Annotated in this window: 107 protein-coding genes and 1 tRNA gene (2 of these 108 cut by a window edge); 48 read left to right on the plus strand and 60 right to left on the minus strand. The window is 65.6% G+C overall.

Going from position 1 to position 113,306, the window contains the following annotated elements; genetic code table 11:
* The 8 genes from RHOSA_RS0113000 to RHOSA_RS24325 all read left to right on the plus strand — a co-directional run.
* Positions 1–151, plus strand: partial view of a helix-turn-helix domain-containing protein gene (locus RHOSA_RS0113000; RefSeq protein WP_027289013.1) — the final stretch only. It extends 779 nt beyond the left edge of the window; the window shows 151 of its 930 coding nt (coding positions 780–930); its start codon lies off the left edge, out of view; the stop codon is at positions 149–151.
* Positions 148–987: an alpha/beta hydrolase gene (locus tag RHOSA_RS22380; protein WP_051432124.1), complete on the plus strand. Its 840-nt coding sequence runs from the start codon at positions 148–150 to the stop codon at positions 985–987. Before RHOSA_RS0113000 ends, RHOSA_RS22380 begins: the two co-directional genes overlap by 4 nt.
* Positions 981–1,292 (plus strand): DUF2218 domain-containing protein, encoded by a 312-nt coding sequence (locus RHOSA_RS22385; RefSeq protein ID WP_037256306.1) that lies wholly within the window; start codon positions 981–983, stop codon positions 1,290–1,292. Before RHOSA_RS22380 ends, RHOSA_RS22385 begins: the two co-directional genes overlap by 7 nt.
* 619 nt (positions 1,293–1,911) lie before the next feature.
* Positions 1,912–2,361 (plus strand): hypothetical protein, encoded by a 450-nt coding sequence (locus RHOSA_RS22390; protein WP_037258361.1) that lies wholly within the window; start codon positions 1,912–1,914, stop codon positions 2,359–2,361.
* Between the two features lie 58 nt (positions 2,362–2,419).
* Positions 2,420–3,157, plus strand: a complete 738-nt coding sequence (locus tag RHOSA_RS0113020; RefSeq protein ID WP_051432125.1) for a MotA/TolQ/ExbB proton channel family protein — start codon at positions 2,420–2,422, stop codon at positions 3,155–3,157.
* Positions 3,117–3,548 (plus strand): ExbD/TolR family protein, encoded by a 432-nt coding sequence (locus tag RHOSA_RS22395; RefSeq protein WP_051432126.1) that lies wholly within the window; start codon positions 3,117–3,119, stop codon positions 3,546–3,548. Before RHOSA_RS0113020 ends, RHOSA_RS22395 begins: the two co-directional genes overlap by 41 nt.
* Positions 3,545–3,943 carry an ExbD/TolR family protein gene (locus tag RHOSA_RS0113030; RefSeq protein ID WP_027289015.1) on the plus strand — a complete coding sequence of 133 codons (399 nt, stop codon included), beginning with the start codon at positions 3,545–3,547 and terminating at the stop codon, positions 3,941–3,943. The genes RHOSA_RS22395 and RHOSA_RS0113030 overlap by 4 nt, the downstream gene beginning before the upstream one ends.
* A gap of 3 nt (positions 3,944–3,946) precedes the next feature.
* Positions 3,947–5,017, plus strand: a complete 1,071-nt coding sequence (locus RHOSA_RS24325) for an energy transducer TonB (RefSeq protein WP_027289016.1) — start codon at positions 3,947–3,949, stop codon at positions 5,015–5,017.
* A 136-nt stretch (positions 5,018–5,153) separates the two neighbouring features.
* Here RHOSA_RS24325 and RHOSA_RS22405 read toward each other — a convergent pair whose 3' ends face one another.
* The 3 genes from RHOSA_RS22405 to RHOSA_RS22410 are packed head-to-tail and all read right to left on the minus strand — an operon-like array spanning position 5,154 to position 11,032.
* Positions 5,154–6,656, minus strand: a complete 1,503-nt coding sequence (locus tag RHOSA_RS22405; protein ID WP_200372020.1) for an efflux transporter outer membrane subunit — start codon at positions 6,654–6,656, stop codon at positions 5,154–5,156.
* On the minus strand, positions 6,649–9,789 hold the full coding sequence (locus tag RHOSA_RS0113045; protein WP_027289017.1) for an efflux RND transporter permease subunit: 3,141 nt from the start codon (positions 9,787–9,789) through the stop codon (positions 6,649–6,651). The genes RHOSA_RS22405 and RHOSA_RS0113045 overlap by 8 nt, the downstream gene beginning before the upstream one ends.
* A gap of 4 nt (positions 9,790–9,793) precedes the next feature.
* Entirely contained in the window at positions 9,794–11,032 is a 1,239-nt protein-coding gene (locus tag RHOSA_RS22410) for an efflux RND transporter periplasmic adaptor subunit (RefSeq protein ID WP_156092730.1), read from the minus strand.
* Positions 11,033–11,115: 83 nt separating this feature from the next.
* Between RHOSA_RS22410 and RHOSA_RS22415 the strand changes: the two genes are divergently transcribed.
* Entirely contained in the window at positions 11,116–11,745 is a 630-nt protein-coding gene (locus tag RHOSA_RS22415) for a TetR family transcriptional regulator (RefSeq protein WP_037256312.1), read from the plus strand.
* Between the two features lie 317 nt (positions 11,746–12,062).
* On the plus strand, positions 12,063–12,683 hold the full coding sequence (locus RHOSA_RS0113060; protein WP_037256315.1) for an SCO family protein: 621 nt from the start codon (positions 12,063–12,065) through the stop codon (positions 12,681–12,683).
* 27 nt (positions 12,684–12,710) lie between these two features.
* Here the strand turns inward: RHOSA_RS0113060 and RHOSA_RS22420 are convergent, their stop codons facing one another.
* The 3 genes from RHOSA_RS22420 to RHOSA_RS22425 form a co-directional block, all read right to left on the minus strand.
* Positions 12,711–13,640 (minus strand): cytochrome c oxidase assembly protein, encoded by a 930-nt coding sequence (locus tag RHOSA_RS22420; RefSeq protein ID WP_081728717.1) that lies wholly within the window; start codon positions 13,638–13,640, stop codon positions 12,711–12,713.
* Between the two features lie 142 nt (positions 13,641–13,782).
* Positions 13,783–13,857, minus strand: a tRNA-Glu gene (locus RHOSA_RS0113070).
* A gap of 72 nt (positions 13,858–13,929) precedes the next feature.
* Complete coding sequence (locus tag RHOSA_RS22425; protein ID WP_051432127.1) at positions 13,930–14,790, minus strand: DUF1194 domain-containing protein; 861 nt, start codon at positions 14,788–14,790, stop codon at positions 13,930–13,932.
* Positions 14,791–15,302: 512 nt separating this feature from the next.
* Between RHOSA_RS22425 and hemB the strand changes: the two genes are divergently transcribed.
* Entirely contained in the window at positions 15,303–16,283 is a 981-nt protein-coding gene (gene hemB / locus RHOSA_RS22430) for a porphobilinogen synthase (RefSeq protein ID WP_037258380.1), read from the plus strand.
* 28 nt (positions 16,284–16,311) lie between these two features.
* On the opposite strand, the gene RHOSA_RS0113085 is transcribed toward hemB, so the two are convergent.
* From RHOSA_RS0113085 to RHOSA_RS0113115, 7 genes are all read right to left on the minus strand, one after another.
* Complete coding sequence (locus tag RHOSA_RS0113085) at positions 16,312–17,304, minus strand: YheT family hydrolase (RefSeq protein WP_027289019.1); 993 nt, start codon at positions 17,302–17,304, stop codon at positions 16,312–16,314.
* 112 nt (positions 17,305–17,416) lie between these two features.
* The gene (locus RHOSA_RS0113090; RefSeq protein ID WP_051432128.1) at positions 17,417–17,971 is read right to left on the minus strand and encodes a gamma carbonic anhydrase family protein; all 555 of its coding nucleotides are present in this window, start codon (positions 17,969–17,971) and stop codon (positions 17,417–17,419) included.
* Positions 17,972–18,012: 41 nt separating this feature from the next.
* The gene (gene argC / locus RHOSA_RS0113095; RefSeq protein ID WP_027289021.1) at positions 18,013–19,059 is read right to left on the minus strand and encodes an N-acetyl-gamma-glutamyl-phosphate reductase; all 1,047 of its coding nucleotides are present in this window, start codon (positions 19,057–19,059) and stop codon (positions 18,013–18,015) included.
* 86 nt (positions 19,060–19,145) lie between these two features.
* Entirely contained in the window at positions 19,146–20,180 is a 1,035-nt protein-coding gene (locus RHOSA_RS0113100; RefSeq protein WP_027289022.1) for an endonuclease/exonuclease/phosphatase family protein, read from the minus strand.
* Positions 20,181–20,387: 207 nt separating this feature from the next.
* Complete coding sequence (gene rpsI / locus RHOSA_RS22435) at positions 20,388–20,885, minus strand: 30S ribosomal protein S9 (protein WP_037256318.1); 498 nt, start codon at positions 20,883–20,885, stop codon at positions 20,388–20,390.
* A 5-nt stretch (positions 20,886–20,890) separates the two neighbouring features.
* On the minus strand, positions 20,891–21,355 hold the full coding sequence (gene rplM / locus RHOSA_RS0113110; protein WP_027289024.1) for a 50S ribosomal protein L13: 465 nt from the start codon (positions 21,353–21,355) through the stop codon (positions 20,891–20,893).
* A 220-nt stretch (positions 21,356–21,575) separates the two neighbouring features.
* Complete coding sequence (locus RHOSA_RS0113115) at positions 21,576–22,007, minus strand: PaaI family thioesterase (RefSeq protein ID WP_027289025.1); 432 nt, start codon at positions 22,005–22,007, stop codon at positions 21,576–21,578.
* Between the two features lie 106 nt (positions 22,008–22,113).
* Here RHOSA_RS0113115 and RHOSA_RS0113120 point away from each other — a divergent pair, with 106 nt between their 5' ends.
* A complete protein-coding gene (locus tag RHOSA_RS0113120; RefSeq protein WP_215905005.1) occupies positions 22,114–22,926 on the plus strand; it encodes an enoyl-CoA hydratase in 813 nt (270 codons plus the stop codon).
* A 126-nt stretch (positions 22,927–23,052) separates the two neighbouring features.
* Here RHOSA_RS0113120 and RHOSA_RS0113125 read toward each other — a convergent pair whose 3' ends face one another.
* Positions 23,053–23,433, minus strand: coding sequence for a RidA family protein (locus RHOSA_RS0113125; RefSeq protein ID WP_027289027.1), 381 nt, complete (start codon positions 23,431–23,433; stop codon positions 23,053–23,055).
* A gap of 77 nt (positions 23,434–23,510) precedes the next feature.
* On the opposite strand from RHOSA_RS0113125, the gene trmFO reads away from it, so the two are divergent.
* A complete protein-coding gene (gene trmFO, locus RHOSA_RS0113130; RefSeq protein ID WP_051432129.1) occupies positions 23,511–24,929 on the plus strand; it encodes a methylenetetrahydrofolate--tRNA-(uracil(54)-C(5))-methyltransferase (FADH(2)-oxidizing) TrmFO in 1,419 nt (472 codons plus the stop codon).
* A gap of 20 nt (positions 24,930–24,949) precedes the next feature.
* Here the strand turns inward: trmFO and RHOSA_RS0113135 are convergent, their stop codons facing one another.
* On the minus strand, positions 24,950–25,795 hold the full coding sequence (locus RHOSA_RS0113135; RefSeq protein WP_027289029.1) for a phytoene/squalene synthase family protein: 846 nt from the start codon (positions 25,793–25,795) through the stop codon (positions 24,950–24,952).
* Positions 25,796–25,995: 200 nt separating this feature from the next.
* Here RHOSA_RS0113135 and RHOSA_RS0113140 point away from each other — a divergent pair, with 200 nt between their 5' ends.
* A complete protein-coding gene (locus RHOSA_RS0113140; protein WP_027289030.1) occupies positions 25,996–26,592 on the plus strand; it encodes a superoxide dismutase in 597 nt (198 codons plus the stop codon).
* Positions 26,593–26,845: 253 nt separating this feature from the next.
* Here the strand turns inward: RHOSA_RS0113140 and RHOSA_RS0113145 are convergent, their stop codons facing one another.
* The 4 genes from RHOSA_RS0113145 to yajC all read right to left on the minus strand — a co-directional run bounded on the left by RHOSA_RS0113145 (position 26,846) and on the right by yajC (position 30,529).
* The gene (locus RHOSA_RS0113145; RefSeq protein WP_027289031.1) at positions 26,846–27,220 is read right to left on the minus strand and encodes an Mth938-like domain-containing protein; all 375 of its coding nucleotides are present in this window, start codon (positions 27,218–27,220) and stop codon (positions 26,846–26,848) included.
* 72 nt (positions 27,221–27,292) lie between these two features.
* Positions 27,293–28,258 carry a protein translocase subunit SecF gene (gene secF, locus RHOSA_RS25775; protein WP_027289032.1) on the minus strand — a complete coding sequence of 322 codons (966 nt, stop codon included), beginning with the start codon at positions 28,256–28,258 and terminating at the stop codon, positions 27,293–27,295.
* A 25-nt stretch (positions 28,259–28,283) separates the two neighbouring features.
* Entirely contained in the window at positions 28,284–29,849 is a 1,566-nt protein-coding gene (gene secD / locus RHOSA_RS25780; RefSeq protein ID WP_027289033.1) for a protein translocase subunit SecD, read from the minus strand.
* Positions 29,850–30,055: 206 nt separating this feature from the next.
* Positions 30,056–30,529, minus strand: coding sequence for a preprotein translocase subunit YajC (yajC, locus tag RHOSA_RS22440; protein ID WP_081728718.1), 474 nt, complete (start codon positions 30,527–30,529; stop codon positions 30,056–30,058).
* Positions 30,530–30,685: 156 nt separating this feature from the next.
* Between yajC and RHOSA_RS0113165 the strand changes: the two genes are divergently transcribed.
* Positions 30,686–31,552 carry an ATP-binding protein gene (locus tag RHOSA_RS0113165; RefSeq protein ID WP_027289034.1) on the plus strand — a complete coding sequence of 289 codons (867 nt, stop codon included), beginning with the start codon at positions 30,686–30,688 and terminating at the stop codon, positions 31,550–31,552.
* Between the two features lie 124 nt (positions 31,553–31,676).
* Here the strand turns inward: RHOSA_RS0113165 and RHOSA_RS22445 are convergent, their stop codons facing one another.
* The 14 genes from RHOSA_RS22445 to RHOSA_RS0113240 all read right to left on the minus strand — a co-directional run bounded on the left by RHOSA_RS22445 (position 31,677) and on the right by RHOSA_RS0113240 (position 46,075).
* The gene (locus tag RHOSA_RS22445) at positions 31,677–32,771 is read right to left on the minus strand and encodes a LysM peptidoglycan-binding domain-containing M23 family metallopeptidase (protein WP_037258387.1); all 1,095 of its coding nucleotides are present in this window, start codon (positions 32,769–32,771) and stop codon (positions 31,677–31,679) included.
* Positions 32,772–33,130: 359 nt separating this feature from the next.
* The gene (locus tag RHOSA_RS0113175) at positions 33,131–33,805 is read right to left on the minus strand and encodes a protein-L-isoaspartate(D-aspartate) O-methyltransferase (protein ID WP_027289035.1); all 675 of its coding nucleotides are present in this window, start codon (positions 33,803–33,805) and stop codon (positions 33,131–33,133) included.
* A 25-nt stretch (positions 33,806–33,830) separates the two neighbouring features.
* Positions 33,831–34,616, minus strand: coding sequence for a 5'/3'-nucleotidase SurE (gene surE / locus RHOSA_RS0113180; protein ID WP_027289036.1), 786 nt, complete (start codon positions 34,614–34,616; stop codon positions 33,831–33,833).
* The gene (serS, locus tag RHOSA_RS0113185) at positions 34,613–35,902 is read right to left on the minus strand and encodes a serine--tRNA ligase (protein WP_027289037.1); all 1,290 of its coding nucleotides are present in this window, start codon (positions 35,900–35,902) and stop codon (positions 34,613–34,615) included. Before serS ends, surE begins: the two co-directional genes overlap by 4 nt.
* A 169-nt stretch (positions 35,903–36,071) precedes the next feature.
* Complete coding sequence (gene tatC, locus RHOSA_RS22450) at positions 36,072–36,884, minus strand: twin-arginine translocase subunit TatC (RefSeq protein WP_037256324.1); 813 nt, start codon at positions 36,882–36,884, stop codon at positions 36,072–36,074.
* Positions 36,885–37,037: 153 nt separating this feature from the next.
* Complete coding sequence (tatB, locus tag RHOSA_RS24330; protein ID WP_051432131.1) at positions 37,038–37,607, minus strand: Sec-independent protein translocase protein TatB; 570 nt, start codon at positions 37,605–37,607, stop codon at positions 37,038–37,040.
* Positions 37,608–37,728: 121 nt separating this feature from the next.
* On the minus strand, positions 37,729–38,001 hold the full coding sequence (locus tag RHOSA_RS0113200; protein WP_027289038.1) for a twin-arginine translocase TatA/TatE family subunit: 273 nt from the start codon (positions 37,999–38,001) through the stop codon (positions 37,729–37,731).
* A 131-nt stretch (positions 38,002–38,132) separates the two neighbouring features.
* On the minus strand, positions 38,133–39,236 hold the full coding sequence (locus RHOSA_RS0113205) for an ABC transporter ATP-binding protein (protein WP_027289039.1): 1,104 nt from the start codon (positions 39,234–39,236) through the stop codon (positions 38,133–38,135).
* Positions 39,237–39,371: 135 nt separating this feature from the next.
* Positions 39,372–40,091, minus strand: coding sequence for an SMC-Scp complex subunit ScpB (gene scpB / locus RHOSA_RS22460; RefSeq protein WP_051432132.1), 720 nt, complete (start codon positions 40,089–40,091; stop codon positions 39,372–39,374).
* Positions 40,088–40,921 carry a segregation and condensation protein A gene (locus tag RHOSA_RS22465; RefSeq protein WP_037256326.1) on the minus strand — a complete coding sequence of 278 codons (834 nt, stop codon included), beginning with the start codon at positions 40,919–40,921 and terminating at the stop codon, positions 40,088–40,090. Before RHOSA_RS22465 ends, scpB begins: the two co-directional genes overlap by 4 nt.
* 60 nt (positions 40,922–40,981) lie before the next feature.
* On the minus strand, positions 40,982–41,998 hold the full coding sequence (nagZ, locus tag RHOSA_RS0113225; RefSeq protein ID WP_027289040.1) for a beta-N-acetylhexosaminidase: 1,017 nt from the start codon (positions 41,996–41,998) through the stop codon (positions 40,982–40,984).
* A 4-nt stretch (positions 41,999–42,002) separates the two neighbouring features.
* Positions 42,003–43,088 (minus strand): SPOR domain-containing protein, encoded by a 1,086-nt coding sequence (locus RHOSA_RS0113230; protein WP_027289041.1) that lies wholly within the window; start codon positions 43,086–43,088, stop codon positions 42,003–42,005.
* Positions 43,089–44,843 carry an arginine--tRNA ligase gene (gene argS, locus RHOSA_RS0113235; protein WP_027289042.1) on the minus strand — a complete coding sequence of 585 codons (1,755 nt, stop codon included), beginning with the start codon at positions 44,841–44,843 and terminating at the stop codon, positions 43,089–43,091.
* Positions 44,844–44,896: 53 nt separating this feature from the next.
* Complete coding sequence (locus tag RHOSA_RS0113240) at positions 44,897–46,075, minus strand: deoxyguanosinetriphosphate triphosphohydrolase (RefSeq protein ID WP_027289043.1); 1,179 nt, start codon at positions 46,073–46,075, stop codon at positions 44,897–44,899.
* 154 nt (positions 46,076–46,229) lie between these two features.
* Here RHOSA_RS0113240 and erpA point away from each other — a divergent pair, with 154 nt between their 5' ends.
* The gene (gene erpA, locus RHOSA_RS0113245; protein WP_322786843.1) at positions 46,230–46,652 is read left to right on the plus strand and encodes an iron-sulfur cluster insertion protein ErpA; all 423 of its coding nucleotides are present in this window, start codon (positions 46,230–46,232) and stop codon (positions 46,650–46,652) included.
* Between the two features lie 202 nt (positions 46,653–46,854).
* Here the strand turns inward: erpA and RHOSA_RS25195 are convergent, their stop codons facing one another.
* Both RHOSA_RS25195 and RHOSA_RS24800 read right to left on the minus strand, forming a co-directional pair.
* Positions 46,855–49,179 carry a methyl-accepting chemotaxis protein gene (locus RHOSA_RS25195; protein ID WP_051432133.1) on the minus strand — a complete coding sequence of 775 codons (2,325 nt, stop codon included), beginning with the start codon at positions 49,177–49,179 and terminating at the stop codon, positions 46,855–46,857.
* 305 nt (positions 49,180–49,484) lie between these two features.
* The gene (locus RHOSA_RS24800; protein ID WP_200372018.1) at positions 49,485–49,643 is read right to left on the minus strand and encodes an NAD(P)H-dependent oxidoreductase; all 159 of its coding nucleotides are present in this window, start codon (positions 49,641–49,643) and stop codon (positions 49,485–49,487) included.
* A 31-nt stretch (positions 49,644–49,674) separates the two neighbouring features.
* Here RHOSA_RS24800 and RHOSA_RS24805 point away from each other — a divergent pair, with 31 nt between their 5' ends.
* Complete coding sequence (locus RHOSA_RS24805) at positions 49,675–50,016, plus strand: LysR substrate-binding domain-containing protein (protein WP_081728721.1); 342 nt, start codon at positions 49,675–49,677, stop codon at positions 50,014–50,016.
* Between the two features lie 309 nt (positions 50,017–50,325).
* Here RHOSA_RS24805 and RHOSA_RS22475 read toward each other — a convergent pair whose 3' ends face one another.
* The 9 genes from RHOSA_RS22475 to RHOSA_RS0113305 all read right to left on the minus strand — a co-directional run bounded on the left by RHOSA_RS22475 (position 50,326) and on the right by RHOSA_RS0113305 (position 59,670).
* Positions 50,326–53,556, minus strand: a complete 3,231-nt coding sequence (locus RHOSA_RS22475; RefSeq protein WP_156092732.1) for a hypothetical protein — start codon at positions 53,554–53,556, stop codon at positions 50,326–50,328.
* Positions 53,557–53,747: 191 nt separating this feature from the next.
* Positions 53,748–54,530 (minus strand): OmpA/MotB family protein, encoded by a 783-nt coding sequence (locus RHOSA_RS22480; RefSeq protein ID WP_051432134.1) that lies wholly within the window; start codon positions 54,528–54,530, stop codon positions 53,748–53,750.
* Positions 54,527–55,237 carry a hypothetical protein gene (locus RHOSA_RS0113275; RefSeq protein ID WP_027289046.1) on the minus strand — a complete coding sequence of 237 codons (711 nt, stop codon included), beginning with the start codon at positions 55,235–55,237 and terminating at the stop codon, positions 54,527–54,529. The genes RHOSA_RS22480 and RHOSA_RS0113275 overlap by 4 nt, the downstream gene beginning before the upstream one ends.
* 97 nt (positions 55,238–55,334) lie before the next feature.
* Positions 55,335–56,033 carry a protein phosphatase CheZ gene (locus tag RHOSA_RS0113280; RefSeq protein WP_051432135.1) on the minus strand — a complete coding sequence of 233 codons (699 nt, stop codon included), beginning with the start codon at positions 56,031–56,033 and terminating at the stop codon, positions 55,335–55,337.
* Between the two features lie 44 nt (positions 56,034–56,077).
* Entirely contained in the window at positions 56,078–56,467 is a 390-nt protein-coding gene (locus tag RHOSA_RS0113285) for a response regulator (RefSeq protein WP_027289048.1), read from the minus strand.
* Positions 56,468–56,602: 135 nt separating this feature from the next.
* On the minus strand, positions 56,603–57,334 hold the full coding sequence (locus tag RHOSA_RS22485; protein ID WP_051432136.1) for a MotE family protein: 732 nt from the start codon (positions 57,332–57,334) through the stop codon (positions 56,603–56,605).
* A gap of 53 nt (positions 57,335–57,387) precedes the next feature.
* Positions 57,388–57,957: a DUF6468 domain-containing protein gene (locus RHOSA_RS24340; protein WP_244880675.1), complete on the minus strand. Its 570-nt coding sequence runs from the start codon at positions 57,955–57,957 to the stop codon at positions 57,388–57,390.
* A 26-nt stretch (positions 57,958–57,983) separates the two neighbouring features.
* Positions 57,984–59,003, minus strand: coding sequence for a flagellar motor switch protein FliM (gene fliM, locus RHOSA_RS0113300; protein WP_276570063.1), 1,020 nt, complete (start codon positions 59,001–59,003; stop codon positions 57,984–57,986).
* 145 nt (positions 59,004–59,148) lie between these two features.
* Positions 59,149–59,670, minus strand: a complete 522-nt coding sequence (locus RHOSA_RS0113305; RefSeq protein ID WP_037258408.1) for a flagellar basal body-associated FliL family protein — start codon at positions 59,668–59,670, stop codon at positions 59,149–59,151.
* A 366-nt stretch (positions 59,671–60,036) separates the two neighbouring features.
* Here RHOSA_RS0113305 and flgF point away from each other — a divergent pair, with 366 nt between their 5' ends.
* The 4 genes from flgF (at position 60,037) to flgH (ending at position 63,433) form a co-directional block, all read left to right on the plus strand.
* Positions 60,037–60,768 carry a flagellar basal-body rod protein FlgF gene (gene flgF / locus RHOSA_RS0113310; RefSeq protein ID WP_027289051.1) on the plus strand — a complete coding sequence of 244 codons (732 nt, stop codon included), beginning with the start codon at positions 60,037–60,039 and terminating at the stop codon, positions 60,766–60,768.
* A 75-nt stretch (positions 60,769–60,843) separates the two neighbouring features.
* Positions 60,844–61,629: a flagellar basal-body rod protein FlgG gene (flgG, locus tag RHOSA_RS0113315; protein ID WP_027289052.1), complete on the plus strand. Its 786-nt coding sequence runs from the start codon at positions 60,844–60,846 to the stop codon at positions 61,627–61,629.
* A 38-nt stretch (positions 61,630–61,667) separates the two neighbouring features.
* Positions 61,668–62,660, plus strand: coding sequence for a flagellar basal body P-ring formation chaperone FlgA (gene flgA / locus RHOSA_RS22495; RefSeq protein ID WP_051432139.1), 993 nt, complete (start codon positions 61,668–61,670; stop codon positions 62,658–62,660).
* 5 nt (positions 62,661–62,665) lie between these two features.
* Positions 62,666–63,433 (plus strand): flagellar basal body L-ring protein FlgH, encoded by a 768-nt coding sequence (gene flgH, locus RHOSA_RS0113325; RefSeq protein WP_037256336.1) that lies wholly within the window; start codon positions 62,666–62,668, stop codon positions 63,431–63,433.
* A gap of 293 nt (positions 63,434–63,726) precedes the next feature.
* Here flgH and dksA read toward each other — a convergent pair whose 3' ends face one another.
* Positions 63,727–64,143 (minus strand): RNA polymerase-binding protein DksA, encoded by a 417-nt coding sequence (gene dksA / locus RHOSA_RS0113330; protein WP_027289054.1) that lies wholly within the window; start codon positions 64,141–64,143, stop codon positions 63,727–63,729.
* A 294-nt stretch (positions 64,144–64,437) separates the two neighbouring features.
* Positions 64,438–64,857, minus strand: coding sequence for a flagellar assembly protein FliX (locus tag RHOSA_RS0113335; RefSeq protein WP_027289055.1), 420 nt, complete (start codon positions 64,855–64,857; stop codon positions 64,438–64,440).
* 371 nt (positions 64,858–65,228) lie between these two features.
* On the opposite strand from RHOSA_RS0113335, the gene RHOSA_RS0113340 reads away from it, so the two are divergent.
* The 6 genes from RHOSA_RS0113340 (at position 65,229) to fliW (ending at position 70,612) form a co-directional block, all read left to right on the plus strand.
* The gene (locus RHOSA_RS0113340) at positions 65,229–66,359 is read left to right on the plus strand and encodes a flagellar basal body P-ring protein FlgI (protein ID WP_027289056.1); all 1,131 of its coding nucleotides are present in this window, start codon (positions 65,229–65,231) and stop codon (positions 66,357–66,359) included.
* Positions 66,359–66,703 (plus strand): rod-binding protein, encoded by a 345-nt coding sequence (locus RHOSA_RS0113345; RefSeq protein WP_037256339.1) that lies wholly within the window; start codon positions 66,359–66,361, stop codon positions 66,701–66,703. The genes RHOSA_RS0113340 and RHOSA_RS0113345 overlap by 1 nt, the downstream gene beginning before the upstream one ends.
* Positions 66,704–66,705: 2 nt before the next feature.
* Positions 66,706–67,227: a flagellar protein FlgN gene (locus tag RHOSA_RS0113350; protein WP_027289058.1), complete on the plus strand. Its 522-nt coding sequence runs from the start codon at positions 66,706–66,708 to the stop codon at positions 67,225–67,227.
* A 70-nt stretch (positions 67,228–67,297) separates the two neighbouring features.
* Positions 67,298–69,139: a flagellar hook-associated protein FlgK gene (gene flgK, locus RHOSA_RS0113355; RefSeq protein WP_027289059.1), complete on the plus strand. Its 1,842-nt coding sequence runs from the start codon at positions 67,298–67,300 to the stop codon at positions 69,137–69,139.
* A gap of 11 nt (positions 69,140–69,150) precedes the next feature.
* Positions 69,151–70,077, plus strand: a complete 927-nt coding sequence (locus RHOSA_RS0113360; protein ID WP_027289060.1) for a flagellin — start codon at positions 69,151–69,153, stop codon at positions 70,075–70,077.
* A 34-nt stretch (positions 70,078–70,111) separates the two neighbouring features.
* A complete protein-coding gene (gene fliW, locus RHOSA_RS0113365; RefSeq protein WP_027289061.1) occupies positions 70,112–70,612 on the plus strand; it encodes a flagellar assembly protein FliW in 501 nt (166 codons plus the stop codon).
* Positions 70,613–70,765: 153 nt separating this feature from the next.
* Here the strand turns inward: fliW and RHOSA_RS24345 are convergent, their stop codons facing one another.
* Together RHOSA_RS24345 and RHOSA_RS24350 are read right to left on the minus strand one after the other, a co-directional pair.
* Positions 70,766–72,412: a class I SAM-dependent methyltransferase gene (locus RHOSA_RS24345; protein WP_027289062.1), complete on the minus strand. Its 1,647-nt coding sequence runs from the start codon at positions 72,410–72,412 to the stop codon at positions 70,766–70,768.
* Positions 72,413–72,416: 4 nt separating this feature from the next.
* Positions 72,417–74,615, minus strand: a complete 2,199-nt coding sequence (locus RHOSA_RS24350) for a tetratricopeptide repeat-containing sulfotransferase family protein (RefSeq protein ID WP_027289063.1) — start codon at positions 74,613–74,615, stop codon at positions 72,417–72,419.
* Between the two features lie 400 nt (positions 74,616–75,015).
* Here RHOSA_RS24350 and RHOSA_RS0113380 point away from each other — a divergent pair, with 400 nt between their 5' ends.
* The 18 genes from RHOSA_RS0113380 to RHOSA_RS0113465 all read left to right on the plus strand — a co-directional run bounded on the left by RHOSA_RS0113380 (position 75,016) and on the right by RHOSA_RS0113465 (position 97,546).
* Positions 75,016–76,314 (plus strand): flagellin N-terminal helical domain-containing protein, encoded by a 1,299-nt coding sequence (locus tag RHOSA_RS0113380; protein ID WP_027289064.1) that lies wholly within the window; start codon positions 75,016–75,018, stop codon positions 76,312–76,314.
* Positions 76,315–76,544: 230 nt separating this feature from the next.
* A complete protein-coding gene (locus RHOSA_RS0113385) occupies positions 76,545–76,901 on the plus strand; it encodes a flagellar protein FlaG (protein ID WP_027289065.1) in 357 nt (118 codons plus the stop codon).
* A 45-nt stretch (positions 76,902–76,946) separates the two neighbouring features.
* Positions 76,947–79,460, plus strand: coding sequence for a flagellar filament capping protein FliD (gene fliD / locus RHOSA_RS0113390; protein WP_027289066.1), 2,514 nt, complete (start codon positions 76,947–76,949; stop codon positions 79,458–79,460).
* A gap of 117 nt (positions 79,461–79,577) precedes the next feature.
* Positions 79,578–80,081, plus strand: a complete 504-nt coding sequence (gene fliS, locus RHOSA_RS24355) for a flagellar export chaperone FliS (protein WP_051432140.1) — start codon at positions 79,578–79,580, stop codon at positions 80,079–80,081.
* A 369-nt stretch (positions 80,082–80,450) separates the two neighbouring features.
* On the plus strand, positions 80,451–82,052 hold the full coding sequence (locus RHOSA_RS0113400) for a flagellar hook-length control protein FliK (RefSeq protein ID WP_027289067.1): 1,602 nt from the start codon (positions 80,451–80,453) through the stop codon (positions 82,050–82,052).
* A 37-nt stretch (positions 82,053–82,089) separates the two neighbouring features.
* Positions 82,090–82,794: a flagellar hook assembly protein FlgD gene (locus tag RHOSA_RS22515; protein ID WP_051432141.1), complete on the plus strand. Its 705-nt coding sequence runs from the start codon at positions 82,090–82,092 to the stop codon at positions 82,792–82,794.
* Between the two features lie 123 nt (positions 82,795–82,917).
* Positions 82,918–84,192, plus strand: coding sequence for a flagellar hook protein FlgE (gene flgE, locus RHOSA_RS0113410; RefSeq protein ID WP_027289068.1), 1,275 nt, complete (start codon positions 82,918–82,920; stop codon positions 84,190–84,192).
* A gap of 250 nt (positions 84,193–84,442) precedes the next feature.
* Positions 84,443–84,760, plus strand: a complete 318-nt coding sequence (sciP, locus tag RHOSA_RS0113415; RefSeq protein WP_027289069.1) for a CtrA inhibitor SciP — start codon at positions 84,443–84,445, stop codon at positions 84,758–84,760.
* Between the two features lie 413 nt (positions 84,761–85,173).
* Positions 85,174–86,865 carry a flagellar basal-body MS-ring/collar protein FliF gene (gene fliF, locus RHOSA_RS0113420; RefSeq protein WP_027289070.1) on the plus strand — a complete coding sequence of 564 codons (1,692 nt, stop codon included), beginning with the start codon at positions 85,174–85,176 and terminating at the stop codon, positions 86,863–86,865.
* Positions 86,866–86,924: 59 nt separating this feature from the next.
* Positions 86,925–87,947 carry a flagellar motor switch protein FliG gene (gene fliG / locus RHOSA_RS0113425; RefSeq protein ID WP_027289071.1) on the plus strand — a complete coding sequence of 341 codons (1,023 nt, stop codon included), beginning with the start codon at positions 86,925–86,927 and terminating at the stop codon, positions 87,945–87,947.
* A 50-nt stretch (positions 87,948–87,997) separates the two neighbouring features.
* Positions 87,998–88,810 (plus strand): FliH/SctL family protein, encoded by an 813-nt coding sequence (locus RHOSA_RS24360; protein ID WP_051432142.1) that lies wholly within the window; start codon positions 87,998–88,000, stop codon positions 88,808–88,810.
* A gap of 81 nt (positions 88,811–88,891) precedes the next feature.
* The gene (gene fliN, locus RHOSA_RS0113435) at positions 88,892–89,203 is read left to right on the plus strand and encodes a flagellar motor switch protein FliN (protein ID WP_437123687.1); all 312 of its coding nucleotides are present in this window, start codon (positions 88,892–88,894) and stop codon (positions 89,201–89,203) included.
* Positions 89,204–89,334: 131 nt separating this feature from the next.
* Positions 89,335–90,183, plus strand: a complete 849-nt coding sequence (locus RHOSA_RS0113440) for a motility protein A (protein WP_215905006.1) — start codon at positions 89,335–89,337, stop codon at positions 90,181–90,183.
* A gap of 51 nt (positions 90,184–90,234) precedes the next feature.
* Positions 90,235–91,725, plus strand: coding sequence for a sigma-54-dependent transcriptional regulator (locus tag RHOSA_RS0113445; RefSeq protein ID WP_027289074.1), 1,491 nt, complete (start codon positions 90,235–90,237; stop codon positions 91,723–91,725).
* A gap of 131 nt (positions 91,726–91,856) precedes the next feature.
* Positions 91,857–93,941, plus strand: coding sequence for a flagellar biosynthesis protein FlhA (gene flhA / locus RHOSA_RS0113450; protein ID WP_242468803.1), 2,085 nt, complete (start codon positions 91,857–91,859; stop codon positions 93,939–93,941).
* Positions 93,942–94,012: 71 nt separating this feature from the next.
* Entirely contained in the window at positions 94,013–95,071 is a 1,059-nt protein-coding gene (locus tag RHOSA_RS22525) for a flagellar biosynthesis protein FlhF (RefSeq protein WP_051432143.1), read from the plus strand.
* Between the two features lie 206 nt (positions 95,072–95,277).
* On the plus strand, positions 95,278–96,024 hold the full coding sequence (locus tag RHOSA_RS0113460) for a MinD/ParA family protein (protein WP_215905007.1): 747 nt from the start codon (positions 95,278–95,280) through the stop codon (positions 96,022–96,024).
* A gap of 16 nt (positions 96,025–96,040) precedes the next feature.
* A complete protein-coding gene (locus tag RHOSA_RS0113465) occupies positions 96,041–97,546 on the plus strand; it encodes a hypothetical protein (protein ID WP_027289077.1) in 1,506 nt (501 codons plus the stop codon).
* A gap of 26 nt (positions 97,547–97,572) precedes the next feature.
* Here the strand turns inward: RHOSA_RS0113465 and RHOSA_RS0113470 are convergent, their stop codons facing one another.
* Both RHOSA_RS0113470 and fliI read right to left on the minus strand, forming a co-directional pair.
* Positions 97,573–98,013, minus strand: coding sequence for a flagellar FliJ family protein (locus RHOSA_RS0113470; protein WP_027289078.1), 441 nt, complete (start codon positions 98,011–98,013; stop codon positions 97,573–97,575).
* Complete coding sequence (fliI, locus tag RHOSA_RS22530) at positions 98,010–99,500, minus strand: flagellar protein export ATPase FliI (RefSeq protein WP_081728723.1); 1,491 nt, start codon at positions 99,498–99,500, stop codon at positions 98,010–98,012. Before fliI ends, RHOSA_RS0113470 begins: the two co-directional genes overlap by 4 nt.
* A gap of 179 nt (positions 99,501–99,679) precedes the next feature.
* On the opposite strand from fliI, the gene ctrA reads away from it, so the two are divergent.
* On the plus strand, positions 99,680–100,381 hold the full coding sequence (gene ctrA / locus RHOSA_RS0113480; RefSeq protein WP_027289079.1) for a response regulator transcription factor CtrA: 702 nt from the start codon (positions 99,680–99,682) through the stop codon (positions 100,379–100,381).
* Between the two features lie 194 nt (positions 100,382–100,575).
* On the opposite strand, the gene RHOSA_RS0113485 is transcribed toward ctrA, so the two are convergent.
* From RHOSA_RS0113485 to RHOSA_RS0113505, 5 genes are all read right to left on the minus strand, one after another.
* On the minus strand, positions 100,576–101,451 hold the full coding sequence (locus RHOSA_RS0113485; RefSeq protein WP_027289080.1) for a CheR family methyltransferase: 876 nt from the start codon (positions 101,449–101,451) through the stop codon (positions 100,576–100,578).
* Positions 101,448–102,662: a protein-glutamate methylesterase/protein-glutamine glutaminase gene (locus RHOSA_RS0113490; RefSeq protein ID WP_027289081.1), complete on the minus strand. Its 1,215-nt coding sequence runs from the start codon at positions 102,660–102,662 to the stop codon at positions 101,448–101,450. Before RHOSA_RS0113490 ends, RHOSA_RS0113485 begins: the two co-directional genes overlap by 4 nt.
* A 1-nt stretch (position 102,663) precedes the next feature.
* Positions 102,664–103,029, minus strand: coding sequence for a response regulator (locus RHOSA_RS0113495; protein WP_027289082.1), 366 nt, complete (start codon positions 103,027–103,029; stop codon positions 102,664–102,666).
* 132 nt (positions 103,030–103,161) lie between these two features.
* Positions 103,162–103,710: a chemotaxis protein CheW gene (locus RHOSA_RS22535; protein ID WP_081728724.1), complete on the minus strand. Its 549-nt coding sequence runs from the start codon at positions 103,708–103,710 to the stop codon at positions 103,162–103,164.
* Positions 103,711–103,722: 12 nt separating this feature from the next.
* On the minus strand, positions 103,723–106,560 hold the full coding sequence (locus tag RHOSA_RS0113505) for a chemotaxis protein CheW (RefSeq protein WP_027289083.1): 2,838 nt from the start codon (positions 106,558–106,560) through the stop codon (positions 103,723–103,725).
* A 340-nt stretch (positions 106,561–106,900) separates the two neighbouring features.
* Between RHOSA_RS0113505 and RHOSA_RS0113510 the strand changes: the two genes are divergently transcribed.
* The gene (locus RHOSA_RS0113510) at positions 106,901–108,715 is read left to right on the plus strand and encodes an ABC transporter permease (RefSeq protein ID WP_081728725.1); all 1,815 of its coding nucleotides are present in this window, start codon (positions 106,901–106,903) and stop codon (positions 108,713–108,715) included.
* A gap of 28 nt (positions 108,716–108,743) precedes the next feature.
* Here the strand turns inward: RHOSA_RS0113510 and bmt are convergent, their stop codons facing one another.
* Together bmt and RHOSA_RS24365 are read right to left on the minus strand one after the other, a co-directional pair.
* Positions 108,744–109,817, minus strand: a complete 1,074-nt coding sequence (gene bmt, locus RHOSA_RS0113515; protein ID WP_027289085.1) for a betaine--homocysteine S-methyltransferase — start codon at positions 109,815–109,817, stop codon at positions 108,744–108,746.
* A gap of 152 nt (positions 109,818–109,969) precedes the next feature.
* Entirely contained in the window at positions 109,970–110,458 is a 489-nt protein-coding gene (locus tag RHOSA_RS24365) for a hypothetical protein (RefSeq protein WP_156092736.1), read from the minus strand.
* 190 nt (positions 110,459–110,648) lie between these two features.
* Here RHOSA_RS24365 and RHOSA_RS0113525 point away from each other — a divergent pair, with 190 nt between their 5' ends.
* Positions 110,649–111,944: an NCS2 family permease gene (locus RHOSA_RS0113525; RefSeq protein ID WP_027289087.1), complete on the plus strand. Its 1,296-nt coding sequence runs from the start codon at positions 110,649–110,651 to the stop codon at positions 111,942–111,944.
* A 287-nt stretch (positions 111,945–112,231) separates the two neighbouring features.
* Here RHOSA_RS0113525 and RHOSA_RS0113530 read toward each other — a convergent pair whose 3' ends face one another.
* The 3 genes in view from RHOSA_RS0113530 to mce are tightly spaced (at most 41 nt apart) and all read right to left on the minus strand, a layout consistent with a single transcriptional unit that may run on beyond the window.
* Entirely contained in the window at positions 112,232–112,783 is a 552-nt protein-coding gene (locus RHOSA_RS0113530) for a DNA-3-methyladenine glycosylase I (RefSeq protein WP_027289088.1), read from the minus strand.
* Between the two features lie 22 nt (positions 112,784–112,805).
* The gene (locus RHOSA_RS0113535; protein WP_027289089.1) at positions 112,806–113,054 is read right to left on the minus strand and encodes a DUF1467 family protein; all 249 of its coding nucleotides are present in this window, start codon (positions 113,052–113,054) and stop codon (positions 112,806–112,808) included.
* Positions 113,055–113,095: 41 nt separating this feature from the next.
* A protein-coding gene (gene mce, locus RHOSA_RS0113540) for a methylmalonyl-CoA epimerase (RefSeq protein ID WP_027289090.1) crosses the window boundary here: on the minus strand, positions 113,096–113,306 show its 3' portion. 194 nt of this gene lie beyond the right edge of the window; only the last 211 of its 405 coding nucleotides appear in the window; the start codon falls outside the window, past its right edge — the gene reads right to left on this strand; it ends in the stop codon at positions 113,096–113,098.

The following is a 113,306-nucleotide window of genomic DNA, read 5'->3' on the forward strand; positions in this document are numbered from 1 at the left end:
TGCGCACGACTCGCTGACGCGCGAGGGTGTTTCCATCAAGGAAGCCGCGCACCTTGCCGGCTATTCGGGCGCCGCCAACTTCTCGACGGCCTTCCGTCGGCATTTCGGACGAACGCCCAGCCAGGTGGTGCGACAGGCGCGTCCTCAATGACCACAGCCGCCGCTTGGCCAACATCAGACAGCCCAGCAAGCCACCAGATTTCCCAGCACACGGTCGAAACCTCGGGTGGCCGTCGCTACCGCCTTTACCGTGCTGTGCCCAGTTGTCCCAACCCGGCCGGACACCCAAGCCTCTACCTGCTCGATGGCAATGCCGCGTTCGCAGGGCTCACACCGTTCTTGTTGGCGCGGGTGCCGGACCTGCTGGTGGTTGGGCTCGGCTACGACACCGACGGGCTATTCGATTATGCGCGACGGCGGTGCGACTACACGCCCCCGCGTGACGGTCGCGGGCCCGCGCTCGACCCGCAGCGCCCGGAGTATATGGCCGGCGGCGCCGCGACCTTCCAGCAGGACCTCCTCGGTGAGCTCCGAACGGCAGCCGAACGCGACGTGCCCATCGACCCCTCGGGACGCAGCCTGTGGGGCCATTCCTTCGGCGGCCTGTTCGTTCTCTATACCCTGTTCACCCGACCGGAAGCCTTCCAGAGCTATCTGCCGGTCAGTCCGTCGCTTTGGTGGGGCGATGACGTCATGGTCACGCTGGAACGCGCGGCGGCCACGCGGTCCCGCGCCCCGGCATCCGTCCACGTCATGCTCGGCGATCGCGAATCGCGCAGTGATCGGCCGAAACCGGCCAACCCGGGCCCCGCACCCGCAACGCTGGCGCTTGCGTCTCGCCTCCAGCGGCGCTCCGACCTCGATGTCACCACCCGTATCCTGACCGGGTGCGGTCATCGCGACGCGCTCGATCATTCCCTTCCCCTTGCCCTGCAGCACGCCGGGGGATCTCACACCTCTTCAGGAGAACAAGCCTCGTCATGCTGACATCCAGCACGCATATCCAAAGCGACAAGGCCAGCCGCTATCTCGCCCAGCTGTGCAAACACTTCGCTCATAAAGTCCCGGCGCAATGGGACCAGACCTGGGGCGAGATCGAGTTCGCGAGCGGCCAGTGCCGCCTTGAATCGGACGACACGACCCTGACCATCGTCTGTCAGGCCGCCGATGACGAGTCGCTCAAACAGGTCCAGGGCATCGTCGAAAACCATCTGGTCCGGTTTGCCTGGCGGGAGGATCTCGCCATCACCTGGCATGCCGGGGCTCCCGAAAAGGTCCAACCGACGCGCTGAGGCTCATGGGGTAGATCGACAGTGCAGCGGAACCTGTCAGAGACCACGCGCACATAGATATCCACACTGATCACCGACACAGAAACCTCGTTCCCCCCCGCGCGCACGCCTTTTTTCGCAATTGCACCTAATATGCATCTGCATTAACGTGCCGGGCGCGCAACGCCGAATGCGCGGTTGCGGTGTCGTCGACCGTGCTCGCGGTCCCGCGATCCCTTCTGAGATCGCCGCGGTGGATGCGGTAGAAACGGATTGCCAGCGCCCACGCGCTTTGCGCGCAGCTGGCACGCATCACCTCGACGTTCCAGGGAACCGCGACACCGCAGGCAGGATGACGTGAAGCCCGTGAGCCTGCCTGCATCTTCGCGACGGAACCGGCAACAGCAGCATCGGCGTTGTCACCCGCTCACCACGACCGATCAAGAGGAGTTCGCGAACCAGCCGCTAACCGATTTGCCCGGCCGACCGGCAGGACAGACCGCCGTCCGACCCTGGTCACACGCCGGTCTTGGACCAAACGCGCGCCACGGTTCCCTTCGAGGCCGAGGCGGGCTGTGTGCCGTGCATCCGGTACGTCGCGGTTGGCAATCCCGAGCCATTCATCGGAGCAAAGAAACGCATGCTCAAGCCCGTCGCTTGTCTGCTCACGCTGGCCTTGGCGATGCTGCCGGTGGAGCCGGCGCTAGCCGAGAGTGGGTCCGCCGAGGGCGCGCCGGAGGCGGCGCCGATCCGTGTCGAACTCAACAAGCTGGAGCCGCGCGAAGGCGCCTGCCGGGCGTACTTCGTCTTCACCAACGCCACGGACCAGCGCCTGCAGGACTACAAGCTCGATCTCGTGCTGTTCGATCCCGACGGCGTGATCGCCCAGCGGATGGCGATCGACGCTGGGCCGCTACCGGCCGGCAAGACCCGGGTCAAACCGTTCGACCTGAGCGGCTTGGCCTGCGGCGAGATCGAGCGCGTGTTGCTGAACGATGTGCTGGCCTGCCGGACCCCGGACGGCCCCCTGCCCCGTTGCGGCCCACGCAGCACACCAGCCTCGCGCGCCGCAGCCAGCTTCATCAAATAGCCCGTCTCAAGTTGCCGGCCTCGCATAGCCGGCCTGCCCGGCAAGGAGCCGATTCGCCGTGAACCTTTCCGCTTTCCTCACCGCCGTGCAGGATACGTTCGCCCGCGGCGGCGAACTGCTGCAGCTCGGCGGCCCGGTCGTCGCCGTCCTGGCCGCCATGTCGGTCGCCGCGCTTGCAGTTGTGCTGGCCAAGCTCTGGCAGTTCCGGCGCCTGCGCCTGAGCGACCGGCGCACGGTCGAGCACAGCCTTGCCGCCTATCGCCGCGGCGACGTCCCGAGCGCGCTCGCCACGCTCGACGATCACCCGAACCCGGTCGCTCAAACCGTAGCCGCGGCGATCCGCTTCCGCCGCGACCGGCCGGATGCCGGCGAGCTGCAGCGTGAGGAAGCGCTGCGCCAGGCCGGCGTTCGGTTGGAAGCGCTGCGCTCGCACCTGCGCGTCCTGGACGTGATCGCGACGCTAAGCCCGCTGCTCGGCCTGTTCGGCACGGTCCTTGGCATGATCGATGCCTTCCAGGAGATGGCCGCCGCCGGCAATCAGGTCGATCCGTCGGTGCTGTCCGGCGGTATCTGGGAAGCGCTGATGACCACGGCCGTCGGCCTGGGCGTCGCGATCCCCGCCACCGCCGCAGCCAGCTGGCTGGACCGGCGCGTGGAACGGGCGACCCATGCCATGGAGGACGCCGTCACGCAGGTGTTCACCGCGGAGCTTGCGCACGCGCCCGATACTCACGACACCGAAAGCCACCCACGCCATGCCCGTGCGTACCCGGCCGCTCAGTCTGCGGCGTCCTAGCGGACGCGCGCGAGCGGCGATCAGCCTGACGCCCTTGATCGATGTCGTCTTCATCCTGCTGGTATTCTTCATGCTGGCCTCCAGTTTCCTCGACTGGCGGGCGATCGATCTGCAGACGCCGGCCGGCGGCGGCGCCTCGACCGAGATGACGGGCGCGTTGCTGCTGCGCATCCACGCCGACGGACAGCTCGACCTGAACGGACAGCGGATCGCCCCGGCGGACCTCCCCGCGCGCCTGCGCGAGTTGGCCGAATCCCGACCGGAAGCGCGGCTGCTGATCCAACCGGGGCCGGAGGTCACAACCCAGCGGGCGGTCGACGTCCTGGACCAGGCGCGCGGCAGCGGAATCACGCAGGCGCAGTTCGTGCACACGGCGGGGAACGCGCAATGAAGCTGCAGCGCCCGACACACCGGCCCGCCCCGGAAAGCACCATCGCCCTGATCAACGTGGTCTTCTTGCTGCTGATCTTTTTCATGTTGGCCGGCCAGTTGCGCCAAAGCCCGCCGTTTGAGGTCGCACCGCCACGTTCCGACAGCGAGGACGCGGCGGACAACAGCCCTGCAACGCTCGCGGTTGGCACCGACGGGCAGCTGGCCCTCGGCGGCGCGCGCGTCACGTTGGAGACGCTGACCAAGGCGCTCGGCGAACGCGATGGCGGTATTCCCGAACGCCTGCGCCTCAAGGCCGACTCACAGGTACCGGCAACCCGCGTGATCGCGTTGATGAGCGAGTTGCGCGCCGCCGGGGTCAAGCGGATCAGTCTGCTGACCGTGCGGGATAACTAAGCCATGCATCTTCGCCGACGGCACTGGCTGGCTTGCACGGCGCTGGCGGTAAGCGGACATCTGCTTGCGCTTGCGGCCGTGTGGCAGCCCCCCACCAGTGGCGCCCAAGGCGCGGGCAAGGGCGGAATCCAAGTCGGTCTTGGCCCGTCCGGCGGCCCCGCGGGTGCCCAGACGGCCGCAGCCCCGGCCGAGGCTGAACCGGTTGAAGCCGAGCCGACCCAGGCCAAGCCCGCGGAGGTCGAACCGTCCGAGACGGAAACGGCCGAACCGGTGGAGCCGGCGGAGCCCCCCGCCCCCGCCGAGACCGCTCAACCATCGGCAGCACCAGAAACCGCCGCACCGACGACGGCCCCAGCGGTCGACGGCGCAGACCCAGCGCTGCTCGCAGAGTCCGACCCCGTCGATGCAGCCGAACCGGCACCGACCGAACCGGCCGAAGCTCCGGCAGCCGAAACCCCGGACGCTCCGGCCCCGCCGCCCAGCAAGCCGGTTGCCCAGAAGCCAGAACCCCAAAAGCCAGCGCCAGAGACCGAACAACGCGCCGACGCGCCCACGCCGCCACCCTCGAAACCGGCTCAGGTGGAACGCGCCGAAAAACCCGACACTCAGGTGCCGCAACAGACCGCCGAATCACGCCGCGACGACACCACGAGCGAATCTCAAACGGGGACCACCGACGCCGAGCAGACCGAAGGAGATGTCGCCGGCACCCGCGGACAAGCCGGCGAAGGTACCTCCCAGGGCGCCGGAACCGGCCCATCGTCGGCGGGCGGCGGGGCGCCCGGCGATCACCCCGATTACCTGGCCCGTTTGAAGGCATGGCTGGAACGGCATAAGCGCTACCCCCGGCGCGCGCGCATGCGCCGGATGAATGGCACCGTCACCCTACAGTTCGAAATGACCCGCAACGGTCAGGTCGTGTCCTTCAAGATCGTCAAAAGCTCCGGCCACGAGATGCTCGACGAGGCCACCCGCGAGATGATCCGCCGCGCCGAGCCGCTGCCGCCCTTCCCCGACGATCTCGACCGCGACCGCATGCAACTGACCGTCCCCGTACGCTTCGCGATCAGATAGGCATCGAGTCCCTATCCCGTATAGGGCGCGGACTCAAAAAAGCGCGATCGCTGAAAGTAAACCTCACCTTCAGCGATCGCGCTTGATCTCATTAAAGCGATAGCAGGACCGGGCAACCGGGCGCGAAGGTGCGCCCTCACAAGCCCTCGATGAAACTCGTCGGCTCGTTTGAACCGGCTGTGTCGCGCGAGGTGGCGCCGATGTCCCGGTCGTTCGACCAGCCACCGCCCAACGCCTTGTACAGCGTCGCAACCGCCGTCAGTTCGTCGCGACGCGCCTCGACCATGGCCAGCTGCGCGTCAAAGAGGCCACGCTGCGCATCCAACACGTCGATATAGCTGGTGAATCCCCCCTCGTACCGCCGGTCTGCGACCTCAAGGGTTTCCTGCAAAGCTGACACCTGACGCTGGCGCGCGGTAAGCCGCTCTCGCGAGGCCTGCAACGCGGTCAGAGAGATGTCGACCTCCTGGAACGCCGTGCGCAAAGTCTGCCGGTAACTGACACCAGCGAGATCGCGGGCTGCTTCCGCACTGTCGACGTTGGATTGAATCCGCCCGAAGTAGACCAGCGGCTGCAAGACCGATCCCCCGATGCTCCAGGTCCGTGCGCTCCCCTGGAAAAGATCGCTGGTCTCAAGGGCCTCGACCCCCAGCAATCCGGCAAGGTTCACGTTGGGGTACCACTGCGACTTCGCGACGCCGACATCCGCATTCGCCGCGACAAGGGTGGCCTCTGCCGCTCGCACGTCCGGGCGACGCTCCAGCAGATTCGACGGGAGAGTAGCCGGGATCCCTTGGGGAACCTGGGCCTCGGTGAGCGGGGGCCCCTGCGTATCCAGTTCGTTAACGATCTCCCTCGGCGTTGCGCCGACCAGAATGGCGAGCGCCGTGCGCTGGCGTCGGATTTGCTCGCGCAGCGGCGGGATCGCCGCGCGTGTCGTCTCCAACTCCGCACGCGCCTGCTGCACCGGCAGGCTCGCGATGTCGCCGGCGTCCTGCCGGGACTCCTGCAACTGCAGCGTCTCCTCGCGCGAGCGTGCGGTCTCCCGCGCAATGGCCAACTGCCGCTCGGCCGCGCGCAGGTTGAAGTAGGTGGTGACAACGTCCGTGACGACGTTGAGACGCACCGCGTCCTTCGTGAACGCACTTTCGAACAGACGTGCACGTGCGGCCTGCTCCTGCCGCTCAGTCTCCCCCCACAGGTCCAGCTCGTAATTGAGCGAAGCCGCAAGCGAGAAGGTATTGAAGGTCATCCCGGCGGCCGGACCGCTCGCGGTTCCCTCCTCGCTATTGCGCTGGCGCGCGGCGTCGGCCTGGGCGTCGACCGTCGGGTACTGCTCGGCCTTCTGCAGCCCCAGCTCCGCACGCGCCTGGCGAACCCGGGCGGCCTGGGCGGCGATGTCGAGGTTCTCCCGCTGTGCCCGTTCGACAAGCCGGATCAGCACGGGATCGTCATACCGCGTCCACCACGCCCCCAGCTCCTGGGTGCGATCGCCGCCGGTTAGAATCTCCGACTGCCAAGCCTCCGGCATGTCGGACTCGGGCCGCTCGTAGTCCGGGCCCACGGTACAGCCAGCGATCAGCAGGCAGGCGGCCAGGGTCGCGACCCCGGGATGAGCTCGCCAAGGATGCCTAGCCATGTTGCGGTTCCTCCTTCGCGTTGCCGCGGTGTCCACGCAGCCACAACGACATTTTTTCGATCAGCATGAAGAACATCGGCACGAACATCGGCGCCAGAAGCGTCGCAGCGAGCATGCCGCCGACGATACCGGTGCCGATCGACTGCCGGGCCGCGGCACCGGCGCCCGTGCTGAACATCAGCGGCAGCGCGCCCATGATGAAGGCAAGGGCCGTCATCACGATCGGCCGGAAGCGCAGACGCGCCGCGTTGAGCGCCGCCTCGAACGGCGTCCGGCCCTCCTTCCGCTCCAGCATGGCGAACTCGATAATCAGAATGGAGTTCTTCGCCGAGAGGCCGATCAGGACCAACAGGCCGATCTGGAAGTACAGATCCGTCTGCATGCCACGCAGCAGCACCGCGAGGGCCGCGCCGAACACCGCGAACGGCACGATCGTCAGCACCGCCAGCGGCATGGTCCAACGTTCGTACTGCGCCGCCAGGATCAGGAAGACCATGACGATACCCGCGACAAAGGCGAGCTGAGAGGCCTGGCTGGCCTGCTGCTGCTGGAAGGCCTGGCCGATCCAGGACAGGGTTTCGTCATTGCTCAGCGTTTGCTGCGCCACTTCGTCGAGCGCCTGCAACGCCTGGCTGGAGCTGTAGCCAGGCGCCGGCTCACCCAGAATCTTGGCAGCCTGGAAAGCGTTGAACCGCTCGATGATGTCCGCGCCCAGCTGACGTTTTACATCGATCAGCGAGGTCAAGGGCACCAGTTCACCCGAATCCGAGGCGACCGAGACCTTGCGCAGATCCTCGGGCCGGTCGCGGAAGTCGGACTCCGACTGCAGATTCACCTGGTAGTTGCGGCCAAACAGCGTGAAATCGTTGACGTAAAGGGCGCCGAAGGTGCTCTGCATGGTGTCGAACACCTGATCGATCGGCACACCCTGGGCCTTCGCCTTCTCCCGATCCAGCTGGGCACGGAAGCGCGGCACATCCGTCGTCAGATTGCTGCGCACCCGGGTCAATTCGGGGCGCTGGTTGGCCGCCGCGACGAACCGGTCAACGACCTCCTTCAGCCGATTGATGTCGCCGCCCCCGCGGCTCTGAATGTAGGACTCAAAACCGCCGGTGGTTGAGATACCCTGAATAGGCGGCGGGTTGAAGGCGATTACCTGCGCTTCCTCGATGCCGGCCCCGATCCCCATGATCTTGTTCGTCAAAGCGAACGAGCTTTGGCCCGGTTCTTGGCGTTCACTCCAGTCATCGAGGTTAACGAACGAAATGCCGGCATTGGTGCGTTGCGCACTGGCGATCAGGTCAAAGCCCGCGAAACTGGTGACCTTGCCGACCTCCGGCAATCCGAGGATCTTTTCGTTGATCTCATCGCGCGCCGCCTCTGTCCGATTCAGCGCTGAGGCGGGAGGCAAGGAGAAGGAGACGAAAACGTACCCCTGGTCCTCTTGCGGCAACAACGCACTCGGCAAACGTTCGAAGAGATAGAACGTACCGCCGACAAGCAGGCAGAACAGCGCGACGCCGACCACCGCATGGCGCAGGAAGAAGGAGACGGTCCGCCGGTAGCCCTCGGTCACCTTCGAGAAGCCGCTGTTGAACCAACGGAACGGCTTCATTGGCGGCTTGTCGTTCGCCTTGAGCATCAGGGCGCACAAGGCCGGACTGAGCGTCAGAGCGACCACGCCGGAGATGAACACCGAGATCGCGATCGTCACCGCGAACTGCCGATAGAGCTGCCCGGTCAGGCCGCCCAGGAAGGCCACTGGCAGGAACACCGCGATCAGGGCGAGCGTGATTGCCACGATCGGCCCGGCCACCTCCTGCATGGCCTTAATCGCGGCGTCCCGCGGTGACAATCCTTCCTCGTGCATCACACGTTCGACGTTCTCGATCACGATAATGGCGTCATCGACGACGATGCCAATCGCCAGCACCATGCCGAACAGGGTGAGCAGGTTGATCGAGAAGCCAAGCGCAAGCATCCCGGCAAAGGTGCCGATCAAAGACACCGGGATGGCCAACAGCGGGATCAACGCTGCTCGCCATTTCTGCAAGAAGATGAAGATCACGCCGACCACCAGGATCAGCGCCTCGACAAAGGTCTTGCCAACCTCCTCGATCGATATCTGGACGAACTTCGTGGTATCGAAGGGAACGTTGTAGTCCAGTCCTTCGGGAAACCGGCCAGAGACTTCTTCCAGCGTGGAACTGATCCGCTCCGCCGTTGCAAGCGCGTTGGCGCCCGGTTGCAGGTAAAGGCCGATCGGCACGGTCGGATCGCCGTTGTAGGTCGCGGAGAATCCGTAATCCTGCGCGCCCAGTTCCACCCGTGCGACGTCCGACAGCCTCAGAATAGAACCATCCGACCGCGCGCGCAGGATGATCTTGCCGAACTCCTCGGCCGTGGTGAGGCGCCCTTTGGTGGTGACGCGATAGGTGAACGCGAGGTTTTCGTCAGTCGGCTCAGAACCGAAGCTACCGGCGGCGAACTGACGGTTCTGCTCGCGGATCGCCTCAGCGACCTGCCCTGGGGTCAGATCGTACTGGCTCAGCTTGTCCGGCTGCAGCCACACGCGCATGGCGTAGTCCTGCGCGCCGAACAGGCGCGCGTCGCCCACGCCGGGCACGCGCTTGAGCTCGTCGATCACGTTCAAGAGGGCATAGTTGCTGATGAAGACGGTATCGTAGTCGCCTTCAGGTGCCGTCAGCGTCACCACCTGCAGAATGTTGCTGGAGCGCTTCTGGACCTCGATCCCCTGACGGCGCACCGGTTCCGGCAAGCTCGCCTCGGCGGCCTGGACACGGTTGTTGACGTCGATCGTCGCCTGGTCTGGGTCGGTGCCGATCTCGAAGGTGACCGTGACCTCGCTGGTCCCGGCATCGGTGCTGGTCGACGCCATATACAGCATGTTGTCGACGCCGTTGATCTCCTGCTCAAGCGGAGCAGCCACCGTCTGGGACAGCGTGTCCGCGCTGGCGCCGGGATAGGTGGCGTTCACAACGACCTGTGGCGGTACGATGCTGGGATACTGCTCCACCGGCAGCGCCCGCGTGGCGGCAAGACCGGCAAGCACGATCACGATCGAAATGACGGCAGTGAAAACCGGCCGTTCGATAAAGAACTTGGAGAGCATGGGGTTATTCCTCGCCGGCCTCACCGCGATCAGCGGCCTGTAGCGGTTTCGCCTGAACTGGCGCGCCGTCGCGCACACTCACCAAACCGTCGACGATGATCCGGTCGCCCGACTCGAGACCGTCCGCGATCACGCGACCGGCCGCCACAGTTGGTCCCAACTCAATGGCCCGCCTTTGCGCGACCTCCTCATCGTTGATCACATAGACCGCTTCACCGCGCTGATCCGTCGCGATCGCACGCTCGGGGACGACAAGCGCATCAGACAAGGTGGCCGTCTCCAGACGCACGCGCACGAACTGCCCCGGCCGGATCTTCTGGTTGGGATTCGAGAACACGGCACGCGCACGCACCGTCCCAGTCTGCGGATCTACCGAACTGTCGGTGAAGTCGACATTGCCCTTGCGAGCGTAGAGGCTGCCGTCCGGCATGATCAGACGCGCGGTGTGGCTGCTGCTGCTCCCCCCACCGCTCAGCGCTTCCTCGGCCCGCTCCCGGGCATAGGCATCGTCTTCAGGCAGTGCGAAACGCACGTGGATCGGGTCGAGCTGCGTGACCGTGGTCAGAAGGTCGCCCGGCTGAACCAGACCGCCTTCCGGCAATGCCTCGAGGTCGGTGACGCCGGAAACCGGGGACGTGATCTCGGTATAGCCAAGATCAATCTTCGCGTCCGCGAGTCCAGCTTCCGCCAGCGCAACATCCGCGCGCGCGAGTTCAAGCTGAGACTGTGCTTCATCACGTTCGCGGGTACTCACGGCCTTGCTTTCGTAAAGCCGCTCGACGCGGTCCCATTGCCGACGCGCCTGTCGTAGGCTCGCCTCGGCACTCTCGACCTGCGCCTCGGCGCGTTCGACGGCAACCTCAAACGGCTTCGGATCAAGCCGGAACAGGGCCTCGCCGGCTTTGACAAAGGCACCTTCGGTGTAACGGCGTTCAATGATCGGGGCTTCCACGCGGGCGCGCACTTCAACCTCGCGCGCACCCTGGGCCCGCCCGGCATACTCCTCGTATACAGTGACGGCCTGCGGTTGGATGGTAAGCGCCGTCACCTGGGGCGCGGGACGGCTGCCGCCCTGCCCTTGGCTTTGGCTGTCACCACACGCCGTCAAGACGGCGCCAAGGCATACAGCCGCGCCTAGGCGGGCGATAAGACGCATGTCGATCATCCAGGGCTCCGGTATAGGGGGCGTGCGCCTGCCTCGGGCGCACATGCCGAATGGAAAACTGACGTTGAAAATATACATACACGTGGGTATGTAAATAGATCCTCGAATGAATTAGTCAGAATTCCGGTACCAGCAGAACTTGGTACCGAGCTGGAGCGAACATGGCGCGAAAAACCAAGGCCGAAGCGCGTGCGACGCGTGAGTCGATTCTCGACGCGGCCGAGGACGTGATGGAGCGCGACGGCATTCCGGCGACGACGCTGGACCAGATTGCGCGCGAGGCAGGTGTCACCCGCGGCGCAATCTACTGGCACTTCAAGGACAAGGAAGACCTGCTCGACTCCATGGTCGCGCGCGCCGCTTTTCCGCTCGATGAGCTGCGTGCTGCCGACGTCCGGGCAGAAACGGCCGATGCCCTGGAAGAATTGCGCCAAGTCAGTGAACAAGCCCTACTACGTCTGGCCCAGGACCCGCGCCACCAACGCGTTTGCCGGATCCTACTGCATGGCTGCGTCCGCCTTGGGCATCACCACCTTTTCATTGCCGAGGAAGATGCCGTCAAAACCGATATCCATAACGTCGTCCTAAGGCTGTTCCAGAAGGCCCGCGCCCAGGGCACGCTGAGCACGGACATCACCCCGGAACTCGCGACCTGGACGTTCGACAGCTACATGCAGGGCGTCCACAGTAACTGGCTGAAAGCCCCGGATCAGGTCGATCTCGCAGCGAACGCGAGGCTGATTCTCCGCACCTTTCTGGATGGTGTGCGCATTGGGCGCCCGCCCCACTGAGCCCCTTCACCTGGATGGCGGCGCCGGTGCCCTTGATGATCCTCCTGGCGTGGACATCTCACCTAGTTAGCGCGACGGTGACCGCACAAGCCGCTACGACCGCCATGCCGGATCGCAGGACATCGGCCCCACGAGACAAACGCGCTATCGATCAATCATGAGCGAACAAGAGCCAGGCAACACCTCCGCCACACCACTGTCCGCCACACATCTGCGGGCGCGAACGCACGGGCCCAACCGTACCCTCGCCTTAGCGTTGATCGCCGTCGCAGTGATCTTCCTGGCGACCGCATTCGGAGTCGCTGCATTAGTTGCCTATGGCCCCTATTAATCCTCCGATCACCCGACGCAGCGTGCTCACCGGGATCGCCGCCGCACCGCTGCTGACCGCCGCAAGTTGCCGGGAGCAGTCGTCGACGCTGGGGGTCGATGTCGCAGGCATCCTACCCGACCTGTCGTTCACACTGACCCGCGTGCGCGACGGCCGCCAGGTTTCCGATGCCGATTATACCGGTCAAGTCGTCGCGCTGTTCTTCGGCTATACGCACTGTCCGGGCATCTGCCCGATGACGCTGCAAAACCTCAGCCGCGTGGCCGACCAACTGGGCCCGCGCGCCCAGGATCTGTCGATCCTGTTCGTGACGGTCGATCCCCGACGGGACACGCCGACGGCGCTGGCCAACTACGTTGGCGGCTTCACCGACCGGGCCGATGGTCTGCGCGGCGGCGACAACCAGCTTGCCGCCATCACCCGGCGTTATCGCGTGACCTACGACGTCGACCCCGAAGCCCCCGGGGGATACCGGGTGACGCACGGGCAATCGGTCTACCTATTCGCCCCTGATGGGACCGCCCAGCTTCTGCTGCCCCGTTTCAGCAGCAGCGATGCCGACATCGATGGCGCCGTCAAAGAAATCAACCGATTGATCCGCGCTTGATCGTCTTCCGCGTCCGCGGGCCGGACGCTAACGGCCGGCAGCTTCCGCCCGGCGAAGATTGGCGAGCACGACCAACAGCGCGATCACGCTCATCATCGCCGGGGGCAGCCAGATGATCAGGCCGCCGTATTGCTGGTCGGTCAATGGCCCGATCGACGGATACAAGCGGCCGCAGAAGGCGTAATAGGGAAACAGGTCCATCGGCGCGAAGGTGATCAACGCGCCGCCCACGATCTGCGGGAACATCACAGCCACCGCCAACACCGCGCGCGCCGCAAAGCCGGTGCGCGCCGGTGGCGCCGGCCGCCGGTCCAATACCAGCGCCCAGAACAGGATCCCATCCAGGATCATCGACCAATTCATCACCCGGTACCACAACGGGTCGAGCATCGCGACGAAGTGCACCGGCGGGATCAGCCAGAAGAAGAACAGGCCGACGAACAGCACACCGGCAATGACTGGCTGCTGCACCCAGCGGAACACCGTCTGAACGCGGCTGTGCGCGCACAGCCGCGCAAGCCAGCGCGGCCCGCCGGCCAGAATCACCGGCCCCGCAGCACTCAACGCGAGCAGCAGCGGGCCCAGATGGTGCATGACCACGTGCTGCGCCCGGTTGAGGAAGAACATCCGCTGGGCGACGTACTCGAATCCAGTATGCACCGCCGCGTAGAGCGCGAGCAGACCGAGCAGGAACATGAGCCGCCGCCACACCGCCGGCCGCCGTTCGGGCGCCAGGCTGCGCAGACCGCGTAGATACCAAAAGGCGCTCAACGTGGTCGCCAACCAGACCGGCCAGTAGAAGGTATAGGGCCCAACCGCCGGCATGTCCGCGGGATAGGCCCGCGCGACGTACCACAGCCCCACACCGCCCAGCAGGATCGCCGCGTAAACGCCGGCACTGACCGCATCGCGCGGCCGCGGGGCAACGGGATGCTTGGCTTGGGCGGTCAGAGCCATGACAGAGGCCTAGGCCAGCGGCGGTGACGCGTCAAATCCCACGGCCCCGCTAGGTGACCTTGCAGAACCCCTGCCCCACCCGAGCAGACGACAGGAAACCCGACCCAAGACCGCAAAGAACCAGATTTACGAGGATAGAGAGTGGTGTCCCCACGGGGAGTTGAACCCCGGTCTCCGCCTTGAAAGAGCGGTGTCCTAACCACTAGACGATGGGGACACGACAGGGCGTCTGACAACGCCATGGGCGATGTACCGCACGTGCGCGCGCGATGCAAGGAAAGTCATACGGTTAGTGCACGTGGGCGGGCGGAGCCACGGGGCCCATGGCTGGCGCGGCGAACCGGCGGGACGACTCGGTCCGCGGCGCGTCGGCGCCGGCAGGCCCGCCCGGCGCCTGGACCATCTGGGCGCCGGTGATCTCGCGGATCAGCTTGCGCTTAATCGCCTGGGCGAAGCTCTCGTAATCGACCGCCGTGATCAGAAAGGCGCGCGGCCCGCCGATCACGTAATCGACGTAATAGCGATCGAGCGCTGGCTCCTCGTTCAGGATCGCCAGACCGTTGATCGTCGCCCCCGTTGCAGCGATTCGGTCACGGGCCCGGCTCGGTCGCGCGCCCATGTTGGCCCGCCCGTCGCCGGACAGGTCGATCACCTGGCGCCGGCCCAGATAGGCGTTGCCGGCCAACGCGGCATAGCCGGCATCCAACGCCGCCGCGATGCTGGTACCCCCGGCACGGACCTGTCGCGGCGCGCTGGCGAGCGCCGCCGCAAACTCGTGCGCGTCGGCCTCTCCCCGCAGCAGGGTCCAGGGAACCACAACGCTTTGCCGACTGGTCGAGGCCCACTGCATCAACATCACCGCCACGCCGTTGACCGCGCGCAGCGCCGCCAGCACGTCCGGATCGCGGAACGCGCGCGCGAATCCCTGCATCTGCAAGACAAACTCCGCCTGATCAACGCTGGAGGAAGCGTCGACCGCCAGCACCAGTTCCAACTCAACCGCCGTTTGCGTCAGGGCCGTCTGGGCCAGACCTGGACGCGGCTTGACCAGCGCACCTCCCAGGAGGCCGCTCACCAGGACGGCAGTGACGCACGCGACCGCCCGCAGATATCGCCATCGGCGGGCAGCCGGCCCGCGGCCGACGGTCATCCAGAGAGTGTACGACGAACCCCGCAGATGCGGAATGGGCTCGAGCTACGACCACTGGGAGCACTCTCCTACTCACGTCATCCTTGGCCACACTCGCCTTTTCCGCAGCATGTCCTCCTCGCCTGGCGCAGGCGCCTTGCCCGCTCCCGTGCGCACACGCCGCACTTAGCAATGCGGACCGGGGTTGTTGGGCGGGCACGGGGTACTTAGGATCGCTCGAATAAGAGCGGCTTCGACCCCGGGCATTCCGTCCGTCGCTGGGCCGCCTGCAACAAGAATTCGCGCGAGCGAGCCTGTCGATGGAACACCCGAAGTCCGATCCCGCCGTCCGCCGCGGCGGACGCCCTGACGCCGAGCACGGCGAAAGCCCGGCCGCGCGGCGCAATGCTGGTCACAAACTAGCGAGCGCGCCGCACGCGGCCAGTGCCGAGAGCACCGCCCCGCGCCCCGGCCCGGCGGCAAGCGCCGAGGTCGCCCCCGGCTACCCGGCCGGCGCCTACCCCACCGTGCGCATGCGCCGCAACCGCTCGACCCGCTGGGTCCGGCGGATGACGGCGGAGACCAAGCTGAACGTCAACGACCTGCTGTGGCCCGTCTTCGTCACCGAAGGCGAGAACGTCGAACAGCCGATCCCCTCGATGCCAGATGTTTACCGCTGGTCGATCGACCGGCTGGTCGAGCGGGTCGCGCATGCTAAGGAACTCGGCATCCCGGCGATCGCGATCTTCCCGCACGTCGAGTCCGACAAGAAGACGCCCGACTGCGATGAAGCCTGGAACCCGGACAATGTGGTCTGTCGGGCAGTACGCGAGATCAAGCGGCAGGTCCCCGACATCGGGGTGATCTGCGACGTCGCGCTCGATCCCTACAATGCCCTGGGCCACGACGGGCTGGTGTACGACGGCGAAATCCTGAACGACGAATCGGTGGATGCGCTGATCCAGCAGTCGATCGTGCAGGCGCAGGCCGGCTGCGACATCATCGCGCCCAGCGATATGATGGACGGCCGCGTCGGCGCGATCCGCGCCGCGCTCGACCGCGCGGGCTACGCCGACGTCAAGATCATGTCCTATGCCGCCAAGTACGCCAGCGCGTTCTACGGCCCGTTCCGCGACGCGATCGGTTCCGGCGGGGCGCTGACCGGCGACAAGGCGACCTACCAGATGAACCCGGCCAACACCGACGAGGCGCTGCGGGAGGTCGAGCTCGACCTGCAGGAAGGCGCCGACATGCTGATGGTCAAGCCGGGCATGCCCTACCTCGATATCGTGCACCGGGTGAAACAGGCCTTCCGCGCGCCGACTTTCGTCTATCAGGTCTCCGGCGAATACGCGATGCTCAAGGCCGCTGCCCAGCAGGGCTGGCTGGACAACGACAAGGTCGCCCTGGAAAGCGTGCTTGCCTTCAAGCGCGCGGGCGCCGACGGCGTCCTGACCTACCTGGCGGTCGAGGTTGCCGAACAGCTGAACAAAGGCTGGTACGACCGGCCGTAGAGAGGCATCGGACCTCCAAGACAGGCGTCTACCCAACCTCGCCCATGAACGCGTGGATCGCGCGGTCGTGCCAGGGCTGGGTATCGTCGATCGCGTGGAAGCCGACATGGCCCCCGCCATGTGTCAGATGGACGCGCACATTGCGGTTCCCGACCCGGGCGGCCTCGGCATACGCCGCGTCCGGGATCCAGGGGTCATCATCCGCGTGGAGAGCGATGAGCGGCGTCTCGACATCGGGCAGGAAACGTAGTCCGGAACAGTCGCGGTAATAGCCGGCCGCCCCGTCGAACCCGAAGCGGGGCGCGATGAAGCGGTCGTCGAACTCGCGCACCGTGCGCGCTTGCGCGATCGCCTGGCGTTCGGCGTCGCTGAGCTCGGCTGGCGGCGCCGTCGCCTCCCGCTTCAGCAAGCCCAAGAGCCAACGCAGGTAGACGCGGTTGCGTGGAGCGTGGAAGCGCTGGGACGTCGCCTCCAGATCGATCGGGGCCGACACGCTTGCCGCCGCGCGCACTGGCAATCGCCGGCCGGCTTCCGCCACCAGCTTGATCAGCACATTCCCGCCCAGCGAATAGCCGACCAGCACCAGCCCCTGGCGTGCCGCCGCGCGTTCGCGCGACAGCAGAGCGTCCAGGGCCGCGTACGGGTCCTCGCTGCGCCCACCGTGATAGTGGCCACGGCAGCGCGGACGCGACGGCTGACTGCCGCGTAGGTTGAGCCGCAGCACCGGATGGCCGAGCGATAGCCAAAAGCGCGCACTGGCGCGGACGTAGACCGAATCTTCGCAGCCGCTCAATCCGTGGATCAATACCACCAGCGGCTGTTCGCCCAGCCAGTCGCGTGCGTGCAGGCTGGCAGCTAGTTGATCCCCACCCGATACCGGCAACCATAGACGCTCCCCCGGCCAGGGCCTGAGATCGATCCGGGGACGCAGCAGGAAGTTGCGCAGCGTTTGCAAGTCGCCGGTCAGCCACGGCGGACGCGGACGGAAGGGCGGCAGGTCGGAAACGGCGTGGGCGGTCATCGGGTTGGGGCTGCTCGTACGTACGGTCGGTCGAAACGGGTACCGTGGTCCCTGCGTGAACTCATACCCACGAGCTAGGTAGCGCACACAACTCCGACCACCCCGGCCAAACTCAGCCGTGCTGGCGCAGATGCTCGGCCGCCAGGCGAGCGTAGTTCTGGGCGCTATAGGGAATGTAGTCGCGCTCTTCCTGGGTCAGTTCCCGCATCTTCTTGGCCGGGCTGCCACTCCACAGCTCGCCTCCAGGCACGCGCTTGCGCGGGGTCAGGAGCGCGCCGGCGGCGACCATCGCGCCGCCTTCTACCACCGACTCGTCCATGATCGTGGCGTTCATGCCGATGAAGCCACCGCTTTCAATCGTACAAGCGTGGATCAGGGCCATGTGGCCAATCGTGATATCGTCACCGATGTGGGTCGGCGTACCGCCACCCGTCTCCAGGTAACTGCCCTTGGGATCGTGGTTGACGTGAATCACCGTCCCATCCTGGACGTTGGTGCGCGCGCCGATGCGAATGCGGTTGACGTCGCCGCGCACAACACAGCCGTACCAGATCGAGCTGCCGGGCCCGATCTCGACGTCGCCAATGATGACCGCGGTCGGCGCGATGAAGACGTCATCGGCGATCTTCGGCGTGATGCCGTTGAAGCTCAGGATGGTACCGGTCATGGCGCGCCTCGCTATCGAGATGTCCGTGAAAGGGGATGCGCTTAAGGGAACAGCGGCTGCTGACCGAGGCCGGTCGTCTCCGGCAGCCCGGTCATCAGGTTCATGTTCTGGATCGCCTGGCCGCTCGAGCCCTTCACCAGATTGTCGATCGCACAGATCACGATCGCCCGGCCCGGAATGCGGTCGGCGAAGACGTTCATCACCGCATAGTTGGAGCCGCGGACGTTGCGGGTCGCTGGACTCTCGCCGGGCTCCAGCACCCGCACGAACGGCTCGCCGGCGTAGCGTTCGGCGAGGCGGGCACGCAGGCTGTCTGCGGTTTCGCCGTCGCTCAGCCGGACGTAGCAACTGACCAGCTCGCCCCGGTTCATCGGCATCAGGTGCGGGGTAAAGGAAACGTGGACCGGACGCCCGCCGGCGGCCAGGCCGATCTCCTGCTCCATCTCAGGGGCGTGACGGTGCTTGGCGACGCCGTAGGGATGGATGCCCTCGCCCACCTCGGCAAACAGCAGTTGCTGAGCGACCTTGCGCCCGGCACCGGTAACCCCCGACTTGGCGTCGATCACGAGATCGCCGGCGTCGACCTGCCCAGCCTGCACGATCGGCACGAGCGCCAGCAGCACGGCCGTGGGATAGCACCCCGGGCAAGCCACCAGCCGCGCACCAGTCACGGCATCCCGATTCAGTTCGGTCAAGCCGTAGACCGCCTGCTCCTGCAGCTGCAGGGCCCGGTGTTCGTGGCCGTACCATTCGGCATAGACGTCCGGGTCGCGCAGCCGGAAGTCGGCCGACAGATCGACCACCTTTAGATGGTCCGGCATCTGCGCCACGATCTCCTGCGTGGTGCCATGCGGCAGACCGCAGAAGGCGACGTCGAGACCCGACCAGTCGGCGTCTTCCCACTTCACCAAATCCGGCAGATCGAGCCCACCCAGGTGGGGATAGACCGCGCGCATCGGCTGGCCGGCCTGCTGGTTGGCGGTCAGCACACGGATCTCGGCGTTCGGATGGGTCGCCAGCAGGCGCACCAGGTCCGCGCCGGTATAGCCGCTCGCCCCGAGCACGCCGATTTTCAGCTTGTCCGCCATGATGCCGTTCCGCCCTTCTTGTGGTCGCCGTTGCGGTTGGACGTGCGTTCTAGCGCACGCCCCTGGCAACGGGAAAGGGCGGCGGCTTAACCGTCGAGGTCGAAATGCGCCACCACCGGCGCGTGGTCGCTTTCCGGATACTTGGAATCGTAGGCGTAGCCGACGCTTTCGTCATGCAGCAGCTCGTTGTGCACCTGCGTGTCGCGGTAGTGCGCAATCATCGACCGGCTAACCAGGATGTGGTCGATCATGTTGCCGATGCCGTGGTGGTAGAGCGTGAACCGTTTGCTGTCCGGCACCGTGCGCTCACAAGGCACCATCACCTGACCCAGCAACTCGGTATTACCGTGATCCTCGACCGCGCCGAGGATCGCGCGGACCGGTACGGACTCGATGTCCGCATTCAAATCGCCGCAGACGGCGATCCAGGCGTCGTGGCCCTCCTGCGCGGCCGCCTCGAACAGTTGGTCGAGCAGCGTGCGCACTTCGATCGCCTGCCCGACCCGCTTGATCGAAGAGATGTAGTAGCCTTCCGCCCACCCGCGGGCGGTCTTCCAGCGGTACCAGGTTTCCTGCTGGCCCGGCACAGCCGTGGGCAGCTTGGACTTCAGATGCAGGTTGAGCACATCCAACTGCCGGTTCTGGCCCGCGATCGCGCTGAGGTCCAGGCGCGCCCGTAACACCGGCCGTTCCCAGCTATAATCGCGCGTCTCCGGGCGGTCGCCGTCGTCGTCTACAGCCGTGATCGGCCGCCAGCTGGGCGCGGGCGTGAGATCGTTCAGGTATTGCTGCTGTTCGACGATCGGGTAGCGGCTGAGCGTCACCAGATTCCGCTGATAGGCGGCCCCCTGCGCCGCATCGTTCCCCTTCCAGGTCGCCGCGCGGTGAAACGCCGCGTAGTCCGTCCCCGCGATCAGCCGGTCAAGCGCGTCCAGGGTCCAAGAACCTTGATCGCCCTCGCGGTGGCCATGGATCTCCTGCAGGCAGATCACATCCGCCTCCAGGCGCTGCAACGCCGGACGCAACACGGGGATCCGGTCGTCTAGCGTGGGGTCGCGGTCATCCGCCGGGTCGACACTCAGGTTTTCCAGATTGAAGGTCGCGATCCGCAAGGGGGCCATGGCACCGGTCCTCCCATCCCCAGGAATAATGGCATCCCAAGAATACCGGATGATCCCGCCACCGGTGCATCAAAGCTTGATGACATTGCACATGGGTTTGGGGGGCATGGGTCGCGCAGGCACTGTGCGCATACGAAAACGCCCCGCCACGAACATGTCGTGACGGGGCGTTTGTCGCGCCTCCAAAGCACGTGGCGGCAGCGCCGCTTAGCGCTTGGAGAACTGGAAGCTGCGGCGGGCCTTCTTGCGGCCGTACTTCTTACGCTCGACCTTGCGGTCGTCGCGCGTCAGGTAGCCGCCCTGCTTGAGCACCGGACGCAGCGCCGGCTCGTAGCGGGTCAGGGCCTTGGACAGGCCGTGGCTGACCGCGCCGGCTTGGCCGGTGAGACCACCGCCGGTAACGGTGATGTAGGCGTCGAACTGGTTGTCGCGCCCGGCCGCCGCCAGCGGCTGCATCACCATCATGCGCAGCACCGGACGAACGAAGTAGGCAGCCAGATCCGCCCCGTTCACCGTGACCTTGCCGCTACCCGGCTTGATCCAGCAGCGCGCGATCGACTCCTTGCGCTTGCCGGTGGCGTACGAGCGGCCATGACCGTCGATCTTCGGCTCCGGCAGCGGCGCCTCGCTCTCGCCCACGCCCGGGGCGGCAGCGCCGCTCAGCTCGGAGAAGTCGCTCAGGGTCTGTTCTTCTTCCTGCGCCATCGCGATTACGCGCTCCTACGGTTCTTCGGGTTCATCGACCCGATGTCGAGCTGCTGCGGCTGCTGGGCGTCGTGCGGATGCTCCGGCCCGGCGTAGACGCGCAGGTTCTTGAGCTGCTGGGTGCCCAGCTTGGTCTTCGGCAGCATCCGCTCGACCGCCTTGTAGATCACCCGCTCCGGATAGTTGCCGGAGAGGATCTGATCGGCCGTCCGGGACTTGATGCCGCCGGGATGGTTGGTGTGCCAGTAATAGGTCTTTTGGGTGCGCTTCTTGCCGGTCATGCGCACCTTGTCGGCGTTGACGACGATAACGTTGTCGCCGCAATCGACGTGCGGGGTGAAGGTCGGCTTGTTCTTGCCCCGCAGGATCATCGCGATGCTGGCGGCGAGCCGCCCGAGCACGACGTCCTGAGCGTCGACCACGTGCCACGTCTTTTCGACGTCGGCCGGCTTGGCGTTGTAGGTCTTCATGATCGTAGATCGCCCGTGGCCATTGGGTGGATGTTCGGGTGTCGAGGCGCCGTGCGCCGGAGACGACATGCCATACGGGCACGTCCCCGGCGTTCGGCGGCGTGACTGCGGCGGGTTGTAGGGGTGCGTCGCGCGCCTGTCAACACAAACAAGCGCGAACCGTCGCCAAGAACACCGGAAAAACAGTGAGTTATAGTAACGGTGTTCAGATACCCCAAATTTAATCGGCCCGATCAGGCGGAATCGAGTAGGTCGAGGTGACGTGCGCAACCGGTCCCTCGTCCTCCGCCCCCTCGGCGCTCAGGAACACCTCGCCATAGGCCAGCCGGCGGCCGACCTTGATCATCCGGCAGTCCGCCAGGATTGCCGCCGGCTGCGGCCGGCGCAGAAAGTTGATCGACAGGTTGGTGGTGACTGCAAGTTCCACCCGCCCAATCGCGGATAAGACGCCGACGTACATGGCATAATCCGCCAGCCCCATCATCGCAGGACCGCTGACCGTCCCGCCCGGACGCAAATGCTCGTCACGGTGCGGCAGGCGCACCCTGCACCGCCCCTCCTCCATCGTTTCCACCGTCATGCCCATCGCGCGCACCCAGGGCAGTTGCGTGTCGATCAGCTCTTGCAGATCGGTATTGGATATTCGGCTCATCTGTTCGCGTTCCTCCCCGGTCCCATCTTATGGCATGGTCGGCTTCGACCAGAAAGCGGACCGGCCGAGGCCCGCAACACAACACCCGTGGTGGAGGAGACGCGGCATGCCCGATGACAGCCAGCCGATGCCGGCGGCCCAGGACAACGAGTTTGTCCTGCGCGAGGACCAAGGCACAATCGCCCGGGTCACACTCAACCGGCCGAAGGCCTACAACGCACTCTCCCTGGAGATGATGCGGGCGCTGACCCGCACGCTGGAGGCGATCGGCCAGGACACCACGATCCGCTGCGTCATCGTCGAGGGCGCCGGCAAGGGGTTCTGTGCCGGTCACGACCTGCGGGAGCTGCGCAGCCGCACCGACCGCGCCTTCTACGAGGAGGTGTTCGAAACCTGCTGCCAGCTGATGAGCACGATCACCCACCTGCCCCAGCCCGTGATTGCCAAGGTCCACGGCATCGCCACCGCCGCCGGCTGTCAGCTGGTTGCCACCTGCGATCTGGCAGTCGCCGAGGAATCCGCGCGTTTCGCCACACCCGGGGTCAACATCGGCCTGTTCTGCTCCACCCCGATGGTCGCGCTGTCGCGCAACGTGCCGCGCAAGCGCGCGATGGAGATGCTGCTGACAGGCGAGCTGGTGAGCGCTCCGGTTGCCGCCGACTGGGGCCTGGTCAACGAGGCGGTCGATGCCGAGGCCCTGGAAGAGCGGGTCACCGCATACGCCGAAGCGGTCGCCTCCAAGTCGCCGCACGTGCTTAAGATCGGCAAGCGGGCGTTCTACGAGCAGCTCGACCAGTCGCTCGACGAGGCCTACCGCCACACCGCCCAGGTGATGACCGAGAACATGCTGGCGCGCGACGCGGCAGAGGGCATCGACGCCTTTCTGGAAAAGCGTACGCCGGAGTGGAAGGGCGCGTAGCGCGCGGCGCGCTGAGGTTTGGGAGAACACCTGGGTCGAGCGTTCTCACACACGCCCGTCCTCCACGGCTGCTGCCGCCCCAGGCGGCTGCCCCGCGATATGCGGTGTTGGGGGCAGCCGTAACCGTCAGTGCCGGCGCGCGGTCGCCGTGATCTCGACCCGGCAGTCGCCGACCAGGCGCGCAACCTCGACACAGGTGCGCGCCGGATACTGCCCGTTCGGAAAGAACGCCGCGTAGGCGCGGTCGAACGCGGGCATCTCGGCCAAATCGCGCAGGTGCGCGGTCACCCGCACGACGTGGGCAAGCGAAAGATCCAGCCGGCCGAGCAGCGTAGCCAGCGCGGTCATCACCGCCTGCGTCTCGGTCGCCACGTCGCCAAGGGCCGTCGCAGCCGCCGGCGTGTCGGCGACGACCAGGCCGCTGACGAAGACATAGCGGTCGTCGATCACCGCATGGCTCAGCGGCGTCGTGCCAGTGTCGAGTTCAGGATCACGCAGACGTTCCATGACACGATGTAGTCTGCCACGCACGCGCGTCGGCTGGAACCTTGTGCCTGCACGCGTGCGCGTCTATCTCTCCGCCCATGACCCTGAGCCCGAAGCAGACCCAAGCAGCCGTCCAAACTCCCGTCCACGTGATCGGCGGCGGACTCGCCGGCAGCGAGGCCGCCTGGCAGCTCGCCAACCGCGGCGTGCCGGTGATCCTGCACGAGATGCGCCCCGAGCGGCAGACCGACGCCCACCAGACGGAGGGGTTGGCGGAGCTGGTCTGCTCCAACTCCTTCCGCTCCGACAATCCGGAAACGAACGCGATCGGCCTGCTGCACGAAGAGATGCGCCGCTGCGGCAGCCTGATCCTGGCCGCGGGCGACCGCGCGCGCCTGCCGGCCGGCGGCGCGCTGGCGGTCGACCGGCACGTCTTCTCGGACAGCGTTACGCAGGCGGTGAGCGATCACCCCTTGATCGAGGTCCGGCGCGAGGCGATCGACGCGCTGCCGCCGGCGGACTGGGACAGCGTGGTCGTCGCCACCGGACCGCTGACCGCCCCCGGGCTGGCGACAGCCGTTCAGGAACTCTCGGGTGCGGACTATCTGGCCTTCTTCGATGCGATCGCGCCGATCGTCTATAAGGAGACGATCGATTTCGACAAAGCCTGGTTCCAGTCGCGCTACGACAAGGACGGCAACGACGGGGCGAAGCACGCGGCGGGCGAAGGCGACTACATCAACTGCCCGTTCGACCAGGCGCAGTACGAGCGCTTCATCGACGCGCTGCTGGAGGCGGAGACCACCAAGTTCCAGACCTGGGAAAAGGACACGCCCTATTTCGAGGGCTGTTTGCCGGTCGAGATCATGGCGGCGCGCGGGCGCGACACACTGCGTTTCGGGCCGATGAAGCCGGTCGGCCTGACCGACCCACGCACCGGCGAACGCCCCTACGCCGTCCTGCAGCTCCGCCAGGACAACGCGCTGGGGACGCTCTACAACCTGGTCGGCTTCCAGACCAAGATCCGCTACAAGCAGCAAAAGGAGATCTTCCGCCTGATCCCCGGCCTGGAGGAGGCGGAATTCGCGCGCCTGGGCGGTCTGCACCGCAACACCTTCATCAACTCGCCGCAGGTTCTGGACGCGCACCTGCGCCTGAAAGCGGCACCGCGCCTGCGCTTCGCCGGACAGATCACCGGCGTCGAGGGCTACATCGAGAGTGCCGCGATCGGCCTGCTCGCCGGGCGCTTCGCCGCCACCGAGCGGCTGGGCGAACCGCACAGCCCACCCCCGGAGGCGACCGCGCTGGGCGCGCTCCTGACCCACATCACCGGCGGCGGCGATCCCGAGACCTTCCAGCCGATGAACATCAACTTCGGCCTACTGCCGGAGATTCAGCCGCCCGCCGGCCAGAAGAAGATCAAGCGCAAGGATAAGAAGCCAATGCTCTCCCGCCGCGCGCTGGAGGCGCTGGACGCCTGGCTAGCGCGCGATCCGGCCCAGGCGGCGGCTGAGTAAGGCGTCCCTGTGCCTCCGGCCTAAAACCGCCCGCGCACATTCGCCCACAGCAGGCGCCAGGGGCGCCCCGGCGGCGGGGTCTGGACCTTGGGCGCGAACACGTCGTGGTCGTGGGCGTCCAGCAGGCTTAGGTAGCGGCGCGTGAGGGTCGCCGGCAGCAGCGCGGGCACGGCCTTGCGTGGCGGCCGGGCGGCCTTCGCCTTGCCCAAGTGCTCCCCCGCGCGGGTCGCCATCTCCCGCACCACCGGCCGCACCGCCGCAGGCTGACGCAGCTCGAACAGATCGTGCGGGTCCAGTTCGTATTCCCAGGCCAGGTTGCCTGGCAACATCATCCGCCGCTGGGTGGCGTGGAACGGCACCGCGCGGGCCAGGCCGACCAGCGCGTGCGCGATGCCAACGTGCCGGGCGGCCGTCCGGCTGGCCTCGTCCCTTACGCCCAGTACCTCGCAGGCGAGTTCCACGAGCGTGGCGGAGGTTTCGGTGGCGTAGCCTTCCAGGTCTTCCAGCGTCGCCGGCGGATCGGTGTCGAGATCGCGCTCGCGCGCGTCCAGCAAGCGCTCGAACAAATCGCGGCTGAGGTCGTGCCGGCGGATCGCCGCCGACAACGGCTCGGCAACCTGGTGCTTGCGCGGCGCGCCGCTGTAGAGCCCATCCAGGGCCTCGCGCCACCACTGGATGCGGATCTGCCCGGCCATCGGCTCGCTCACCACCTCGGCGACCTTGGCGATTTCCAGGTTGAACGCGTAGAGGGCGAACAGGTCCTCACGCGCGCCCGCTGGCGCGAACAGACAGGTCAGAAACCGGTCGTGATCGTTCGCGCGGATCTGCTCGGCGCAGTAGGATAGTTGGTCGGATGCATCGGCCATGACGGGCAGCGAGATAGCTGACGCACACCCGCGCGCCAAGCCCGACCAAGGAAACTTCACAAACAGATTCCGCTGCGGGCTGGTTAACAAGCGCCCTGTCCTGCCTATGTAGGGAGTAGCGGCGGTCGCCACCGAATACTCGCCCGGCGTCCGCCTTCCATGCGCCAAATGACAAAAGCTTGAGGAGGGAGAAAAGCGCGATGGCTTTCCAGCTACCCGACCTGCCCTATGCCAAGGACGCGCTCGAGCCGTACATGTCCGCCGAGACGCTCGAGTACCACCACGGCAAGCACCACAACGCCTACGTCACGACGCTGAACAGCCTGATCGAGGGCACCGACCTCGAGAACGAGAGCCTCGAGAACATCGTCAAGAAGACCTACAAGGACGAGTCCCGGGGTAAGATCTTCAATCAGGCCTCGCAGCACTGGAACCACGACCTGTTCTGGCCGTCGATGAAGCCGGGCGGCGGCACCAAGCTGCCGAGCGAGGTCGAGAAGGCGATCAAAGACGCCTTCGGCGGCTGGGATCAGTTCCGCGAGACGTTCGTGAACACCAGCGTCGGCCAGTTCGGCTCGGGCTGGGGCTGGCTCGTCCAGGACGGCAGCGGCGCCCTCAAGATCTACGGCACGCCCAACGGCGTGAACCCGCTGTGCTTCGGCGACCACGCGCTGGTCGGCGTCGACGTCTGGGAGCACAGCTACTACCTGGATTACCGCAACCGCCGTCCCGACTACGTGAAGGCTTTCCTCGACAATCTGGTCGACTGGGAAACCGTTGCCAGCCGCATGAAGTAAGCGGCCGGCTCACACGGGCAAAGCATCAGGGCCGTCCTGCAGCGCAGGGCGGCCCTTTTTCGTCGACCTCATACCTCTTGCCCAGGCTTATCCTAACCCGGGCGCATAAACTCCGGTCGAAGGATGCCATCGGCTGCTCGGATGTCGCCGGCGCCAGGCCGTGCGGCCTGCCCCATCGACGCGCTCCGGCCGACCCTGACGGGCGGGCTCAGCACGGAAGGCTGGTGCGCTCCAATCTGGGCCGGAAGAACTGCTATACCGCCAACAGCGCGGCCGCGACCCGGCGTTCTTCCATCAACAGCACGTTGAACGTACGCGCAGCCGCGCCCGTATCCATCGGCTCGATCACCACGCCCGCTTCGCGCACGGGATCGCGCAGGTTTTTCGTGACCAGTTGCATGCGCTGACCGCAGCCGAGCAGCAGGACGCCGACGTCGGCGTCCTCGGCGGTAACCGCCTGCAAGCTTTCCAGCGTCACCTCATCGAAGCTGCTGACCGGCCAGGGGACGACCCGGTCCGGGAAGACCAACACCGACCCTTCGTACACCTCGCCGGAGATCGTGAAACGGCCATCGCCGTAGCTTTGCACGATCTGCTTGCCCTGCGGGACTTCGGGCGTGACGTCCATCGTGGCGGTCTCCTGTCGGCCTTGCGGAACCTTCGACCTTCGGGAAGAGGTGGCCCGCAGGCGGGGCGGCGTCTAGCTGCCGCCCTGCCCGCTCACGCGCGCAGCCGTTTCCTTGTCCGTCTCCTGCGTGACCGCCACCGTCGACGGCTTGACGCCGAACAGCGTCAACAGCGGTACCGCGAAACCGACCGAGGAATAGGTGCCGATGACGACACCGAAGATCAGCCCCCAGGTGAAGGACCGGATCACCGCACCGCCGAAGATCGCCAGCGCGATCAGCGCCACCAGCGTGGTGCCGGAGGTCAACAAGGTCCGGCTGAGCGTCGAGTTCAGCGCGATGTTGAGCAGTTCCGGCATCGGCTTGCGCTTGTACTTGCGCAGGATCTCGCGCACCCGGTCGAAGATCACCACCGTGTCGTTGATCGAATAGCCGGCGATCGTCAGCACCGCGGCGACCGTGCCCAGGTTGAATTCCAACTGGGTCACCGCGAAGAAGCCAAGCACCGCGACCACGTCGTGCACCAGCGCGGCCAGACCGGCAGCGGCGAACTGCCATTCGAACCGGAACCAGATGTAGAGCGCCATCGCGCCGAGCGCCAGCACGGTCGCCAGGATACCGGCCTGCTTCAGTTCCTCACCCACCTTGGGACCGACGAATTCCACACGCCGCCAATCGGCCACGCGGGCGTCGAGTTCGCTTCGGATCTGCTCGATCGCCGCCTGCTGGGCTTCCGCCCCGCCTTCCTGCTCCTGGACGTTCATCAGCACGGTATCGGGCTCGCCAAACCGCTGGATCGTCACATCGCCCAGGTTGAGCGCGTTCATCTCGTCGCGGATGCCGGAGATATCGGCGGTTTCGGCCTTGGTGCGAACCTCCAGCAGGATGCCGCCACGGAAGTCGACGCCGAAGTTCAGCCCCATCACCAGGATCGCGATCAGGGACAACGCCATCAGCGCGCCCGAAAACGGCAGCGTTAAACGCCGCTTGCCCGCGAAATCGAAGCGCGGCTCCGTTGGGAAGCGCTTGACCAGTGCCATCGTCTCGCTCGCTCCTGTGCGCCTGTTAGATCGGCAGGGTCTGCGCGCGCGAACGGCGCAGCCAGCCAGCGACCATCAGGCGCGTGACCATGATCGCGGTGAACATCGAGGTGACCAAACCGATCGCCAACGTGACCGCGAAGCCGCGCACCGGCCCCGAGCCGAAGTAGTACAGCAGCATCGCCGCGATCAGGGTGGTGATGTTGGCGTCGAAAATCGTCGTCAGCGCCCGGCGGTAGCCCGCGTCGACCGCGGAGAGCACCTTCTTGAAGTTATGCTGCTCTTCACGGATGCGCTCGAACACGAGCACGTTGGCGTCGACCGCCATACCGAGCGTCAACACGATGCCTGCAATGCCGGGCAGCGTCAGGGTCGCCTGCAGGCCGGACAGCGCCCCCATGATCAGGATCAGGTTGGCGATCAGGGCCACGTCGGCGAGCGCGCCGAACATGCCGTAGAACACCACCATGAAGACGACCACGGCGACCAGCGCCAGGATCGCGGCGAACTCGCCCGCGCGCACCGAATCAGCGCCCAGCCCGGGGCCGACCGTGCGTTCCTCGACGACCGTTAGCGGCGCAGGCAGCGCACCCGCGCGCAGAAGCAGCGCCAGATCGTTGGCCTCCTGAACCGTGAAGTCCCCGGAGATCACGCCTTGCCCGCCCAGGATCGGCTCCCGGATCACGGGCGCGGAGATCACCTTACCGTCCAGCACGATGGCGAACGGCCGCCCCACGTTCTCCTGCGTGGTCTCGCCGAAGCGCTTGGCGCCCACCGTGTCGAACGTGAAAGACACGACTGGCTGTCCCTGCTGGAAGGTCGGCTGCGCGTCCGTCAGGTTCTCGCCCGATACCATGATCCGCTTGCGGACCACATATTGACGCGTCGGCTGCCCTTCCGGCCCCGCCTCGTCCGACGGCAGCACCTCCGAGCCCGGCGGGACATCGCCGCCCACCCGTGCGTCCTGATCGACCAGACGGAAGGTCAGGCGCGCGGTCTTGCCCAGGATATCCTTCATCCGCTCCGGATTGTTGATGCCTGGCAACTGCACAACGATGCGCGCGTCGCCCTGACGCTGGATCGTCGGTTCGCGCACGCCGGTCTCATCGATCCGTCGGCGGACGATCTCGATCGACTGGCTGACCGCGTTCGACACCCGCTCCCGACGGGCTTGGTCGGTCAGGTCGACCGTCGCCTGCCCGTTGTCGGCAATGTCGATCGTGATCTGCTGGCCCAGGTCTTGAACAATCTGCTCGACCTGACCGGCGTTGGCCGGATCGGTCAGGGTGAAGCTGATCGCCCCATCGGCCACGCCCAGGCTGCGGTAGCCGATACGCTGGCCGCGCATCTCTTCGCGCAGAGTATCCACCAGATTATTCAGCTGGTCGTCGATCACCGCATCGGTCTCGACCTCCAGCAGCAGATAACTGCCGCCCTGCAGGTCCAGGCCCAGGTTGATCTGCTGGTTGGGCACCCAGTCCGGCAGGCTGCGGGCGCGCTCCTGGCTGACCAGGTTCGGCGCCGCGAACAGCACGCCCACCAGCAGGACCAGGAAGATCAGCACTTTCTGCCAGAGCGGTATCTGAAGCATCGGGTCGGTTCTCTAGGTTCCGTTGAGGCCCGTGTCGAACGACCGGGCCCGAAAGGTCGGCTCAGGCGCATCGCTCGCGCGTCGGGACATGCTCGACATCGGCCGTTTCATGCCCAGGCTGGCGGCACTGATATACGCGGCCTCGCGGAGCGCCTGATCGCGCGGTCGGCAATGGACCGACCGCGCGCAACAGCAGGGGCGGGAGACTAGCTCTTATTCTGGCCGCCGCCGGAGGAGGACTTCCCGGAGTCCGTGCCGCCGGACTGACCAGCCGACTGGCCGCCGCCCAGGAGCTTACCGAGCATCCCCTTGGCGCCACCCTGGTCGTTGGCGGCCGACTGCTTCTGGCCGCCCTCACCCTGGGCCGGCTCGGTCTTGGACAGCACTTCCTGCACGTTGTTCCGAACCACGCGCACCCGGACTTCCTCGGCGACCTCGACCTGAATCTCGTTCTCGTTCACGACTTTCGTGACCTGGCCGATCAGACCGCCGCTCGTGACGATCTTGTCGCCGCGACGCAGGTTGGCGACCATGTCGCGGTGTTGTTTCATGCGCTTCTGCTGCGGGCGGATCAGCAGGAAGTAAAAGACCACGAAGATCAGAATGATCGGCAGTAGCTGCACGAGCAGTCCACCGCCTTCGCCGCCGGCAGCCTGCGCGTAGGCCGGACTGATGAGCATGGAATCTCCCTCTCAAGAACGCGAATTTGCGCGGACTATAACGGCCAAGCGACGGAATGCAATGAGCGTCCAGGCCGCGCAAATTGACGCCCTGACAGGCCCCCGCTAGCGTCCGAGCGCGACGTGCTGACCCGTCACCCAATTTCCGGAATCGCCATGCCAACCGACGCCGATCCCCAGCTGCCGATCCTCACCCGTATCGCCGAAGCGCTAGAGCGCATGAGCCCCCCGCCGGCCAGCACACTGGAGCCGACGGGTGCGGATGCCTTTGTCTGGCATGCCGAGTGGGAGACGCTGCAGCCGGTTCCCCGGGTCAACCGCGTGGAACTCGACCTGCTGCGCGGCGTCGACCGTCAAGCCGACCAGCTCTACGCCAATACCGAACGCTTCGCCCGGGGGCTGCCCGCCAACAACGCGCTGCTGTGGGGCGCCCGTGGCATGGGCAAATCGTCGCTGGTGAAGGCGGTCCATGCCACCGTCAATGCGACCCTCGACGGGGCGCCGCTGGCGTTGATCGAGATCCACCGCGAGGAGATCCCCTCCCTGCCCCGGCTGCTGTACGGCCTCGCCGGATCTGAGCGGCGATGTCTGCTGTTCTGCGACGACCTGTCCTTCGACATGCAGGACAGCAGTTACAAGTCGCTCAAAGCCGTGCTCGAAGGTGGGGTCGAAGGACGGCCGGATAACGTGCTGTTCTACGCCACCTCCAACCGCCGGCACCTGATGCCGCGCGACATGATCGAAAACGAGCGCTCCAGCGCGATCAACCCGAGCGAGGCGGTGGAGGAGAAGGTCTCGCTCTCCGATCGCTTCGGCCTGTGGCTCGGCTTCCACAACTGCGACCAGGACACCTTCCTGGCGATGGTGGACGGCTACGCCGAGCGCTACGGCCTCGACCTCGATCGCGAGACGCTGCACGCCGAGGCGAAGGAATGGGCGACCACCCGCGGCGCCCGCTCGGGCCGGGTGGCCTGGCAGTACATCCAGGATCTGGCCGGGCGGCAGGGCAAACGACTCGACTGAGACGCAGCGTGGCCCTCAGGGCTTCTTTCGACACGGCTACTCAGACCAGACCTGGATGATGTTTACCGTTTAAATCCCTGGTATTAAAAAACATCATTCTGGTCAGGGAGCTTGCGCTTGACCGCTACCGCTGGGCTTGCTGGCTACCCAACAGCTGCGCCGGATCCTTGGCCTTGGAGCCCTTGCGCACCTCGAAGTGGAGCTGCGGCTGGCTGACCGCGCCGGTCGCGCCAACGCGGGCAACGGCTTGACCACGCCGGACCCGCTGGCCGTGACGAACCAGGATCTCCTGGGTATGCGCATAGGCCGTGACCCACCCATCGGCGTGCTTGATCAGCAGCAGGTTGCCGAAGCCACGCAACTCGTTACCGACGTAGGCCACGACGCCATTTTCCGCAGCCTTGACCGGCGTGCCGGCAGGCGCGGCGATGTTGATGCCATCGTTGTGCAGCCCGCCATCCATCGGGCCGAACTTGGACAGCACCCTGCCGCGCACGGGCCAAAGGAAACGCGACTGCGCCCGTGGAGGCGGCTGCGGAATGCTTTTCGGCTGCGGCGCGGAAGCGCGCTGGGTGCTGGACTGTTGCGATGCCGAACTCGGGGCCGACGATGACGGGGGCGAGGACGCATCGGCAGTACGTGTTTGCCACGCGCCGGCGGTCTTGGCTTCTGGCGGCGTTGGCGGGCGCGGCGTGCCCGCCGGCGCATCCGGCAAGCTGGCGAGGGCTCTTGTATCCGCACTTGACGCGGAGGTCCTGGTCTCAGGCGCCGACGAGGGCTGCTCAGAGGTTTGCGTGCGCGGCGCTTTCCGCGCTGGCTCTGCCTCTTCCGAAGTCCGCGTGTTTGCCGTCTGCGACCCACTTTCCTGGCTGTCGACGGTGCGAGTCGGCGACGTCTCGCGCCCCGGCCCAGGGATCACCAGCACCTCGCCCGGCGCGATCTGGTAGGGGGGCTGAATGTCGTTCAGACGCGTCAGTTCGCTCATGTCGACGCCGTAAGCCCGGGAGATTCCGTAGACGGTATCGCCGCGCTCGACCACATGGCGGCGCGGCACCGGGATGCGGACCTCCTGCCCGACGAACAGCGTATAGGGCGGCTGCAGGTCGTTGGCGTCGATGATCGCGCGGATCGGCACCTGATACCGCCGCGCCAGGCCGTAGACCGTGTCGCCCTTGCGCACCGTGTGAATGCCGGCGCGCCCGGTGGGGACCCAGTTCACGTCGTTGCTCGTACGCCGGGATTGCGCTTGGCTCGCCTGGCGGCTGCCGGTATCGCGCTGGCGAGTCTCGCGCGGGGCGCTGGACCGGCCGGAACGATCGATGGTTTGCCGGCTGCGCTGTCGACTGCTTTGCCGGCCGCTCTGCGACGTGTTGCCGGAGGACGCGCGACCCGCCGACTCGTTCTGCCCAGGTCCGCCGCTGCCGTAAACGACCGGCGCAGGCGGCCCCGAACGCGTGCAGCTGGAAACACCGAGCACGCAGACGACAGCCAGAATCAAAGGCAAGGCCCGTCGAGACCGGCACATCGGTGCGGTGCTTTCGGGCGTATGCGGGGTATCGATCGGTCTTCTCCTGCCTCTCATCCGCCGTGCGGGCCGCCGGCAGCCCGGGATTGCTGCTGCGGTAGACCCGCGACCAGCGGAACGAACCGCACCTCGCCCAGATCTTCCTCCTGCACGTTGCCACTGTCGTCCCGGGTGATCCGCATCAGCCGCTGGACCCGGCTTTCCGCGCCCACCGGACACACCATGATTCCACCAGGACCTAGCTGGTCGATCAGCCGTTCGGGCAAGCTGGTCGCCGCCGCGGTCACGATGATCCGCTGAAATGGAGCCTGCTCGCGCCAGCCCTGCCAGCCATCGCCAACGCGGCTGGTGACGTTGTGGATACGCAACTCGGCCAGCCGCTTTTCCGCAGTCTGCAACAGTTCGCGGTAACGTTCGATCGTGTAAAGCCGACGGCACAGCCGCGACAGCACGGCTGCCTGATAGCCGGAGCCGGTCCCGATCTCCAGAACCTTCATCCGCCGGTCGGCTTTCAACGCCTGGGTCATCTTGGCAACCACCTGCGGCTGGCTCAGCGTCTGACCCTGACCGATCGGCAAGGTAATGTTCTCGTAGGCACGGTCCTGGAACGCCTCGGGGACGAACGCCTCGCGCGGGATCCGCTCGATCGCCGACAGGACGGCCGTATCGACCACCCCCGTCTGCCGCAATTGCATCACCAGCCGGATCTTGCGCGCCGCCAGGCTCACGTCGTTGCCCACCCCCAGGCGTGGTTCAGTCGAATGCCTCGCCAAGCGAGCTCATCAGATCGCGCGCGGTGAGGTCTAGATGCAGCGGCGTCACCGATATGTACCCCTCGGCGATCGCGGCCAGATCGGTGTCGTTGGCCAACGCCTCGTCGCGCATGTAATCGCCGATCCAGACGTATGGCCGACCGCCCGGATCCTTACCCTCGACGATTTCGGTCTGTACATCGCGCCGGCCCTGCCGGACCACACGCACGCCCTGCACGTCCTCGGGCTCGACGTCCGGGAAGTTGACGTTGACCAGCGTATCCGCGGCAAAGCCAGCCGCGCAGATTTGCTGGATCACCCGTGCGGCGTGGGCTTTCGGCGTCTGCCAGCGGAAATCGTGGTCACCGCGGCGGTTGAGCGACAGCGCGATCGACGGCAAGCCCAGCAGCGCCGCCTCCATCGCAGCCGCCACCGTGCCGGAATAGGTCACGTCCTCCGCCAGGTTGGAGCCGAGATTGATGCCGGAGAGCACCAGGTCCGGCTTGCGGTCGGCCAGCACCTTGGCGGTGGCGACGACAACGCTGTCGGTCGGCGTGCCATCGACCGAATGGCGCCGCGCCCCCAGCTGGCGCAGCCGCAAGGGATGACGGACGGTCAGGGAGTGGCTGGTCGCCGACTGCTCCGTTTCCGGCGCGACGGTCCAGACATCGTCGCTCAGCGTCTGCGCGATCTCCTCCAGCACCCGGATGCCGGGGGCATGCACACCGTCGTCGTTGGTGATCAGGATGCGCGCGCCGCGCGGATCGATAGGGCGAAGGGCGCTCATGCGACCGACCCACCGGTCAGGATCGTCTCGCGCCCGCCCAGATAGGGGCGCAGCGCCTCAGGCACGCGTACGCTGCCATCCGGCTGCTGATGATTTTCCAGCACCGCGATCAGCGCGCGTCCGACAGCAATGCCGGAGCCATTCAGGGTATGCACGAAGCGCGTACCCTTGCCTTCTGACGGGCGGTAGCGCGCCTTCATCCGGCGGGCCTGATAGTCGCCTGTGTTGGAGCAACTGGAGATTTCCCGGTACAGCCCCTGCCCCGGCAGCCAAGCCTCCAGGTCGTAGGTCTTGCGCGCCGCCGCACCGGTATCGCCGGTGCACAGCGTGACCACGCGGTAGGGTACCTCCAGCTTCTGCAGCACCGCTTCCGCGCAACCAACCATGCGCTCCAGCTCCTCCCAGCTCTTATCCGGGTGCGCGACCGAGACCATCTCGCACTTTTCGAACTGGTGCTGGCGCAGCATGCCGCGCGTGTCCTTGCCGGCGGCCCCGGCCTCGGCGCGGAAGCACAGCGTCAGCGCGGTGTAGCGGATCGGCAGATCATCCTCGGCGACGATCTCATCGGCCATCAGATTGGTCAGCGGCACCTCGGCCGTGGGCGAGAGCCAGTAGCCGTTGGTGGTGCGGAACGAGTCGTCGCCGAACTTGGGCAGTTGCCCGGTGCCGAACAGCGCGTCGTCGCGCAGCAGGACCGGCGGATTGACCTCCTGATAGCCGTGCTGGCTGGTCTGCAGGTCGATCATGAACTGGCCGAGCGCGCGGTGCAGCCGGGCGATCTCGCCCTTCATGACGACGAACCGGCTACCCGACAGCTTGGCGGCCAGCTCGAAGTTCATCTCGCCGGTCGCCTCGCCCAGCTCGAAGTGCTGCTTGGCGGCGTCCGACGCGTGCGGCTCGCCCCAACGGCGAACCAGGACATTATCGTCTTCGTCTTCGCCGTCCGGCACATCGTCCGCGAGCGTGTTCGGCAGCCCGACAAGCAAGTCGTCCAGCTCACCCTGCAGCTGCTGCTCGCGGTCTTCGACCTCGGCCATCCGGCGCTTCAGGTCGGCGACCTCCTGCTTGGCCTGCTCGGCCGCCTCCTGCTCGCCGGCCTTCATCTTCTGGCCGATTTCCCTGGACGCCTCGTTCCGGCGGGTCTGCATCTCCTGCAGATCCTGATGCAGGCGCCGGCGCTCCTGATCCAGTTCCAGAATCTTGGGCGACGGCGCGTCCAGCCCACGGCGCGCCATCGCCCGATCGAACGCCTCGGGCTGTTCGCGTATCCATTTTAGGTCGTGCATGACGTCTTTCGTTCGCGATTCGCCGTTCCGACCCGCCCTGATCGCGGGCGGCAAAAACCGCAGGCGTTATAAGGCCTCGGAGGTTACCCGTCCATGACCGGCGCATGCGACCGGGGCAACGAGTCGCCGGCCCCGCGGTCTTGCTGGTGCGACCGCGGGGCCTCCGGCTTTACTCTTCGTCGATCTCGCGCTCGGTCTCGGCTTCGGCCTCGGCGCGCTTGCGCTCGGTGAGGCGGGCCATCCAGATCGAGATCTCGTAGAGCAGGATGATCGGCACCGCGAGCGAAATCTGGCTGAGCGGATCCGGCGGGGTGAAGATTGCCGCCGCGATGAACACGCCGACGATCGCGTACTTGCGCTTACGCCGCATGCCTTCGCTGGTCGCCAGACCGACGCGGGCCATCAGCGTCATCACCACCGGCAACTGGAAGCACAGGCCGAAGGCGAAGATCAGCTTCATCACCAAGCCCAGGTACTCGTTGACCTTGGCTTCCAGCTGAATCGGCAGGCCGCCGCCCGTTCCGCTCGTCTCGAACGACAGGAAGAACTCCCAGGCAAGGGGGAAGATCGCCCAGTAGACGAGCGCGCCGCCTAGGAAAAACAGGACCGGGGACGCGATCAGGAAGGGCGCCAACGCCTTCTTCTCGTGGCGATACAGCCCCGGCGCCAGGAACATCCAGAACTGTGTCAGGAACACTGGGCAGGTGATGAAGGCGCCGAAGAAGAAGGCGACCTTGATATAGGTAAAGAAGACCTCGGTGAGGTCGGTAAAGATCATCCGCCGATAGCCCTGATCGAGCCCCCGGCGCTGCAGAATGTCGGCCAGCGGATCGACCAGGAAATTAAACAGCGGCTCGGCGAAGTAGAAGCAGATCAGGAAGCCGACAACCAGGGCGCCGATGCTCCACAGCATGCGGTTGCGCAGCTCGATCAGATGATCGAGCAGCGGCATCTTGCGGTCGTCGTAGGTGTCGTCGCTCACGCCCGAATATGCCTTTCTGCTCGCCTGCCGCGGCGCCCCCTGGGCCCTTCGTGCCCGAAAACGCCTCACCTGCATCTAAGTCTTGCCTACCGCTCCACGTGCCGGTTCGACAAGCTGTCGGACACGCGCTAGACGGCGCTCGGCGATGCCGCCCTAGCTGGAAGCGGTGGTGTCGGCTTTGCTGTTGTTGCCAGAGCCGCTCGCGCCAGAGGCCGCCGCGCCGTTTTCGCCGCTGTTGGCGGAGGCGCTTCCGCCGGCTTGCGACGCTCCGCCTTTGGGCGTCTCCGCCGCTTTTGCCTGGCTCGTCTTGGTGTCGGCGTTTTCCGTGCTTGTTTCAGTCGCCGATTGCTTCGCGTCGTCTTTCGCAGCATGCGTAGAGGTCGAGGCGCCTTCCTGCGACCCGGCGGTATCGGCGCCGTGGGCGCGGGCCTCCCGATCGAAGTCGGCCGCGGTCTGACGCACCGAGCCATCGGGGTCGACCTCGCGCTCGAACTCGTCCTTCGGATTGTAGGTGCGCGCCTTTTCGACCGTCTTGCGGGCCTCGTCCAATTCCGCTTCGTGCATCATGTCATCGAGGCTGGACTGGAAGTCGCGCGCCATCATCCGCGCCTTGCGCGTATATTGGCCGATCGTGCGCATCACGGTCGGCAAGTCTTTGGGTCCGATCACGATGAGCGCCAGCAAAGCGATCATCGCCATTTCGGACCAGCCGATGTCCAACATGGCAGGGCCTGTAAGCGCGGGCGGTAAAGATTAGGAAAGGCGAGCGCAGTCCACGCCCCCGACTAGACAGGGCGCGCGGGCCGCAAGCTCGGCGTCAGAAACGCATCGAACGCCCGGCGGCTTATCCGTTGGCCGCCTGGCGGTCCTTGTCCTGGCTCTGCCTGTCGCTGCTCTCGGTGCTGCTGGACTGAGCCGTCGTTGCCTCCCCCTCGATCTTCTTGGGATCGGCCTCGTCGCCCTCGTCCTTCTTGTCGTCGTCCTTCAGCCCCTTTTTGAAAGCGTTGATCCCGCTGCCCATGTCCTTCATCAGCTTCGGGATCTTGCCGCCCCCACCGAAGAGGATCAGCACGACGGCCAGGACGATGAGCCAGTGCCAGATACTAAACGTTCCCATACCGGGATCTCCTTAGAGAGAAGGTCGTCGTCCGCCAGTGTTATCGGCGCCGGAGCGGACTATTGCAGAAAGCCTGGGGGGCCGCAACGCCGCGCCCCGCCAACTTGTCCGGGCCTCTTATCGTCTCTGAATTATGTAACGTGACCTGCCGGAAAAACAAAGGTTTGGCTGCGATCGAGCTGGACGTCCAGCAGTTCGTCCTCGGCCGGCAGGAAACGGCCCGGGATTCGGGCGTGCAGCTGGATATCGTCCTCCTCGGCCTGCGGAGCCGACGCCTGCGCGCCGTTGGCCGGCAGGGCCAAGTGTAGCATCGACGAGCGCCCGAGCAGCCGGGCCGTGCGCACCCGTGCCGGCCGCTGGCCGGGCGCGCGATCTTCCGGGGCCTGGCAGGGCTGCACGCGCAGCGCTTCCGGGCGGATCAGGATCTCCACCGCCTGCCCGTCCGCCAGTTGGCCGGCATCCAGCTGGCCAAATGGCGTGGGCACAGATCCATTTTTAACAACGCCCGGCAGGCGATTGATTTCGCCGAAGAAACTGGCGACAAACTTGTTCACCGGGTTTGCGTACAGCTCCGCCGGCGGGCCGAGCTGGACGAGTCGCCCATCACACATCAAGGCGATCCGATCGGCCATGAACATGGCCTCCTCGGGATCGTGCGTGACCATCAGGGTCGCCGCACCGGCCTGCTTGAGCACGGTCAGCGTCTCGTCGCGAATGCTCTGCCGCAGCGTCACATCGAGCCCGGAGAAGGGCTCGTCCAGCAGCATGACCTTGGGGTTGGGCGCGAGCGCCCGGGCCAACGCGACGCGCTGCTGCTGCCCGCCGGACAGCATATGCGGGTGCGCATCGGCCAGGTGCGTCATGCCGACCTGCTTGAGCACCGCATGCGCCCGCGCTTCCCGCTCCTTCTTCGACCAGCCACGCAGCCCAAAGGCGACGTTGCCCTTCACGTCCAGGTGCGGGAACAGGGCGTAGTCCTGGAACACCAGACCGACGCTGCGGTCTTCCGGGGCCACATCGCGCTTCTGATCGCCAACCGGCGTCCCATCGATCAGCACCCGGCCCTGCTGCAGGCGTTCCAGGCCGGCAGCGACCCGCAGCGCGGTGGTCTTGCCACAGCCGCTGGGCCCCAACAGGCAGACCAGTTCCCCGCGTCCGACGGATAGGGAGACGTCGTCGACCGCGCGGACCTGGCCGAAATCGTGCCTGACGTGCTCGAGTTTGAGGACTTCCATGAAACGGCCGGTATCCCGGACGAGAGAGGTGGGCTGCGCTGTTCGGATGAGACGTGAGACACAGCGCTCAACGCCTACCTATGCCAGCCGACGGGCCGGTTCAAGCAGCGACCCCATCTTCGGCGATAGCGCGACTTAGCGCGGGGGCGCGGAGTCGTCGCTCTCCTGGGTGTCAGCGCCCTCCCCGTCGTCGAGCAGATCCTCACCGAACGCGGGGTCGAGCGCCTCTTCAGAGTCTTCGTCGTCGCCGGCTTGGTCGTCATCGCCCTCCTGCTCCGCCGCCTCGCCGAGCAGGCCACGGGCCGAAAGGGAGGCCATCGCCGGGCGCTGATCGATCAGGCCGGAGGCCTTGAGCTCTTCCAGGCCCGGCAGGTCCTTGATTTCGCTGAGCCCGAAATGATCCAGGAAGTTCTGGGTGGTGCACCAGGTCACCGGCCGCCCCGGGGTTTGCCGACGCCCACGCGGACGGATGAACTCCGCCTCCAACAGCGTATCCAGCGTGCCTTTGTTCAGGCTAACCCCCCGAATTTCCTCGATTTCGCCACGGGTCACCGGCTGGTGATAGGCGACGATCGCCAGCGTCTCCACGGCCGCGCGGGAAAGCTTACGCGTGACTTCCCGGTCGATGCGCAGCTGCCCGGCGAGATCCTCGGCGGTGCGAAAGGCATAGGCGTTGCCGATCCGGCGCAGCTCGATGCCACGATTGGTGTAGAGTTGCTGCAACTCCCCCAGCAACGCGTCGATGTCGGCATCTTCCGGCAGGTAACGCGCGAACTCGCCCGGGGTCTTCGGGTCCGCCGCCGCGAACAGCACTGCCTCCAACAGCCGCAGGCGCTCGAACTGGGACTCCGTCATGACGACTCGCCCTCGCCCGGACCATCCCTCTCGTCCGTCTCGGCGGGCGTGCGCGGGCGCAGGAAGATCGGTCCGAAGGTATCCTCCTGGCGCAGATCGATCTTGCCGTCGCGCACCATCTCCAAACTCGCGGCGAAGGTCGCGGCGAACGCGCTGCGCCGCTGCAGGCCGCTGTCCATGCCGGGTGGCAGGAAAGCGGCGAGCGTGCTCCAGTCCGGCGCCACGCCGAGCAGACGTTTCAGCCGGCCCAACGCGTCTTCCACCGAATAGAGATCGTGCGGATCGACGCGCAGGCTTTCGGCCTGATGGTGCACCTTTTGCCGGGCGTAGGCCTGCAGCAACTCGTAGAGCGAGCATTCGTAGATCGGCCGGTCAACGACCGGGATCTCCATCGGCTCACCGCGCGCGAACACCTCTTGGCCCAGGCGTGGGCGGGCCATCAGTTTCTTGCCCGCGTCCTGCATCGCCTGCAGGCGTTGCAACTGAAAGCGCAGGGCCGCCGCCATCTCCGCGCCCGACGGCTCTTCCTCCTGGCTTTCCTGCTCGGGCAGCAGCAGGCGCGATTTCAGATAGGCGAGCCAGGCCGCCATCACCAGATAGTCGGCCGCCAATTCCAGGCGCAGACGACGCGCCTCACGCACGAAAGCCAGGTACTGCTCGGCCAGCGACAGGATGGAGAGCTGGGTGATATCGACCTTCTGGTCGCGCGCCAGCTGCAGCAGAACGTCGATCGGCCCCTCGAAGCCGCCCAGGTCGACGACCAGGCGTTCCGGATTGCCGTCGGCATCGCGGTGCGGTGGGTCTTCCTCGAACGGGACGACGTTGCTCAACGGCTGCTCGGCTCCTCTCTCGCACCCCGGACCCAGGCGTGCTGTGCCTTCGGACCGTGGCTACGCGCCCGCCAGCAGGGCGTCAAGCTGCTGCCGGGCGGCGACAGGATCCTCCAACGGGGCGACAGTCGCCTGACGCGTGCGCTCGCCCATCGCAACCCGGCGCACGGCCTCGGGCGTCATCTGCGCGGCTCCCGCCATGACGGCGGCCATCTCCTCCCGCGCACCGTTGCAGTGCAGCACGAGGTCACAGCCAGCGGCCAACGCTTCCGCCGCGCGCTGATCGAACCCGCCGCTGAGCGCTTGCATCGACAGGTCATCGGACAGCAGGACACCGTCGAAGCCCATTTCCGCGCGGATCGTTGTTCCAATGACCTCCGGCGACAGGGTTGCCGGGCGCTGCGGATCGATCGCCTCGTAGATCACGTGCGCGGTCATCGCCCAAGCCTCGCCCGCCAAGGCCGTAAAGGCCGGAAAATCGCTGGCGCGCAGCGTCTCCAGATCGGCGTCGACACGCGGCAACTCATGGTGGCTGTCGACCAGCGCGCGGCCGTGCCCCGGAATGTGCTTGATCGTCGGCAACACCCCGCCGGCCAGCAGGCCGTCGCAGACCGCCTTGCCCAGCGCCGCGACCACCTGCGGGTCCGCGCCGAATGACCGGTCCCCGATCACCGCGCTTGCCCCGGGCACCGCAATGTCCAGGCACGGCAGGCAGTCCACCGTGATACCCAGCTCGCTCACTTCATGCGCCAGCAAGCGGGCGTTCAGACGGGCCGCCGTGCACGCTGCATCGAGGTCGCGCGCCGCCATCTCGGCAAAGCGCGCAGGCGCCGGCGCCTGCCGCCAAGTCGGCGGCTTCAGGCGCTGCACCCGGCCACCTTCCTGATCGATCAGGACCGGCGCGTCGGCACGGCCAACCGCATCGCGCAACTGATCGACCAGGGCGCCGACCTGCGCCGGTGTCTCACAGTTGCGCGCGAACAGGATGAAGCCAAGCGGGTCATGCTCGGCGAAAAACGCACGCTCGTCACGGTCGAGCTGCGGGCCGGCACAGCCCAGGATGGCGCTGCGGGGCATCCAGCTAGCGGGTCACCGGCAGACAGGCCTGATCCTGCGCCTTCAGTCGATCGCACAGCTGCTGCGCCGCCGACCGCTCACCAAACGGGCCGGTGCGCACGCGCCAGTACATCTGGCCGTTCACTTCGGCGTTCTGGAGCAGCAGGCTCTGGCCACCGAGCAGGTCGGGGAAACGCTGCTGGAAGTTCGACCAAGCCTGGCGGGCCGCCTGTTCGCTTTTGACGGCCGCCAACTGCACGGCATAGCGACCCTGCGCCGGCTCAGGGTCTTGCGTCGCTTCCGCCGCGCTTTGCGTCGGCTCGGCCTCGGCCGTTTGGGGTTGCGTCTCGCTCTGGCTGGCGGCGCCGTCCCCGCCGGGCTTGCGCTCGGGGGTCCGCGACGGTGTCTCGGCTGCTGACTCCGCCGGCGCATCGGTGGTCGTGGACGTATCTTCGGCGGTGCTATTGTCATTCGGAGCCGCCGCCTGGCCGTCGCCCGACATGTCCTGATCGGGGACAGTGGTCTCCGGCAGATCCGCGACCTGCTCGCCCTCCTGCGCATCCGTGCCGCCAGTGGACGATCCGGCGCCCTGCCCTTGGAGCGCCTGACCCTGCTGGTCGGATGGGCTGGCTTGGCTTGGCTCGGGCGGCTGCGGCTCCTCGGGCGGCGGCAGCAGGCGCTCGACCTGGCCGCTGTCGTCGCCGTCGCGCTCGTTCATCACCAGCTTGTCTTGGTATGGCACGTCCATCCCGCCGGGATCTTCGGGCTCGACCTTCTCCGCGCCATCCTGCGTGGCAACGACCGGCACGTCGCCGGTCGCCGCACTGCGGCTCCCCCAGGTGTAGGCGTACCAGACGACACCCAGGAACAGGACAACCGCAAGCAGCGCCACGCCAACCTGCACGAGCCGACGGGCCAGCAGACGCGGCCCGTCGTCCTCGTCCATGTAGTCATAGGCGTCGTCGTAGGATTCCTCGTCATACGCCGCACGCGGCCGGCGCTGGTCGGGCATCGGCCCGAGGTCGTCAGCCTCCCGCCAGTCGTCGCCATGCGGCTCCGGGTAACGCGGGTCGTCTCGGCGAGGGCCGTTCGGGCCTTGATCGGACGGCATCTAGCGCAACTCCTCCAACGGATCCACGCCCATGATTTCCAGCCCGGAGGCGATCGTCTGCTGTACCGCGCGCACCAGCGCGAGACGCGCCCGGGTCAGCTCCGGATCATCGGGCTGCAGGAAACGCAGTGTGGTATCGTCCTTGCCCTTGGTCCACAGCCCGTGAAAAGCCGCCGCCAAGTCGTGCAGGTAAAACGCCAGACGGTGCGGCTCGTATGCTTCCGCGGCCCCTTCCACCGTGCGCGGCCAACCGGCTAGATATTTGATAAGCCCGATTTCCTCGGAGTCGGTCAAGCGCGACAGCTGTGCCTGAGACAGCGACATCCCGTCCAGCGCGATGTCCGGCCATTCGCTCTCCGCGTGGCGCAGCACCGAGTGGCAGCGCGCGTGCGCATACTGAACGTAGAAGACCGGATTATCCTTCGACTGCTCGACCACCTTCTCCAGGTCGAACTCCAGCTGGGCGTCGTTCTTGCGGGTCAGCATGATGAACCGCACGACGTCCTTGCCGACCTCGTCGACCACCTCGCGCAGCGTGACGAAGTTGCCGGAGCGCTTCGACATTTTCACGGGCTCGCCCGCGCGCAGTAACTTGACCAACTGGCACAGCGCGACGTGCAGGTGCCCCTCGCCGTCGGTCAGTGCTTTCACGGCGGCCTGCATGCGCTTGACGTAGCCGCCGTGATCCGCGCCCCAGACGTTGATCATATTGGCATAGCCGCGGCGGTACTTGGCCAGGTGGTTGGCCATGTCGGCGGCGAAGTAGGTCCAGGACCCGTCGTGTTTGCGGATCGGCCGGTCGACGTCGTCGCCGAATTCGGTCGCCTTGAACAGGGTCTGCGGGCGCTCTTCCCAGTCCTCGGGCTTCTTGCCCTTGGGCGGTTCCAGCACGCCGGTATAGATCAGCCCGCGCGCCTCTAAATAGCCAAGCACCTCCTCGACCGCGCTGGCCTGCGTCAGCTCGCGCTCGCTGGTAAAGACGTCGTGTTCGACCCCCATCGCCGCGAGGTCGTCGCGGACCGTGGCCATCAATTGGTCGATGGCAAACGCCCGAACCTCGGGCAGCCAGTCGGACTCGTTCAGACCTTGCCACTTGGCGCCGTCGCGCGCGGCAAGCGCCTGGCCGACATCCTTCAGATAGGCGCCAGGGTAAAGCCCCTCTGGAATCTCGCCGATCTCCTCGCCGAGGGCTTCCAGGTAGCGCAGATACGCGGAGCGGGCGAGCGTGTCGACCTGCCCGCCGGCATCGTTGACGTAGTATTCCTTGCAGACGTCATAGCCAGCCTTGGCAAGCAGACCCGCAAGCGCGTCGCCGACCACCGCGCCGCGGGCGTGGCCGACGGTGAGCGGGCCCGTCGGATTGGCCGAAACGTACTCGACATTGACCTTGGTGCCCTGGCCCAGGTCACTTGCCCCCCAGGCCTTTCCGGCCTGCAACAGCTGTCCCAGCAGTTCCGCCCAGTAGGCGTTGGCCAGCCGCATGTTGACGAAGCCCGGCCCGGCAACCTCGCACCCGGTGATCTCGTCCAGGGCGCGCAGCCGCTCGGCCAGCGGCTCGGCAATGTCGCGCGGCTTCATCCCGGCCGGCTTGGCCAGCACCATGGCCGCGTTGGTGGCGAGGTCGCCGTGCGCAGACTCGCGCGGTGGCTCCACCTTGACGTTGGCCAAGTCGAGGTCGCCCGGCAGGGTGCCGGCGTCCTGCAAGGCCGCAAGCTCCCGGACAATGCGGTCACGGAAGGCGGTGTAGAAGTTCATCGGATGTCGCGTACCCAGCGTCTCGACCCCGCCTCGGGCGGAGTGATGATATGTCACGTCGCAGCCGTCACATCGAACAGCTTGCGGTGTTCCTCGATGGCGTAGCGGTCGGTCATGCCGGCGATGTAATCGCCAATCACCCGTGCCCGCGCCGGCGCATCCAGCGCCTCGGCATGCGTGCGCCATTCCTGCGGCAGGCAATTGGGAGCCTGCGTGTACTGCTCGAACAGCTCGCGCACCACGCGCCGCACTTTCTCGGTCATGCGGTTGACCTTGTAGTGGCGGTACATGCGCTCGAACAGGAACTGGCGCAGCGCGCGCTCCTTCTGACGCATGGCGTCGGAGAACGCAACCACCGGCTCGGATGCCCGGCGCACCGCCTCTGGGCTGGCAGGCGCCAGCGCGCGCAGGCGGCGCTCGGTCTCGGCCAGCAGGTCCCCCACCATCAGATCGATCAGCCGGCGCACCGCCTCGTGGATCAGCCGCGCATCGTCGATCCCGGGGTGGGCCGCGCGCACCTCCGCCAGCACCGGACCGACCAGCTCCAAATCTGCCAGGTCGGCCAGGGTGAACAGACCGGCGCGCAGACCATCATCGATATCATGGTTGTCGTAGGCGATGTCGTCGCCCAGCGCCGCCACCTGCGCCTCCGGTCCGGCGTGGGTATCCAGCTCCAGGTCGAAGGTTTGTGAGAAAGCGCGCAGCTCGGGGGCCGGCGCGTGGACCGGACCGTTATGCTTCACCACCCCCTCCAGGCTCTCCCATGTCAGGTTGAGCCCATCGAAATTGGCATAGCGATGCTCGAGCGCCGTCAGGATGCGGAAGGTCTGGACGTTGTGGTCGAAACCGCCAGCCCCGGCGGCCTTGAGCTGCTGGCTCAGTTCCTCCTCGCCGGCGTGGCCGAACGGCGTATGGCCGAGATCGTGCGCGAGCGCGACCGCTTCCGCCAGGTCCTCGTTCAGACCGAGCTGGCGACAGATCGAGCGGGTGATCTGCGCCACCTCCAGGCTGTGGGTCAGGCGCGTGCGGAAGTAATCGCCCTCGTGATAGACGAACACCTGGGTCTTGTACTGCAGCCGCCGGAACGCCCCGGAATGCACAATCCGGTCGCGGTCGCGCTGAAAGACGCTGCGCGTCGCGCTTTCCGGCTCGGCGTGCAACCGCCCCCGCGAAGCCGCAGGCGCGCTCGCATACGCCGCCAATGTATCTGCGTTGGCCGTTTTCACCGTCATGACGGACGGGAGACTACGCCGGCACCCGAAACACCGCAATCGAGGCGGTTCAGAGATTCCCGTAGGCCCGAAGTGAACGGCCGTCGTTTGACAGCGATCCACGGGCGTTTACATTAGAGGATGGAGTTCCTGGCAGCGTCGAAAGGCAAGAGCCGTGAGCGAGACCGCAAGCCTACAGCAGGAAACGATGCGCAACCGCGACACCGCCGGCGAAGCCCCGTCGACGGTCGAGGCGGGCGACGGCAGCCTGAAGCCCATCAGCATCACCGAAGCCGCGGCCAAGCGGATCGCCTTCCTGATCGAGCAGGAGGGCGACCGGGAGTTGATGCTGCGCGTGTCGGTTTCCGGCGGCGGCTGCTCCGGCTTCCGTTACGGCTTCGACTTCGACAAGCAGATCAACGACGACGACCACACCTTCACGCGCGACGGCGTGAAGATCGTCATCGACGAGGTTTCGCTGGAGCTTCTCGGCGGCTCGGAGCTGCACTACGTCGACGATCTGATCGGCTCCTACTTCGAGGTGCGCAACCCGAACGCCAGCAGTTCCTGCGGCTGCGGCGCCTCCTTCTCGATCTAGGTCGCTGGCCGTGCCACCAGAGTCATCATAGGAGCGCTCACTCCTTAACCACCATATCGGTGTGACGATCACGCACAGGCCGATGCCGAAGGTTTGAGCCGCCCCGACCGGGGCGGCTCAAAATGTGTTGGGGCGAACGTTCTGCCCCATACAGTATTCAGCCGATTGCACGAATCTCGTTGAACGGTCGATCAGACGAAAATCAGGCGGCGCGGACCTCCTGCAGGAAAGTGTCCACCTCTCCGCGCAGGCGTTCGGACTGGGTGGCCAACTCGGAGGCCGCAGACAGCACCTCGTTGGACCCTGCCCCGGCGACATCGGCCGCCTCGCTGACGCCAGCGATATTGCGCGTGACTTCCTGCGTCCCCTCGCTGGCTTCCAACACATTGCGGGCGATCTCCTGGGTCGCCGCGCCCTGCTCCTCGACCGCCGAAGCGACCGATTGGGTGATCTCGTTGATCCGCTCGACCGTCGTCGCGATGCCCTGGATGGCGTCCACAGCCGCGCCGGTCTCGCCCTGGATATGTCCCACCTGAGCGCTGATATCCTCGGTGGCTTTGGCGGTCTGGTTGGCGAGCGACTTCACCTCGTTCGCCACCACGGCAAAGCCCTTGCCGGCCTCGCCAGCGCGCGCGGCCTCGATCGTGGCGTTCAGGGCAAGCAGATTGGTCCGCTCGGCAATCTCGGAGATGATCTCCACCACCTCGCCGATCTTATCGGCCGCCGCCTTCAAGCCTTCGACCTGCGCATTGGTCCGCTGGGCCTGCTGGGCGGCTTCACTCGACATGCGCGAAGAGTCGCTGACCTGCCGGCTGATCTCGCGGATCGAACCCGCCAGCTGCTCGGAAGCGCTGGACACCGTCTGGACGTTGGAGCTGGCTTCCTCAGCTGCCGTGGACACGGCCTGCGCCTGCCGACTGGTCTCCTCGGATGTCGCGGAAAGCGACTGTGCGGAATGCTGCATCTCGGACGCCGCGGAGGACACCGCGTTGACCACACCCATCACCTGGCTCTCGAAATTCGCTGCCAGCTTCACCTGTTTGGTGATTACCGCCCAGGTCAGCATCGGACCGACATAACGCCCGGCCTGGTCCCGAATCGCTTCCACCTTCAGATCCAGCGTCTCATCACCCAACTTGATTTTGGTGTGCCACGGCAGGTTGTTCGGATCGCGCAGAATGGCGTGCTGGTGAGCTGGGTTCTTATGGAAGACGTCGATCGTCTCGCCAATCATCTCGTCCGACCCCACGGGCAACAGGTGCTGTAGCTTGGTGACCGTCTCCTTCGTCGCCTTGTTGCAGTAGGTGATGCGGAAGTCTTTGGCATCGCACATCATGACGTTGATCGGCATCTCATCGACCATGCGATTGACCACATAAGCGTTGATGACCGATTCCCGGAGATCCTCCAGCGCGCGCGCCATCTGCCCGATTTCGTCATGCCGGCGACCGACCTTCGCCTCCGCGGTGATATCACCACCGGCCAGGCGCTGCATCGTCTCGGTCATACGCCTGACAGGCCCGGCGATGCCGCGACCGATCGTCCAGGCAATAGCGGTTCCCGCCACTATGGCGATCAGCACGGCACCGCCAACCATCGTCTCGGTGCGTGCGATGCTGGAGAGCGTGTAGATTTCCAGTTCCGCCTCGTGGGCACGGGCTGCCTCGGCAATGCGATCGGCATCGGCGATCACCGAGTCGGCGAGCCCAACCATCTTGACATCGACTTGTTCACTCAGACGGGCATTGAGCTCCAACACCGTGCGATAGTCGGCCCGGTAGGCCTCCAGTTCCTGACGCAGAGTGTCGAGTTGGGTACTGGCGCGGCCGTCCAGGTCGAGGTCGGCCATCTTGTCCAGGCTTGTATTCAGCGTGGCAAAGGCCGCATCGGCGCGCTCGCGGGTTTCAGGGGTATCGGCGCGCAGCACGGCATTGATGCGATAGAGGCCAGCCAACAGATCTTTTTCGACCGTCTGGCCCAGATCGATCGCCACGGCACCGGCCGCGGACAATCGACCGCGCAGGTTTTTGATCGTCTCGAGGGCGGAATCGGCGCGCGCCGGCATGGACTCGCCCGTTAGGCTGGTCCGCTTCGCGACGACCGTTTCAACGCCCTCGAATTCTGCGATGTACCTGTCGAACGAAGCCTCGAGGGCGGTCAGCGCCTCGGTCTGCGCCGGCGTTAATTGTACGGTCCCGAGGTTGGCGAGTTGATCTTCGATCTTTCCAACCAATGCGCGGACGTCGGCTGCTTCCTCCGGGCGGGAGCTCAGGACGTACTGGTCGACGTGTGCGCGGGTTTGCGCGAGTCGCCGCTCCAGCTGGGCGATCGCCACCACCTCGTTAGCCGTCTGCGTATATTCATGGAATGTCTCGGCAGTACGCTCGAAGGTAAGGTAGGTACCGCCCCCCACCACGGCCATGATGGCAAGAATCAGAGCGAAACCGCCAAAAATCTTCTGACGGATCGAAAGTTTGACGGTGGCGCCGAGCTGCCGTGCATCCTGCTGACCGCCCCTATTCCGCATCCTCGAAACTCCTGGTTCCCGGGCGCGGGGACCGCGCCCGTCCGTTGTTGTGCGACCCGACGCCGCAACCGACCAAAGTTTCGCTGAGAAAGGTTAATACAGTTTTGAACGATTTTATGTAGAGCGCCCGAAAACGAGCCTCTGAACATGAAATGCCTTGGCATTGCCGAGCGACACAAGGTCATGCCTATTGCGGCGATAACGGCCCGAAAGCTCAGGCAAGACAACCGAAACCCTCGGTTTCGATTTTCAAGTGGCGAATTGAGCGGTCGGGAAACTAGGCTCCTGCGCAGCGGCGCCCGCCGTCAAAGCCCCTTTGGCAAGCGCCGTGGCAGCAGAATGCGTGCTGAGGGCGTGAACAGGGCGGGCGTGGAATACCACTGAATTGGGAACTGCAGCACGATCCGATCAGCGTCGAGAAGCGCACGCGCTTCTTTCTCCGCGTCCGTGACAATGTCGATCACGCCATCGGGATAGCGCGCCTAGCCACATGTCATCGTTTCGGGCCGGGGAGACCTAAGTACGCCACTCGATACCCGGCTCGCGGGTTTGGGGCGTCGGCGCCGGGTTAGGCTTGTCGTACCTTCCTTCCAGTTGGTGCCGTCTGTGCTCTCCACAACGGACTACATGGCGATGCTTCCGCGGCAAAGTATCGAAGCGAATGCCAATCTGGATCTGGCGATCCGCCAGCCGCCAGTCGAGGTCGACGGCTTTCCGCTACATCTTGCCTGGCATTCCCGGCAAACCCACGATGCCGTCGTGCAGCACGTGGCCGAGATCATCCATGCCATCCTTGGCCCAACCAGCACTTCATCCGACGGAACTTCGAAGCCCTAGCGGCAGCAATCCCCGGTATAAGTGCGGACTATATCGAAATAACTGCCAACCCAGACGATAAAATTACTGGGGACTTTGCTTGCGGCAGCAAGCATCGCATCGGTTCAAGCTCCGGAATCAACCTGAACGCGTTTAAGCCAGAACTGGGGGCCAATCTTAACGCATCTGATCATCAATCTCCTCCGCCCGGGAACCAGAACAGCGGAGAATGGCTCAGGCGCACGGCCCGGAGGTAAGTAGGACATCGCATCTGACGCACAAAGCCGACTCTCGGGTTGGTTCGCGTGATTTAACGAACTGTCCCGTGTCTCAGGGAGTTCCGCCCCCACCCGCCGGGCGGGTGCTCTCGTCTTCGAGGCGTGCGCTGAAGCTGTTCATGAAATCCTTGGCCGTCTGCACCTCCGCCAGCTGCTTGGCCACCGTCACCGGTCCACCACCAGTCGACGGGTCGAGCAGATCGAAGGTCTCGGCGTGTTCGCTCGCCGCCATCGCCGTCCCGTAGGTTGCCGACAGTTCGCGCAGCCGCGCGCTTTGCCCGGCGAGGGTCATCGCCACCGCTGCACGCATCACACGTCCGGCGCCGGCTGGGTCCAAGCGAGCATCCCCGTCCAAATCAGGCAGCAACCGGTCCAGTACGGCCACGGCTTTGCCCCAGTCGCCCTGTTCGGAATGGATATCGACGGCCAGTTCCAGTGCCGGCTCGCTGTCCATGCCGGCAAGCAGGCTGAGCGCGGCATCCGGCTTGCCGGTCTCGGCCAGGGCGCGGGCCCGCAACAAACGTCGCCTGGCCTCCAGCGAGGGGGGCATGTCCGGCATCTTCGAGATATCCAGAGCTTCGAGCCCGTCTTCCGGCTTGCGATCCAGCAACCGAACAGCCGCCAGGCGCGTTCCCACATCGGCTTTCTCAAGCCCCGACAGACGCCGACGCACCTGCCCTTCCAGCAGACTGCCCGCCCGGGTCAGCAGATCGACGCCGACCAGACGATCGGCCAACCGGGCGATCATCTCGTCGCCGGAATCGCCGGCAGGGGTCAACTCGCGGAAGCTCTCGTAGAGCGCCAACGCCTTAAGCGCCGGCATGCGGTCCGCCTCGCCATCCAGAAACAGACGGGTGAACAGCCGACGCATGCGCGCGGTCGCGCGTTGGGCCAGCGGGCTTTCCGGCAAGTGGGAAGCTGCCTGCTTGAGTGCCGAGAGGGCGCGACCGTAACGCGCTTCCTCAATGTAAAGGTCTGCCAAACGATGCAGCAGCACGCCCTCGAACTCGTCGCCGCGCCAAGCGTAACGCAACCGCTCCAGTTCGGCGATCGCCTCCGGGATCTCGATCTCCCCGGCAGCCAATTGCCGCTCGGTCAAAACCAAGCGGGCACGGGTTCGGCTGGGGGGATGACTGCTCGCCGCGGCTTCGCGCCAGTTCGCTTCCGCGGCATCGGGCTCCCCCGCAACCAACTGGCGGCGGCCTTCCAGGAAAGCGACCTGCGCGGCTTCAGACCGCGTGGGGTCTTGCGCGCGGACTTTATCCAGGTCGACCTCGGCGCCCGGCAGATCGCCGCTTTCGATCCGCGCCTGTGCTGCCCACAGGCGCAACTGCTTGCGCACACTGGGCGGATAGGAGTCCAACATCGGCTCGGCCTTGTGGAAGGCGGCGGCCGCCGACTCATACGCGCCGGTCAAGGCAGCATAGGCCGCCTGCCAAGGCAGGGCCTCCGCGACTCCGTCAAGCACCGGGTCGTTCAGGGTCGTCGCAGCCGTGTTCCAATCGCCGGCAAGTAGCTGGCTGGCAGCACGCATCAGCTTGACCTGCGGGTCGTCAGCGCGGCGCGGCGCGTTCTTCGCGTACAGTTCGAGATGGCCGAGCGCTTCCACCGCCATGCCGTGGGCGAAGTGAAACCGTGCCAGCTCCAGCCGAACCAGCGGCTTCTCCGCCGGGGCCGCGTCCGCCAGCTTCTGGCGAAGTTGCTGCTTCGCCTCGACAAAGCTCATGTCCGGTCGACGCCAAGCCTCCAGGTCCAGCAGCGAATCCCCGGCCGTAGCCGGTGTGCGCACCTCCTGGACCTCACCCTCGGGCTCGGGGTTGATCATCAACGCCTGCCCCTCGCCCTCGACGACGACCTCGCCCTGTCGACGCGTGACGGTGACATAGTCGGCCTTCGGCAACACGGCGATGCCAGTGTGGGTCGCCAACAGCGTGAACTCCGGAAACTCCCGCTCGACCGCCATCCCCTGACCCGGCGCCGCAACCGGAACCACCGACAGCGGTCGACCGGTCGCGGGGTCGCGTAGGTTCAGCACCGCGCCCGACGCCTCGACCGGCAGGATCGCCCGGCCTTCGGCCAGCCGTACCTCGATCGGCTGCGTCGGCAGAACCGGCTGCCGCGATAGAATGGCGCGCCACAAACCGCCATCCAGCTCCGGACGGACCCGCAAACCGGGCCCGCCGGTCATGCGCAGCAGTGTGGTGCCATTGATGTTCTGCCGCTCGACCTTCTCGATGTCTGGCAGCGCTTGCTTCAGTTGTGCGGTGAAATCGTTCGGCGCCTGCCCGGTAACGGCAAGCCATTGCGCACCAGCACGCGCGAAGGCAGCCGCGGCACGACCAGCCCACGGCATCTCCACACGCGCTTGGCGAACCGACGGCGCCACCTCACCAGGAGAGGGCAGAATGCCCTGCGCAACCTCTTGCGGTGTGAACCGACGCGCGCCCGCCAACGCCGCCTCGGCGACCTCCGGTGCGCGCAACTCCGGCTTGAGCTCTGGCAGCACGTCCAGCGGCGCATCGCCCGAATCGTCCGCCTCTTGATCGTTGGCCTGCGCGCCGGACTCCTCTTCTCCCGGTTGCTCCGGCAGTTCCGCTGTCTCGACAGACTCCGGGACGGCTTCCGACGCGTCCGTGCCCGAGGTCTCGTCGTTTGGTGTCAGCCGGTCGGGCTGGGCGTCTTCTGTTTTGGTTGCGGCCTTCGCTGCGTCGCGTGCCGGCGCCTCGATCGTCACTTGGATCTGGGTGCCATTTTCAGCCGCACGGATACGCGCCCCCTTGGGGACCTTCAGGTCGACCCCGCTCTGCTTGGCGGAAACGATCGGCGCAAGGCTCAGGATCTGCGAAGGCTGAACCTCCGAGTAGCCGCTGAAGTCGAAGCGGGCGGGACGGCGGAATCTCAGGCGCGCGGTGCCGGCCTTGGTATCCTGCTGCAGGTCGTAGCCAACCGGAAACGGCCAGTTAAAGGTCAGACGCGCACGCTCCGCTCCCGCTGCCGCCTCGACGCGCACGCGCGGGGGACGCTCGGGGGTCTCGGGCTTGTCGATCTTCTTGAGATCGATCACCACCTTAGTGCCGTAGGTCCAATCCTCGACGAGGAAATCGTCCTTCATCGGGATCGTTAGCCGATAGCCGTGCGGTCCCGGCGCCGGCTGGCCGATGTAATCGTCGAGGACGGGCGACACCGACCAGAACTTGAAATCGGCCCGGCGGGCGAAGGAGATGTAGAGCGTGTTGTCGAACCGCTCGACCTCATACTGCACGCTGTCCGGCCAATCGAACACGATGCGGCCGTAAGATCCGTGATTGCCGCCACGCACACGGATGGACTCAGGTGCCGACTGGGTCCCTGACGCCTGCCCTTGCGTTCCCTGCGCCCACGCCGCTGGCACAAGTACAGCACCCGCCGTCATGGACAACATGACGGCAAGAACGGCCCCGGCCATGCGAACGCAAGACACGCGCGCGGGAGAGCTCATTCGACCGGCTCCCGCGCGGTGTCATGGATCACCAGGTCCACGCGACGGGCGAGCGCGCGGCGCTCCGCCTCGTCCGCCATGGCGGGCAGTTCGTCGTAGCGGGAATCACCCTGCCCGCGGGCGCGGATACGCCCTTCGACACCGCCGGAACGCAGGGCGGCCACAACTGCTTGGGCACGCAGCAACGAGAGTTCCCAGTTCGAGGGATAGCGGGTTACCGGCTTACGCGGGTCGGCATGGCCGACCACCGCCAGCGCGTTCGGCATGTTACGCAACACCCCACCCAGTTGAAAAACCGCCTCTGCCGCCTGCGGCGTCAGGGTGAAATCACCACTGGCAAACAGCAAGTCCGCCGGCAAAGAGAGGAACAGACGGTCCTCGCCCCGGCGCAAGCGCGCGTCCGCCAGCGCTGGCGTCTCGCTCAGGTGCCCGGCCAGCAGTTCCGCGAGGTAATCCAGGTCATCGCCCGGCGTGCGCTCAGGCGACGGCACGTCCATGCGCATCGACGGGCTCGCCACCCGCTGCCCGGCCACCGAATTCAATTGCCGACGCAGGCTTTCGGTCAGGCTGGACCAATCCTGCGTCTTCACGTTGGACATCGCGAAGATCATCACGAAGAAGGTCAACAGCAGCGCGACCAGATCGGTGAAGGTCACCATCCAGGCACCGGCGGTATCGCCGCCTTGCTTGCCCGAAGCGCTGCCCGGCGGCGGCGGGAGCTCCGATTGACCATCGGAACGCCTCTGGGTACTGGGCGGCGGCGGGGGCATGTCGGTCATTGCACCGTCTCCCGGCCGGCCTGCTCCTCCTGGGGTGCCAAGGGGTTCGGCGGAATCTCTTCACTCGGCAGCGTGATCTCGAAGGCGATCCGGCCAGGGTTACCGCGGGTCGGCCACAAACCGGAGCTGAGGCGTTCCCTCGGGACGCCGAGCGTATCCAGCGCACGCACGATCGTGCCGCTGCGCGCGACCGGCAGACGGGTGGCGGACGCATCATCGCCTGGCGGCACGGCGTGCAGCACCTCGACCGTGTAAAGCTCCGGCGCCTGCTGGGAATTCGTCAGGGCGTTGGCCAACCGGCGGAGCAGAACGTCGCGCTGCGGGCGCAACTCGGCTTGCCCCATCTCGAACAGCTCACGCGCGCGTACCTCGAGCCGAAGGACCCGCCCGTCCGCCGAGGTTTCCACCTCGACCAACGGCAAGGTTTGCTTGAACAGGGCGCGGATTCGGTCGGACAGGCTCGCCTGCTTGTCCAGCGCGCCGATCCCGGCGTCCGGCACAGCGCGGCTCTTGGTGGCCGGAACGGCGCCGGCGAAGGTGACGGCGACGCTTTCCAGCACCGCACGGCTGCGTTCTTCCTCATACTTCGAGATGGTCGACAGCAGGATAAAAAACGCCAGCAACAGCAGCTTTAGGCTCAACATCGCGACGATGTTGGCGTTGGGCGAACTCTTGGTCGACGGAGCGAGCCGGCTGTCGAGGGTCATGGCTTAGAAGGATGTCTTTCCGCCCCGGTGCGGTGTAGGTCCGCGGGGTCATCCGTACGAGAAGCTCTCCTGAAACCGGCCACGAACCGGCAGGGGATCAATCGAAACTTGCCAGCAGTGCGTCGATGTCGTCCTGGCTGACGCTCGCCTCACCGGGGGAGGTCGGCCCGTTCATTAGGGACGCCTCGTCGTCCGCACTGACCTTCTTCTTTTCCGAGGCGGCGCTACGTTCGCTCCGGGCCTCGGCGGCATCTTCACCGAACGCGGCCAGAAGCGTGTCCACCTTCTCCTCCACCTGCTTGAGCGCGGTGACGACCTTGGTGATCCGCTGGCCGGTAATGTCCTGGAAGTTGCAGGCTTCATAGACCTTGGTAACGCTGTCGGACAGCTTCTGACCGGTCTCGCCCCCCAACTCGTCGCCGATGCCTTCAATGGTCTCCATCGCTTCCAGGATCGTGTTGGTCGCGGACTCAGTAGCGCCGACGATCGCTTCCAGCTCGTCCGTGGCGGTGGGCAAATGCTCGGTGTTGATCTCGTCGGGCCGGACCGATGCGATCTCCGCCTTGGCCGAGGCGATGAACCGGGACAGCGCTTCGATCTCGGCGTAGAGCTTCAGGTTCACCGCCGACAGATCGCCCTCGACGGTCGCCATGACACTCTCGACCGCGTCCGTGATCTCCTCGGGTTCCGCACGCGGGCCGAGCGCGGCCAGGGCTGCCAACTGGGTCTCCAACTGGACGCGCGCCGCGTCGTCGTCTTGGCCGCGCCCCGTCTTACGTCCCTTTTGAGCCGTCATGGCCTCAAACCTCCTACCTGTGGCGCCGGCCAACCCGGGCGCGCCTAGAAATGCCCGATCGACGCGGTTAGCTTGGTCTTCAGCGTGGCTGCATTGAACGGCTTGATGATGTAGTTGGTCACACCGGCCTGCTTGGCGGCGACCACGTTCTCGCTCTTGCTCTCAGCCGTCACCATGATGAACGGCAGGCCGTTCAGGCGGCTGTCCGCGCGGACTTCCTTGAGCAGCTGCAGGCCACTCATCGGCTCCATGTTCCAGTCGGAAATGACCAGGCCATACTTCTTGTCGCGCAGCTTCTGCAACGCGCTGGAGCCGTCGGTCGCCTCGTCCACATTGTTGAAGCCCAACTGCTTCAACAGATTGCGGATGATCCGAAGCATCGTCTTGTAGTCGTCGACGATGAGGATCGGCATGTTCATATCCACGCTCGACATGATGTCTTAAAACCCCTTACTCACAGGACAACGCGCGAAGGGCGCCAGTTTCAGCGACTTACGGTAAGCAAGCGCTCTTAAATCAAGGTAAACGCCGCGCAAATTCGGCTTTAACGACGCCGATCCGTCCGCGGGCTATTCGCGCGGCAACGGCAGATCCTCGCGCTCGGCAAGCTCCAGAGTCAGCTCCTGGGCCTTGTCAGGACGCATTTCGGCCAGGATCGGCGCGGTCTTGCGCTCGTTCATGCGCTCGACGACCTTGAGCAGGACATCCTTGTCCAGATTCTCGAAGATCCGCGCGGCATCGTCCGGTTTCATCTTCTCGTAGATGTTCACCAGTCGGGTAAGCTGCTTGGTTTCCTGTTCGTCGTACTTAACCAGCAGCGCCTCGATCTCCTTGCGCAGACGCTCCATCTCGGAGACCTTCTCGTTCAGGCGCTTCTCGGCGGCCTGCACGAGACGTTCGCGGCGTTCCAGCGTCTCGGCGCGCTGATCCAGCTTCTCCCGACGCTTGGCCAACTGCTGCAGCAGCTCGATTTCCGCTTCCGTCATGTCCAGCGGGTCTGCGGAAGACAGGAGATCGCGCGGCTTGTCCGCCTCCGGCGTCTCCGTTGCATCGTTTGCGGCACTCCCGGCGGCCGGTTCATCGGACGGCGTCGGGGTCTCCTGTCCGGCCTGTGCGTCCCCCTCCGGCGTTGCCTGCGCGACCTGCAGGCCGGCGAACGGATCGCCCACGAAGTCGGCGCCGGTCGCAGCATCGGAATCGGCGGCGGCGATGCCGCCGAAGCCTTGCCAGATTTCCCCGACCCGCATGCCCAATGTGAGCGTGGCGACCAGGATCAGCACGGGCAGAATACGCGGACGCATGACAACTTCTCTCTATCGACGATCGTTCTCGGAGACGCAGGCCGGCGGGCTGTTCAGCGCACGCCGCGCAGCGCCTTCAACAGCTTCGCATTCTGCGGTGTGCTGCGCGCCGCGCCGCGCGGCGCGGCGCGCAGCGTCGTATCGGTCCCGGCCGTATCCGGCTTGCCGCCCTCGTTCGCGGCGCTGGATCCAACGGCCGGTGCGGAAGACAAGGTCGTGCCAGTGCCGTTCGCCTTCGTCGCAGCCCCCTTCGCCGCGGCGGTGCTTCGCTGGGCAGCCTCATGCAAACCCATCGGCTCGACCCCGCGCGGATCGGCGGTCACCTTGCGGGCGGCACCGATCTGTCGCTCCATCCGGTCGGCAAGACTGTTTCCCTTGTCGACCAGGAAACCGAGGTCGTCGTTGAGGGCCTTAGCATCGTTCAGCTTTTGGCTGAGCTCCTCGCCCTTCTCATGGGCGGCGGCCTTGAGTTCGGCCAAACCGTGCTCTGCGCGCTCGGTGGTCTGGACGAGACGGTTAACCATCGCCTCCATCTCGGCCTTGTTGTTGCGCAGTTCGCCCAGCTTGCGGTTCAGCATGACCGCGTAGAAGATCGTTGCAGCCAGCAGCCCGGCGACCAGCACGTCCAACAGAATACTTACCCCAGCCATCAGACGTCTCCTTCCCGCGCGGCCTTGTTCTCGATCCGGACCGCGATATGTCCATTCTTGCGCCCCATCGGCCCGGCAAACATCGGGACATCGCCGCAGCGCAGGCGCACCTTGGATTCCGGCGTCACCTGCAGCGGCAGAAAGTCCCCGACCTTCCATTTCATGACGTCGCCCAGCGGCAGTTCAAACTCGTCCAGCACCGCACTCAGCCCGACATCGGTCTGCCAAAGCTCGGCCGACAAGTGGCTTTCCCAGATGCTGTCCCGGCCGAACTTTTCGCCCATGAACATCTGCAGCAGCATCTCGCGCACCGGCTCGAGGGTGGCGTAGGGCAGCAGCAGTTCCATGCGCCCGCCACGGTCTTCCATGTCGATGCGCAAGCGCACGACAATGGCAGCATTGGCGTGTCGGGCGATGGTGGCGAAGCGCGGGTTGGTCTCAAGCCGTTCGAAACGGAAGGTCACGGGCGACAGCGGATCGAACGCCGCCGACAGGTCGCCCATGACGACGTGCACCATCCGCTCGATCAGGTTGCGCTCGATCGTGGTGTACGGGCGGCCCTCGATGCGCATCGCGGCCGTCCCGCGCCGTCCCCCCAGGAGCACGTCGACGATTGAGTAGATCAACGTGCTATCGACCGTCATCAGGCCGTAGTTGTCCCACTCCTCGGCCTTGAAGACGGTCAGCATGGCCGGCAGCGGGATCGAGTTCAGGTAGTCGCCGAAGCGGATCGAGGTGATGTTGTCGAGGCTGACCTCGACGTTATCGCTGGTGAAGTTACGCAGGCTGGTCGACATCATCCGGACAAGCCGGTCGAATACGACCTCCAGCATCGGCAGGCGCTCGTAGGACACGAGCGCGGAATTGACGATCGCCTGGATGCCCGACTGCTGACCGTCACCGTCGCCGTCATCATCGAGGCCCAGCAGGCTGTCGATCTCGTCCTGATCGAGAACGCGCGTGGAGGAATCGCCGTCTTCGTCGTCACCTTCGGCCATCGCCTCCCATTCCGCCATCATGGCGTCCTGGTCGATCCCGTCGTCGGTGTCGAGGTCGTTCTGGCTGTCGTTCTGCGGATCGCCGTCGGCCATGGTCTCTCTGCGTCCAGGTTTGTCGTTCGGGACTGGGGTCAGATGGAATTACCGGGAAACGAACCGGCTGGCGCTACTGGACCAGCATCTCCTTGAACAGGACGTCCTTAACCTCGACGCCCTCGACGGCTGCGTTGACGCGCAGCAACAATTCCTCGCGCAGGCGCTGCAGCCCGGCGGAGCCCTGCAGGTCCTCCACCCGCAGTTCGCGCAGATAAACCTGGAAGTTGTCGACGACGCGCGGCATGTACTTCTCGAGCTTCTCCTTCCCTGCCTCGCCGGCGATCTCAAGGCTGACCGAGAGTTTCAGGAAGTTACTGCTCCGCCCGCTGGAGTTCAGATTCACGAGAAGGGTTGGCATTTCGTAGAAGACCGTCTTCTCGACCTTCGCGGGCTCGTGCTTTTCCTCTTTGCCACCGCCCAACAGGCTATCCAGCATGCCGGTGAAATACAGGCCGGCCCCCGCGCCGGCGAGCAGCAGCAGCGGCAGCAGCACGAACAGCGTGATCTTCTTGCCGGACATACCGCCGCGCCGTGGACTGGCGTCGAGCTCCACGTCGTCGCCGTAGCCCTCGCCCATCGTCTGATCGGTCATCGAATTCGCCTTTACCGGAAAACCGTTCTTGAAGACCGGGCCCGCTGGACACCCGGCCAATTCGCGGCCGCCCGGCTGCATGCCAGCGCCCCCAGGGCGCGGCGCAGGCGGGCTGCGAACAGGGTGAACGCTAGAGCGTCTGAGTTAAGAACTCGTTGAGCCCGGCAACTGTACCCGCCCTACCCGGCAGGTCTTGCCGGGTTCCAGGCAACCAGTTCGACGATTGCGTGCGGTATTGGAACGGATCGCGCCGTTTTCCGGTTTGGCACGCACTGTGCATAGGCTGCGTTGCGATGCGTTGGCCACGCTCTCGGCCACGCCACCGCGCCCAAAACGACACCTGCCCCGCGAACGAGACGGACAGCCATGGAATCCACGAACTACATCGCCCTTTCGCGTCAGGCCAGCCTGCGCCGCGAACTCGACCTGGTGGCGAACAACATGGCGAACCTGAACACGCCAGCCTATCAGGGCGAGAGCATGATGTTCGTCGAGTACCTGGAGGACACGCAGCGCGGCAAGACCGGCGAAATGAGCTTCGTCCAGGACATCTCGACCGTGCGCGACCTGAAGGAAGGGCCGATGAAGCGGACGGAGAATCCGTTGGACCTGGCGATTTCCGGACGTGGCTATTTCACGATCGAGACCGACGACGGCCCGCGCTACACCCGCAACGGCGCCTTCCAGCTGAACGAGGAAGGCCAGATCGTCAACAAAGCCAACCAGCCGGTGCTGGACGGCAATGGCAACCCCATCGAGGTGCCCGACGACGCGCAGTCGATCGAAATCAGCGAGGACGGCACGATCGCCACCGAGGTCGGCCAGATCGCCCAGCTGGAGCCGGTCACCTTCGAAAACGAACAGCTGCTGATGAAGCGCGCCAACGGCCTCTTCGAGGCGCGTGAGGAACAGGTTGCCGAGCCGGCCGAGGGCGCCCGCATCATGCAGGGCACCCTGGAGAGCTCGAACGTCGAGGGTGTGGTCGAGATGACCCGCCTGATCAACCTGACCCGCAGCTACAGCAGCGCCAACAAGTTCTCCGAGAGCGAGCACGAGCGAATCCTGCGCGCGGTGCGCACGCTGGTCTCCTCGCAATAACCCCGACACGCCAACACTGACCCCGAGATCGCGGGCCTAACCCGCGTCACGCCCTGCCAGACGAGAGGTTGAGACATGCGCTCCCTGAGTATCGCCGCCACCGGAATGCTGGCGCAGCAGATGAACGTCGAGGTCATCTCGAACAACATCGCCAACATGAACACCAGCGGCTACAAGCGCCAGCGCGCTGAGTTCAACGACCTGCTGTACCAGGACATGCGCCGGGTTGGCGCGAACTCCAGCGAGGAGGGCACGATCGTCCCCTCCGGCATTCAGCTGGGCCTGGGCGTGAAGCCGGCGGCGATCTACCGGATCAACGAGCAGGGCTCGATCCAGATGACCGACAACCCGCTGGACATGGCGATGAACGGCAAGGGCATGTTCATGGTCGAAATGCCGAACGGCGAAACCGGCTATACCCGCGCCGGCTCGTTCCAGCTGTCGCCCGACGGCGATCTGGTGACCCCGGACGGCTACCCGGTCCAGCCCGGCATCACCATCCCGGTGGACGCGGTCGGCGTGACCGTCAATGCCAACGGCGAGGTCTGGGTCGACCTCGACGGCCAGGTGGACCCGCAGTTGGTCGGCCAGATCGAGGTCGCCCGCTTCCCGAACGAGGCTGGTCTGCAGGCGCTGGGCGACAACCTGTTCGCCGAGACCCGGGCGAGCGGCCAGGCCACGGTCGGGGTGCCCGGCCAGGCCGGCTTCGGCAGCGTGCTGCAGGGCGCGGTGGAAAGCTCGAACGTCGACATGGTGAAGGAGATCACCAACATGGTCGCCGCCCAACGCGCCTACGAGATGAACAGCAAGGTGATCTCCACCTCCGACGAGATGATGCGCAACGTCAGCCAGATGCGCTGATAACTGCCGCAAGATCCCGTCGTATCGGAGTGTCCGCCATGTTCCGCCTGCCCGTCTTCGCTCTCGCCGCCGCCACCGCGCTGGCCGCCCTGATCGCCGCGCCCGCCGCGCAGGCGGAACGCGACCGTTCCGCCCGGGTCGGACAGCCCGTGTCGCTTAACAGCGAGATCGTGGTCGAAGGCGATACCGTGACGCTGAACCATCTGTTCAGCGGTTTGGGCGCACGTGGGGAGACGCCGATTGCCCGTGCGCCCGAACCGGGCAAGGAAGTGCAGCTGCCGGCCAACTGGCTCGCCCGGGTGGCCCGCGCGTACGAGATCGACTGGCAGCCGGCGTCCAAGCTGCAGCAGGCCAGTCTGCGCCGCGCCGCACAGCGGATCGGCGGCAAAAAGATCCAGGAGGCGATCCACGCCAAGCTGGCCGAACGCGGCATCGACGGCGATGTCGAAGTGCAGCTGGACACGCCGGATACCGCGCTGGTGCTGCCGGTCGATGCGCCGGGAACCGTCAAGATCGCGGGCCTGAACTACGACCGCGACAGCGGCCGTTTCACCGCCAACGTGGTTGCGCCCGATGCGCAGCGTCCGCTCGCCCGCGCCACCGTGTCCGGCAAGGCGCTGGCGATGGTCGAGATCCCGGTGCTGACCCGCCGGATTGGCCGGGACGAAGTGATCGGCCAGCGCGACATCGCCTGGGTCACGCGGCCGGTCGACGCGATCACCGCCAACCACATCCGCGACGCGCGCAAGCTGGTCGGTATGTCCGCCCGCCGCTCGATCCGCCCGGAACGGCCGGTGCGCGAGACCGACGTCACCGCGCCCGTGATCGTACCGCGCAACAGCTTGGTAACCCTCATGCTGCAGACTGAGCAGATGCGCCTGACCGCCCAGGGCCGGGCGCTGCAGGACGGCGCCAAGGGCGAGGTCGTGCGCGTCGTCAACACCAAGTCCAACACCACCGTCTCCGGGGTCGTCGTCGCCGACGGCACGGTCGCGGTGCAAGCGGGCAGCCGCCCGCAATCGCAGGAGTAAGCGCGATGCGCGACCCCCTCTTGTCCACCGCCGCGCGGCTCGGCGCGCTCGCGCTCGCCGGCGGCCTGCTCGCCGCCTGCAACACCGCCGACCGGCTCGCCCAGGTCGGTCAGGAACCACCGCAGTCCGCGGTCGGAAGCCCGGAACGCCTGGCCGGCGAGAGGCCAGTGGTCATGCCCATGCCGAAGCCGCAGGTACAGGAGCCGAACCGCCAGGCGAACTCGCTTTGGACTCCCGGCACGCGGGCCTTCTTCAAGGACCAGCGGGCGAGCGAGATCGGCGATATCCTGACGGTTCGGATCGAGATCGACGACAGCGCCAACCTGTCGAACGAGACGAGCCGCACGCGCAGTGCGAACGAATCTGCCGGATTGCCGGCCTTCCTGGGTTACGAGCAATCGCTCGGTTCGGTGCTGCCGGAAGCAGTTAGCCCGGAAAGCCTCGTCGAGGCGCAGAGCGGCAGCGGCCACACGGGCGTCGGCACGGTCGACCGCAGCGAGGAGATCAACCTGCGGATCGCCTCGCTGATCACCCAGGTCCTGCCGAACGGCAACTTGGTGATCGCGGGCCGGCAAGAAGTGCGCGTGAACTACGAGAACCGCATCCTGCAGGTTGCCGGCGTGATCCGGCCCGAGGACATCGATTCCGACAACAGCGTGTCCTATGAAGACATCGCCGAAGCCCGCATCGCCTACGGCGGCGAAGGCCAGCTCTCCGATGTCCAGCAGCCACGCTACGGCCAACAGGTCTACGACATCCTGTTCCCGTTCTAAGCGCGAACGGTAGCCGGTCGTCAAAAACCTATCCGCTTGGGATTGGGCTCGCCGTCAGAGCCGCTTGAGACCGTCGGCCGCGACTCAGGAAAATCGCGTAACCACCTGTTAATAAAATATTCTACGATTCCAGCACCGGACACCCGGTCTCAAGCCCGTTGCGTGGCGAGGCGCATGACGCCCGACGGTTTCAGCGAACCCGGGCCATGCGCAGAGGCACGATCAAAAAAAGCCCCTGCCCGGCCTCGACAGCCGTTCAGGGGCCCCTCGAAACCGTCGATGCGCCCACCGCTCTAATCGTCGCGCTGGGTCCGTTCCAAGCGCTCGTGACGCTCCTGGGCCTCGATCGACAAGGTTGCGATCGGACGCGCTTCAAGACGGCGGATCGCGATCGGCTCGTCGGTCTCCTCGCAGTAGCCGTAGGTGCCGTCCTCAATCCGCTGCAACGCCTCGTCGATCTTGGAGATCAACTTGCGCTCCCGGTCGCGGGTGCGCAGCTCTAGCGAACGATCAGTTTCAGCGGAAGCACGGTCGGCGATGTCGGGCTCCGACAGACCGCCGTCCTGCAGACTTTCCAGCGTCTCGTGCGACTCCCGCAACAACGAGTCCTTCCAGGCCAGCAGCTTCTGGCGAAAGTATTCCTGCATCTTCTCGTTCATGAAGGGCTCGTCCTCGCTGGGACGATACTCCGTGGGCAGAGTCACAGACATCACGTGAACGACGTCCCCTCGTTAAAAACACGCTCCCGGATCACCGGGGTCGGCGCGGCGCAGTATATGATTTTTTACCCACGCCACAAGCCTCTTTCACGTCGTAGGGAAGACGGGCATGCACTTGAAATAGAAAGGTTTTGTGACAACCGTGAGCGTCGGCGCAACGCTAGCCGAACGCCTGCCTATCCACATCTTCCCGACACCTCTGGATAGGCGCGGCCATCCCCCCAGACCCGTGGTTTGCGTGAAACAAGGGGGCGGGCCCGACGTGCTGGCGGGTGAGGCAACCGTTCAGCGGCGCAGTTTGGCCAGTTCCACGTGCGCGCGCAGTTCGATTTCGTCGAGAATCTCGTTCAAGTCCGGATCGTCGATCTCGCCCCGGGCCTGGTCCACTTCGTCGGCCAAACGGCGCACGGTATCCGGCGCCATACGCCCCATCAGCAGACCGTCGCGCAGTTCCTCCAGACGCTGCAGCAGACGTTCGCCGTGCTGACGACCGCGCTCGCGCGCATCATCGGCGTTGGCTGGGATCTCCTGCAGACTGAGCAGCGCTCCTGCCCCGGCGACCCCCGCCGAACGGCTGCCTTCCGCCGCGCTCGCCGCGCCATTGGAGGCATTCAGACTGTCGCCAAAGCCCCCATCTGTCCCCTGCGACTTGTCCTTGCGGCGCAGCGGCGTGGGGGTATGGAGGGACGACCGTTCGATCTTCATGGAGACTCGCTCAAGTGCCCGTGGGCGGGACGCCGACCGTGCAGCCCCTGTTTGAGGGACCCAGCCAGACGGCGATGCAGGCGGAAAACTACGCCTTCTGTCTGCATGCACCAAGCTGCGCCGTGCGCAGTTAATGCGTGGTAAATGCTGCTTGGTTAAGCCCACCGATCGGCAATCGCCGCCCGGCAAGTTTTACCCGCTAGACGGCCCTGCCCCGTTGATCACGACCGGCCAGCACCGAGCAGAAGGCCCAGATTCCGGGCGTTCTTAACCACACGTACGCGTTGGCACGCAAATCGCATAAGACAGCGCAGTCACGGGTGTGGATTCCCACGCACCCCGATACGAGCGAACCTTCGAGGACCTTGTCCATGCCGCGCCTGTCCCGTCCGATCCGTTGCGTCGCCGTCGTTTGCGCGCTGGCCCTGGTTGGCCTGTGGTCGGCTGGCGCAAGCGCGCAATCGCGCATCAAGGACATCACGCAGGTGGAAGGCGTGCGCGACAACGTGCTGGTCGGCTACGGCCTGGTCGTCGGCCTGAACGGCAGCGGCGACGACCTGGACGACAGCCCGTTCACCCGCGAAAGCCTGATCGGCATGCTGCAACGCTTGGGCGTCAACGCGCGCAGCCAGGACCTGGAGACCGAGAACATCGCGGCGGTGATGGTGACCGCCGACCTCCCCCCGTTCACCCGCCGCGGCTCGCGCATCGACGTTTCGGTTTCCTCTCTGGGAACGGCGGAGAGCCTTCTGGGGGGCACCCTGCTGGTGACACCGCTGCTGGGCGCCGACGGCGAGGTTTACGCCGTCGCCCAGGGACCCGTGAACGTCAGTGGCTTCTCCGCCGGAGGTGCGGCGCAGCAGGTCGTCAAAGGCGTGCCGACCGCTGGGCGGATTCCCAACGGCGCGATCATCGAACGTGAAATCGACTTCCAGTTGGGCTCGCTCAGTACCGTCCACCTGCAGCTGCGCAACCCGGACCTGACGACCGCGCGGCGGGTGGCGAGCGCGATCAATCAGTTCGTCGGCGAACCGGCGGCGAGCTCGCTCGACCCGGCAACCGTGCGCATTGACGTGCCGGAAAACTACGCGGGCGACACCATCGGCTTGCTGACCGACGTCGAGCAGCTGCCGATCTCCCCCGACCAGGTGGCGAAGGTCGTGATCGACGAAAGCTCGGGCGTGATCGTGATGGGCTCGAACGTGCGCATCTCTACCGTGGCGATCGCCCAGGGCAACCTAACGATCCGCGTCACCGAGACGCCGCAGGTCAGCCAGCCAGGGCCGTTCGCCCAGCAGGGCCAGACCGAGGTTGTTCCGCGCACCGATGTCGAGATCGACGAGGAAGAAGACAACAAGATGGCTGTGCTGCCCGCTGGCGTGACCTTGCAGCAGCTGGTCGATGGGCTGAATGCGCTGGGTGTCGGACCACGCGACATGATCGCGATCCTGCACGCCATCAAGGCGGCGGGCGCCCTGCAAGCCGAGATCGAGGTGCTGTAATGAGCCCGTTCACCAAAGCTGCCGTCGATCCCGCGCTGCTCGCCCAACAGGGCAAGGCCAGCGCCGGCAAGGCCGCAGCCGCCGTCAAACGCGGCGCGTCTGCGGGGAACGAGGCTGCTGCGGCAAAGGCCGCGCAGGATTTCGAGGCAATGTTCATCGCCCAGATGCTGAAGCCGATGTTCCAGGGGCTAAGCACCGAGGGAATGTTCGGCGGCGGCAAGGGCGAAGAGATGTACCGCAGCCTGCTGGTCGAAGAATACGGCAAGACGATCGCCCAGGCCGGCGGCGTCGGAATTGCCGATCAGGTCAAGGCCGAGATGCTGAAGCTCCAGGAGGTCAAGTAACCATGTCGCATTCTACCGCCCCCATCGGCCCCTCCTCCGCGGATGCGGATACGGCCGCAGATACGGCGGATGACCGCAACCTGCCTGAAGGGCCGGGCGAGCCGGCGGAGGTGATCGATCTGCTGGAGACGACCCTGCGTTTGATCGATGTCCTGGAAGCGGAGATCGAAATGCTACGCGGCATGCGACCAGAGGAAATGCAGGCCCTGCAGCAAGACAAGATCGTGCTTGCCGCCGCCTACGAATCACAACTTCAACGGCTTAGCGACCATCCGGAGATTGCCGACAGCCTCTCCGAAGAGCTGCGCGCCGAACTGAAGGAAGCGACCGACTCCTTCCAGGAAGTCCTGGCCGCCAACGAGCGCGCCCTGCGCGCCGCAAAGGCAGCGACCAAGGGCGTGCTCAAGACCGTGGTCGACACGGCCAACCGTCAGGACCCACGCGTTAGCTACAACACGGACGGCCGCCCGTCCCACCGCAATCCGCGCGCTCCCCACGCTGTGTCGGTAGACCAGCGCCTGTAAGCGCGCATCGACGAAGACCCATACATACGACCAGGCCGCCATGTAGGCGGCCTTCCCAGGAGCGATCAGGATGTCCTTGTCAGGCTCACTGTTCTACGCCGTTTCAGGCCTGCAAACCGCGCAACGTCAGATCAACGTGACGAGCGGCAACGTCTCGAACGCCAACGTCGAGGGCTACAGCAAGCAGACGGCCGCCGCCATAACTCAGCTGGTTGATGGCAAGAATTCCGGCGTCGACATTGGACAGATCCGCCGCGAAGTGAACAGCTACCTCGACAGCGAGGTCATGCAGTCGCGCACCGAGCTGGGCGCGCTCAACACCCGCAGCGAGTATCTGGGCCGCATTGGCGATATGTTCGGAACGCTGTCCAGCGACAGCACCTTGTCGAACAGCCTCAACAGCCTGTCCTCTGCGCTCGAAGCGCTGTCGGTCGAACCAGAAAGCGCCAGCGTGCGCAACGATGTGGTCGAAGCGGCAAGCACGCTCGCCCGGCAACTGAACGACATCTCGACCCAGACGACCGAGCTGCGGACCGAGGCCAGCAACGACATCGACCGGGGCGTCGCGGAGATTAACGACGCGTTGAGCCAGATCGCCGAGCTGAACGACGAGATCTCGCGCGCCAACGCGCTCGGCCGGTCGACGGCCGACCTGGAGGACGAACGCGACCGCCAGCTCGAGACCCTCAGCGAATGGATGGATGTGAGCACCTTCCAGCGCGACAACGGCGCCATCGCCGTGATGGGCAAGATGAGCGACGGCTCCACGAAGATGATGGTCGATAGCCGCGAGGTGCAGTTCGACTTCTCCAAGGCGAGCGCGCTTGGGCCGGTCGCGACGTCAAGCGATGGGTTTCCCACGCTTTCATCCGCCCCGTCGCCGGCGGCTGCATCGGATCAGCTCGGTCCGAACACGGGCGGCAAGCTGGGTGCCCTGCTGGATGTCCGCGACAACATGCTGACCGACTTCCACCGCGACCTCGACCGCCTGACCCAGGTGGTGCGCGATCGGGTCAACGCGGCCCATAACCAAGGCACCTATCAGAACCAAGGCCAGGCGACTTTGACGGGCTCCGCCGACATCAGCTCGGACACCTTTTCCAGCCCGGCCACCGGCAGCCTGACCGTCAACTACACCAATGCCTCGAACGAGGTGATCGGGTCGGCGACCGTCTCGATCGCCGGCGACACCTCCGTGGCGGACGTCCAGGCATCTCTCGCCGGCACGCTCGCCAGCACGGTCAACGCCGACGGGCAATTGGAATTGAGCCTTCCAGGCGGCGCCCCCGCCGGCGCGACCGGCTTCACGCTCAACACCGGCGACGCCACGATCGCCTCGACGGAGCTTGGCGACACGCGCGGCTTCTCGCACTACTTCGGCCTGAACAACCTGTTCGAGACGCCGGATCTACCGCTCCTGCCCAGCGCTGGCGCGGGCGACATCACCGGCGCGGCCGGCGACATCCAGGTGCGCAGCGATATCAAGCAAGACTCGGCCAACCTGTCCTATGGGAGCGCCACCCAATATCCCAGCCCGGCCCCCGCGACCAACCCGCCCGCCGTCTACGCCGGCGACAACACGGTGGCCCAGGCGATGGCCGACTCGTTCGAGGACCGGAGCACGATCGCCGCAAGCGGCGGCAACCTGCGTAACGTCAACACGACGATGAGCGGCTACGCGGCCGATTTGCTGTCCTTCCAGGCGAGCGAAACGTCGCGCACCGATACCGCGCGCGACTTCCAACAGACGATGTACGACGAACTCAAGTTCCGGTCGGACTCGAAGAGCGGCGTCAACATCGATGAAGAGCTGTCGAACATGCTGGTGTTCGAACAGGCCTACAACGCTTCCGCCCGGGTCATTTCGACCGTCCAGCAAATGTTCGACACACTCGACCGGATGATGAACTAGGAACCCAGGCCATGACCTCCATCGGCAGCTACGCGCAGAACCAGTTCGTTCTCCGCAACAACCTGGACGCCCAGGAGCGGGTGCAGAATTACCGTATCCAGGCGGCCACCGGCTACAAGTCGCAGGGCTACGACGGCATTTCCGCCGACACCCGCCGGCTCGAAAGCCTGGAACAGCAGCACTCGGCCAACGCGGCCTTCACCAAGAACATCAAGCGCACGGAACTGCGTCTGCAGACGATGGAAACATCGATCGAAGGGCTGCAGGACATCGCCGAGAAATTCCAGACAACGCTGCTGAGCGCTGCCAACGGCGAAAACCTGAAAGCCCTCGATCTCGGCAAGATCGCTGGCGACTTCCGGGAGCAAGCGGTTGCCTTGATCAACGAGGAAGTGGAAGGACGCTTCCTGTTCTCTGGCACCGCGACCCAGACGCGGCCGGTCAGCACCGATCCCGGCGGCGCGGCGATCACCGGGATCGCCGCGCAGGAACTTTACTACCACGGCAATGCCGACACGCTCTCCGTACGCGCTGACGCCGGTGTGACGCTGGACTACGGGATCACCGCCGCGCCGGGAACCGACAACGGGATGGAAGAGCTCCTGACCGCTCTGACAACCGTGATCAACAACCCCTCCGATGTGAGCGAGGTCAACGCCGCCCTGGACGCGCTGACCGGAGAGGCCAACACCGCTGGCGGTGCCATCGCAAAGCTCTCCGATACGCGCGCGCAGATCGGCAGTTCAATCGACCTGATGGAAGGCATCCGTGTTCAGCAGGAAGGCAGCCAAGTCGACGTCGAGACCGGCATCTCGGACATCGAAGGCACCAATTTCAGCCGCACGATGACCCTGTTGGCCGAACAGCAAACCACCCTCGACACTTCTTACGCGGTGACGGCCCGGCTCGCACGGACGTCGCTGCTGAACTTCCTGTAGCCCCTAGCTTTCCTGACCGGAAAGGAACTCCTTGATGGCCCCATACGACACCCACGCCACCCTCGCACACGCCGACGCTTCCACCTGCACGGCCTCGCGGGAGGAACAGATGCACACCCGCTTCGGCACGCTCACCATCAAACCCGAGCACAAACTGGAGATGCCGAAAGGACCGTTCGGCTTCGCGGGCTACACACAGTTCGCCCTCGCCGACGTGCCGAACCAGGCAGCCAGTCAGTTCCGCATCCTGCAATCGCTGGAAGACGCGAGCGTCAGCTTCATCGTGCTGCCAATCGCCGCGGACAACGGCTGGATCGACGCCAAGGACTTCCAGGCGGCCTGCCAAAGCTACTGCTTCGATCCGAACACCAGCGGACTGCTGTTGATCGCCACCATGCGTCGCGATGCGAACGGGCAGGTGCAGACGACCGTGAACATGAAAGCACCGATCGTCCTCGACACTGCGCACCAGCTGGCCCGCCAAGTGGTCTTCACCGGCGAGGGCTACTCGATCCAGCACCCGCTGGAGCTGTAATCCGGCCAGAATGCGCGCGGCTGCCGGACCCGTTGGGTGCGGCAGCCGCCGACATTCCGGTCAAGGAAATCAAGGGGCAGACGCGAAGGGGCCGCGACCTGATAAGGTCGCGGCCCCTTTTCTATCGCAAGCGCCAGCTTTGATCGGTTGATCTCAGGCCGCTGCCAACGCGCCCAACCGGATCAAATTGGGGATACGTATCCGGCCCATCGCAACCAAGCGATTGTCCAGTTCTTCCGCTGTCAGATCCTTGAGTAAACGCTGATGACCGTTCACCTTGATCTTGATCTGGCTATCGGCGAATCGTGCTTGCGCGGCCGCGACCGCTCCTTCTCGTCCGGCCTGCAACCAGCCGTCCAGCAACCCTGTCTCCACAAGATCAAGCACCATCGCCGCGCCGCCAACCGCTCGGGCAACCAGCACGGTACCTGACATATCTGCCAAAGCACGGTTCAACAGCATCCGGTTGAATGCGTTGGTCAGGCGCAATCTCTCTGGCGCCTCCGGCAGCGGCGCGCCGGAATAGCCGGGCTCGCACAGGAAATACTGACCGCTGGCCTGCAGCCGGTGACCGATGGTCACCAGCGCATCATCCGTTAGGACTTTCTCCGGGTCGGCGGCACGCAGGGTCACCGCCTGGCCGTCAGCCGCGGCGGTGACCTGGTCGTATCCGGCCCCCGTGAGGGAAAGTTTGCGGGGACCCGGCAAACTCAGTGTCTGCAGTGGTGTGCCAGAGGGCATCCGCGCCATGTAGCCGACCTCTTGCGTCAGAAAGGCGCGCGCGGCGTCGGTATCCGCCCCCTCGCCACCCGGCTTGTAGAACAGATCCCGCCGGTTGCGCTCGTTGCGCATGAAGTCGGACAACAATTCGCGGGTCGGCCGATCCTCGACCCCACGCAGCAGGGTCGCCTGCTGCAGGGTGACGGTCAGGTCCGGATCGTTGAACGCCAACGGCGTCCGCCCGGCGAAACTGAGCCCGGCCTCCGCCATCTCATCGCACATCTCGGTGACGTAGCGCGGGCGGAACCCACTCGCCATGGCGTTGTGCGCGAAATGATCGACCTTGTTCGCGTTGTGGCGCCAGGTGCTGACGTAGCCGCTTGTCGAGGCCTTGGCTGTGGGGTGGCGGTCCAGATAGGTCATGCCGCTCTTCGACAGCTCTTCGAGCAGCCGCAGGCCCCGCGTTGCACGCTCGTGGCTGCCACGCGCATCGACCGGGACCAGGGCCTGGATCAGCTGCCACATCGGCACGACCGCAATCATGCCGGGCATGGTCATGTATTCGACGTAGAATAGCCCGCCCGGGCGCAGGATACGCCCGACCAGCCGGTGCACGGCCGGCAGGATGTCCCGGTCGAGCCAGGAGTAGATCCCGTTCATGCCGATGAAGTCGAACTGCGGCAGATCCGCGGTATCCAACTCCGCAAAGGATCCTTGAATGAAGCGGACGTTGGCCAACCCCGCCGCCTCGGCATCCGCGCGCGCCTGGGCGATGTGCCCGGCGTTAAAGTCGATGCCGACGAACTCCGCCTCCGGGTACAGCGCGGCGTAAGCGTTCACCGTCGTGCCGTTGCCGCAGCCAAGATCACAGTAGCGGAAGGCCCCGGCGGGGCGCGGCGGATTGATCCCGTTCAGGGCGGCCACGACCGCCATCGTCAGGGGCGACTGCTGCTGCACGACGCCCGAGCGGAACGGCACGTCGTCGGCGTAATAGCCAGCCGAGAATTGCTCGGTATCGGCGGCCTCTGTCGCGCTTGCCACCGGCTGGGCCAGATCGTTATCGGTCACTTGCTGATCCACGGATTCAATCCTCAACGATGTCGGGGCCGAGGGCGGTTAGCAACTCGTCGATGTGGCCCTCGTACATCTTCCACTTCTTCACCGAGCTCTTGTAGATCGGCTGGCGCACCTGCCAGACACTGGCCGTTTTCACCGAGCGCTTCTGCTCGTTAAACGCCAGGCAGGCGTCGTCCCATTCCAGCCCGACGAAATCGATCAGTTCGCGGCTGACCCGCTCCTGATCGGCGACCAGATCCTCGTACCGCACCTCATACATCCGGTCGCCCAGAACCTCCCGCCAATGTGCCATCAACCGACGATACTCGCGGTAATGGTGGCCAAGGTCCGCCAGATTGGTGGAATAGGTGTGCGGCATCTGGAAGTTCTGCTGGAAGCAGGACAGGCAGTTATCGACCGGATCACGCTTGACGTGGATGATCGCCGCGTTCGGGAACATCGTTGCAATCAGCCCGACGTTCATGAAGTTGTGCGGCATCTTGTCGGTGACCCGCAGCGCCTCGTCGTTCAACTCCGCGATATAGTCCAGATAGGCTTGTGCCAACTGGGCGTAGGTGCCGTCTTCGACGACCTGAACCCAGCCTGGGAAGCCGACCCGATAGCCGGCCTCGTTCACCTCTCGCGTGACCTGCCCAACCATTTCCGGAACCTTCGGCAGCTCACCGGCGCCAAAGGCGAGCGGATGGCTGGAGACGATCTGCTCGGTCAAGGTCGTGCCGGAACGCGGCATGCCGACGATGAAAACCGGCCGTTGGCTGTCGAGCCCGCGGTCGCGGCGATCCAACTGCTCTTTCGTGAACAGCTGGATGTTGCGGCTCACGACCGCCTCGTGGTGCTTGCGGTCGTAGACGTGGCCTTCCTTCTTCAGCGCGATGCGCTTGAAGTCATTGCCCGCCTTGAGGAAGAAGATCGCCCGCTCGGGCGACTTCAGCTTATGGAACAGCTCGCCCAGCGTGTAGTAATACGCGGTCAAGTCGCGCTGCGAGGTGGTCTCCTGCGCTTCCAGGCGCGCCAGCACGCCGGCAACGTCGTCGTCTTCCGAAATGTCCTTCTTGGACGCGTAGAGACTGCTCAGCGCCCCACCCTTCTGGGGTGCCAGTTCAATCACCTTCTCGGCGTACTTACGCGACGCGTCGAAATCGCCGTTAGTGCGTGCGATCTGGGAGAGCATGCCATAGGCTGCCGGCAGACCAGGCGCCATGCGAAGCGCCTCCCGGCACAACGTCTCCGCCCCGTCGAGGTCGTCCTCGTGGAACAGGATGCTCGCCATGTCGACTTTGAGGCTTGGCGCGCCCGGCGCAATCTCAAGCCCGCGTTCAATATATTCCCGCGCGGCCTTGCGTTGAAAGCGCGTGAGGGCGATCGAAGCCTTCTGGCTTAGCGCCGGGACATGGTCGGGGTTGTTCTCGAGCACCTTGTCAAAGAAGAACTCGGCATCTTTCGGGCGTTCCGCCTGCATCAGGGCAGCCCCCATCCCGAACAGACTGTTCGTATCATCCTCGTTCAACTGCAGGGCCCGGGCGAAGACGCCCACGGCCTGGGTGCCACGCGCATGCGCGAGCAACCACTGCCCGACGGTACACAGCATCTCCAATTCGTCGAAGCCTTGAGCAGATCCCTCCTGCAGCGCCCGAACCGCGTCTGCAAGCCGGCCACTACGCGCCAGCGCAAAACTGTAAGCCATCCAGGTTTCGCGATGCGCAGGACGCAACTGCAACGATTGGCGATACCTTTCCGCAGCAGCCTGATACGCGCCTTGATCGCTAAACAGGTTGCCCAGGTTGCGTTGCAGGACGGCCGAAGCGGGCACGGTTTTCAATGCCGCCTCGATCACAGCCTGCGCATCTTGGATACGCTGCTGCGCGCGCAGCGCGATCGCAAGGTTGCCGTAAAGGTCCGGGTCCTGCGGATTGAGTTCAAGTGCTTGGCGGGTCAGGCGCTCGGCGTCCTCGTGCTGGCCGATACGATGCGCCAAGACGCCGGAAAGCTTGTAAACATCGGCATTTTTCGGCAGCTGCTGACGCAAATATTGCAATTGGCGCTGCGTGCGCTGAACCTCGGCCGTAGAAAGCTCGGGCTTCTCCAGCATAACCTTCGCCGTGCGCAGGTCGTTTTCGAGGCTATGCTGTTTTTCAGCCGTCCAGGGCGCTGTAAGCATCGGCTCGATGCCGATACTGGAGCCCAAAAGTTCTTCTTTGCGCGCCATACCGATCCCTTGATCAAAACGGGGAATTCTCAAGTCCGGCACATAATCCGGGATATTGGTAAACGTGGGGTTATCATAGCTGACTGCAGGTCAATCGGACCGTTGGTACAAATCGACCAGGCATCGCGGCAGAAACTGCCGGTCCGGCAATCTTTGCCGGGTATCCGCCCGGCATCTTCTGTCCCGATATGCCCCGAAAGCCCCTCGATAAGTGCTACACGGGCCGGTCAACCAAGCGCCCTAACACACTGATCCTGCATCTCTTCAGAAAACCGAGCGACTAAAACACAGGACTCTGGCACGCCAATTGCAGATGGATGCGCAAGCCGAATGTTCGGCCCGCGAACGCAGGAAGCGTTTCGCCCTGACAACGCCATTTTCCAAGTAGGGAGACTTCAAAATGGCTCTTAGCATCGTTTCCAACCAGGCTGCCAGCATCGCCACCCGGTCGCTGGAGCAGGCCAACAACGCCGCGACCGCGACCGCCGAGAAGCTGTCGTCGGGTAAGCGGATCAACAGTGCTGCGGACGACGCCGCCGGTTCCGCCATTGCGGCCCGTCTTTCCGCCGAGGTTGCCGGCCTTCAGCAGGCCGGTGTGAACGCCGGCCAGGCGTCCTCGCTGCTGCAGATCGCCGACGGTGCCTTCCAGAACGTTGAGGACATCCTGACCCGTGCGAAGAGCCTGTCCGTGCAGGCCGGCTCCGAGCAGATTTCGGACCAGGAGCGTGCGTTCCTCGACCAGGAGTTCCAGTCGCTTAAGGACGAAATCGACCGTATCGCCAACGATACGGAGTTCAACGGCGCCAACCTCGTCAACGGTGACGTAGAAGGGTTCGTCGACGGTGGGGCTTCGGTCACGATCACCAAAGACGTCGTCGGTGGTGGTACCGGGATGGCGACCGTCATGAGCCTGAGCACGGCCGGCTTTCAAGGCATCGCTGCGATGGGCCTGCAACTGAGTTCCGGATCGATGTCGGCTCTTAGCGGTAACGCAACAGCCCCGGTCCAACTCGGTAGCGTCATGTACGCCACGGGTAATGGTGGCTTCCAAATTGGTGGCCTGAACGTGATGACCACCGGCGGCGCTTCTACCGCGGCAAACTTCACCGGCAATCTCCAGGACGCCGACGGCAACACGCTTGCGGGTACCTTGGCGATCACCATGGATGCTCGCATCACGCTGATGGCCACTAACACGATGGTCGATGGCACGATCACAGTGAGTATCGGCACAGCCTTCGCCCCGGCCGCCGACATCACCGTAGCGGATGGTGCAGGGTTCACCGGCGCCGAGGCGATGAACTTCAGCTTCAAGGTTGGCACCGGCACGACCGCTAGCGAGGACGAGATCAGCGTCGACATCGGTGGCATCACCAACCAAGCGCTCGGCCTCAGCAACGCGTCGATTGACTCCAAGGCGAACGCCGATACCGCGTCCGACCTGGTCAGTTCCGCGATCGATGCGCTGCAGGCGAAGCGTTCCGATGTTGGTGCGGCCCAGAACCGACTGGACTTCGCCAGCCAGAACGTCGATCTGGCCCGCGAGAACCAGGAAGCTGCCCGCAGCGAGCTGGAGGACCTGAACGTCGCCAAGGCGATCACCGAGTTCTCCCAGCAGCAGCTGCTGGTGCAGGCCGGTACCTCGACCCTGTCGCAGGCCAACAGCCTGCCGCAGAACCTGCTGCAGCTGTTCCGGTAAACGGACATCGGCTGATCTGGGAGGGGGTCTCGGCCCCCTCCCCTTTTCCCGAGCCTGATGAGCACCTGTTTTCCGACAGCCTCGGCGTGCGGTTCGACCTGCGAGCGCACACCCAGACTGTCGTGAACCAAGCGGAGCACGGCTCCTGATACCTGGCCCGGTCCCGATGATCGGGCGTACGCCGCCACGCAGACCCAGAGGGCCGGACGGCCAAGTCAAGAGCGGCGCACATGGAGGACGCATCCATGGACATCTCGACAGTCCCCATCCCCCTCGATCCGGCGGCAGGTGGCCGCGGCGTGAGCGAGCGGCCGATCCAGCCGGGCGACGGCATGACCGCCAATGGCGGACGCCGCGAACCGAGCATCGAACTCGCCAAGGCCCTGGCGGCCGAGCTGAGCGACGGTCCGGTGAGCGAGACCAACGAATTGCACCTACGCGTGGACGAGGACCTTAAGGAAGTCGTCGCAACCGTCGTCGACACTCAGACGGGCGAAGTCGTGAAATCCTATCCGCCGGAAGAGGTCATCTCCGCGGCGAAGAAGCTGAAGGCGATGCTGGGACAGATCCTGGATCGCAACGTGTGATTGAGATGCGGGCCGTTCTGACGGCCTAACGAGAGGAATTTGGTGATGGTCGATGGTCTTGGCGGCAGTGTCCGCGTCGACTCCAACGGTCGCACGACGGTAACGGGTGCGGGCTCCGACATCGACTATGGCGCAACGATCGATAAGATCATCGAGGCCAAGCGCAAGCCGGCCGTTCGGATCGAGAACCGGATCGCAGAGAACCAGGTCAAGGTCGACGCGCTGAGCGATCTGCAAAACCGTCTGAACGCACTGGAGCAGGCTGCCGACAAGCTGCGCGGCAACCCGACTTTCGATAACGCGGGCGACGTCTTCGAATCCAAGGAAGGTTTCCTGAGCGCGATCCGCGCGGACGGCACCCAGCCTTCCACCGCCACCAGCATCATGACGGCGAACGTCACCAACGCCGCGCAGCCGGGCACGCAGACACTAGAAATCCTACGCACCGCTCAGGGCCAACAACTCGCCGGCGGGACCGTCAGCGACGCGAACGCCGCGCTCAACACAGCCTCGGGCCTGGGAACGTTCAGCGGCGGCGACTTCGTCATCAATGGCCGGACAGTCACCGTCAACGCCGACGACAGCCTTCTGGATGTGCGCGACAAGATCAACGCCGCGAACACCGGCGACAACGCGACCGGTGTGAACGCGCAGGTCGTCTCCATCTCCGACACCGAAAAGATCCTGACGCTCACGGCGGAGAACGGCGGCGAGACGATCGCGCTCGACGACGACCCGGCCAGCAGCGGCAACACGCCCCTGACCCAGCTCGGCCTGGTCACCGACGCAGCCAGCGACGAGATTGCCAACGAGCTGCGCGCGGCGAAGAGCTCGATCTTCCGCATCAACGGGCTCAGCGACGGCAGCGTCTCGGAAAGCGACGCCTTCACGGTCGGCGCAGGCGACCCGTTGTCGTCGATCACCGGCGTGACCGGCGATGCCGGTGCGCAGCTTGAGTTCACCATCGATAACGGTCTGACGAGCCAGACCCGGACCCTCTCGGTCGACACGACCACCGAATCCCTGTCCGACGTCGCTCAGCGGGTCACCGACGAGGTGTTTGGCGTCTCCGCGCGCGTGGTCACGACCGACAGCGGCGATCAGCGACTGGAATTCAACGTCGAGAACACCGGCGCCGTCCAGCGCAGCCAGGCACAGGACATTTCTTCGACCGCGGCGATCGACGGCTTGAGCGATGTCGAGAGCGGCACGTTCGACCTGCAAATCTCCAATCAGGGCGACGATACATCGGGCGCGACCACGGCCACGATCAACATCGACACCACTACCGACTCGCTCGATGACATCGCCACGAAGATCAACGGGGCCGGCCTGAACGTCACAGCCAGCACGGTGACGGTCGACGGCAACACCCGTCTGCAGATCGCCTCGAACGACGGCGGTAAGGTCTCGGTCGGCGATATTTCCGGCAACTTGACGCAAGCGCTGGGAATCGAAGCCAATGGTGACGTCCCCTCGCTCGCGGTCGGCGACGCGGCCGGCAACCTTGCCAGCGAAATGAACGTCCAACAGGCCGACGCGATCAGCCGCAAGTCGAACACGGTGGACGACCTGATCCAGGGCGTCACCCTGAACCTGATCAAGGCCGAGCGCGGCACCGAACTTGAGTTCGATGTCGAACGCGACCAGGACTCCGTGAACACCGCTGTTGCAGAGTTCGTCTCGGCCTACAACTCGGTCAAGCAGTTCATTAACGCGCAGCGCCTGGAAGTGCCGCTGGAAGGCCAGGATGCCAATAGTGAGAACAGTGTCGTCGGCGCACTACGCGGCGAGCGGGTCCTGCGCGAGGTTGAGCAGAAGCTGAGCAGCATCATCGCCACGGGCTCCACCAACAGCACCGGTGATTTTTCTGTCCTGGCCCAAATCGGCGTCGAATTCGTAACCAACAGCGAGGTCTCCGACCCCACCCTGGAAGACACGCTGAAGATCGACCAGGACAAGCTGAACGACGCACTGCTCAACGACTTTGACGATATGGAGAAGCTGTTTCAGTTCAACCTGAACTCGAACAGCAGCAACATTCAGATGACCGGCTTCACCGGCCAGACGGCCGCCACCGACCAGGTCCTGGAAATCACGCGGGACGGCAGCGGGAACATCGATAGCGTCAAGGTTGGTGATACCGCCGGCTCTGTGGCGGACGTGACTTTCGAGGCCAATGGCGACCGCATCACGATCACCGACGGACCCTTGTCCGGGCTGAGCCTGCTCTATTCCGGCGGTGCCAGCGAAACCATGCAGGTCTCGACCAGTACGGGTATCGGAAGCAACGCGTTCTTCACCAGCGACGATCTCGGCAACCGGGATTACAACGACGGTCTGATCCAATCGGAGATCGACCGGATCACCGGACGCCAGAGCCTGGAAGGCGAAAACGTACGCCTGCAGGAAGAGATCGACCGGATCGACCGCAGCCTGGAGCGGGAGCGGGAAACCCTGTTGCGACAGTTCACGGCGATGGAAGAGGCGCTGATTGAACTGGAGTCGATGCGCGATCGTCTAACGCAGTTCACCGACTCCCTTTCCGGCGGGAATTAACCCGGCGTCAAACTTAACCGAGTAGCCTCGGCTTAAGATAAATCCGTGCTTTCGGCCCCCTGTCAGCGGGTCGAAATATCTCAGATGTGCCTGACGTCAAGCCAGCGAGGACTTCCCATGTACGGCAACGCCGCATACGCCTATCAGACGCAGCAGGTCAAAGGCGCCTCCAAAGTCAAGCAGGTCGCTTTGCTGTACGACCGGATCCTCGTCTCCCTGCGCGAAGCGATCGAAGCCGTCGAAAAGGGCGAGATCGAACGGCGTTGGCGTGCGAACAAGCGGGCCCAGGACATCATCTTCGCCCTTTACGGCTCGCTCGACGAGGAACAGGGCGGCGAAATCACGCGCAACCTTTCCCAACTCTACATGTTCTGCCTGCGCCGCCTGCCCCAGGTCGATCTCAAGAACGACGCCACGCCAGCGAAGGAGTCCCTGGAGATCCTGGAGCCGCTGGCCAAGTCGTGGCGCGAACTCGCCGTGCGCGAGCAGCACGGCCCGCTGGTCGATGGCGACCACGGCAGCGCAACCGGCGCACAGCAGCAGACCGAAGGTGCCGGCACACCGGCGCCTGAGGCTTCGTCCGCGCAGAGCACGCGCGACGCCGTCAATCTGGTCGGCTAACCGCGCCGACATCTCCTGCCCCCGGCCCACACGCGGCCGGCGACAAGACGCCGCCGATCAAAAGCCCCGGGCCCGACCGCCTGGGGCTTTTCGCATCTGCGCGCCAACCTCACGGCGCGCCACCAATATCCGGATCTCTCTCGGCACGTTCTGCCGCACCTGCGGGCCCGAGGGACCCGGCAAAAACTGCCAATCAAGCAATCCACCTCGCGCTGTCCGCGTCTGTTGCAAGGGATTCCGCGGCACAAGCGCGCAAAGAACGGTTTGGCACAAGGTTTGCAATGATTCTCGCGGACGCCATCAGGCTGGCCAACGCGCCGTTCGCCTGAGGCCGCCTTCTTCGCAACCGAACAGGCGCGCGAGCGACAGATGACAACGCCCCCTCCGATTGCCTTCGAGCCTGCCCCGAAGTCCGCGCCTGCACGCCGCGAGCCCGCCCCCAACGCGGAGCGCGCCGAAAGCTTCGCGGATACGATGCGCGCCCAACGCGACGCCGATCGGCGGCGTGAAGACGGCGCCGCCGCAGCAGCACAAGCGGCAAATACCGCCTCGCAGCAGGGAGCCAACAAACCGCAGGGCAAGGCGGCTGGCGACACCGCCAAAAGCACCGACGCGAAGGCGGAGCCGGCGTCCCAGAAGACCCAGGAAAGCACGGCTCAGTCGACCCAGGACCAGGGCACGACCGGTAAGAAGGGCGCAGACCAGACAACAAGCCAGCTCCAGGGCGAAGCCGCCAAGGCTGCAGCACGCGGCGCGGACTCCTCGAACGGGAAAGCCGCGAACGCCAGCAATAAAACCGCAGCCGCAGAAACCGCCCCCAGCCAAACGCAAGCGCAAACAGCCGCAGCCGCGAAGGCCGCCAAAGCGGCCACCCAGCAAGCGGTTGCAGAGGCGGTCAAGGCCAACCAAGCCTCGAGCGAGGGGCAACGCATCGACGTCGCGGTGCAGACCACGCGGACCGGCCGCCCCACCCAGGTCAGCGGCGCCACCGCCGTGGCCGCGCAAACCGCGGGCGCCGAGCAGGACGCGGCGAAGAAGACCGAAGCGGGCGCGCGCAGTGGCAAATCGGCGCAACTTGAGGGCGCCGCCAACAAGCCCCAACAAAGCGATGACCCGACCGCCAAGGCGCTTAAGGACGCCCTGTCCGTCGAGCGCGAGGGCGGTGGACGCCAGCGCCGCGACGACGCCGGCGATCCCCGCACCCAGCGCAGCGAAAGCCGGTCCGCCCCGGCCCGCCAGCAGGCAGGCAGCAGCATGAGCCCTGCCCTGCGCGCGGCTGCGGAGGCCGTGCAACAGCAACTCGGCAACAACGGCACGGCAAATTCAGCCCAGACGGCCACCAACGCAAACGCGTCCCTGGGCCAGGCCAGCCAAGCCGCGCACCGCAACGATGCGCCGGCGCCGCAAGCCGCTTCCGGCGGGCAGACCTTTGACCCGGTGCTGCAGAACACCGGTCCGCAACCAGCTGGGGGCGGCCAGCCCAGCAGCGCCGCGGCGGCTGCGAAGGCGGCAACCGCCACTGGAACGCCAACGCCGACGGCACCGCCGGTCGAGCAAGTCGCCGTGCAGATCCAGCGTGCCGCCGCCCAAGGACAAAGCCGCATGCAAATCCGCCTGAACCCGGCGGAGCTTGGCCGCATCGAGGTCAAGATGGAGGTCCGCGACGATGGACACGTCCGGGCGGTGCTGGCGGTCGACAAGCCGGAGACGCTGCATCTGATGCAGCGTGACCCGGGCGCGCTCGAGCGCGCGTTGCAGGCCGCCGGCCTGAAAACCGACGACGCCAGCCTGAGCTTCAACCTGCGCGACGACGGCAGCGGTCAAGGACAGGGCGACACCGGCAACGGCGACGGTCGCCCGGGCGCAACGGCCGGCCAGCTGGCCGACGCAGGCACAAGCGACGAGCCGGTCCCTGCGGAGGGACTACGCCCAGGCATACCGGCCGACGGCCGCGTCGATATCCGCATCTAACGCCTGATTTTCGCGAACGCCCGCAAGGAGCGCGACAATGGACACCACAGCCTCGGCTGCCGCCGGCCAAAGCCAGAAAACGAGCAGTCAATCCAGTGGACTGAACAGCCAGGGCAAGCTGGCGGAAGACTTCGATACCTTTCTGAACATTCTGGTGACCCAGCTAAACAACCAGGACCCGCTGGAGCCGATGAAGAGCCAGGAGTTCACCAATCAGCTGGTGCAGTTCTCCACGGTCGAGCAGGCGATCGCCACGAACGAAAAGCTCGACCAGATGCTGCAGGCCCAGTCCGGTAACCGTGCGACCCAGGCCGTCAACTATATCGGCAAGGAAATCGTGATCGACGGCAACCAGGTGCAGCTTACTGGCGACGGCGCGGACTTCTCCTATGGCCTGGAGGAAGACGCCGATGCGGTCACGATCGAGATCACGAATGCCGACGGCGAGGTCGTGCGCACCTTGCAGGGCGACACGGGCGCCGGTCAGCACGACGTGAGCTGGGACGGCGAAAGCACCGCTGGGGACGAGCTGCCCGAGGGCGTCTACAACCTCCAGGTCTACGCGGTCGACGGCGACGAGAAGACCGTGAACGCCAGCATCAAGACCCGCGGCGAGGTCACGGGCTTCGAGGTTCGCGACGAACAGATCTACTTCCAGGTCGGGGATGTGGAAGTGCCCTTCGAGCAAGTGACCGCGGTCTACAGCAGCCAGCAACAAACAGCCTCAGCCGAAGAAACCTGAGCCTCAGTTTAGCGCCGTTTCGACGGCGTCCCATCGACTTCTGAACGGGCCGCCTGGCGGTCCTTCGTCCGCGACGCCCGGCACACCGCAACCGGCCGCGGCAGCTACGCAAGGAGAGCGCAGATGAGTATCTACGGTGCGATGTATTCCGGCGTTTCCGGCCTTTCGGCCCAGTCGAACGCTATGGGCATCATTTCCGACAACATCTCCAACGTGAACACGGTCGGTTACAAAGGCTCGACCGCGTCCTTCCAGACCATGGTCACGCAGGCCGCCACGAAGACCACCTACACACCCGGCGGCGTGGGCTCCCGCCCGCTGCAGGGGGTCGATCTTCAGGGCCTGCTGCAGGGCACCTCGAACGCGACCGACCTCGCCATCTCTGGCAACGGCATGTTCGTCGTCAACGAGTCCGCCAACCCGAACGTTGGGGACGACATGATGTTCACCCGCGCCGGCGAATTCCGCCCGGACGAGAACGGCGATCTGCGCAACGCGGCCGGCTTCTACCTGCAAGGCTGGCCGATCGACGACGACGGCAATCTGCCGGCCGGCCAACAGGCGATCGGCAGTGTCCAGACCGTCAACGTCTCCAATCTGAACGGCCTGCCACGGCCGACCACAGAGATGTCGATTGGTGCGAACTTACCTTCGAGTCAAGATCCGACCGATCCAGCGCCGCACCATACAAGTACTGCTACGATCTTCGACTCTCTTGGCGCATCGCACGACATAACTTTTGATTTTACAAAGACCGCAGCAAACGACTGGACGGTCCGCGCGAGCAGTCCTGATATTGACTTCGGTGGCGGACTGGGGGCGACCGTGAACGTTACCAATGCGGTGTTCGACGGCACAGGTGCGCCGACGACCGACTTGGTGCAAACGTTAACGATTGCCGGCTTCGCACCCGGTAATGGTGCGGCAACAGGTCAAGATGTCGAAATTGACCTCGGTGGTGCCGGTGAGTTCGGTGGCTTGACCAACTTCAACAGCGAGTTCACCGGCTTCACCGAGTTGAATCAGAACGGTCTGAAGTTCGGCAACTTCACGGGCACGACGGTCAGTGAAGAGGGCGTCGTGACGGCGGTCTTCGACAACGGCCGGCGGAAGGACATCTACCAGCTGCCGATTGCGATGTTCTCCAACTTCAACGGTCTGGAGGAGCGTTCCGGCAATGCCTACCTGCAGACCGGCGAGTCCGGTGACTTCCTGCTGACCGAGGCCGGTACCGGCGGTTCCGGTACCGTCGCGCCGTCGGCGCTGGAGCAATCCACCGTCGACCTCGCCGAGGAATTCACCCGCATGATTACCACGCAGCGGGCCTATTCCGCCTCCACCAAGGTGATCACCACCTCTGACGAGATGCTGCAGGAACTTACCCAGGCGGTCCGCTAAGCCTTTCCGCTGAAACCACGGCGGCGATGAGATGTACTGCCGCTAAACCAGCTTGCCGGCCGTTTCCTGCGACACAGGAAACGGCCGGTATTTTGGTCGTTCTCATACCAAATCAGCGATTCGTCGTGCGTTGTCCTCGCCTTAACTGCACTGCTTTAACCGTGCCGTTTAGGGAATCTTTAAAAGCCCTGCGCCAGACTCCAAGCAGATAAGCGGTCATGACGACCTCGTTGAGGGAGCAAATAGCTCGATGAGCGACCAGAATACAGTCCGCTCTGCGGCGATTGGACCACAAGGCGAACCAATGACCATCGACGACTTGCCGCCGCCCGACACCAAGCGTTGGGTCGTTCGGCGCAAGGCCGAGGTGGTTGCTGGGGTCCGTGCCGGGCTGATCAGTATTGAAGAGGCCTGCGAACGCTACAGCCTTTCAATGGAAGAGTTCCTGTCCTGGCAGCGGATGATCGAAAGCCACGGCGTGCGCGGCCTCCGCACCACACGCCTGCAGCACTACCGCCGTCCCAACGACGGCGACAACGACGACCTCGGCATTGAGGCGGCGCAGTAGCCTCGCCAAGCCCCCTCGTGCGCCGTCTCATAGGCCGGGTCCTCTCGGGGACCCGGCCGCCCCCGCCCAGGCGGAAGGCAAGTCTAGGCCGAGGGAAGAATAGGCGATCACGACAAAAGGGCCGGATGCCACCCGCATCCGGCCCTTCGTGTTTGTCGGGAAAAGACCCCTCACCCCCGGCACACCCCGCACTCGCTCGCTGACATCGGTGCGCGCGCGTCGCGCGCAAAACCGCCCGCGCCGTACCCGGCAAAAATTTCCCTTCGTTAACCGTGGCTTTACGTGCCGCCCGCTACCGTCGCACGCGAAATGGGGAGGCAGCGTCGACGATCCGGCGCGCCCGTTCCCTTGCAAAGTCGGCTGTCTTCCGCGCGTTCGGGCCGGCGATCCACAAACAAGGACGGCGTTAAGGCGTGAACACCTTCATCGACACCCTGAAAAATCTTGGGGCCGCCAAGCTCGGCATCATGGGGGCCGTAGCCGCGGGCATCGTCGCCTTCTTCATCTACCTGACCACCCAGCTGGCCGGGACCGAGATGGGGATGCTCTACGGCGACCTGTCGGCCAGCGACAGCGGCAAGATCGCCAGCGAACTCGAGTCTCGCGGGGTGCCGTTCGAGGTGTCGCCGGACGGCAGCCGGATCTCCGTGCCCAAACCCGAGATCGGTCGTCTGCGTGTGGCGATGGCCGAGCAGGGCCTGCCGGATGGCGGGACGGTCGGCTACGAGATCTTCGACAACTCCAGCAACCTGGGCACCACCAACTTCGTCCAGAACATCAACCACGTCCGCGCGCTTGAGGGCGAACTGGCGCGCACGATCCGCGCGATCGACGGTGTCGGCCAGGCGCGCGTGCACCTGGTAATGCCGCGGCGCGAACTGTTCAGCCGCGAGAGCCAGGAGCCGAGCGCGTCGGTGGTGTTGCTGATGGAAGGCAGCCGTCGCCTGGGCAAGGAACAGGTGATGGCGATCCAGCACCTGGTCGCCTCTGCCGTTGCCGACATGAATCCGAGCCTGGTGTCGATCGTCGACCAGCAAGGCACCCTACTCGCCCGCGGCGAAGGCGAGAACGGCATCACCGGCAGTGCGAGCAGCACTCAGGAAATGCAAGCGAACTACGAGCAGCGCATGGCCCGCACGGTCGAGGAGCTGCTGGCCCGCTCGCTCGGCCCGGGCAACGTGCGCGCCGAAGTGGCGGTCGACATGAATTTCGACCGCATCACCGAAAACTCCGAAACCTACGACCCCGACAGTCAGATCGCCCGCTCCACCCAGACGATCGAGGAGAACGAGCGCGACGTCGAAAGCGAGGGCGAGCAGGCGGTCACGGTGGGTAACAACCTGCCGGATGCCAACGCTCAGGGCGAAGGACAGACCACCCAACAGTCGACGGCCAACCGGACCGAGGAGACCGTCAACTACGAGATCTCCAAGGTGGTGAAGACCCACGTCACCGAAGGCGGTCGGGTCAACCGCCTGTCGCTCGCGGTGCTGGTCGATGGCCGCTACGTCACGAACGAAAACGGCGAGCAGGTCTATCAGCCGCGCAACGACGAGGAACTGCAGCAGATCGCCGCCCTGGCGCGGTCGGCCGTCGGGTTCGACGCCGAGCGTGGCGACACCGTCGAAGTCATCAACATGCAGTTCGCCGACCCGACGGCCGACCTGCAGTCGGCCGACGCCGGCGGCTTCCTCGGCTTCCGCCAGTCCGAGCTGATGCGCATGGCGGAGATGCTGGTGCTGGGCGTGATCGCAGTGCTGGTGCTGCTGCTGGTCGTGCGTCCGCTGATCCAGCGTCTGCTGGAGACGCCGATCGGCGAGCCGGCGCTCGCCGGAGCCGGTGCCGATAGCAACCTGCTGTCCGACTATTCCGGGCGCGACGACTACGCCGCCCTGTCCGGTCCGGCTGGCGTACCGTCGACCGAAACCGAGGAGCAGTTCGGCGCCGAGGATGATGAGGGCAGCGAGCAGATGATCGACCTCAACAAGGTCGAGGGCCGGGTGAAGGCCTCGTCGGTGCGCAAGATCTCCGAGATCGTCGAGAAGCACCCGGAAGAGGCGGTCACCATCGTACGCAACTGGCTGGCCCAGGAAGCGCAGCCGTGAGCACCGGCGTCGAGCCGACCGCGACCCTAATGATGACCCTCTAAGGACAGTCCCTTTCGATGCCCATGCGTATTCGTGAAGACTACCGCTCCCTGACCGGCCCGGAAAAGGCGGCCATGCTGATGATGGCCGTTGGCGAGGAAAACGCCGCCAAGATGTTCGCCCTGATGGACGACGAGGAGATCAAGGAGATCTCCCAGACCATGGCGAACCTCGGCAGCGTAAACGCCAACATGATCGAGCGCCTGTTCGCCGAATTCGCCGAGGGCATCTCCTCCACCGGCTCGATGGTCGGCAACTACGACAGCACCGAGCGCCTGCTCCTGAAGGTGATGAACAAGGAGCGGGTCGACGCGATCATGGAGGAGATCCGCGGCCCGGCCGGGCGCACGATGTGGGACAAGCTCGGCAACGTGAACGAGCAGGTGCTCGCCAACTACCTGAAGAACGAGTACCCGCAGACGGTCGCGGTCGTGCTGTCCAAGATCAAATCCGACCACGCGGCGGCCGTGTTGAACCTGCTGCCCGAAGGCTTCGCCATGGAAGTCGTCATGCGCATGCTGCGCATGGAGGCGGTGCAGAAGGAGGTGCTGGACGACGTCGAGCGCACGCTGCGCAACGAGTTCATGTCCAACCTCGCCCGCACCAGCCGCCGCGACGCCCACGAGATGATGGCGGAGATTTTCAACGGCCTGGACCGCCAGTCCGAGCAGCGCTTCCTGAACGCGCTGGAAGAGCGCAACCGCGACGCGGCCGAGCGCATCAAGCAGCTGATGTTCACCTTCGAGGACCTCTCCAACCTCGACCCGTCGGGCATGCAGACGCTGATGCGCCAGATCGACAAGGACAAGCTGGCGCTCGCGCTCAAGGGCTGCTCGGAGGAACTGCGCAACCTATTCTTCTCCAACATGTCCGAACGTGCCGCGAAGATCATGCGCGAGGACATGAGTGCGATGGGTCCGGTGCGCCTGCGCGACGTCGACGAGGCGCAGACCATGATCGTGCAGACCGCCAAGGACCTCTCCGCCAAGGGCGACATCGTGCTCGCGGAGAACAAGGGCGAAGACGAGCTGGTCTACTGATGCCCACCCTGCCCCATTCCGCCCATACCCGTCGCTAGGGACCGCCGACCATGTCCGCCGCGCAAAAATTCATGTTTGGCCGCGACTTCGCCGAAGAGCAGGCCAATCCGGCGCGCCAGCGGGCCCAGCCGGACCCTGAACCGGAACCCGCGCCGGAGCCGGACCCTGAACCCGAACCGGAGCCGACCTACTCCCAAGCCGAGTTGGAAGCCGCACGCACCGAAGGTCATGCCCAAGGCCATGCCGCGGGATTGGCGGAGGGGCGTCGCGCCGCCGAGGCCGAGGCCGATCAGGCCCAAACCCGGGCGATCGACCGGCTGGCCGCGGGTCTGGAAATGCTTGCCGCCGGCGAGGCAAAGGCCCGGGAGACGCGTGACCGGGAGTCGCTGGAGGTCTGCGTCGGCCTGCTGCGCCGGCTTTTCCCCGCGCTGACGCGCCGGCACGGCCAACACGAGATCGAGCAGCTATTCCAGGACGCCCTGGAACGTCTGCGCGATGAACCGCGGGTCGTCGTGCGCTGCGCCGACCGGCACCTGGACGCGCTGAAAGAGCGGGTCGACGACCTGGCCGCCCGGATGGGCTTCGAAGGCCGGGTCGTGCTGCTGGCCGATGACACGATGCAAGCCGGCGACGCCCGCGTGGAGTGGGCTGATGGCGGCGTCGAGCGCGACAGCGCGCGCCTGTGGCAGGACGTCGAACGTGCCGTCGAACGCGCGCTCGCGCCTGCGGCGCCAGAGACCGAAGTCGGCGCAGGCAGCGGCAGCGCATCCGACCAGCATGCCGGCGATGACGCCGCGCAAGCGGCGTCCGCCGCACCTTCCCAGAACCCGGCGAACACGCCGGTTGACGGGCGAAACGCCTAACCACCCCGGGCCCGATGGAGGACCGACATGCCTGATAAGGACAACCTGGAACTGAACGAGCTCGAGGGCGACCAGAACGCCATGGCGGCCGGCCAGTTCGACGACGACGAGTTCAACGATCAATCGGACCGGGCGCCCAGCACGGCGAAGGACCTCGAAGCGGTCTACGACATTCCGGTGCAGGTGTCCGCCGTTCTCGGCAAAGCGACCATGCAGGTCAGCCAGTTGCTCAAGCTGGGCCGCGGCGCCGTCGTCGAGTTGGACCGCAAGGTCGGTGAGGCGATCGACATCTACGTTAACAACCGCCTGGTCGCACGCGGCGAGGTGGTGGTCGTGGAAGACCGGCTGGGCGTCACGATGACCGAAATCATCAAGACCGACAACCACAACTGACGCTGAGCCGTCCGGACCGCGCACCGAACGAGCGCGGTCGCAGCGGACGCCCGCCCGCGCACCGGGCTGCCAGGACTGGCGGCCTATAAGCGGCGGCGACGCGCGGGCGGGCAACCGGAGACACGAAGTCCATGGCGAACGTATCCACGACACAGGGCGCCCCCGCCGGAACCCGGGGCAACTCGCGCGGCAGGATGTCGGCGGGCCCGACCATCGATTTCGCCACCATTCTCGGCACGCTCGGCGGGTTCGCGCTGATCGTCGCCGCGATGGTGCTGGGCGGCTCGCCGGGCGCGTTCGTCGACGTGCCGGCGATGCTGATCGTCCTCGGCGGCAGCTTTCTGATCACCACCGTGTCCTTCTCCTTCAAGGAGATTCTGAAGGCACAGAAGGTGATGCTGAAGGCGGTCGCCTACCAGCAGCGCGAACCCCAGGACGCGGCGCTGCAGGTCCTGCACCTGGCGGAGCTGGCGCGCAAGAACGGCGCACTGGGCATGGAAGCCCACATGAAGGACTTCCGGAACGAGCCGTTCCTGAAAAAAGCGATGGACCTGGTGATCGACGGCACCACCGGCGAGGAAGTCGAGCGCGTCATGCTGCGCGAGGCGGAATCCACCGTCTACCGGCACAACCGCTCGGCCGGGGTGCTGCGTCGTGCGGGCGAGGTTGCGCCGGCAATGGGCCTGATCGGCACACTGGTCGGTCTGGTGCAGATGCTGGGCAACCTGGAGGACCCCTCGTCGATTGGTCCGGCGATGGCGGTGGCCCTGCTCACCACCTTCTACGGCGCAGTGCTCGCCAACATGGTCTTCCTCCCCCTCGCCAACAAGCTGGAGCGCAACTCCGGGCTGGAGGCGATGGTCAACCAAATCTACGCGATGGGCGCGGCCTCGATCGGCCGGCAGGAGAACCCGCGGCGGTTGGAGACGATGCTGAACAGCATTCTGCCGCCGGCCCAACGCGTGAACTACTTCGATTGAGTCGACGCCGGGCGCTGCCTTGAAGCCCCGCCCCCCTGGAGGACGTAGCCGATGCGACTGCTGATCGTCGGAAACCTGGACGGACACATCGCCACCGCCGGCCGGATCGCGCTCGAGAAGGGCGCCAAGGTCGCCCACGTAGATTCCGCCACAGCGGCGCTGGAGGCCCTGCGCAGCGGCCAGGGCGCGGATCTGGTGATGGTCGACGTCAAGCTCGACGTCGGCGAGCTGATCGACGCCCTGACCGCGGAGCGAATCTTCGTGCCGGTGGTCGCGTGCGGCATCGGCAACGACAGCCGCGCGGCCGTCAAGGCGATCAAGGCCGGGGCGAAGGAGTACGTCCCCCTGCCCCCGGACGCCGAGATGATCGCAGCCGTGCTAGCCGCGGTGGCCGAGGAAACGACCTCCGTCCTGACCCACGACCCGCGCATGGCCGCCGTGCTCAAGCTGGCCGACCAGGTCGCCCCGAGTGACGCCAGCGTGCTGATCACCGGCGAGTCCGGAACCGGTAAGGAGGTCATGGCCCGGCATATCCACGCGAAGTCGAAACGCGCGGACAAGTCGTTCATCTCCGTCAACTGCGCGGCGATCCCGGACAACCTGCTGGAAAGCGAACTGTTCGGTCACGAGAAGGGCGCCTTCACCGGTGCGGTCGCCCGGCGGGTCGGCAAGTTCGAGGAAGCCAACGGCGGCACGCTGCTGCTCGACGAAATTTCGGAAATGGACCCGCGCCTGCAGGCCAAGCTGCTGCGCGCGATCCAGGAGCGCGAGATCGACCGCGTCGGCGGCAACAAGCCGGTCAAGGTCGACATCCGCGTGCTCGCCACCTCCAACCGCGACATGGAGGAGGCGGTGCGTCAGGGGACCTTCCGCGAGGATCTGTACTTCCGTCTGAACGTCGTGACGATCGCCCTGCCCGCCCTGCGCGAACGGCCGAAGGACATCCCGATGCTGGCCGACCACTTCGTCAAGAAGTACGCCGCGGCCAACGGCGTCGCGGCGCCCGCGCTGGACCCCGAAGCCGTGACACGTCTGAGCCAGCACCACTGGCGCGGCAACGTGCGCGAGCTGGAGAACTGCATGCACCGTGCCGTGCTGCTGGCGGTCGACAGCAAGATCGGCGCCGATCAGATCATGCTGCAAGGCGCCCCTGCCGCTTCCGCGCCGGCGGAACCGCAGCCGGCCCAGCCGCAAGCGTCCAACGCCTACAGCAAAGCCGGACAGGCCTATCCAAACACCGCCGGCTACAGCGCTTACGCCCAACATGCGCCGCAGACGCCGGCCGCGCCCGGCAGCGAACTGGCCGGCGGCGGCGCCACGACGAACGGGGGGCACACGACGGCCGGACTGGTGGGACGAACGGTTGCGGAGGTCGAGCGCGAATTGATCCTGGATACACTCGAACACACGCTCGGCAACCGCACCCACGCGGCCAACATCCTGGGCATTTCCATCCGCACCCTGCGCAACAAGCTACGCGCCTACATGGACGAAGGCATCCAGGTGCCCGCGCCCAGCGCGAACGACCGCGCGCACGCCTAGGGTCGGTCGTCTTTTCCGTGCCCCCGGCGGCCGCAAAGGCATCGCTCGGGGCGGCACGTTAACCACGCTGGCGGGACTGAGAACACAAGATGGCGGACTCCTCGGGCGGGCAAAATCAGGTGGCGGGCGGCATGGGCGGGTGGCTCGACCCGCGCCGGCTGGGCCAGACGCTGAAGCGCGGCGACACGGCGCTGGCACTGGGCGTCGTCGCAATCCTGGTCGTGTTGATCATGCCGATGCCGGCGTGGCTGCTCGACATTGCACTCGCGCTGTCGATGACGCTGTCCGTGCTGGTGTTGATGACGGTGCTGTTCATCAACCGGGCGCTGGAGTTCAGCACCTTCCCCACGGTGCTGTTGATCGCAACCATGTTGCGACTGTCGCTCAACCTGGCCTCGACCCGGCTGATCCTGGCCGACGGCCATGAAGGGACCGACGCCGCCGGACAGGTGATTCAGGCCTTCGGCGGCTTCGTGATGTCGGGCAACTTCGTCATCGGCATCATCGTCTTCGCCATCCTGATCATCGTGAACTTCATCGTGATCACGAAGGGGTCCGGGCGCATCGCCGAGGTGACGGCGCGCTTCAGCCTGGATTCCATGCCCGGTAAGCAGATGGCGATCGACGCCGACCTGTCGTCCGGGCTGATCGACGAGCAGGAGGCGAAGAACCGCCGCAAGGAGATCGAGGACGAAAGCAACTTCTTCGGCTCCATGGACGGTGCCGCGAAGTTCGTCCGCGGCGATGCGATCGCGGGCCTGCTGATCACCTTCATCAACGTGATCGGCGGCATCATCATCGGCGTCGCCCAGATGGACCTGACCTTCGCTCAGGCGGCGCAGAGCTACACGCTGCTGACCGTCGGCGACGGCCTGGTCAGTCAGATCCCCGCCCTGATCGTCTCGGTCGCCGCCGGCCTGCTGGTTTCCAAGTCCGCCGACAAGGGCTCCACCGACAAGGCGCTGTTCGGCCAGCTGAGCCACTACCCCCGGGCGATGGCGCTGGCGTCCTTCCTGACCTTCTGCCTGGCGCTGCTGCCCGGCATGCCGGTGCTGCCTTTCCTGATCCTGTCCGCGCTCACCGGCATGCTCAGCTACCAGGCCTTCAAACGCCAACGTGTTGTGGAAACACAGGCTCAAGAGACCCAAGTCGCGAAGAATCAGGAAGCGGCCCAGCCGCAGGAACAGCCGATCGGCGACACGCTGGCGATCGACGAAGCGCGCCTCGAACTCGGCTACGGCCTGCTGGCTTTGATCAACAAGGAAGGCGGCGCCCGCCTGACCGACCAGATCAAGTCGCTACGCCGTCAGCTCGCCCAGGAGATGGGCTTCGTCCTGCCCAGCGTGCGGATCCAGGACAACCTGCAGCTGCCCGCCAACACCTACGTCCTGCAGATCAAGGAGATCGAGGCCGGTCGGGGCGATCTGCGCCCCAACATGCTGCTGGTGATGGACCCGCGCGGCGAGAAGATTCCGCTGACCGGCGAGTCCACCACCGAGCCGACCTTCGGTCTGCCGGCGATGTGGGTCAGCGAGAGCCAGCGGGAAGAAGCCCTGTTCCGTGGCTACACCGTGGTCGACCCACCAACCGTGATCACCACCCACCTGACCGAGATCATCAAGGACAACATGGCCGAGCTGTTGTCCTACGCGGAGACGCAGAAGCTGCTCGACGAGCTGCCCAAGGATCATCAGAAGCTGATCACCGATCTGATCCCCAACCAGATCTCGCTCGGCAACGTCCAACGCGTGCTGCAGAACCTGCTGACCGAACGGGTCTCGATCCGCGACCTCCCGACCATCCTGGAGGCGATTTCGGAAGCCTGCGGCTACACCCGCAACATCACCGCGATCACCGAGCACGTGCGCAGCCGCCTCGGCCGTCAAATCTGCAACGAGCACACGGGCGAATCCGGCTACATCCCGATCATCACCCTGACCCCGCAATGGGAGCAGGCGTTCGCGGACGCGCTGGTCGGCGACGGCGACGACAAGCAGCTCTCGATGGCGCCCTCGCAGCTGCAGGACTTCATCAACCAAGTACGCCAAACCTTCGAGCGCCAGGCGATGCTGGGCGAGCTGCCGGTCCTCCTGACCAGCCCCGGAATCCGGGCCTACGTCCGCTCGATCATCGAGCGCTTCCGTCCCCAGACCGCCGTGCTGTCGCAGAACGAGATCCACCCCAAAGCCCGGATCAAGACGCTGGGACAGATATGAGACCTGGCTGCCTCGACCGAACCGCCTACTCAGCCTAACGCTTTGCCCCTCAACACCCGGACATCGCTCGTATGCGCCTGAAAACCTTCACCGCCAAGTCGCTGCCCGAGGCCATGACGCGCGTGCGCGAGCGCTTGGGCCCGGACGCCGTGATCCTGGAGCAGCAGACGCTGGAAAGCGGCGGCGTGCGTGTCGTCGCCGCCCTGGAACAGCGCGGCGAGACCTCCGGCGCCTTCACCGGCGAAGGCGGGTTGGACGCCTTCAACGCCCTGTCCGCGGCGTTCGACTACCACGGTCTGCCGATCGGTCTGACGGACCGTCTGATGGCCGCTGCCGGGTCGGTTGACGCGGACACGCCGCAACTGGCGCTCGCCGGCGGACTGGACGCCGTATTCACCTTCGGCGCCCCGCCTTCCGGGCCGACCGCCAAACCCCTCCTGCTGATCGGCCCGCCAGGCGCCGGCAAGACCGCGACGGCGGCGAAGCTGGCCGCACTGGCGCGTGTGCGCGGCAACCCCGCAACCCTGATCACCATGGATCTGGGCAAGGCGGGCGGCATGGCCCAGGTGCAGGCGTTCACCGACGCGCTCGGCGCGGAACTGCGCCAGGCACGCGATGCCGATAGCCTGGCCCATGCGGTCGGCGGCTGCGCCGACGACCATCTGGTGATCATCGACACCCTGGGCGCCTCACCCTACGACGCCGATGCCCTGCGCGAGACGGCCGACTGGATCGCCGCAGCCGGAGCCGATGGCGTGCTGGTCCTGCCCGCCGGCGGCGACCCGCTGGAAAGTGCCGAAGTCGCGATCACCTACGCCGATCTGGGGGCCCGACACCTGATCGCCACCCGCCTGGACGCCACCCGTCGGTTGGGCGGGCTGTTGAGCGCCGCCCATGCCGGCCGACTGAGTCTGATGGGCGCCGGCATTTCTGCGGCGATCGGCGGCGGCTTGCGCGCCCTTAACCCGATGCAAATGGCGCGTCTGGTATTGCCGGCCGAGCCGGACGAAGAGGATTCAGGCCCCCCGCCCGGAGCGGACCCGGGGAGCGATTCTGGCGACAACACGCCCGACACAGGCGTGCCCGGAGGCCCGGCAGACGCGATCGCCGGAAGCGGGGGCCAGCGATGACCGCCAAAACACCGGAGCGCACCGGGTCATCCCCCGGCACCTCCTCTGGCCCCAGCGCCTCCCCGGCCTCACCAGGGTTCCCCGCGGAACCGCAGGCCGCCCTGAGCGAAACTGCACAGACCCCGCCAATGCCCACGCCTGCCGCCCAGAAGCCGACGGCCCCGGCCATGCCGATCCGCCGCCGCCCGCCCGAAGGTGCTGACCGTATGCCTGCCCCGTCGAATGTGATCGCCGTCGCCTCCGGCAAGGGAGGTGTCGGCAAAACCTGGCTCGCCATCACACTGACGCAGGCATTGAGCACGGCGGGCAAGAAGTCCCTGTTGTTCGACGGCGACCTGGGGCTGGCCAATGTCGACGTGCAACTGGGCCTGAACCCGATGGCCGACCTCAGTCGTACACTGACCGGCCAGGCCACGCTGGACGATGTCGTGCTGCCGGTTGAAAAGACCGGCTTCGACGTCGCCGCCGGACGGTCCGGCTCCGGCGGGTTGGCGGCCCTCTCGGCCGGGCAGCTCGACGGCCTGGGCCGCGGCGTCGCCAGGCTTGCGGAAACCTACGACCACGTCGTGATGGACCTGGGTGCCGGCATCGACGGCACGGTGCGCACGCTGGCCGGCTTCGCGGGCATCAGCCTGGTGATCACGACGGACGAACCGACCGCCCTCACCGATGCGTATGCCTACATCAAGGTGATCCGCCAACACCGGCCGGACGCCGACCTGCGGGTGGTGGTCAACATGGCCGCCAGCCAGCGCGAGGGCGAACGCACGCACACCACGCTGCGCAAGGCCTGCGAGAGCTTCCTGCGGTATAGCCCGCCGCTGGCGGGCGTGATCCGGCGCGACAGCCGCGTCCCGGAAGCGATCCGCGCACAAACGCCGCTGCTGACGCGCTCGCCGAACAGTGAGGCGGCGGTCGACGTCACGCACCTAGCCCAGCAGTTGCTGGGTTAGGCGCCAGGGGCGCGTCGTGACAATCGAGCCACCGCGCCCGACCGCGCTGCCGAATACGAGCGCGACGACCGGCCCGGCAACCCAGGCGACCGCGGTACGCGAAGCGCCGGCGGGTCTGCGCGCGGCCACCGCCGGAACGGTGATTACGGCGACCGTCGCCGGGCGGGATGCGCAGGGTCACCTGATGCTGCGCACCGCCAACGGCATGTTGACCCTGGCCACGCACACCAACCCGCCGATTGGCGCGCAGGTCACGCTGCAACTCCGCCCCGCCGGCGCACAGATGCAAGCCTACATCCTGTCGATCCGTGCGCCTGGCGACAGCGGGGGCCACCCCACGACCGGCCACCAGCAGACGGCGACAGGCACTCCCAACCGGCCCACAACCGTTCCGACCCCGATGCCCGCCACACATGGCGGTGCCGACCGCCTGTCAGCGGGCACGCCCCTGCGCGCCACCGTGGCCACCGGTCCGGCCAGCGCCCCCACGGTCGACGGCAACGGCACCCAGTTGCCGCGCCTGCAACAAGGCAACACCGTCGACGTCCATCTGCTCCGCGTTCAGGCACCGGATAGTACCGCCCCCCCGGCAGCCAACCGAATCGCTGGCGGCGACGGGATCGCCCGGCCGATGGTGGTGAGTGGTCGTGTCCTCCCGACGGACGGGGGCAGCGGGGTGCTGCTGCGCACACCGATCGGCACCCTGCGCCTGCCACTCGCAAGCCCGCCGCCGCCTGGCACGTTGATGACCTTGGAATTGACCCTGCCATCCCGCGCCGGTGTCTCGGCCGGAGCGACGACGGCCACGCCGCAGATGGCCGCCCCCGCGCTGACGCGGGCCTGGCCAGCGTTGCAGGAAGCGATGGCAGCCGTGCAGCGGCCCGGGGTGCCGGCCGATCAGGTCGATCTGATCCAGACCCTGACCTCTGCCGGCAATCCGATCGCGCAGGCCGTCCCACGCGCCGGTCCCACCCTGGGTGCGGGTCTGCTGTTCCTGATGACCGCGCTCAAGGGCGGCGACATGGCCCGTTGGCTGAGCGCGGAGCCGCTTCGCACGCTTGAGCGTGCGGGTCGGAGCGACCTAGTGACACGCTTGAAGGCCGACTTCGGCCAACTGAGCCGTCTGACGCAGGACGCCGGCGGCGACTGGCGCCTGTTCGCGCTACCGGTGATCGGCGACGGCGACGTGCGACCCGTGCGTTTCTTTCTGCGTAAACATGACGACGAGGAAGAGGACGGCAAGCGCCATCCGAACGCCCGACCCCCTGGTCGCTTCGTCGTCGAACTTACGCTCTCGCAGCTCGGCGAACTGCAACTCGACGGTCTCGCCCGGCCCGAACGTCTCGATGCCGTCCTTCGCAGCCGACAGGCCTTACCGGAGAGCGTCCGACGCGACATCACCCAGATCTTCGACGATCAACTCGCCGTCAGCGGACTCTACGGCGAGCTACGTTTCGAGGCGAGCACGGTGTGGCACTTCATCGAGATCGCCGGATCGGAGCACACCGGGCTGAGCGCTTAACGTCAGCTCAAGGCGCGCGGGACCTCTTACGACGCGCCGCCTTCCCCGCCGGAGCGCTGCTTCCGGCGGTGCAATTGCAGGCCCATCTCGTCCATTTGGGCGGCCTCGGCACGCTCGCGTTTGGCCTTGGCCCGGGCCCGCTCGTTATCGCGGGCAAGTTCGTATTTCTTGGCCTCCCGGAACGCGTCGGCAACCGTCTCACGGGCCTGGGCGATCTGGCTCTGGACCTCGGCGATCGAGCGCTCCAGGCGCTGCCGGCGGACCTTTTGCGCCTCGGCATAAGCGGGATAGGCCGCACGCGCCAGATCGCTTTCCTGGGCAGCCTTCTGTTCGGCGACGAGACTCTCGTCCAGCCGCTGGAGATCGTCTTGCAGGCGCGTTTCCAGACGTTCCAGATCACCCAGCTTCTGCCGCGCCTCGTCCAGGTGCCAACGGCTGATCCGTACGAGGTTGTCGAGCGCGCTCATGCGCCCTCACCGGCCGCGCCAGCGGCCTTCTTCTGCCGGCGCGCCCGACGTAGGTCATTCTTAGGTGGGATCGGCTTGCCGCCGGCGGTCTGCGCGGCCTGCTCTGTCGCACTCCCCTCCTGCGCCGCGGCACCGCTGCTGGCGTCCTCGGCCGGCCAGTCCATGCCAAGCACGCGAGCGAGCGCGGCATAGCCGCTCTCCAGGTCCGCGCGTTCCTGCTTGTCCTGACTGAGGAAGGCCTCGATGTCGGGGACGTACTTGATCGCCTCGTCGACCTTGGGATCGGAGCCGTGCTTGTAGGCGCCGATCCGGATCAGCTCTCCCATGTCCTCGTAGGTGCTGAGCAGCCGGCGGGCACGGGTCACCAGCTCCGTCTGCGCCTGCGTATTGCAGGCCGGCATGGTCCGGGAGATCGAGCGCAGCGTGTTGATCGCGGGATAGCGCCCGCGCTCGGCGATCTGCCGATCGAGAACGATGTGCCCATCCAGGATGCCCCGCACAGCATCGGCGATCGGCTCGTTGTGGTCGTCACCTTCCACCAGCACGGTGAACAGACCCGTGATCGAACCGGTGTTCACGCCGGGCCCGGCGCGTTCCAGAACCTGCGGCAGCTCGCCGAACACACTCGGGGTATAGCCCTTGGCGGCCGGCGGCTCGCCCGCCGCCAGGCCAATCTCGCGCAGCGCCATGGCGAAGCGGGTGATCGAATCGATCAGGCAAAGCACGTCCTTGCCGTGGTCGCGGAAGTACTCGGCCAACGCCATCGTCAGGTAGACCGCCTGGCGGCGCATCGGCGGCGGCTCGTCCGAGGTGGCGACCACGACGATTGAACGCGCCAGGCCCTCCGGGCCCAACTCGTCCTCCAGCCACTCCTGCACCTCACGCCCACGTTCGCCGATCAGACCGATCACGTTGACATCGCTCGCGGTGTAGCGTGCGAGCATCGACAGCAGCACCGACTTGCCCACGCCGGAGCCGGCGAAGATGCCCATGCGCTGGCCGCGGCAGCAGGTCTGGAAGGTGTTGAGCGCGCGCACGCCAAGATCGATCTTACCGCCGACCCGCTTGCGCGCATGGGCGGATGGCGGTGCGGCGCGCAGGGGATAGGCTTCACGCCCCTGCGGCAGCGGCCCCTTGCCATCGATCGGCTGACCCAGCGCGTTGACCACGCGCCCCAGCCACGCCGGGTCCGGTCGCACGCGCGGCTGCGCGACGGCCAGTTCCGCCTTGCAGCCGAGCGCGATCCCCTCGACCGAGCCGAACGGCAGCAGCAGCGCACGCTTGTCCCGGAAGCCCACGACCTCGCACGGCACACGACGGTCGCCGCGCGCCAGCACGTCGCAGCGCCCGCCCACCGACAGCACACCTTCCAGGCCGGTTACCTCGACCAGCATGCCGAGCACGCTGGCCACGCGCCCGTACAGGCGTTCGGGCGGAAATCGGTCCAGATCGTCCAGGAAGGTCTTGAGAGCTGTCGGGGCGGTCACAGGAAACGGGCTCGCGTAGGCTACCGAGAAGGATGTAAGGCGTCACTACCGGGAAGTATGGCGGCTACCGTTTTAAGCTTCCGTAAAGCGCGCCCGTTTACCTCGCATTAATGAAGCTTTCCCATATTGGTTAACATCGTTACCCTGGCGACATCGCGACACCCCGGAGATCCAACGAGATGCGTGTCCTCCTCGTCGAAGACGACAGCGCCATGGCGCAGAGCATCGAAACGATGCTCAAGTCGGAAGGCTATATCTGCGATACCACCGACATGGGGGAGGATGGGCTCGAGATCGGCAAGCTGTACGATTACGACATCATCATCCTCGACCTCATGCTGCCGGACATCGACGGCTACGAGGTGCTGCGCCGCATGCGCGCGGCCAAGATCAACACGCCGATCCTGATCCTCTCCGGCCTGTCCGGGCTGGACGACAAGCTGAAGGGCTTGGGGTTCGGCGCCGACGACTACCTGACCAAGCCGTTCGACAAGCGCGAACTGGTAGCGCGGATCCAGGCGATCGTGCGGCGGTCCAAGGGCCACAGCGAAAGCATCATCCGCACCGGCAAGATCGCCGTCAATCTGGACGCCCGCACGGTCGAGGTGGAAGGTCAGCCATTGCACCTGACCGGTAAGGAATACGGCATCCTGGAGCTGCTGTCGCTGCGCAAGGGCACGACGCTGACCAAAGAAATGTTCCTCAACCACCTCTACGGCGGCATGGACGAGCCGGAGCTGAAGATCATCGACGTGTTCGTCTGCAAGCTGCGCAAGAAGCTCGCCAATGCCACCGGCGGCGCCAACTACATCGAGACGGTGTGGGGCCGCGGCTATATGCTGCGCGACCCGGAAATGGCGTCGGATAAGGTTAAGGCGTAAACGCAGCCGTGTTGACGTGACTGCAACGCGTTCGGGCGGACGTTTCCGAAGAGACGTCCGCCCGAACTGTTTAATATCTATGCTGACGCGACGGCACCAAACGACCCCACAGCCGGTATGCTGATATGTGGTCATGGCGGATTGCTGCTCAGGCAGCGCCTCGCCATGACCACACGGTCTTGAACACCGCCGCGCTAGGCGGCGCCAGCGCGACCAACGCTTGGGCTTTTCAGCGCCGTGGCGGTCCCGTCGGTCCGGGCGTAGAGCCCACGCTGGCCGTCGACCATCTTGAACTTGTCGGTCACGCCCAGCACCGTCTCAGCCCCGCCCAGGGTCAGGAAACCATCCTCCGCCAGATGCTTGGCGATGCTTTCCAGCACCTTGCCCTTGGTCGCCTGGTCGAAATAGATCAGCACGTTGCGGCAAAATACAATGTCGAACTTGCCGAGTGCGCCCGGGCCGTCCAGCAGGTTGTGCACCTTGAAGGTAACCATACGGCGTAGCTGATCGCTGATCCGCCACTGGTCGCCATCCTGGGTGAAGTACTTGGCAAGCAGGGTGACGGGCAAGCCCCGCTGCACCTCGAACTGGGTGTAGCGCCCCTCGGTCGCGCGGTGCAGGATCGGCCGCGACAGGTCGGTGGCGATGATCTCGATCCGCCAGTCGCGCAGCTTGTGCTGCATGTCGTTCAGGATCATCGCGATCGAGTAGGGTTCCTGCCCGCTGGAGCAGGCCGCTGACCAGATCCGCAAGCGTTTGTTCGATCCCCGGGAGGCCAGGAGCGACGGCAGGATAACGTCGCGCAGCTGGTCGAATGGCCGCTGGTCGCGAAAGAAGAAGGACTCGTTGGTGGTCATCGCCTCGACCACCTCAAGCAGCAGCTTGGAATCGGCGCCCTTGCCCTCCCGGCGCACCAGGGCGCGGATCAGCGCCTTGGCATCGGTAAAGCCCCAGGTCCGCGCCACCGGTGTCAGGCGGCTTTCGGCCAGATACGCCTTGTCTTGGCCAAGTACGAGACCCGACTGGCTCTTAAGCAATGCCGACAGCTTCTGAAAGTCCTCGGGGGTCATGCCGCATTCCTCACGATCAATTTCTGGACCGCAGCTGCCAGCTCTGGGAGCGGCAACACAGCCGAACAAAGTCCCGCCTTTGCCACAGCACGCGGCATTCCCCAAACGACCGAAGTCGCCTCATCTTGGGCGAGCACGTGCCCGCCCGCCTGCACCGCCACCTCGGAACCCTTCAGCCCGTCACTGCCCATCCCGGTTAGGATCACGGTCAACAACTTGCTCCCGTAGATCGGGGCAAGGCTGCGCAGCATCGGGTCGACCGACGGTTTGCAGAAGTTTTCCGGCGGCCCGTCCGCCAGTTTGATCTTGGTCTTGCCGCCGGCGTCCCTCTCGACGGTCATGTGTTTACCGCCCGGAGCGATGTAGACGTGCCCGCCCACCAACGGATCGCCGTCCTTACCCTCCGAACAGGTCAGCTTGGTTTGCCGGCCGATGTGATCGGCCAGCAATGCGGTGAACGTGGCCGGCATGTGCTGGGTGATCAGCACCGGCTGAGTGATCCGCCCGAGTCCGCCCAAGAACTTGAACAGCGCCTGCGGCCCGCCGGTGGACGATCCGATCGCCAGCACCTCCGGCCTGACGGTTGGCATCGGACGCAGTTTGATCGACCCATCGCCAGCAGGCGCCGGCGCCGGTCGCGCCGCGGCCGCCGACGCCCGCGTGCCACTCGACGCCGGGGTCGAGGCTGCGGACGGCGTCGGCGCGCTTCCGCCCAGCGACCGTGGTCGTACGGGCGCAACCGACTTGCCGCCGCGGTTGCGCCGGTGCTGCTGCGCCAGCGCCTTGACCTTGCTGCGCAGCTCCTGCTGATAGGTGCCGGTCCCATGCAGCCCGCCGGTCGATGACGGTTTGGCGATATAATCGGCTGCGCCGGCCGCCATCGCCTTCAGCGACACATCCGCGTTGGATCGCGTCAGCGTCGAGGCCATGACGACCTGCACGCCTGGCTGCGTTTCTAACAGCTTGGGCAGCGCCGTCATGCCGTCCATCACCGGCATCTCGATGTCGAGAACGATGACATCGACCGGCGTGCGCTTCAGTTCGTCGACCGCGCGCTGTCCATTGGCACAGGATGCGACAACTTCAAGCTCCGCATCCTCTTGCAAAAAGCGGCTGACCAGTCCGCGAACCACAGCCGAATCGTCGACCACCATGATCCGAAACGGACCGCCGTCGCCTCCCCGGGCGCCGGCCGTAAAAGGTGGGGTCATGTTACAGCAGCCCCACCTGCGTGAACTTCGATTCCACGATATCGCTGTCGAACGGCTTCATGATGTATTCGTTCGCGCCAGCGCCCAAGGCTTCCTGGATGTGCGCCATATCATTCTCAGTCGTGCAGAAGATGACCACCGGCTGTTCGCCGCCGGCGTGCTGACGCAGTTGGCGCAGGAAGTCGATGCCGTTCATCACGGGCATGTTCCAGTCCAACAGGATCGCATCCGGCATCGCCTTCTCGCAGGCTTCCAACGCCTGCTGGCCATCGCCGGCCTCGACCGTCTCGAACTGAAGCGCCTCGAGGATCTTGCGTGCGACCATGCGCACGACCTTGGAATCATCGACGATTAGACAGCACTTCATGGGAGGATCCACTCCTAATGCCACGGCCGCAGGGTGCATGTCCTGCCCGTCAGCTTTACATCTCCGCCCGCACACCTTCTCACCCCCAAAGGCCAGCGTGGGTTACGGTCAGTCGTCTCACTGTGCCTGCAGTTAGGCCGCCTTGGTCGCGGCCTCGTAGTCAAGCAGTCCGTCCACGTCGAGCACCACCAGCAAACGCTCCTTCAGTCGGAAGATGCCGTTGGAATACTCGCGGAAGCGGCTGTCCAATGTCGGGGGATTGCGCTGGAAACCGGCAGGGTCGAGGGAGAGCACTTCCCCCACCTCGTCGACCAAGAGGCTGTACAACTCGCCCGACTGCTCGACCACGATCGACATCCGATCATCGGCTGCCTTGGCGGCCGGCAGGCCGAGACGCAAGCGCACATCGAGCGCGGTCACAATGCGCCCGCGCAAGTTGAGCGCGCCGGCAATCTCCGGCGGTGCAAGCGGGATGCGCGTCACCTCGCAGGCCGCGAGCACATCCTGCACCTTCAACACCGGGATGCCGAACAGTTGGCCGGCGATCACGAAAGTGACGTAGTCGGTCGCATCGCCACCACGTGCCGCCTGAGCAGCTGCACTCTGGGCGACCGGGCCGTCCTTGCCCTTGCCTTGGTTCTGGCCCTTACCACGGGCCTTGGTATCGGTCTTTTTCGCCATGGTCTGGGGTCCTTATGCCGCGCCGCGCAGAGGCTCTTGGTCTTGGCCAAGCGTCTGGTTCAGCGAGTCGAGGAGAGTCTCGCGATCGAACTTGGCGACATAGTCGCGGAAGCCGGCCTGGCGGCCGCGCTCCAGGTCGCTCGGCGCGGCGTGCGAAGACAGGGCGACCAGTGGCGTATCCGCCCACTTGCCCTGCTCGCGCAGCGTGGCGGCGAACTCGTAGCCGTTCATACCCGGCATCTCGATGTCGGAGACGATGACGTCGAACTCGTGACCGCTGTTGCACATCTCCAACGCCGTGTCCGCGCAGTCGGCCGTGGTGACGTCGTAGCCTGCGACGTCGAGCAGCGGCGCCAGCAGATTGCGGAAGAACGGGCTGTCGTCGACCAGCAGGACCCGCTTGCCGTTGCCCTCGCGGGCATCGCGCACGCTCTCCGCCTCGAACCAGTCGCTGAACGCCTGGGTCAGGAAGTAACCGGCGTCGACGATATCGGTCGCCTTGCCCGCGATCACCGCACTGCCAAGGTAACCCGGCCGCTCCCCGTGCAACTCGATGTGCATCCGCTCCTCGACGATGTCGACGATCTCGTCGACCACCAGACCCATCGAACGGTCGCGGTCGGTGAACACCAGGACCGGCTGGTTGCCGCTTTCCGCAATCTCACCGCCGGGCATGGTGATCAGCGGCATCAGCTGACCGCGGTACTGCACCACCCGCTGACCATTGGAGTCCTCGATCGTGTCGGTCGGGATCTCTTCGAGCCGTGCGACCAGGGCCAATGGCACCGCCTTGGGCGACTTGCCGGCGGCGTTGAACACCAGCATGGACACTTCTTCCTCGCTGTCGCTGCGCTGCTTGCGGGTGTCCTCCAGCGCATCGTCGCCTTCCACCAGCGTCAGTTCGCCGGACGCGGAAGCGATGCCGTTCGGGTCCAGGATCATCACCACCCGGCCATCGCCCAGAATGGTGTTGCCGGAGAACAGCGGGATATCCCGCAGGATCCGCGCGACCGGCTTGACCACGATCTCTTCGGTGTCGAAAACGCGGTCGACGATGATGCCGAAGGAATATGTCCCGACCTGGGCCACCACGATGAAGCCGTCGGTGTCCGCTTCCGTCCGCTCGGCCGGATTTTCGCCGCCAGCGTTGTTGCCGTGGCCCTGTAGCTTCAGAAGCTCGCGCAGATTGACAAGCGGCAGCAGCCGGTCGCGCAAGCGCAGCACCGGCGTGTCCTTGATCCGCTCGATCTGGTTCTCGCTGCCGCCCTTGGCGCGCACCAGCTCCAGCACCGACAGCTGCGGGATCGCGAAGCGTTCACCCGTGCACTCCACGATCAACGCGGAGACGATCGCCAGCGTCAGCGGGATCTTCACCGTGAACTTGGAGCCCATGCCCTCCTTTGAGGACAGCTCGATCGTGCCACCGATCTTCTCGATGTTGGTGCGCACCACGTCCATGCCGACGCCGCGGCCGGAGACGGCTGTCACCGCATCGGCGGTCGAGAAGCCCGGCTTGAAGATGAACTGCTGGATCTGCTGCTCAGTGAGCTGCGCGACCTCGGCCTCGGTGGTGATCTGGTTCTTGAGCGCCTTGGCCTTGATCTTGTCGACGTTCAGGCCACGGCCGTCATCACCGATCTCGATGATGATGTGGCCGCCCTCATGGTAGGCGTTGAGCGCGATCGTGCCGACCTCGGCCTTGCCGCTCTTGGCGCGGTCGACCGTCGTCTCGATACCGTGGTCCGCGGAGTTGCGGACCATGTGGGTCAGCGGGTCCTTGATCAGCTCGAGCACCTGACGGTCGAGCTCGGTATCCTCGCCCTTCATCTTGAGCTCGATCTTCTTGTCGAGCTCCTGGGCCAGGTCACGCACGATCCGCGGCAGCTTCGACCAGGCATTGCCGATCGGCTGCATGCGCGTCTTCATGACGCCTTCCTGCAGCTCCGAGACAACGTGGTTCAGGCGCTGCAGCGGCGCGGAGAACTCGCTCTCCTGCTGGCTGCGCAGGATCTGCAGTAGCTGGTTGCGGTTCAGCACCAGCTCCGAGACAGTGGTCATCAGGTTTTCCAGCAAATCGACCGACACGCGGATCGACTGGCTGGCGACCTGCGACTCGCGCGGCGCCTCACGCTCGGGGGGCTTGCCGGCGGGCTTGTCCGCCTTCTTGGCCGCTGGGGCCTCGGACTTGCTCTCCGCCTTAGACGCCTCGGCCTTGGCAGCCGGCTGTTCCGAAGCGGTGTCCTGAGCAGCCTCAGGGGCGGGCGTCTCGGCCTGATCGGCCGAAGCGTCAGCCGCTGGCGGCCCGGTGTCCTTCAGCTGGGCGCTCTCCGGCAGATCCTCGGGGCCCGGAGCGTTACGGAAGATCTCCTCCAGCTCGTCGACCGGCTCCGACTGCGTCTCCGGCTCCGACGTAGCGGCACCTTCCCCCGAACCCTGATCGCCCGAGTCCTCGGGCACCGGCGCATCGGGATAGTCGGCCATCTCCGAAACGGCATCCAGCTTGGCGATCAGCGCACTGTCGTCGCCTTCCGGCTCCGATTCGGTCTCTTCCAGCGCGCTTAGGATCTCGCGGATGCGGTCCAGGCACTCCAGGATCAGCGAAACGCGGGAAGCAGTGACGACCAGCTCGCCATCGCGAATCTTACCGAGCACCGTCTCGCCCGAGTGCGCCACGGCCTCCAGACGCGGTAGGCCCAGGAACCCGCAGGTTCCCTTGATCGTGTGCATCACACGGAAAATGTTATCCAGCAGCTCTGGCGAGGGATCTTGCTCGAGCTTGACCAGCTCGGTGTCCAGAACCTGCAGACCCTCATTGGTCTCGGTCAGGAATTCACCTAAGAGATCGTCCATATCTGCCCCACGGCTATCGGTTCGGCGCACGCATTCGGTGTGCGCTCGTCCTATCGAGGCACAGAGTGAACCGAAATTGTTTAAAAGGCAGTTACTCCAAACTCTCGAGCTTCACCATGAATCGCGCGGCCGACAGGTTGCAGCTCTGGACTCGCACGTCGCCCCTTCCACGACCGGATGTATGTGGCCCGGCGATCAGGCTTGTTCCCGCAGTGCCACGGGCCATTTAACTGGACGCGCGCTGGGTTAAGAACGCATCGCATTTTCACAAACGCAGCGCTAAAGTCCCGGCGTCGCCCCACATCCAACCACCAACGCCTCTGGTCCGACAGCTTCCGCGATGACCGACACCCCCTACACCGGCAGCGGTGCCCGACGTCACGCCCCTGGCGACAGCGCCAACGCGCACGCCCATGGCGGGTACGCGACGCAAGGCGAAACGGCGGTCGCCGAAATCGGCGCCACCCCAGGCCAGCCGGTGGCCACAGCGGGCGCACAGACGCGCCCGGTCTGGTATTTCGCGCGCCGGCCCGGACCGCTGGCTTGGCTCGCAGTGCTGATCGCCCTCGTACTGGCAATCCCCATCATCACGGTTGCCGCCAGTTTGATCGGCGGGCCGGATTCGGATGTCTGGGGCCACCTCGCGGCCACAGTGCTACCGCGCTACATCCAGAACACGATCTGGCTGGTCGTGGGCGTGGGCTTAACCGTGCCGACGATCGGGGCCGGCACGGCGTGGCTGGTCACGATGTGCCGTTTTCCCGGTCGGCGAATCTTCGAATGGGCCCTGATCCTGCCGCTCGCGGTGCCGGCCTATGTCATGGCCTATACCTATACGGATTTTCTGCAGTTCACCGGACCGGTACAGACAGCGCTGCGCGAGGTTATGGGCTGGGGACCGCGCGGATACTGGTTCCCGGAAATTCGCTCCCTGCCCGGCGCGATCGGCATGCTGTCGTTCGTGCTCTATCCGTACGTCTATCTCCTGGCGCGCGCCAGCTTCCTGGAGCAGTCGGTCTGCGCGCTGGAGGTCAGCCGCACGCTTGGCTGTGGGCGCTGGAGTTCGTTCTTCCGCGTGGCACTGCCGCTTGCCAGACCGTCGATCATCGCGGGCACATCACTGGCGCTGATGGAGACGCTGGCCGACTTCGGCACCGTCTCCTACTTTGGCGTTCAGACCTTCACCACTGGGATCGTGCGTGCCTGGGCCTCGTTCGGCGACCGGGTGGCGGCCAGCCAGCTCGCCGCCGTGCTGCTGGGCTTCGTATTCGTCGTCCTGTTGGTCGAACGCACCAGCCGCGGCCGGGCGCGCTATCACCACAGCAGCGTCACCTACCGGAATCTCCCGGGCTACGAACTCGCCGGGCTGAAGGCTGTCGGCGCTTGGCTGGCGTGCGCCCTGCCGATCCTGATCGGTTTCCTGCTGCCGGGCACGATCCTACTCAAGATGTCGATCGCCCGCGGCGACGATCAGTTCGGGGCGCGCTTTCTGGAACTGGCATTCAACTCCTTCTCGCTGGCCGGCGTAACCGCGCTGATTGCGGTCGTGCTGGCGACGGTCATGACCTATTCGGTGCGCCTGCAACCGAACCGGGCGGTCTACCTCGCCAACCGGGTCGCCTCGATGGGCTACGCGATCCCCGGCACGGTGATCGCGATCGGCGTCCTGATCCCGTTCGCCAACCTCGACAACGCGCTGGACCTGTGGATGCGCCAGACCTTCGGCATCTCCACCGGTCTGCTGCTAACGGGCTCGATGGCCGCGCTGGTGTTCGCCTACCTGGTGCGCTTCCTGGCGGTCAGTCTGAACACGATGGAAGCCAGCCTGGGCCGGATCCGTCCGACCATGGACGATGCCGCGCGCACGCTGGGCCATGGCCCTTTCTCAACCCTGATCCGGGTGCACGCGCCGATGATGTGGGCGTCGATGCTGACGGCCGGGTTGGTGGTGTTCGTCGACGTGATGAAGGAATTGCCGGCCACGCTGGTGATGCGCCCGTTCAACTTCGACACGCTCGCGGTCCAGGCCTACAACCTCGCCGCCGACGAACGCCTGACGGAGGCCTCGACCGCCGCGCTCGCGATCGTGGCGGTGGGCATCCTGCCGGTGATCCTCCTATCCAAGACGATCGCCAAGTCCCGGCCCGGCGAGTAAGCCGCCGGAACCGCTTCAGCCAACTGACCTAGAAGTTCGGCGCGTCGCTCGACGCGCGTCGGCGGCCGCGACGACGCTTGCCGCTGACCGACGCGGCCTCGCTCTCCGGCAATTCGCCAAGCGGGCCGCGCTGCGCCTGATCCTGGGCGCCGGTCGAAATCTCGCCCAACTGGGCGACAATCGTGTCGACCGACGGCGCCGCGCGCCGGGTGTGGGTGTCCATCGCCTGGCGCATCGCGCGGATATGCTCCGGCGTGGTGCCGCAACAGCCACCGATGATCCGCGCGCCACAATCAATCGCCAGGCGGGTGTAATCCGCCATCAGCTCCGGCGTGCCGGAGTAAACGATCTGATCCCCCGACCATTCCGGGATACCGCAGTTCGACTTGGCGATCAGCACGTCGCGGCCGGCCGCAACCTCGCCCATGTTCTTCAACGCCACGATCAATTCGCTGGCCCCGACACCGCAGTTGGCGCCATAGGCAACCGGCTTGGGATCGAACGTCTGCACCAGGGACGACAGTTGGTCGGGCGTCACCCCCATCATCGTCCGGCCATTGGTGTCGAACGACAGCGTGGTGGTGATCGGCAGGCCGGCGACCGACGCTCCTTCGACGGCGGCCTTCAACTCGTCGACGCTGGAAATCGTCTCGATCCACAGCACGTCCGCGCCACCCTCGGCCAGACCGCGCGCCTGCTCGGCAAAGGCCGCCACGCCGTCCTCGTAGGCGAGCGCGCCGAGCGGCTGGAAGATGTCGCCGGTCGGGCCCATCGAACCAGCGACCACGACCTCCCGACCGCTTTCGGCGACGACTTCGTGCGCCAGCTCGGCGGCGCGCCGGTTCAACTCGCGCACCCGCTCCTGGCCGCCGTGCAGCATCAGCCGGCGCGAGGTGCCCCCGAAGCTGTTGGTCAGGATGATGTCCGACCCGGCGTCGACAAAGCTGCGATAATGCTGCTTAACCCGCTCCGGATGATCGGCGTTCCACAGCTCCGGCGAATCGCCGGTCTGCAAGCCGAGCGCGAACAGGTTGGTGCCCGTGGCGCCATCGACCAGCAAGGTCCCGCGCTGATCCAGGAAACGGGTGAGCTTATCGGTCATCTGCGTCTTTCCATCGCTACGGCCTCGCCAGACAGTCGCCGGCGCGCGTGTGCATGCGTTCATAGGAACGCGCAGGGAGATTACGGGCGTGATCCGGTCACCGAAAGGACCGGAACCGACACCCTCTTGTCCGCATGCGCCGGAATTTCGGGCTACTCGTCGTCCGACAACACACGCTGGCAGCGTGCGCGTAGTTTGGCCTCGTCGTCGCTGGTCAGCGGCTGGCCATTGAACGTCGCCCGTCCGGTCTCCAGGTCGACCTCGACCGTGCCGACCTGCACGTCGCCCTTGAAGCTGTCATCGGCCGGCAGGCCATAACGGTCGCCCAGGTCGACCTCGATCGGGATCGACACGCGCTCCGGCAACTCGATCTTCGGCCGGTCATGCAGATCGGCCGAAGCGACCGGGTCGCCATCGACGTCCACCCCGGGCTGGTAGGTGACGCCCGGATCTGAGCGATGCTTGACAAGGCGCAGGCAGTCCGCCTTGGTAATCCGAACCGTGGTCCCGTCGACCTCGACCTCCCCCTTGGCGGGGGCCATAACGAGTGGACCGCACAGCAGCATCGCGGCAAGCGCGGCGGTGCACTGTGAAAAGGCGAGACGATGGTGCGGTCGATGTGGCATGACGGGAGTCAGCATGGCGTAAGCTGGCTTAATAAGCCATAAAGGCATCCAACCGATTTGGCGCGGCTTAAATGATCGCGCGCACGCGCAGGCGCGTTTCCTGGGGAGAACGTGGCCGGCTTTGGGGGGCGTTTTCGAGGGCAACCAGACAGCCAACGGCGGGCGGCCGACATGCCCGGCGCACCGCATGTAGTTAGGGGGCGGCATGCTGAACCAGCTATTCAAACTGGATGAAATGGGCACCACCGCGAAACGGGAGGTGCTGGCGGGAGCGACCACGTTCCTGACGATGGCCTACATCATCGTCGTGAACCCCGGGATCATCTCGGAAACCGGGATGGACTTCGGGGCCGTGTTCGTCGCGACCTGCATCGCCGCGGCGTTCGGCTCGCTGGTGATGGGCTTTTATGCCAACTACCCGATCGCGCTCGCCCCGGGCATGGGGCTCAACGCCTATTTCACCTATGCCGTCGTGCTCGGCATGGGGCTGAGCTGGCAGGTCGCGCTGGGCGCCGTATTCATCTCCGGTATCATCTTTTTGATCCTGTCCATCCTGCCGGTGCGGGAATGGATCGTGAATGCCATCCCGCGCACGCTGAAGATGGCGATCTCGGCAGGCATCGGTTTCTTCCTCGGCGTGATCGCGCTAACCAACGCGGGCATCGTGGTCAATTCCGATGCAACGCTGGTGACCCTCGGCGACGTTACGCAAGTGCAGCCACTGCTGGCCGCGCTCGGCTTCGTCCTGATGATCGCGCTGGACCGCCGCGGCGTGCCAGGTGCGGTGCTGATCGGCATCCTGGTGATCGCGGCCATCGGCATCCTGCTCGGCATCTCCGAATTCCAGGGCATCTTCGACCTGCCGCCGAACCCGGCACCGACGTTCCTGCAATTGGACATCGTCGGCGCGCTGCAGACCGGGATCGTGACGATCATCTTCGCCTTCCTGTTCGTCGACTTCTTCGATTCCAGCGGTACGCTGGTCGGCCTCGCCCACCGCGCCGGACTGCTCACGCACGACGGCAAACTGGAGAAGCTGAACCGCGCCCTGGTCGCGGACTCCAGCGCGACCATCGTGGGCTCGGCGATGGGCACCTCGACCACCACCAGCTATATCGAGAGCGCCGCCGGCATTAAGGCTGGGGGACGCACAGGCCTGACGGCCGTCGTCGTCGCCATCTTCTTCTTGCTGGCGCTGTTCTTCGCGCCGCTGGCGGAATCGATCCCGTCCTACGCGACCGCCCCGGCGCTGATGTTCGTCGCCTGCCTGATGGCCCGCGGCCTGGCCGAGATCGACTGGGAAGACCCGACCGAGTATGCCCCGGGTGTCGTCACGGCGTTGGCGATGCCGCTGACCTATTCGATCGCCGACGGGATCGGGCTCGGCTTTCTCGCCTACACGGCGACCAAGTTGCTGTCCGGTCGTTTCTCCGACGTCTCGCCGGCTGTGCTGCTGATCGCCGCTCTGTTCGTGCTGCGCTTCGCGTTGCTCGACCTCTAATCGGACGAGACTTGAGCTATCGGAGCGGAAAAGCGCTGGCCGTCAGGGTTAATCCGGGGTAAGCAAGACCGGCCCGTTGGACATCCCAGCGGATTCAGGTACGATCCACCGGCGTGCCGTGCCGAACAATAAGAATAAGATCCAGACACGGCCCGAGTCTGGGGAGGAAACGTCCGTCGGCGATTAGCCACGAACGGCGCAGCAAGCGGCACGGTACATGATGGCGAGCCCCCGGTGTCCTACACGACACCGGGGGCTCGTTCGTTTTTTAACCGATCCTTCTGGACCTATTGGAATGTACTGGCCGGCGCGTGGCACCACGAGGGCTCGGCGGCCAGCACGCGCGTGTACACCGGGCAATCGGGACGGTGCGCCCCCGGCAGATACCCGAGCGACATTAGGAACTCGCCGACGATCTCGCCGCCCACATGCGCGAAATGGCGTTTGAGCAGCTTGACCCACTCGGCTTTGGGTCGGGGATGATGCGCATCCAGGAACACGGCAAAGCTGCCATACTCCGCCCGCAAGCGCTGCACCGCCTGGGCATTGGCGATCGCGGCATCGACCTTGCGCACGTTGCGGATGATTCCGGGGTCCGCCAACAAGCGTTCCCGCGCATCCGCGCTGAAGGCTGCGACCGCATCGACATCGAACCCGGCATAAGCGGCCAGGAGCGTCTCGCGCTTGCGCAAGACGGTCCCCCAAGACAGGCCGGCCTGATTGATCTCCAGAATTAGCCGTTCGAATAGAACCGTTTCGTCGCGGGCCGGAAAGCCGTGTTCATCGTTGTGATACGACGTATGCAACGGATCCTGCGGGGCGTAATCGCAGTAGTGCACGACGCTTCATGTTCCTGAGTGGTTAGCCATGCTGGATGGCATCGCGGAACTGCATCAGGTCGCTCGTAATCAGGTAGTACGCCCCGACCCACAGCAGGCCTGCAAGCAAAGTGGTGACCAGTGCCTTGCGCCATAGCATGGGCTTGTCCGGCGCGCTCGGCGCGTGGCCGGTTTCCGGATTCTCCGGCCGGCGAACCCCCCAAGGCAGTACCATGAACAACACGATCCACCAGATCAGCACGTAGACCAGGATGCCGGTAAAGACGTTCATGATCGCTCAGGTAACTTGTCCAAGCCTAGTCCAGCCGGGCCTTAAGCCTGCTCCAGCTCGACCAGAGTGCCGTTGAAGTCCTTGGGATGGAGAAACAGCACCGGCTTCTTGTGCGCGCCGATCTTGGGCTCGCCGTCGCCCAGGATGCGGGCTCCCTGCGCCTGCAAGTGCCGGGAAGCGGCCTGGATGTCATCGACCTCGTAACAGACGTGGTGGATGCCCCCGTTGGGGTTCTTCTCCAGGAACTTCGCG

The sequence above is a fragment of the Rhodovibrio salinarum DSM 9154 genome (genome assembly GCF_000515255.1).
GTDB classification, from domain to species: domain Bacteria; phylum Pseudomonadota; class Alphaproteobacteria; order Kiloniellales; family Rhodovibrionaceae; genus Rhodovibrio; species Rhodovibrio salinarum.

Excerpts from the sequence above, each read along its gene's own strand:
- flgG (WP_027289052.1), top strand. The coding sequence starts at position 60,844 with ATGCGCTCCCTGAGTATCGCCGCCACCGGAATGCTGGCGCAGCAGATG.
- RHOSA_RS0113360 (WP_027289060.1), top strand. The coding sequence starts at position 69,151 with ATGACCTCCATCGGCAGCTACGCGCAGAACCAGTTCGTTCTCCGCAAC.
- RHOSA_RS0113285 (WP_027289048.1), bottom strand. The coding sequence starts at position 56,467 with ATGTCGAGCGTGGATATGAACATGCCGATCCTCATCGTCGACGACTAC.
- RHOSA_RS22425 (WP_051432127.1), bottom strand. The coding sequence starts at position 14,790 with ATGACCGTCGGCCGCGGGCCGGCTGCCCGCCGATGGCGATATCTGCGG.
- RHOSA_RS0113125 (WP_027289027.1), bottom strand. The coding sequence starts at position 23,433 with ATGGAACGTCTGCGTGATCCTGAACTCGACACTGGCACGACGCCGCTG.
- secF (WP_027289032.1), bottom strand. The coding sequence starts at position 28,258 with ATGGCACTGGTCAAGCGCTTCCCAACGGAGCCGCGCTTCGATTTCGCG.
- RHOSA_RS0113030 (WP_027289015.1), top strand. The coding sequence starts at position 3,545 with ATGAAGCTGCAGCGCCCGACACACCGGCCCGCCCCGGAAAGCACCATC.
- RHOSA_RS24360 (WP_051432142.1), top strand. The coding sequence starts at position 87,998 with ATGTCCGCCGCGCAAAAATTCATGTTTGGCCGCGACTTCGCCGAAGAG.
- RHOSA_RS22405 (WP_200372020.1), bottom strand. The coding sequence starts at position 6,656 with ATGGCTAGGCATCCTTGGCGAGCTCATCCCGGGGTCGCGACCCTGGCC.
- rpsI (WP_037256318.1), bottom strand. The coding sequence starts at position 20,885 with ATGGCGCAGGAAGAAGAACAGACCCTGAGCGACTTCTCCGAGCTGAGC.
- RHOSA_RS0113340 (WP_027289056.1), top strand. The coding sequence starts at position 65,229 with ATGCCGCGCCTGTCCCGTCCGATCCGTTGCGTCGCCGTCGTTTGCGCG.
- ctrA (WP_027289079.1), top strand. The coding sequence starts at position 99,680 with ATGCGTGTCCTCCTCGTCGAAGACGACAGCGCCATGGCGCAGAGCATC.
- RHOSA_RS0113445 (WP_027289074.1), top strand. The coding sequence starts at position 90,235 with ATGCGACTGCTGATCGTCGGAAACCTGGACGGACACATCGCCACCGCC.
- RHOSA_RS22385 (WP_037256306.1), top strand. The coding sequence starts at position 981 with ATGCTGACATCCAGCACGCATATCCAAAGCGACAAGGCCAGCCGCTAT.
- bmt (WP_027289085.1), bottom strand. The coding sequence starts at position 109,817 with ATGACCGATAAGCTCACCCGTTTCCTGGATCAGCGCGGGACCTTGCTG.
- RHOSA_RS0113335 (WP_027289055.1), bottom strand. The coding sequence starts at position 64,857 with ATGAAGATCGAACGGTCGTCCCTCCATACCCCCACGCCGCTGCGCCGC.
- RHOSA_RS0113275 (WP_027289046.1), bottom strand. The coding sequence starts at position 55,237 with ATGACCCTCGACAGCCGGCTCGCTCCGTCGACCAAGAGTTCGCCCAAC.
- RHOSA_RS22535 (WP_081728724.1), bottom strand. The coding sequence starts at position 103,710 with ATGGCGAAAAAGACCGATACCAAGGCCCGTGGTAAGGGCCAGAACCAA.
- flgK (WP_027289059.1), top strand. The coding sequence starts at position 67,298 with ATGTCCTTGTCAGGCTCACTGTTCTACGCCGTTTCAGGCCTGCAAACC.
- scpB (WP_051432132.1), bottom strand. The coding sequence starts at position 40,091 with ATGACGGAGTCCCAGTTCGAGCGCCTGCGGCTGTTGGAGGCAGTGCTG.
- argC (WP_027289021.1), bottom strand. The coding sequence starts at position 19,059 with ATGGCGGACAAGCTGAAAATCGGCGTGCTCGGGGCGAGCGGCTATACC.
- RHOSA_RS0113350 (WP_027289058.1), top strand. The coding sequence starts at position 66,706 with ATGTCGCATTCTACCGCCCCCATCGGCCCCTCCTCCGCGGATGCGGAT.
- RHOSA_RS0113525 (WP_027289087.1), top strand. The coding sequence starts at position 110,649 with ATGCTGAACCAGCTATTCAAACTGGATGAAATGGGCACCACCGCGAAA.
- RHOSA_RS0113240 (WP_027289043.1), bottom strand. The coding sequence starts at position 46,075 with ATGACGGTGAAAACGGCCAACGCAGATACATTGGCGGCGTATGCGAGC.
- RHOSA_RS0113385 (WP_027289065.1), top strand. The coding sequence starts at position 76,545 with ATGGAGGACGCATCCATGGACATCTCGACAGTCCCCATCCCCCTCGAT.
- RHOSA_RS22525 (WP_051432143.1), top strand. The coding sequence starts at position 94,013 with ATGCGCCTGAAAACCTTCACCGCCAAGTCGCTGCCCGAGGCCATGACG.
- fliS (WP_051432140.1), top strand. The coding sequence starts at position 79,578 with ATGTACGGCAACGCCGCATACGCCTATCAGACGCAGCAGGTCAAAGGC.
- RHOSA_RS0113400 (WP_027289067.1), top strand. The coding sequence starts at position 80,451 with ATGACAACGCCCCCTCCGATTGCCTTCGAGCCTGCCCCGAAGTCCGCG.
- surE (WP_027289036.1), bottom strand. The coding sequence starts at position 34,616 with ATGAGCGCCCTTCGCCCTATCGATCCGCGCGGCGCGCGCATCCTGATC.
- fliD (WP_027289066.1), top strand. The coding sequence starts at position 76,947 with ATGGTCGATGGTCTTGGCGGCAGTGTCCGCGTCGACTCCAACGGTCGC.
- dksA (WP_027289054.1), bottom strand. The coding sequence starts at position 64,143 with ATGTCTGTGACTCTGCCCACGGAGTATCGTCCCAGCGAGGACGAGCCC.
- RHOSA_RS0113490 (WP_027289081.1), bottom strand. The coding sequence starts at position 102,662 with ATGACCCCACCTTTTACGGCCGGCGCCCGGGGAGGCGACGGCGGTCCG.
- RHOSA_RS0113140 (WP_027289030.1), top strand. The coding sequence starts at position 25,996 with ATGGCTTTCCAGCTACCCGACCTGCCCTATGCCAAGGACGCGCTCGAG.
- RHOSA_RS0113045 (WP_027289017.1), bottom strand. The coding sequence starts at position 9,789 with ATGCTCTCCAAGTTCTTTATCGAACGGCCGGTTTTCACTGCCGTCATT.
- RHOSA_RS0113100 (WP_027289022.1), bottom strand. The coding sequence starts at position 20,180 with ATGGCCCCCTTGCGGATCGCGACCTTCAATCTGGAAAACCTGAGTGTC.
- RHOSA_RS22485 (WP_051432136.1), bottom strand. The coding sequence starts at position 57,334 with ATGCGTCCGCGTATTCTGCCCGTGCTGATCCTGGTCGCCACGCTCACA.
- flgE (WP_027289068.1), top strand. The coding sequence starts at position 82,918 with ATGAGTATCTACGGTGCGATGTATTCCGGCGTTTCCGGCCTTTCGGCC.
- RHOSA_RS0113470 (WP_027289078.1), bottom strand. The coding sequence starts at position 98,013 with ATGAGCGCGCTCGACAACCTCGTACGGATCAGCCGTTGGCACCTGGAC.
- tatB (WP_051432131.1), bottom strand. The coding sequence starts at position 37,607 with ATGTTGGACATCGGCTGGTCCGAAATGGCGATGATCGCTTTGCTGGCG.
- serS (WP_027289037.1), bottom strand. The coding sequence starts at position 35,902 with ATGCACGACCTAAAATGGATACGCGAACAGCCCGAGGCGTTCGATCGG.
- RHOSA_RS0113060 (WP_037256315.1), top strand. The coding sequence starts at position 12,063 with ATGGCCCCTATTAATCCTCCGATCACCCGACGCAGCGTGCTCACCGGG.
- RHOSA_RS22395 (WP_051432126.1), top strand. The coding sequence starts at position 3,117 with ATGCCCGTGCGTACCCGGCCGCTCAGTCTGCGGCGTCCTAGCGGACGC.
- RHOSA_RS0113200 (WP_027289038.1), bottom strand. The coding sequence starts at position 38,001 with ATGGGAACGTTTAGTATCTGGCACTGGCTCATCGTCCTGGCCGTCGTG.
- RHOSA_RS0113085 (WP_027289019.1), bottom strand. The coding sequence starts at position 17,304 with ATGACCGCCCACGCCGTTTCCGACCTGCCGCCCTTCCGTCCGCGTCCG.
- RHOSA_RS0113345 (WP_037256339.1), top strand. The coding sequence starts at position 66,359 with ATGAGCCCGTTCACCAAAGCTGCCGTCGATCCCGCGCTGCTCGCCCAA.
- fliG (WP_027289071.1), top strand. The coding sequence starts at position 86,925 with ATGCCCATGCGTATTCGTGAAGACTACCGCTCCCTGACCGGCCCGGAA.
- RHOSA_RS0113305 (WP_037258408.1), bottom strand. The coding sequence starts at position 59,670 with ATGACCGATCAGACGATGGGCGAGGGCTACGGCGACGACGTGGAGCTC.
- nagZ (WP_027289040.1), bottom strand. The coding sequence starts at position 41,998 with ATGCCCCGCAGCGCCATCCTGGGCTGTGCCGGCCCGCAGCTCGACCGT.
- RHOSA_RS22480 (WP_051432134.1), bottom strand. The coding sequence starts at position 54,530 with ATGACCGACATGCCCCCGCCGCCGCCCAGTACCCAGAGGCGTTCCGAT.
- flgF (WP_027289051.1), top strand. The coding sequence starts at position 60,037 with ATGGAATCCACGAACTACATCGCCCTTTCGCGTCAGGCCAGCCTGCGC.
- RHOSA_RS0113510 (WP_081728725.1), top strand. The coding sequence starts at position 106,901 with ATGACCGACACCCCCTACACCGGCAGCGGTGCCCGACGTCACGCCCCT.
- fliM (WP_276570063.1), bottom strand. The coding sequence starts at position 59,003 with ATGATGGCGGAATGGGAGGCGATGGCCGAAGGTGACGACGAAGACGGC.
- RHOSA_RS24365 (WP_156092736.1), bottom strand. The coding sequence starts at position 110,458 with ATGCTGACTCCCGTCATGCCACATCGACCGCACCATCGTCTCGCCTTT.
- sciP (WP_027289069.1), top strand. The coding sequence starts at position 84,443 with ATGAGCGACCAGAATACAGTCCGCTCTGCGGCGATTGGACCACAAGGC.
- flgH (WP_037256336.1), top strand. The coding sequence starts at position 62,666 with ATGCGCGACCCCCTCTTGTCCACCGCCGCGCGGCTCGGCGCGCTCGCG.
- RHOSA_RS0113090 (WP_051432128.1), bottom strand. The coding sequence starts at position 17,971 with ATGACCGGTACCATCCTGAGCTTCAACGGCATCACGCCGAAGATCGCC.
- RHOSA_RS0113485 (WP_027289080.1), bottom strand. The coding sequence starts at position 101,451 with ATGACCCCCGAGGACTTTCAGAAGCTGTCGGCATTGCTTAAGAGCCAG.
- RHOSA_RS0113535 (WP_027289089.1), bottom strand. The coding sequence starts at position 113,054 with ATGAACGTCTTTACCGGCATCCTGGTCTACGTGCTGATCTGGTGGATC.
- rplM (WP_027289024.1), bottom strand. The coding sequence starts at position 21,355 with ATGAAGACCTACAACGCCAAGCCGGCCGACGTCGAAAAGACGTGGCAC.
- secD (WP_027289033.1), bottom strand. The coding sequence starts at position 29,849 with ATGCTTCAGATACCGCTCTGGCAGAAAGTGCTGATCTTCCTGGTCCTG.
- RHOSA_RS24325 (WP_027289016.1), top strand. The coding sequence starts at position 3,947 with ATGCATCTTCGCCGACGGCACTGGCTGGCTTGCACGGCGCTGGCGGTA.
- RHOSA_RS0113135 (WP_027289029.1), bottom strand. The coding sequence starts at position 25,795 with ATGGCCGATGCATCCGACCAACTATCCTACTGCGCCGAGCAGATCCGC.
- RHOSA_RS0113280 (WP_051432135.1), bottom strand. The coding sequence starts at position 56,033 with ATGACGGCTCAAAAGGGACGTAAGACGGGGCGCGGCCAAGACGACGAC.
- RHOSA_RS0113205 (WP_027289039.1), bottom strand. The coding sequence starts at position 39,236 with ATGGAAGTCCTCAAACTCGAGCACGTCAGGCACGATTTCGGCCAGGTC.
- RHOSA_RS22515 (WP_051432141.1), top strand. The coding sequence starts at position 82,090 with ATGGACACCACAGCCTCGGCTGCCGCCGGCCAAAGCCAGAAAACGAGC.
- RHOSA_RS22415 (WP_037256312.1), top strand. The coding sequence starts at position 11,116 with ATGGCGCGAAAAACCAAGGCCGAAGCGCGTGCGACGCGTGAGTCGATT.
- argS (WP_027289042.1), bottom strand. The coding sequence starts at position 44,843 with ATGAACTTCTACACCGCCTTCCGTGACCGCATTGTCCGGGAGCTTGCG.
- RHOSA_RS0113505 (WP_027289083.1), bottom strand. The coding sequence starts at position 106,560 with ATGGACGATCTCTTAGGTGAATTCCTGACCGAGACCAATGAGGGTCTG.
- flgA (WP_051432139.1), top strand. The coding sequence starts at position 61,668 with ATGTTCCGCCTGCCCGTCTTCGCTCTCGCCGCCGCCACCGCGCTGGCC.
- fliN (WP_437123687.1), top strand. The coding sequence starts at position 88,892 with ATGGCGGCCGGCCAGTTCGACGACGACGAGTTCAACGATCAATCGGAC.
- RHOSA_RS22420 (WP_081728717.1), bottom strand. The coding sequence starts at position 13,640 with ATGGCTCTGACCGCCCAAGCCAAGCATCCCGTTGCCCCGCGGCCGCGC.
- RHOSA_RS0113460 (WP_215905007.1), top strand. The coding sequence starts at position 95,278 with ATGCCTGCCCCGTCGAATGTGATCGCCGTCGCCTCCGGCAAGGGAGGT.
- RHOSA_RS24350 (WP_027289063.1), bottom strand. The coding sequence starts at position 74,615 with ATGGCGCGCAAAGAAGAACTTTTGGGCTCCAGTATCGGCATCGAGCCG.
- RHOSA_RS0113165 (WP_027289034.1), top strand. The coding sequence starts at position 30,686 with ATGCCAACCGACGCCGATCCCCAGCTGCCGATCCTCACCCGTATCGCC.
- fliW (WP_027289061.1), top strand. The coding sequence starts at position 70,112 with ATGGCCCCATACGACACCCACGCCACCCTCGCACACGCCGACGCTTCC.
- RHOSA_RS22410 (WP_156092730.1), bottom strand. The coding sequence starts at position 11,032 with ATGTATATTTTCAACGTCAGTTTTCCATTCGGCATGTGCGCCCGAGGC.
- RHOSA_RS22390 (WP_037258361.1), top strand. The coding sequence starts at position 1,912 with ATGCTCAAGCCCGTCGCTTGTCTGCTCACGCTGGCCTTGGCGATGCTG.
- RHOSA_RS0113495 (WP_027289082.1), bottom strand. The coding sequence starts at position 103,029 with ATGAAGTGCTGTCTAATCGTCGATGATTCCAAGGTCGTGCGCATGGTC.
- trmFO (WP_051432129.1), top strand. The coding sequence starts at position 23,511 with ATGACCCTGAGCCCGAAGCAGACCCAAGCAGCCGTCCAAACTCCCGTC.
- RHOSA_RS0113440 (WP_215905006.1), top strand. The coding sequence starts at position 89,335 with ATGGCGAACGTATCCACGACACAGGGCGCCCCCGCCGGAACCCGGGGC.
- yajC (WP_081728718.1), bottom strand. The coding sequence starts at position 30,529 with ATGCTCATCAGTCCGGCCTACGCGCAGGCTGCCGGCGGCGAAGGCGGT.
- RHOSA_RS0113115 (WP_027289025.1), bottom strand. The coding sequence starts at position 22,007 with ATGAGCCGAATATCCAATACCGATCTGCAAGAGCTGATCGACACGCAA.
- RHOSA_RS0113380 (WP_027289064.1), top strand. The coding sequence starts at position 75,016 with ATGGCTCTTAGCATCGTTTCCAACCAGGCTGCCAGCATCGCCACCCGG.
- hemB (WP_037258380.1), top strand. The coding sequence starts at position 15,303 with ATGCGCCGCAACCGCTCGACCCGCTGGGTCCGGCGGATGACGGCGGAG.
- RHOSA_RS22380 (WP_051432124.1), top strand. The coding sequence starts at position 148 with ATGACCACAGCCGCCGCTTGGCCAACATCAGACAGCCCAGCAAGCCAC.
- RHOSA_RS25195 (WP_051432133.1), bottom strand. The coding sequence starts at position 49,179 with ATGCGGAATAGGGGCGGTCAGCAGGATGCACGGCAGCTCGGCGCCACC.
- RHOSA_RS0113120 (WP_215905005.1), top strand. The coding sequence starts at position 22,114 with ATGCCCGATGACAGCCAGCCGATGCCGGCGGCCCAGGACAACGAGTTT.
- flhA (WP_242468803.1), top strand. The coding sequence starts at position 91,857 with ATGGGCGGGTGGCTCGACCCGCGCCGGCTGGGCCAGACGCTGAAGCGC.
- RHOSA_RS0113145 (WP_027289031.1), bottom strand. The coding sequence starts at position 27,220 with ATGGACGTCACGCCCGAAGTCCCGCAGGGCAAGCAGATCGTGCAAAGC.
- RHOSA_RS0113230 (WP_027289041.1), bottom strand. The coding sequence starts at position 43,088 with ATGCCGTCCGATCAAGGCCCGAACGGCCCTCGCCGAGACGACCCGCGT.